At 71.0% G+C, this 113,235-nt stretch carries 97 protein-coding genes, 12 tRNA genes and 1 other RNA gene; 52 read left to right on the top strand and 58 right to left on the bottom strand.

Features of this window, described 5'->3' with window-relative positions:
• Window positions 1–8 precede the first annotated feature (8 nt).
• Both ACIOEW_RS14400 and ACIOEW_RS14395 read right to left on the bottom strand, forming a co-directional pair.
• Entirely contained in the window at window positions 9–752 is a 744-nt protein-coding gene (locus ACIOEW_RS14400) for a YcnI family protein (protein ID WP_362540188.1), read from the bottom strand.
• Between the two features lie 167 nt (window positions 753–919).
• Entirely contained in the window at window positions 920–1,723 is an 804-nt protein-coding gene (locus ACIOEW_RS14395; protein WP_401964044.1) for a hypothetical protein, read from the bottom strand.
• A 257-nt stretch (window positions 1,724–1,980) separates the two neighbouring features.
• Between ACIOEW_RS14395 and ACIOEW_RS14390 the strand changes: the two genes are divergently transcribed.
• A complete protein-coding gene (locus tag ACIOEW_RS14390; RefSeq protein WP_401964042.1) occupies window positions 1,981–2,613 on the top strand; it encodes an ATP-binding protein in 633 nt (210 codons plus the stop codon).
• Window positions 2,614–2,637: 24 nt separating this feature from the next.
• Here ACIOEW_RS14390 and ACIOEW_RS14385 read toward each other — a convergent pair whose 3' ends face one another.
• Both ACIOEW_RS14385 and ACIOEW_RS14380 read right to left on the bottom strand, forming a co-directional pair.
• The gene (locus tag ACIOEW_RS14385; protein ID WP_362540197.1) at window positions 2,638–4,101 is read right to left on the bottom strand and encodes an aminopeptidase P family protein; all 1,464 of its coding nucleotides are present in this window, start codon (window positions 4,099–4,101) and stop codon (window positions 2,638–2,640) included.
• A 123-nt stretch (window positions 4,102–4,224) separates the two neighbouring features.
• Window positions 4,225–5,571, bottom strand: coding sequence for a PP2C family protein-serine/threonine phosphatase (locus ACIOEW_RS14380; RefSeq protein ID WP_362540200.1), 1,347 nt, complete (start codon window positions 5,569–5,571; stop codon window positions 4,225–4,227).
• Between the two features lie 623 nt (window positions 5,572–6,194).
• Here ACIOEW_RS14380 and ACIOEW_RS14375 point away from each other — a divergent pair.
• On the top strand, window positions 6,195–6,917 hold the full coding sequence (locus tag ACIOEW_RS14375; protein WP_401964039.1) for a bifunctional DNA primase/polymerase: 723 nt from the start codon (window positions 6,195–6,197) through the stop codon (window positions 6,915–6,917).
• A 944-nt stretch (window positions 6,918–7,861) separates the two neighbouring features.
• Here the strand turns inward: ACIOEW_RS14375 and ACIOEW_RS14370 are convergent.
• From ACIOEW_RS14370 to ACIOEW_RS14360, 3 genes are all read right to left on the bottom strand, one after another.
• A complete protein-coding gene (locus ACIOEW_RS14370; RefSeq protein WP_401964037.1) occupies window positions 7,862–8,827 on the bottom strand; it encodes a DUF5926 family protein in 966 nt (321 codons plus the stop codon).
• 257 nt (window positions 8,828–9,084) lie between these two features.
• Complete coding sequence (locus ACIOEW_RS14365) at window positions 9,085–9,756, bottom strand: ATP-binding protein (RefSeq protein ID WP_401964035.1); 672 nt, start codon at window positions 9,754–9,756, stop codon at window positions 9,085–9,087.
• A gap of 87 nt (window positions 9,757–9,843) precedes the next feature.
• Window positions 9,844–10,689: a glycerophosphodiester phosphodiesterase gene (locus tag ACIOEW_RS14360; protein WP_362540208.1), complete on the bottom strand. Its 846-nt coding sequence runs from the start codon at window positions 10,687–10,689 to the stop codon at window positions 9,844–9,846.
• 190 nt (window positions 10,690–10,879) lie between these two features.
• On the opposite strand from ACIOEW_RS14360, the gene ACIOEW_RS14355 reads away from it, so the two are divergent.
• Window positions 10,880–12,367 carry a S1C family serine protease gene (locus ACIOEW_RS14355; RefSeq protein ID WP_401964033.1) on the top strand — a complete coding sequence of 496 codons (1,488 nt, stop codon included), beginning with the start codon at window positions 10,880–10,882 and terminating at the stop codon, window positions 12,365–12,367.
• Between the two features lie 52 nt (window positions 12,368–12,419).
• A tRNA-Ser gene (locus tag ACIOEW_RS14350) sits at window positions 12,420–12,506 on the top strand.
• Window positions 12,507–12,661: 155 nt separating this feature from the next.
• Here the strand turns inward: ACIOEW_RS14350 and ACIOEW_RS14345 are convergent.
• Window positions 12,662–13,540, bottom strand: a complete 879-nt coding sequence (locus tag ACIOEW_RS14345) for a bifunctional DNA primase/polymerase (protein ID WP_401964031.1) — start codon at window positions 13,538–13,540, stop codon at window positions 12,662–12,664.
• A gap of 313 nt (window positions 13,541–13,853) precedes the next feature.
• On the opposite strand from ACIOEW_RS14345, the gene ACIOEW_RS14340 reads away from it, so the two are divergent.
• The 8 genes from ACIOEW_RS14340 (at window position 13,854) to ACIOEW_RS14305 (ending at window position 22,196) form a co-directional block, all read left to right on the top strand.
• Entirely contained in the window at window positions 13,854–14,165 is a 312-nt protein-coding gene (locus tag ACIOEW_RS14340; RefSeq protein WP_350988227.1) for a hypothetical protein, read from the top strand.
• A 230-nt stretch (window positions 14,166–14,395) separates the two neighbouring features.
• A complete protein-coding gene (locus tag ACIOEW_RS14335; protein ID WP_401964028.1) occupies window positions 14,396–15,622 on the top strand; it encodes an acyl-CoA dehydrogenase family protein in 1,227 nt (408 codons plus the stop codon).
• Window positions 15,619–16,638 carry a bifunctional MaoC family dehydratase N-terminal/OB-fold nucleic acid binding domain-containing protein gene (locus tag ACIOEW_RS14330; protein ID WP_401964026.1) on the top strand — a complete coding sequence of 340 codons (1,020 nt, stop codon included), beginning with the start codon at window positions 15,619–15,621 and terminating at the stop codon, window positions 16,636–16,638. Before ACIOEW_RS14335 ends, ACIOEW_RS14330 begins: the two co-directional genes overlap by 4 nt.
• A 1-nt stretch (window position 16,639) precedes the next feature.
• A complete protein-coding gene (locus ACIOEW_RS14325; RefSeq protein ID WP_401964024.1) occupies window positions 16,640–17,746 on the top strand; it encodes an acyl-CoA dehydrogenase family protein in 1,107 nt (368 codons plus the stop codon).
• A complete protein-coding gene (locus ACIOEW_RS14320) occupies window positions 17,743–18,162 on the top strand; it encodes a MaoC family dehydratase (protein WP_362540225.1) in 420 nt (139 codons plus the stop codon). Before ACIOEW_RS14325 ends, ACIOEW_RS14320 begins: the two co-directional genes overlap by 4 nt.
• On the top strand, window positions 18,159–19,325 hold the full coding sequence (locus tag ACIOEW_RS14315; RefSeq protein ID WP_362540228.1) for a lipid-transfer protein: 1,167 nt from the start codon (window positions 18,159–18,161) through the stop codon (window positions 19,323–19,325). Before ACIOEW_RS14320 ends, ACIOEW_RS14315 begins: the two co-directional genes overlap by 4 nt.
• Before the next feature lie 407 nt (window positions 19,326–19,732).
• Complete coding sequence (locus ACIOEW_RS14310) at window positions 19,733–20,266, top strand: SigE family RNA polymerase sigma factor (protein WP_362540591.1); 534 nt, start codon at window positions 19,733–19,735, stop codon at window positions 20,264–20,266.
• A 280-nt stretch (window positions 20,267–20,546) separates the two neighbouring features.
• Window positions 20,547–22,196, top strand: a complete 1,650-nt coding sequence (locus ACIOEW_RS14305; RefSeq protein WP_401964021.1) for a long-chain fatty acid--CoA ligase — start codon at window positions 20,547–20,549, stop codon at window positions 22,194–22,196.
• 99 nt (window positions 22,197–22,295) lie between these two features.
• Here ACIOEW_RS14305 and ACIOEW_RS14300 read toward each other — a convergent pair whose 3' ends face one another.
• Window positions 22,296–26,654, bottom strand: coding sequence for a PAS domain-containing protein (locus tag ACIOEW_RS14300; RefSeq protein WP_401964019.1), 4,359 nt, complete (start codon window positions 26,652–26,654; stop codon window positions 22,296–22,298).
• 213 nt (window positions 26,655–26,867) lie between these two features.
• Window positions 26,868–27,332: an SSI family serine proteinase inhibitor gene (locus tag ACIOEW_RS14295; protein WP_401964017.1), complete on the bottom strand. Its 465-nt coding sequence runs from the start codon at window positions 27,330–27,332 to the stop codon at window positions 26,868–26,870.
• A gap of 224 nt (window positions 27,333–27,556) precedes the next feature.
• Between ACIOEW_RS14295 and ACIOEW_RS14290 the strand changes: the two genes are divergently transcribed.
• Window positions 27,557–27,647 (top strand) — tRNA-Ser (locus ACIOEW_RS14290).
• A 231-nt stretch (window positions 27,648–27,878) separates the two neighbouring features.
• Window positions 27,879–27,951: transfer RNA gene (locus ACIOEW_RS14285), tRNA-Arg, on the top strand.
• 55 nt (window positions 27,952–28,006) lie between these two features.
• On the opposite strand, the gene ACIOEW_RS14280 is transcribed toward ACIOEW_RS14285, so the two are convergent.
• Window positions 28,007–28,423, bottom strand: coding sequence for a hypothetical protein (locus tag ACIOEW_RS14280; protein WP_401964015.1), 417 nt, complete (start codon window positions 28,421–28,423; stop codon window positions 28,007–28,009).
• 192 nt (window positions 28,424–28,615) lie between these two features.
• Here ACIOEW_RS14280 and ACIOEW_RS14275 point away from each other — a divergent pair, with 192 nt between their 5' ends.
• From ACIOEW_RS14275 to ACIOEW_RS14260, 4 genes are all read left to right on the top strand, one after another.
• Entirely contained in the window at window positions 28,616–28,936 is a 321-nt protein-coding gene (locus ACIOEW_RS14275; protein ID WP_362540243.1) for a hypothetical protein, read from the top strand.
• 354 nt (window positions 28,937–29,290) lie between these two features.
• Window positions 29,291–30,397, top strand: coding sequence for a cell wall protein (locus ACIOEW_RS14270; RefSeq protein WP_401964013.1), 1,107 nt, complete (start codon window positions 29,291–29,293; stop codon window positions 30,395–30,397).
• A gap of 58 nt (window positions 30,398–30,455) precedes the next feature.
• On the top strand, window positions 30,456–30,728 hold the full coding sequence (locus tag ACIOEW_RS14265) for a hypothetical protein (protein WP_362540252.1): 273 nt from the start codon (window positions 30,456–30,458) through the stop codon (window positions 30,726–30,728).
• Between the two features lie 83 nt (window positions 30,729–30,811).
• Complete coding sequence (locus ACIOEW_RS14260; protein ID WP_362540255.1) at window positions 30,812–31,000, top strand: hypothetical protein; 189 nt, start codon at window positions 30,812–30,814, stop codon at window positions 30,998–31,000.
• 40 nt (window positions 31,001–31,040) lie between these two features.
• Here the strand turns inward: ACIOEW_RS14260 and ACIOEW_RS14255 are convergent, their stop codons facing one another.
• From ACIOEW_RS14255 to ACIOEW_RS14240, 4 genes are all read right to left on the bottom strand, one after another.
• Window positions 31,041–32,261 carry an NAD(P)/FAD-dependent oxidoreductase gene (locus ACIOEW_RS14255; RefSeq protein ID WP_401964010.1) on the bottom strand — a complete coding sequence of 407 codons (1,221 nt, stop codon included), beginning with the start codon at window positions 32,259–32,261 and terminating at the stop codon, window positions 31,041–31,043.
• Between the two features lie 94 nt (window positions 32,262–32,355).
• Window positions 32,356–33,300, bottom strand: a complete 945-nt coding sequence (locus tag ACIOEW_RS14250; protein ID WP_362540261.1) for an RNA polymerase sigma-70 factor — start codon at window positions 33,298–33,300, stop codon at window positions 32,356–32,358.
• A 216-nt stretch (window positions 33,301–33,516) separates the two neighbouring features.
• The gene (locus tag ACIOEW_RS14245; RefSeq protein ID WP_401964008.1) at window positions 33,517–34,497 is read right to left on the bottom strand and encodes a tetratricopeptide repeat protein; all 981 of its coding nucleotides are present in this window, start codon (window positions 34,495–34,497) and stop codon (window positions 33,517–33,519) included.
• Window positions 34,498–34,734: 237 nt separating this feature from the next.
• Complete coding sequence (locus ACIOEW_RS14240; protein WP_362540267.1) at window positions 34,735–36,132, bottom strand: FAD-binding oxidoreductase; 1,398 nt, start codon at window positions 36,130–36,132, stop codon at window positions 34,735–34,737.
• A 139-nt stretch (window positions 36,133–36,271) separates the two neighbouring features.
• On the opposite strand from ACIOEW_RS14240, the gene ACIOEW_RS14235 reads away from it, so the two are divergent.
• The 6 genes from ACIOEW_RS14235 to ACIOEW_RS14210 all read left to right on the top strand — a co-directional run bounded on the left by ACIOEW_RS14235 (window position 36,272) and on the right by ACIOEW_RS14210 (window position 44,194).
• On the top strand, window positions 36,272–37,171 hold the full coding sequence (locus ACIOEW_RS14235; RefSeq protein ID WP_401964006.1) for a DUF2797 domain-containing protein: 900 nt from the start codon (window positions 36,272–36,274) through the stop codon (window positions 37,169–37,171).
• Window positions 37,172–37,328: 157 nt separating this feature from the next.
• Window positions 37,329–38,204, top strand: coding sequence for an amidohydrolase family protein (locus ACIOEW_RS14230; RefSeq protein WP_401964004.1), 876 nt, complete (start codon window positions 37,329–37,331; stop codon window positions 38,202–38,204).
• Window positions 38,205–38,318: 114 nt separating this feature from the next.
• Window positions 38,319–39,059: a response regulator transcription factor gene (locus ACIOEW_RS14225; protein WP_350988195.1), complete on the top strand. Its 741-nt coding sequence runs from the start codon at window positions 38,319–38,321 to the stop codon at window positions 39,057–39,059.
• Window positions 39,060–39,123: 64 nt separating this feature from the next.
• Complete coding sequence (locus ACIOEW_RS14220; RefSeq protein ID WP_401964445.1) at window positions 39,124–40,671, top strand: ATP-binding protein; 1,548 nt, start codon at window positions 39,124–39,126, stop codon at window positions 40,669–40,671.
• Between the two features lie 26 nt (window positions 40,672–40,697).
• Window positions 40,698–42,041, top strand: a complete 1,344-nt coding sequence (locus ACIOEW_RS14215) for a glycosyltransferase (protein ID WP_401964001.1) — start codon at window positions 40,698–40,700, stop codon at window positions 42,039–42,041.
• Window positions 42,038–44,194: an ArnT family glycosyltransferase gene (locus ACIOEW_RS14210; protein ID WP_401963999.1), complete on the top strand. Its 2,157-nt coding sequence runs from the start codon at window positions 42,038–42,040 to the stop codon at window positions 44,192–44,194. The genes ACIOEW_RS14215 and ACIOEW_RS14210 overlap by 4 nt, the downstream gene beginning before the upstream one ends.
• A gap of 103 nt (window positions 44,195–44,297) precedes the next feature.
• Here the strand turns inward: ACIOEW_RS14210 and ACIOEW_RS14205 are convergent, their stop codons facing one another.
• Window positions 44,298–45,161, bottom strand: a complete 864-nt coding sequence (locus tag ACIOEW_RS14205; protein WP_401963997.1) for an endonuclease/exonuclease/phosphatase family protein — start codon at window positions 45,159–45,161, stop codon at window positions 44,298–44,300.
• Window positions 45,162–45,302: 141 nt separating this feature from the next.
• Between ACIOEW_RS14205 and ACIOEW_RS14200 the strand changes: the two genes are divergently transcribed.
• Together ACIOEW_RS14200 and ACIOEW_RS14195 are read left to right on the top strand one after the other, a co-directional pair.
• Entirely contained in the window at window positions 45,303–46,826 is a 1,524-nt protein-coding gene (locus tag ACIOEW_RS14200; RefSeq protein ID WP_362540285.1) for an MFS transporter, read from the top strand.
• Between the two features lie 92 nt (window positions 46,827–46,918).
• On the top strand, window positions 46,919–47,746 hold the full coding sequence (locus ACIOEW_RS14195) for a TetR/AcrR family transcriptional regulator (protein WP_401963994.1): 828 nt from the start codon (window positions 46,919–46,921) through the stop codon (window positions 47,744–47,746).
• Here ACIOEW_RS14195 and ACIOEW_RS14190 read toward each other — a convergent pair.
• From ACIOEW_RS14190 to ACIOEW_RS14170, 5 genes are all read right to left on the bottom strand, one after another.
• Window positions 47,740–48,672 (bottom strand): NAD(P)-dependent oxidoreductase, encoded by a 933-nt coding sequence (locus ACIOEW_RS14190; protein WP_401963992.1) that lies wholly within the window; start codon window positions 48,670–48,672, stop codon window positions 47,740–47,742. The two genes, ACIOEW_RS14195 and ACIOEW_RS14190, sit on opposite strands and share 7 nt — an antisense overlap.
• A gap of 5 nt (window positions 48,673–48,677) precedes the next feature.
• Window positions 48,678–49,148, bottom strand: coding sequence for a PPOX class F420-dependent oxidoreductase (locus tag ACIOEW_RS14185; RefSeq protein ID WP_362540294.1), 471 nt, complete (start codon window positions 49,146–49,148; stop codon window positions 48,678–48,680).
• A 26-nt stretch (window positions 49,149–49,174) separates the two neighbouring features.
• Window positions 49,175–49,993 carry a YceI family protein gene (locus ACIOEW_RS14180; protein WP_401963990.1) on the bottom strand — a complete coding sequence of 273 codons (819 nt, stop codon included), beginning with the start codon at window positions 49,991–49,993 and terminating at the stop codon, window positions 49,175–49,177.
• 212 nt (window positions 49,994–50,205) lie between these two features.
• Complete coding sequence (locus tag ACIOEW_RS14175; RefSeq protein ID WP_362540300.1) at window positions 50,206–52,686, bottom strand: MFS transporter; 2,481 nt, start codon at window positions 52,684–52,686, stop codon at window positions 50,206–50,208.
• Window positions 52,687–52,709: 23 nt separating this feature from the next.
• Window positions 52,710–53,231 (bottom strand): MarR family winged helix-turn-helix transcriptional regulator, encoded by a 522-nt coding sequence (locus tag ACIOEW_RS14170; protein ID WP_362540303.1) that lies wholly within the window; start codon window positions 53,229–53,231, stop codon window positions 52,710–52,712.
• Window positions 53,232–53,877: 646 nt separating this feature from the next.
• Here ACIOEW_RS14170 and ACIOEW_RS14165 point away from each other — a divergent pair.
• Entirely contained in the window at window positions 53,878–54,090 is a 213-nt protein-coding gene (locus ACIOEW_RS14165; RefSeq protein ID WP_326659764.1) for a hypothetical protein, read from the top strand.
• A gap of 51 nt (window positions 54,091–54,141) precedes the next feature.
• On the opposite strand, the gene ACIOEW_RS14160 is transcribed toward ACIOEW_RS14165, so the two are convergent.
• The 9 genes from ACIOEW_RS14160 to ACIOEW_RS14120 all read right to left on the bottom strand — a co-directional run bounded on the left by ACIOEW_RS14160 (window position 54,142) and on the right by ACIOEW_RS14120 (window position 60,027).
• Window positions 54,142–54,993, bottom strand: a complete 852-nt coding sequence (locus ACIOEW_RS14160) for a hypothetical protein (RefSeq protein ID WP_362540306.1) — start codon at window positions 54,991–54,993, stop codon at window positions 54,142–54,144.
• Window positions 54,994–55,050: 57 nt separating this feature from the next.
• The gene (locus ACIOEW_RS14155) at window positions 55,051–55,917 is read right to left on the bottom strand and encodes an RNA polymerase sigma factor SigF (protein WP_362540309.1); all 867 of its coding nucleotides are present in this window, start codon (window positions 55,915–55,917) and stop codon (window positions 55,051–55,053) included.
• Window positions 55,918–56,151: 234 nt separating this feature from the next.
• Complete coding sequence (locus tag ACIOEW_RS14150; protein ID WP_401964444.1) at window positions 56,152–57,018, bottom strand: RNA polymerase sigma factor SigF; 867 nt, start codon at window positions 57,016–57,018, stop codon at window positions 56,152–56,154.
• A gap of 355 nt (window positions 57,019–57,373) precedes the next feature.
• Complete coding sequence (locus ACIOEW_RS14145) at window positions 57,374–57,667, bottom strand: Dabb family protein (RefSeq protein ID WP_326737522.1); 294 nt, start codon at window positions 57,665–57,667, stop codon at window positions 57,374–57,376.
• Between the two features lie 10 nt (window positions 57,668–57,677).
• Window positions 57,678–57,842, bottom strand: coding sequence for a hypothetical protein (locus ACIOEW_RS14140; protein ID WP_187285206.1), 165 nt, complete (start codon window positions 57,840–57,842; stop codon window positions 57,678–57,680).
• A gap of 468 nt (window positions 57,843–58,310) precedes the next feature.
• Window positions 58,311–58,395: transfer RNA gene (locus ACIOEW_RS14135), tRNA-Ser, on the bottom strand.
• Window positions 58,396–58,473: 78 nt separating this feature from the next.
• The gene (tadA, locus tag ACIOEW_RS14130) at window positions 58,474–58,986 is read right to left on the bottom strand and encodes a tRNA adenosine(34) deaminase TadA (protein ID WP_401963986.1); all 513 of its coding nucleotides are present in this window, start codon (window positions 58,984–58,986) and stop codon (window positions 58,474–58,476) included.
• 9 nt (window positions 58,987–58,995) lie between these two features.
• Window positions 58,996–59,568, bottom strand: coding sequence for a hypothetical protein (locus ACIOEW_RS14125; protein ID WP_401963984.1), 573 nt, complete (start codon window positions 59,566–59,568; stop codon window positions 58,996–58,998).
• 249 nt (window positions 59,569–59,817) lie between these two features.
• Window positions 59,818–60,027: a hypothetical protein gene (locus tag ACIOEW_RS14120; protein WP_350988167.1), complete on the bottom strand. Its 210-nt coding sequence runs from the start codon at window positions 60,025–60,027 to the stop codon at window positions 59,818–59,820.
• A gap of 105 nt (window positions 60,028–60,132) precedes the next feature.
• Here ACIOEW_RS14120 and upp point away from each other — a divergent pair, with 105 nt between their 5' ends.
• Complete coding sequence (upp, locus tag ACIOEW_RS14115) at window positions 60,133–60,768, top strand: uracil phosphoribosyltransferase (RefSeq protein WP_362540321.1); 636 nt, start codon at window positions 60,133–60,135, stop codon at window positions 60,766–60,768.
• 64 nt (window positions 60,769–60,832) lie between these two features.
• Here upp and ACIOEW_RS14110 read toward each other — a convergent pair whose 3' ends face one another.
• The 8 genes from ACIOEW_RS14110 to ACIOEW_RS14075 form a co-directional block, all read right to left on the bottom strand.
• Window positions 60,833–61,429: a LytR C-terminal domain-containing protein gene (locus tag ACIOEW_RS14110; RefSeq protein WP_401964443.1), complete on the bottom strand. Its 597-nt coding sequence runs from the start codon at window positions 61,427–61,429 to the stop codon at window positions 60,833–60,835.
• Between the two features lie 146 nt (window positions 61,430–61,575).
• Window positions 61,576–61,872 (bottom strand): type II toxin-antitoxin system VapB family antitoxin, encoded by a 297-nt coding sequence (locus ACIOEW_RS14105; RefSeq protein WP_073736427.1) that lies wholly within the window; start codon window positions 61,870–61,872, stop codon window positions 61,576–61,578.
• Between the two features lie 278 nt (window positions 61,873–62,150).
• Entirely contained in the window at window positions 62,151–62,771 is a 621-nt protein-coding gene (locus tag ACIOEW_RS14100) for an HhH-GPD-type base excision DNA repair protein (protein WP_401963982.1), read from the bottom strand.
• Between the two features lie 196 nt (window positions 62,772–62,967).
• Window positions 62,968–64,215 carry an RNA polymerase sigma factor gene (locus ACIOEW_RS14095; RefSeq protein ID WP_401963980.1) on the bottom strand — a complete coding sequence of 416 codons (1,248 nt, stop codon included), beginning with the start codon at window positions 64,213–64,215 and terminating at the stop codon, window positions 62,968–62,970.
• A complete protein-coding gene (locus ACIOEW_RS14090) occupies window positions 64,212–64,625 on the bottom strand; it encodes a YciI family protein (RefSeq protein WP_362540330.1) in 414 nt (137 codons plus the stop codon). Before ACIOEW_RS14090 ends, ACIOEW_RS14095 begins: the two co-directional genes overlap by 4 nt.
• 293 nt (window positions 64,626–64,918) lie before the next feature.
• Complete coding sequence (locus ACIOEW_RS14085; protein ID WP_362540333.1) at window positions 64,919–65,215, bottom strand: DUF3303 family protein; 297 nt, start codon at window positions 65,213–65,215, stop codon at window positions 64,919–64,921.
• 575 nt (window positions 65,216–65,790) lie between these two features.
• The gene (locus ACIOEW_RS14080) at window positions 65,791–66,471 is read right to left on the bottom strand and encodes a response regulator (RefSeq protein ID WP_401964442.1); all 681 of its coding nucleotides are present in this window, start codon (window positions 66,469–66,471) and stop codon (window positions 65,791–65,793) included.
• A gap of 23 nt (window positions 66,472–66,494) precedes the next feature.
• The gene (locus tag ACIOEW_RS14075) at window positions 66,495–67,736 is read right to left on the bottom strand and encodes a sensor histidine kinase (RefSeq protein WP_401963978.1); all 1,242 of its coding nucleotides are present in this window, start codon (window positions 67,734–67,736) and stop codon (window positions 66,495–66,497) included.
• A 139-nt stretch (window positions 67,737–67,875) separates the two neighbouring features.
• Between ACIOEW_RS14075 and ACIOEW_RS14070 the strand changes: the two genes are divergently transcribed.
• Window positions 67,876–69,081 (top strand): serine hydrolase domain-containing protein, encoded by a 1,206-nt coding sequence (locus ACIOEW_RS14070; protein WP_401963976.1) that lies wholly within the window; start codon window positions 67,876–67,878, stop codon window positions 69,079–69,081.
• A gap of 62 nt (window positions 69,082–69,143) precedes the next feature.
• A complete protein-coding gene (locus ACIOEW_RS14065) occupies window positions 69,144–70,310 on the top strand; it encodes a serine hydrolase domain-containing protein (RefSeq protein ID WP_401963974.1) in 1,167 nt (388 codons plus the stop codon).
• 342 nt (window positions 70,311–70,652) lie between these two features.
• Here the strand turns inward: ACIOEW_RS14065 and ACIOEW_RS14060 are convergent.
• Window positions 70,653–70,740 (bottom strand) — tRNA-Ser (locus ACIOEW_RS14060).
• 132 nt (window positions 70,741–70,872) lie between these two features.
• Here ACIOEW_RS14060 and ffs point away from each other — a divergent pair.
• The 6 genes from ffs (at window position 70,873) to ACIOEW_RS14030 (ending at window position 79,452) form a co-directional block, all read left to right on the top strand.
• Window positions 70,873–70,969, top strand: an RNA gene (gene ffs, locus ACIOEW_RS14055) — signal recognition particle sRNA small type.
• A gap of 121 nt (window positions 70,970–71,090) precedes the next feature.
• Complete coding sequence (locus tag ACIOEW_RS14050; RefSeq protein ID WP_401963972.1) at window positions 71,091–73,298, top strand: DNA polymerase III subunit gamma and tau; 2,208 nt, start codon at window positions 71,091–71,093, stop codon at window positions 73,296–73,298.
• A gap of 200 nt (window positions 73,299–73,498) precedes the next feature.
• The gene (purD, locus tag ACIOEW_RS14045; protein ID WP_401963970.1) at window positions 73,499–74,749 is read left to right on the top strand and encodes a phosphoribosylamine--glycine ligase; all 1,251 of its coding nucleotides are present in this window, start codon (window positions 73,499–73,501) and stop codon (window positions 74,747–74,749) included.
• 282 nt (window positions 74,750–75,031) lie between these two features.
• On the top strand, window positions 75,032–76,765 hold the full coding sequence (locus tag ACIOEW_RS14040) for a hypothetical protein (protein WP_401963968.1): 1,734 nt from the start codon (window positions 75,032–75,034) through the stop codon (window positions 76,763–76,765).
• Between the two features lie 181 nt (window positions 76,766–76,946).
• Window positions 76,947–78,410, top strand: a complete 1,464-nt coding sequence (locus ACIOEW_RS14035; protein WP_362540355.1) for a N,N-dimethylformamidase beta subunit family domain-containing protein — start codon at window positions 76,947–76,949, stop codon at window positions 78,408–78,410.
• A gap of 127 nt (window positions 78,411–78,537) precedes the next feature.
• Entirely contained in the window at window positions 78,538–79,452 is a 915-nt protein-coding gene (locus ACIOEW_RS14030; protein WP_401963966.1) for a phosphoribosylaminoimidazolesuccinocarboxamide synthase, read from the top strand.
• Between the two features lie 59 nt (window positions 79,453–79,511).
• Here ACIOEW_RS14030 and ACIOEW_RS14025 read toward each other — a convergent pair.
• From ACIOEW_RS14025 to ACIOEW_RS13990, 8 genes are all read right to left on the bottom strand, one after another.
• Window positions 79,512–79,584, bottom strand: a tRNA-Gly gene (locus ACIOEW_RS14025).
• Between the two features lie 22 nt (window positions 79,585–79,606).
• Window positions 79,607–80,218: a response regulator transcription factor gene (locus tag ACIOEW_RS14020; RefSeq protein WP_350988125.1), complete on the bottom strand. Its 612-nt coding sequence runs from the start codon at window positions 80,216–80,218 to the stop codon at window positions 79,607–79,609.
• Window positions 80,215–81,510 carry a sensor histidine kinase gene (locus tag ACIOEW_RS14015; RefSeq protein ID WP_401963964.1) on the bottom strand — a complete coding sequence of 432 codons (1,296 nt, stop codon included), beginning with the start codon at window positions 81,508–81,510 and terminating at the stop codon, window positions 80,215–80,217. Before ACIOEW_RS14015 ends, ACIOEW_RS14020 begins: the two co-directional genes overlap by 4 nt.
• A gap of 13 nt (window positions 81,511–81,523) precedes the next feature.
• The gene (locus ACIOEW_RS14010) at window positions 81,524–82,333 is read right to left on the bottom strand and encodes an ABC transporter permease (RefSeq protein WP_362540365.1); all 810 of its coding nucleotides are present in this window, start codon (window positions 82,331–82,333) and stop codon (window positions 81,524–81,526) included.
• Entirely contained in the window at window positions 82,333–83,286 is a 954-nt protein-coding gene (locus ACIOEW_RS14005; RefSeq protein WP_401963961.1) for an ABC transporter ATP-binding protein, read from the bottom strand. The genes ACIOEW_RS14010 and ACIOEW_RS14005 overlap by 1 nt, the downstream gene beginning before the upstream one ends.
• A gap of 255 nt (window positions 83,287–83,541) precedes the next feature.
• Window positions 83,542–83,614, bottom strand: a tRNA-Gly gene (locus tag ACIOEW_RS14000).
• Window positions 83,615–83,694: 80 nt separating this feature from the next.
• A tRNA-Gly gene (locus tag ACIOEW_RS13995) sits at window positions 83,695–83,766 on the bottom strand.
• Window positions 83,767–83,931: 165 nt separating this feature from the next.
• A complete protein-coding gene (locus ACIOEW_RS13990) occupies window positions 83,932–84,267 on the bottom strand; it encodes an Lsr2 family protein (protein WP_362540371.1) in 336 nt (111 codons plus the stop codon).
• A 384-nt stretch (window positions 84,268–84,651) separates the two neighbouring features.
• Between ACIOEW_RS13990 and purS the strand changes: the two genes are divergently transcribed.
• The 6 genes from purS (at window position 84,652) to ACIOEW_RS13960 (ending at window position 90,685) form a co-directional block, all read left to right on the top strand.
• A complete protein-coding gene (gene purS / locus ACIOEW_RS13985; protein WP_030929711.1) occupies window positions 84,652–84,912 on the top strand; it encodes a phosphoribosylformylglycinamidine synthase subunit PurS in 261 nt (86 codons plus the stop codon).
• Window positions 84,909–85,589, top strand: a complete 681-nt coding sequence (gene purQ, locus ACIOEW_RS13980; protein WP_362540374.1) for a phosphoribosylformylglycinamidine synthase subunit PurQ — start codon at window positions 84,909–84,911, stop codon at window positions 85,587–85,589. Before purS ends, purQ begins: the two co-directional genes overlap by 4 nt.
• A complete protein-coding gene (purL, locus tag ACIOEW_RS13975) occupies window positions 85,586–87,835 on the top strand; it encodes a phosphoribosylformylglycinamidine synthase subunit PurL (protein WP_362540377.1) in 2,250 nt (749 codons plus the stop codon). Before purQ ends, purL begins: the two co-directional genes overlap by 4 nt.
• Window positions 87,836–88,160: 325 nt before the next feature.
• Complete coding sequence (locus ACIOEW_RS13970; RefSeq protein WP_362540608.1) at window positions 88,161–88,799, top strand: helix-turn-helix domain-containing protein; 639 nt, start codon at window positions 88,161–88,163, stop codon at window positions 88,797–88,799.
• 208 nt (window positions 88,800–89,007) lie between these two features.
• Window positions 89,008–89,808 (top strand): sterol carrier family protein, encoded by an 801-nt coding sequence (locus ACIOEW_RS13965; protein WP_401963958.1) that lies wholly within the window; start codon window positions 89,008–89,010, stop codon window positions 89,806–89,808.
• 37 nt (window positions 89,809–89,845) lie between these two features.
• Window positions 89,846–90,685 carry an META domain-containing protein gene (locus tag ACIOEW_RS13960; protein WP_401963956.1) on the top strand — a complete coding sequence of 280 codons (840 nt, stop codon included), beginning with the start codon at window positions 89,846–89,848 and terminating at the stop codon, window positions 90,683–90,685.
• Window positions 90,686–90,708: 23 nt separating this feature from the next.
• Here the strand turns inward: ACIOEW_RS13960 and ACIOEW_RS13955 are convergent, their stop codons facing one another.
• Both ACIOEW_RS13955 and ACIOEW_RS13950 read right to left on the bottom strand, forming a co-directional pair.
• Window positions 90,709–92,172 carry a sulfatase-like hydrolase/transferase gene (locus tag ACIOEW_RS13955; protein WP_362540386.1) on the bottom strand — a complete coding sequence of 488 codons (1,464 nt, stop codon included), beginning with the start codon at window positions 92,170–92,172 and terminating at the stop codon, window positions 90,709–90,711.
• A gap of 432 nt (window positions 92,173–92,604) precedes the next feature.
• The gene (locus ACIOEW_RS13950) at window positions 92,605–92,697 is read right to left on the bottom strand and encodes a putative leader peptide (protein ID WP_362540389.1); all 93 of its coding nucleotides are present in this window, start codon (window positions 92,695–92,697) and stop codon (window positions 92,605–92,607) included.
• Between the two features lie 702 nt (window positions 92,698–93,399).
• Between ACIOEW_RS13950 and purF the strand changes: the two genes are divergently transcribed.
• The gene (gene purF / locus ACIOEW_RS13945; protein ID WP_362540392.1) at window positions 93,400–94,926 is read left to right on the top strand and encodes an amidophosphoribosyltransferase; all 1,527 of its coding nucleotides are present in this window, start codon (window positions 93,400–93,402) and stop codon (window positions 94,924–94,926) included.
• Window positions 94,927–94,986: 60 nt separating this feature from the next.
• Window positions 94,987–96,060, top strand: coding sequence for a phosphoribosylformylglycinamidine cyclo-ligase (gene purM / locus ACIOEW_RS13940; protein ID WP_362540395.1), 1,074 nt, complete (start codon window positions 94,987–94,989; stop codon window positions 96,058–96,060).
• 182 nt (window positions 96,061–96,242) lie between these two features.
• Here purM and ACIOEW_RS13935 read toward each other — a convergent pair whose 3' ends face one another.
• Window positions 96,243–96,500 (bottom strand): DUF3073 domain-containing protein, encoded by a 258-nt coding sequence (locus tag ACIOEW_RS13935; protein WP_362540398.1) that lies wholly within the window; start codon window positions 96,498–96,500, stop codon window positions 96,243–96,245.
• A 358-nt stretch (window positions 96,501–96,858) separates the two neighbouring features.
• Window positions 96,859–97,962 (bottom strand): Leu/Phe/Val dehydrogenase, encoded by a 1,104-nt coding sequence (locus ACIOEW_RS13930; RefSeq protein WP_401963952.1) that lies wholly within the window; start codon window positions 97,960–97,962, stop codon window positions 96,859–96,861.
• 174 nt (window positions 97,963–98,136) lie between these two features.
• Between ACIOEW_RS13930 and ACIOEW_RS13925 the strand changes: the two genes are divergently transcribed.
• A complete protein-coding gene (locus ACIOEW_RS13925) occupies window positions 98,137–98,982 on the top strand; it encodes a hypothetical protein (RefSeq protein WP_401963950.1) in 846 nt (281 codons plus the stop codon).
• 512 nt (window positions 98,983–99,494) lie between these two features.
• Window positions 99,495–99,701 (top strand): developmental transcriptional regulator BldC, encoded by a 207-nt coding sequence (gene bldC / locus ACIOEW_RS13920; RefSeq protein WP_003949541.1) that lies wholly within the window; start codon window positions 99,495–99,497, stop codon window positions 99,699–99,701.
• 515 nt (window positions 99,702–100,216) lie between these two features.
• Here bldC and ACIOEW_RS13915 read toward each other — a convergent pair.
• The 3 genes from ACIOEW_RS13915 to hrpA all read right to left on the bottom strand — a co-directional run bounded on the left by ACIOEW_RS13915 (window position 100,217) and on the right by hrpA (window position 105,218).
• Window positions 100,217–100,957 (bottom strand): DUF6274 family protein, encoded by a 741-nt coding sequence (locus tag ACIOEW_RS13915; RefSeq protein ID WP_401963948.1) that lies wholly within the window; start codon window positions 100,955–100,957, stop codon window positions 100,217–100,219.
• Between the two features lie 138 nt (window positions 100,958–101,095).
• A tRNA-Asp gene (locus ACIOEW_RS13910) sits at window positions 101,096–101,170 on the bottom strand.
• A gap of 115 nt (window positions 101,171–101,285) precedes the next feature.
• The gene (gene hrpA, locus ACIOEW_RS13905; RefSeq protein ID WP_401963946.1) at window positions 101,286–105,218 is read right to left on the bottom strand and encodes an ATP-dependent RNA helicase HrpA; all 3,933 of its coding nucleotides are present in this window, start codon (window positions 105,216–105,218) and stop codon (window positions 101,286–101,288) included.
• Window positions 105,219–105,404: 186 nt separating this feature from the next.
• Here hrpA and ACIOEW_RS13900 point away from each other — a divergent pair, with 186 nt between their 5' ends.
• The 3 genes from ACIOEW_RS13900 (at window position 105,405) to ACIOEW_RS13890 (ending at window position 107,633) form a co-directional block, all read left to right on the top strand.
• The gene (locus ACIOEW_RS13900; protein WP_362540413.1) at window positions 105,405–105,737 is read left to right on the top strand and encodes a hypothetical protein; all 333 of its coding nucleotides are present in this window, start codon (window positions 105,405–105,407) and stop codon (window positions 105,735–105,737) included.
• A 64-nt stretch (window positions 105,738–105,801) separates the two neighbouring features.
• Entirely contained in the window at window positions 105,802–106,725 is a 924-nt protein-coding gene (locus ACIOEW_RS13895; RefSeq protein WP_401963944.1) for a DsbA family protein, read from the top strand.
• Window positions 106,722–107,633, top strand: coding sequence for a cytochrome c biogenesis CcdA family protein (locus tag ACIOEW_RS13890; RefSeq protein ID WP_401963942.1), 912 nt, complete (start codon window positions 106,722–106,724; stop codon window positions 107,631–107,633). The genes ACIOEW_RS13895 and ACIOEW_RS13890 overlap by 4 nt, the downstream gene beginning before the upstream one ends.
• 38 nt (window positions 107,634–107,671) lie before the next feature.
• Here ACIOEW_RS13890 and ACIOEW_RS13885 read toward each other — a convergent pair.
• The 4 genes from ACIOEW_RS13885 to ACIOEW_RS13870 all read right to left on the bottom strand — a co-directional run bounded on the left by ACIOEW_RS13885 (window position 107,672) and on the right by ACIOEW_RS13870 (window position 109,697).
• Window positions 107,672–107,748: transfer RNA gene (locus ACIOEW_RS13885), tRNA-Phe, on the bottom strand.
• A gap of 22 nt (window positions 107,749–107,770) precedes the next feature.
• A tRNA-Asp gene (locus tag ACIOEW_RS13880) sits at window positions 107,771–107,845 on the bottom strand.
• 36 nt (window positions 107,846–107,881) lie between these two features.
• A tRNA-Glu gene (locus ACIOEW_RS13875) sits at window positions 107,882–107,954 on the bottom strand.
• Window positions 107,955–108,131: 177 nt separating this feature from the next.
• Window positions 108,132–109,697, bottom strand: a complete 1,566-nt coding sequence (locus ACIOEW_RS13870; RefSeq protein ID WP_401963940.1) for a metallophosphoesterase — start codon at window positions 109,695–109,697, stop codon at window positions 108,132–108,134.
• 85 nt (window positions 109,698–109,782) lie between these two features.
• Here ACIOEW_RS13870 and ACIOEW_RS13865 point away from each other — a divergent pair, with 85 nt between their 5' ends.
• The 3 genes from ACIOEW_RS13865 to ACIOEW_RS13855 form a co-directional block, all read left to right on the top strand.
• A complete protein-coding gene (locus tag ACIOEW_RS13865) occupies window positions 109,783–110,133 on the top strand; it encodes a metallopeptidase family protein (protein ID WP_206309567.1) in 351 nt (116 codons plus the stop codon).
• A 253-nt stretch (window positions 110,134–110,386) separates the two neighbouring features.
• Window positions 110,387–110,959: a hypothetical protein gene (locus ACIOEW_RS13860; protein ID WP_401963938.1), complete on the top strand. Its 573-nt coding sequence runs from the start codon at window positions 110,387–110,389 to the stop codon at window positions 110,957–110,959.
• A gap of 241 nt (window positions 110,960–111,200) precedes the next feature.
• Window positions 111,201–113,235: DEAD/DEAH box helicase (locus ACIOEW_RS13855; protein WP_401963936.1), on the top strand; the 2,035-nt coding region annotated here is incomplete at its 3' end.

The following is a 113,235-nucleotide window of genomic DNA, read 5'->3' as shown; positions in this document are numbered from 1 at the left end:
TGGAGTGATCAGGCGGTACGCCGACGGCCGGCCAGGACGCCGAAGGCGACGCCCGCGACACCGATGACGATGCCGACGATGCCGAGCACACGGGCTGTGGTGTCGCTGGAGGAGGACGCCGAGGCCGTCGTCTGCTCGTCCTTCGCGTGCTCCGCCGTGGCGTTCTTGTCGGCGGAGTCCGATCCGGAGGCGGGGGTGGCGCCGTGCGCGTCCTCGGTGGCTGCGGTCAGCTTGAGGACCGGGGCAGGGCTCTCGGGCTCCTCCGCGCCGTCCTTCTGCTCCTCGATCCAGCGCACGACTTCCTTGTTGTCGTACGTCTGGATGGCCTTGAACACCAGCTGGTCGGCGTCCTCAGGGAGCTGGCCGACCGAGAGCGGGAACTGCTGGAACCGGCCGGGCTCGATCTTGCTGCCGTCCGCGGTCCAGGTGACTTTGGAGACGGCCTCGTTGATCTTCTTGCCGTGCATGTCGAGCGGCTTGGCCAGCTTGCTCGTGGTGACGTCGATCTTCCAGCCGGGGATCGCCTGCGGCATGACGGACGCCAGCGGGTGGTCGGCCGGGAAGTTGACTTCGAGCTTGGTCGTCGCGGCGTCGTCGCGCTCGTTGGGGACCTTGAAGTTGATGACGGCGTAACTGCCCTTGGCGGCCTCGCCCTGCGGCTGGACGCTGACGTGGGCGGAGGCCGTACCGGCGAGGATCAGCACGGTGGACGCGGCGACGCCGCCGGCGAGGGCGATGCGGGAAACGTTCATGGCAGGGATCACTCCACAGATGCACGAAGGAAGGGTGCTCCGGCGCGCGGGTGCGCGACGGTATCGCGACACCTCATCCTCACGAGCGGCGTGCGTACGAAGACCCGTACCGGCACCGCAGGGGTGCGTGGTGTGGGTCGCGCGGGCATCGCGTGGAGGGCGTCGCGTCAGGCTGCGAGGGTGAGTACGGGAGGCGGCCCGCGCCTGATCACCATGTGCTGCAAGGGATCCCCGGTGGCCGGGGACGGTGCGTCCACAGCGGTACGGGGGATGCGCGGCCCGGTCGCCGGTCCGCCGGGAAGGCCGGCGCGCAGCGCGGCCACGAGTACGAGCGCGGCGCGCAGCGCCCGCAGCCGGGCCCCGGCCGCCACCTGCTGGGCGCCGTGGAGCGACAGCCGGGCGAGGCGGAACAGGGCGATCTCGCCGCGTCGCAGCAGCCAGCCGGCGGCCAGTGCGGCCAGGAGATGGCCGAGCACCATGGGAAGGTCCGGCAGCATCCCGGCAAGGCCGGCCGAGCCAACGGAGGTGGCGGTCGTCAGGTGCTGATGGGTCTGCTCGGTCACCGAGGCCGGGTCGATGCCCGCGGTGGTGACGATGCGGTGGGCGTCGGTGGCGTTCAACCGGTCGGGTCCGGCGCCGCAGACGAGGCTTGCCGCGAACCGGATCAGCGCGTCCTCGCCGGCCGGGACCCGGGGCGAGGCGGTGTGCGTACCCACGCCGAAGAGCGTGTGCAGGATGATCTGTCCGCCGGCCAGGGCCGCGGCGATGGACGGCAGTGAGCGTTCGCGTCCGGCGAGAGGAACCGCCACTGCGAGGATTCCCAGGAATCCGGCGAGCAGCGTCCACCAGGGGACGGTCGCGCAGGCGGCCAGTGCGTGCCCGGCTGCGGACAACGCGACACAGACCGCGGCGAACACCGCAGCCCTCAGCAGCCGCATACCGGCTCCGGCGCGTCCCACAGACGTAGTCATGGCCGGGACATCATCCCACTGCGCCCCCTGCCTTCGTACGGCAGGTCCGGAAGGTCGTCTTCCGCCCGAATAGGCGGGAGCCGGGCCGTTCGGACTGGTTACGGACGGGGCAGAACGGTTCTGTGGGCCGGGGATGCACAGGTGTGGCGAGCGCGGGTATCCGCCGAATGAGCGGTCTCACATCCCGTCCGTGCTTACGAATGGCCTTGGGCGGCAATACGTATCGGTATGTCGAGCCGCAGCCAGGAGGCTGGAGCATGAGCATCTGGTGGTCACTCCATTTGCGGCGCGAAGCTGCGAGCGTTCCGCTCGCCCGTCGGTTCCTGCTCGGCACGATGGAATCCGCGGGCGTGGATCCGGACATCTCCTTCGACCTGTCGCTCGCCCTGAGCGAAGCCTGTGCCAACGCCGTCGAGCACGGCGGGGCCCAAGCCGGCGCGGGAGATGCCATGGAGCCCTGGGACGCCTGGGAGGAGCCGTCCGGTGCTGCCTGCGGGCAGTACCGGGTCACCGCGTATCTGGACGGCGAGAAATGCCGTATCGAAGTCGCCGATTCCGGACCGGGCTTCCCCGCCAGGCGCGTACTTCGCACCGCCGCACAGCAGCACGAAGCGCATCAGCAGCACGAAGCGCTTCAGCAACACGAACCGAGCAGGCAGTACGAACCCCAGCAGCACGGGGCGACGACGCCGCACGACACGAGGCAGCCGTACGGAACGCAGTACGTCGAGTACCCATCCCTCACCGCCGAGGACGGGCGGGGGCTCTGCCTGATCGAGCAGCTCGCCGATCACGTCCACTTCGGCAACAGGCCGGGGCACGGCGGCGCGGTGGTGAGCTTCGACAAGGTCCTGAAATGGCGGGAGGGCGCCCTGCTCATGGTGTCCTGAGCAGGGCGCCCTCCCGACGCAGGGTCAGCCCTTGAGCCGGGCCATCCACGCCTCGACCTCGTCGGCCTGCCGCGGCAGCTTGTCCGAGAGGTTCCGGTTACCGTCCTCGGTGACGAGGATGTCGTCCTCGATCCGGACGCCGATGCCGCGGTACTCCTCGGGAACCGTCAGGTCGTCGGCCTGGAAGTAGAGACCGGGCTCCACAGTGAGGCAGACACCGGGCTCCAGCGTCCCGTTGACGTACGTCTCGGTCCGCGCGCCGGCGCAGTCGTGGACGTCCATGCCGAGCATGTGACCGGTGCCGTGCAGCGTCCAGCGGCGCTGGAGGCCCAGCTCCAGGACCTTGTCCACGGACAGGTCGCCGAACAGACCCCACTCGACGAGCTTCTCGGTGAGCACGCGCTGCGCGGCGTCGTGGAAGTCGCGGAAGTCGGCACCGGGCTTCACGGCGGCGATGCCCGCCTCCTGCGCCTCGTACACCGCGTCGTAGATCTTCCGCTGCAGCGGCGTGAACGTGCCGTTGATGGGAAGCGTGCGGGTCACATCGGCGGTGTAGAGGTCGGTGGTCTCCACACCGGCGTCGAGCAGCAGCAGTTCGCCGGAGCGCACGGCGCCGTCGTTGCGCACCCAGTGCAGGGTGGTGGCGTGCGGGCCCGCGGCGCAGATCGAGCCGTAGCCGATGTCGTTGCCCTCGATGCGGGCGCGGAGGAAGAACGTTCCCTCGATGTAGCGCTCGCTCGTCGCCTCGGCCTTGTCGAGGACCTTCACGACGTCCTCGAAGCCGCGCGCGGTGATGTCGCAGGCCTTCTCCAGCTCGGCGATCTCGAAGGCGTCCTTGACCAGGCGCGCCTCGGAGAGGAAGACCCGCAGTTCCTCGTCGCGCTCCGCGGTGACCTTGTCGGTCAGCGCGGTCTCGATGCCGGCGTCGTGACCGCGGACGTTACGGACCGGGCCGGTGGCCTCGGTCAGCGCGGCGGGCAGCTCGCGGACGTCCTTCGCCGGGATGCCCAGCAGCTGCTCGGCCTCGGTCAGGGAGTGACGGCGGCCGACCCACAACTCGCCCTGGCCGTCGAGCCAGAACTCGCCGTTCTCCCGGTCGGAGCGCGGCAGCAGGTAGACGGTCGCCTCGTGGCCGTCGCCCTTCGGCTCCAGGACGAGGACGCCGTCCTGGGTCTGGTCACCGGTGAGGTACGCGTACTCGGTGGAGGCGCGGAAGGCGTACTCGGTGTCGTTGGACCGGGTCTTCAGCCGGCCGGCCGGGATGACCAGCCGCTCGCCCGGGAAGCGCGCCGACAGCGCGGCACGGCGGTCGGCGGTGTGCCCGGCCTGGGCGATCGGCTCCAGGCCGTGCAGCTCGGTGTCGGCCCAACCGGACTTCATGCTCGCGGCGAGCTCATCGGAGACGCCCGGGTACAGGCCGTTCTTCCGCTGCTTGACCGGTTCTGTCTCTTCGGTCTCCGGGTTCTCCGGGGTGAGCTCCTCAGACACGACTTGTCTCTCCTTGATACGACACTGGACCCCCTCCATCGTACGGGCGTACGGAAGGGGGCCCAGGGCCGGAAGACCTCTTACACAGGGTGGCCCGCCGGTGCCGGCGGGTGCGCGACGGTCTCAGTCGAAGCGGGCCGCGAGCAGGACCACGTCCTCGGTGCCGTTGCCCTGGTCGATCCCGTCGGGCAGCACGGTCCGCACCACATGATCGGCGATCGAGCCGGCGTCGTGGCGCAGTGCCTTCGGGACGCTCGCCGCCGCCGAGTGAAGCCGTGCGAACGCCCGGTCCATCGAGTCACCGGCGCGGCGCAGCAGACCGTCGGTGTACAGCAGGACCGTCTCGCCGGGTGCCGGGACGATCTCCACGCTCGGCGCCTCCCAGCAGGCCAGCATGCCCAGCGGGGCGGAGAGAGTGGTCTCGACGTACTCGGTGCGCCGGTCGCCGACGATCAGCGGCGGGGTGTGCCCGGCACCGGCCAGCAGGATCTTGCGGCGGGCGGGCTCGCAGTACGCGAAGAGCGCGGTCGCGGAACGGGCCGGCTCGGTCAGCCGCATCAGGAGTTCGAGATCGGAGAGCACGGCGACCGGATCCTCGCCCTCCATCACCGCGTACGCCCGCAGGCCTGCGCGCAGTCGTCCCATGGCGGCAAGGGCGCTGGGACCGGAGCCGCCGACCGAGCCCACGGCGAGGCCGAGCGCACCCTCCGGCAGGGCCAGCGCGTCGTACCAGTCGCTGCCGCTCTGCGGCGCGGCGTGATGGCGAACGGCCAGCTGCACGCCGGGCACGCGGGGCAGCCGGCTGGGCAGAAGTTCCTCGGTGATGGTGGCGACGTCGGTCCTGGCCCGCTCCAGCTCCAGCAGCCGCGCCAGGTGCTCGGCGGCGTACCCGGCGTAAAGACCGACGAGATGGCGCTGACGTTCCAGCGGTTCGGCGGGTTCGTCGTAGAGCCAGACCGCGGCGGCGAGCCGTCCGGTGCGCTCGGTGGTGATCGGCAGTGCGTAGCTGGCGGCGTAGCCGAGACGGGCGGCGACCTCGCGCCTGCGGGGGTCCAGGCTGGTGTCGCCGAGCAGATCGGGGGTGGTCAGCGGGCCGTCGGCGTTGGGCAGACCCTCAAGGATGCGGCCGTAGGAGGTGGCACTCCTCGGCACCGTCTCGATCTGGCCGAGCTCCGCGTGGGCCAGCCCGAGACCGATGGTGCTGACGGGGCCGCGGAGGTCGGACGGTTCGAAGACGATCAGTCCGCGACGGGCGCCGACCAGAGCGGCCCCGGCGTCGAGAAGCTCGTGCAGGGCGTCGTCGAGGGTGCTGGTTCTGGCCAGCCGTTCGGTGAGTTCGTGCAGCGTGGTGAGGTCGGAGACCCAGCCCGCCAGACGGTCCTGGATGAAGGTGCCGGGCGCGGCCGGTACCTCGGAGAGGGGCCCGGCAGTGTGCGCCGAAACCGGAACTGTGGGATTGATTCCAGCCACTTTCGGCAGGTGTGGGGCGCTCATGGTCGCCGGCTTTCCGACTGGTTTGTTTCGTCGAATAGCATCGCAAACCCCCATGTCATTCTGCGCCGCTATCAGTGCATCCACATGTACACGCACAAGTGAGGCGATGTCCAGCATTGTCCCTGCGGGATTTGTGGTGTCCGAGGGGTAAGTAAGTTGGCCAAAAAATGCACCCTGCGGTGGTCATTTGCGGTCGACTGGGTCTGCTCGACCGGGGGTTGCCCCCGGGTGAAGTCCCAGGGGCAGCGTCATTCCGGGCATGCTGGGTACGTAGATCTGTAGATGGCCAGGGGCGGTCCCGATCGCCTCCGGAACCTGGCAGCGGGCCCGGGCGTCCTCACCTGTGACGGCCACGCCCCCTCCCCGAGTGGCGAGGGCTGTACGACGGACGGCAGGCGCGGCACGCGCCCTGCACCTCGCCATGATTTCGACTGGAACCGGCTCGATTCGGCTCAGCACAGCTCACGCTCGGTACCGAAGACCAACCCGTACCGCAGGCTCGACGAGCATGTACACACAGTGAAGATCCGCACACGTGGCGTGACGCACGCGTGGTGTGATGTGGACCCTCGGCGTTCAACGGAAAGGAACGAGCGCTCATGCGCGAGATCCTCGGAAGGCGACGCAGGATGCGGTTCGGACGCAGGGGTGGGGCCGCTCGTCTGGACGCGGCCCTGACCTGTGCCACCGCATGGCAGTGGCCCGTGCTCCCCGGGGTGGGCCTCCGGCCCGCCGGCAGCCGTGGTGAGCGTGGCCGCGGCTGCGCCTGTCCCGATCCCGAGTGCGCCGTGCCCGGCGCGCACCCCTTCGATCCCGGACTGCTCGCCGCGACGACCGACGCCCGGATGGTGCGCTGGTGGTGGACGAACCGGCCCACCGCGCCGGTCCTGCTGGCCACGGGCGGGCGTGCGCCGTGCGCACTGAGCCTGCCGGCGGTGGCCGGGGCCCGCGCACTGGCCGAGCTCGACCGGATGGGCATGCGGCTCGGCCCCGTGGTGGCGACGCCGACCCGGTGGTCGCTGCTGGTCGCTCCGTACACCCTCGAACGGCTCGGTGAACTGCTGCACGCCCAGGACTGGGTGCCCAGTTCGCTGCGGTTCCACGGCGAGGGCGGCTATCTCGTTCTTCCGCCGTCCGAGATCGGTACGGGGCAGGTGCGCTGGGAGCGCGCGCCGGAGCGCAGTCCCCGGCAGGGCTCCGCTGGTGGAGCGCCGGTCCGGGTGGTGGCGTCGCCGTGGCTGCCGGATGTGGGGGCGGTTCTGGACGCGCTGGTCCAGGCGAGCAACAGTGCCCCGGACGGCGGAAGCCGGCTCGCGTACTGACTGACGGGCTGCGGGCCGATGGCGGGCGGGTTACGGGACAGCCCGTCAGGTCTGCCGCGCCGGTCCGGACTGGCGGGTCGAGGAGTGGGCTCCGCGGGTCGAGGAGTGGGCGGCGGGTCGAAGGGCGGGCGGCCGCTCCGCCGTACTTCCGGCGCACTGTCGGAAGTGGCGCGCGTTCGCAGCCGGATGCTTCGGGAATGACGGGTCCGCGTGCCCGTGGTGGTCGGCGTTCCCCGCGCCCCTTCCGTTCTTGATCCTTATCTGTTGTTTTCGGTCTGCCTTCATTGCCGAGCGCTGTCGGATCCCTGGCGTTTCACTTACGGGTGAGGTGATCGATGCGGGCGTTTCGGTCGTGCGATGAAGGCTTTTTCGGTCACGCGGTGAGGGCTGTTTCAGTCATGCAAAGTCTGCCGGTGCAAAGTCTGCCGGTGGTCGGCTTTCTGATGCGCCTTCCGAAAGCCGTTCGAACTGTCTTCGAGGATCTCTTCGGGTGTTGCTCCGAGGTGTATTCGGAAAGGGAGCGGCCGGCGACTTCTGTCCGATATCGAGCGGTCCGGTGGCCGCGAGTCGCAGTTGTCGACGCCGGGTCCAACAGGGCTTCCCTGGGGGCAGGTTGACGCCGCGCCACTACGGAAGCCGTCGCAGGTGCGCGTGAAGGACGACAGGGGTGGGGCGGGGTGGAGTGTGAAGCCGGGGTTTGTCCAGGGGGCCTGTGCAGGGCCTGTGCGCGGTTCGTGCGCCGCGTGGCGCGCCGTGCGCGCCGGGCCTGGACATGAGGATGCCCGATCGCTGGCGACGGGGGATGCACCAGCGACCGGGCTTCTAGAACGGTAACAAGAGATCTGCCGTTCGCAAATTCGATCTCGCGTATTCGGACAGCGATTTACCTGTGAGTACGCTGAGTTGTGACGGGCGTCACCGTACGGGCCGGGTGGTGGTCACTGTCAGCTGAGGGTCACTTGGCGGTTGGTGAGCCCGCCACGCGCCCGCCGCTCCTCGGCCGTGAGCGGCGCGTCCGAAGCGAGCGCCGTCGCGAGCCGTTCCGCGAACGTGGCGGCGGGCTTCTCGCAGTCCTCGGCACCCATGGCGCTCGGCAGGTCCCAGACCGGGACCATCAGGCCGTGCGCGCGGAAGGAGCCGACCAGCCGGGTCCCCTCGCCGAGCGACGAGGTGCCGGCGGCGTGCAGCCGGGCGAGCGCGTCGAGGAGCTGCTCCTCGGGGTGCGGCATGACCCAGCGCAGGTGGTTCTTCTCCGGGGTCTCGCACCAGTAGGCGGCGTCCACTCCGGAGAGGAGGACGGTCGGGATCGCCGCGTCATTGGCGCGCTCCAGGGACGCGGACACCTCGGCCGTGGCGTTCTCCGCATCCGGTACCCAGAACTCGAAGCCAGGGTGCACGACCGGTGCGAACGGCGCGGCGGCGTCCAGGACGTCCTGGAGCCGCGGCCCTTCGGCGGGTACGCGCCTGGCGGCGACGGGCGAGCCGGGCTCGGCTTCCAGCGCTCGCCGGAGGGTGTCGGCGAGGTCGCGGCTGAGGTCGCCCGAGGAGGTGTCGTTCTGCAGGGCGAGGAGGACCGAACCGTCGTCGCGGCGCAGTGCGGGCCACGCCATCGGGAGGACGGTCGCGAGCGTCACCGACGGCACGCCCTCGGGCAGTCCGCCCTTCAGCGTCAGTTCGACCGTGGCGGCGGGCACCAGTTCACGCAGTGCGACCCAGTCGCATTCACCGGCCAGCCCCTCGAAGGGGCGCTGGACCAGCTCGGCCACGGCCTGGGCGGCGGCGCGGCCGTGACAGGCCTTGTATCGGCGGCCCGAACCGCACGGGCAGGGCTCGCGAGCCCCGACCACCGGGATCTCGCCGTCCGTGAGCTGCTGCTTCCCGGCCTTGGTCTGAGGGCGCTTCTTCGCCATGGTGGGCTTTCTCCCGATTGCGACAGTGCGGTCTGGGCCGCGAGCCTAGCCGTCCCTGCGCCGTCCGGGGGGCACGGACGATCCGGGACCGGCGGACACGGTGTCGCGGCGGGGCTCCGTCGCGCCGGTTGCCTGGCGGCGCGGGAGCTGGGGCGCTGCCCGGAGACCGTGCTTGCCGGGGCCTGCGCGCAGGATGGACGGCCTGCCGGGGACGGCTCCTCGGGTGTACCCGGCCGCCGCCGGTGCGCCGTCCGGCTTCAGCCCGCGTCGTCGAACGCGCCGGCGAAATCCAGCCCGTCGAGGTCTGCCGCACCGGTCACTCCCGAGCCACCGCCCGGCAGCCCTGACGCACTCGGGGCCCGCCCGTTGTTCCGAGCGTCCGGCCGCTCGTCGGGGCGGCCGTGTCCCTCGTTGACCAGCACCCAGACCGTGACCTCGCCGGACGAGTCGTCACGTACGCCCCACTCCTCGGCGAGGGCGCTGATGATGTTGAGCCCCCGGCCGCCGCGAGCGGTCACCGACGGAGTGGCCGGAACCGGCCGGGTCGGACCGCCTCCGTCCGTCACCTCGACGGTCAGCCCGCCCGCTCTGTCGACGCGCCAGGCGGCGCGCACGTCGCCGTCTCCCACGTCGGTGTGCAGGCCCAGCGGCCTGCCGTGCCGGCAGGCGTTGCTGAGCAGTTCGGAAAGGATCAATACAGCATCGTCGACGACCGAATCGGACACCCCGTGGCTGCGCAACTGCTCACGCATCCGGTGTCGTGCCTGGCCCACGCCCGCAGGGCCATGGGGTACGGCCATGCTCGACGACGTGGGCACTTCCTGTGCCACCACCAACGCCACCCCCGAGACCTCCTTTGCCCCACGCCACGGAGTGGATGCCCCCCTGGACTGGACCGGAAACCGGCCAATGGCCTGCGAGTGACGCACTCGTAACGATCGGGTACGCGCCGAATGCGCCGGTGTACTCCCTGTGATCGGCGATGAGGGTGTGCCGTCCCTCGTTGTGGACAGGCTCTAAGCGCGCCCCAGCTGTGCCAGAACCTGCTTCGGGCGGTTGGTGATGATGGCCTCGACGCCGAGTCGCACGCAGAGCTCGACGTCCTCCGGTTCGTTGACCGTCCAGACGTGCGCCTGATGACCGGAGCGGTGCAGGCGGTCGATGTACCCCGGGTGGTTGCGTACGATCCGCATCCCTGGTCCCGCGATGCGGGCGCCCGCCGGCAGCCGTCCATCGCGCAGCCGCGGCGAGACGAACTGCATCAGGTAGACGGTGGGGAGCTCGGGTGCGGCGTCCTGGATGCGGTGCAGTGAGCGGGCCGAGAAGCTCATGATGCGGACCGGTGAGGGGCCGTCGGAGGGCGGCACGTCGAGCTCGAAGCGTTTCAGCAGGTGCAGCAGCCGCTCCTCGACCTGGCCGGCCCAGCGCGTCGGGTGCTTGGTCTCGATGGCCAGCTGCAGCGGACGGCCGCCGGCTCTCGTCTCGACGAGGAGCTCGAGGAGCCGTTCCAGGGTGAGTACGGAGGTGAGCTCCCCCGGCACCGGATCCCAGTCCGGGGACTCCACCTCCTCGCGGTCCTTCCACGAGCCGAAGTCGAGGGCCGCGAGTTCGTTGAGTTCCAGGGCGGAGACGGCGCCGCGGCCGTTGGAGGTGCGGTTCACCCGGCGGTCGTGTACGCATACGAGATGGCCGTCGGCCGTGAGCCGTACATCGCACTCCAGGGCGTCGGCACCGTCCTCGATCGCCTTCCGGTACGCGGCCAGGGTGTGCTCGGGGGCGTCGTCGGACGCGCCCCGGTGTGCGATGACCTGGATGGGATGCTGGCTGGGGCGCTGCGGCCGTGCTTGGGTCACCCGCATCATGGTGTCACCGGGAGACCATGGACGTGCGCACCTTGTGGTGCGAGACCGTTTTGTCCGATGTAAGGGCCCGTGCGCAGATGCACAGGTCCTGCTTACAGTGGCCTGACGTGCCGTGGGAAAAGCTGACTCCAGACACGTACACAGCGGATCTCTTGCCGAATCATGATGTGGAACCGAGGAGTAAAGAGCTGTGAGCACAGAGAACGAGGGCAACGAGGGCACCGCGGCCGAGGCCGCCCCGTCCGTTCCGTCCGCACCTCCAGTGCCGGCCGACGCTCCCCAGGGACCCCCCGAGAGCGCGCCCGCCGTCCCGACGTACCCGGACGCGACGGCCACACAGCAGCAGCCGGCCGCATCCGCCCAGGACCCGGAGACCGCCCCCATGGCCCTGGTCCCGGCGGCCGCGCCGCAGTACGCACCCCCGCCCGCACCGCAGTCCGCAGCCGATGCCGGCTGGCCCCCGCCCCCGCCGGCGGTCCCGGCGTACGCGCACGGGGCACAGGGCGGCGGCCCGGCATGGGGCCCGCCCGGTCAGCAGCACACGGCCGACGCGCCGCGCAAGCGGGGCGCGGGCGGCCTGGTGGCCGCGGTGGTCGTGGCGGCACTCGTCGCGGGCGGAGTCGGCGGTGCCCTCGGCTTCTGGGCCGCGGACAGCAACAACGGCTCCGACGCCTCCGGTTCGACCACGGTCTCCGCGTCGGGCACTCCGCAGGACCTCAAGCGCGACCCGGGGACGGTCGCGGGCGTCGCGGCCAAGGCGCTACCCAGCGTGGTCACGATCGACGCGCAGAGCGGTGACGGGGAGGGTGGCACCGGCACCGGCTTCGTGTACGACAAGGAAGGCCACATCCTCACGAACAACCACGTGGTGGCCTCCGCGGCGGACAGCGGCCAGCTCACGGCGACGTTCTCCAACGGCAAGAAGTACGACGCCGAGGTGGTCGGCCGGGCCCAGGGCTACGACGTGGCCGTCCTGAAGCTCAAGAACCCGCCGCAGGGACTCACCCCGCTGCCGCTGGGCAACTCGGACCAGGTGGCGGTGGGCGATTCGACGATCGCGATCGGTGCCCCGTTCGGTCTGTCCAACACGGTCACCACGGGCATCATCAGCGCGAAGAACCGCCCCGTGGCTTCCGGCGACGGCTCGGGCGGCAGCAACTCGTACATGAGCGCGCTGCAGACGGACGCCTCCATCAACCCGGGCAACTCCGGCGGCCCGCTGCTGAGCGCCGGCGGCGCGGTCATCGGCATCAACTCGGCGATCCAGTCGACCGGAAGCACCGGTCAGAGCCAGGCCGGTTCCATCGGCCTCGGCTTCGCGATCCCGATCAACCAGGCGAAGAACGTCGCCCAGCAGCTGATCAAGACCGGCCAGCCGGTCTACCCGGTCATCGGCGCCACGGTGACGATGGACGAGAAGACCGGCGGCGCGGTCATCTCGGACCAGGGCGCGGGCGGCACTGAAGCGGTCAGCAAGGACGGCCCCGCGGCCAGGGCCGGGCTCCGGGCGGGCGACGTCATCACGAAGTTCAACGACACGGTCGTCGACAGCGGCCCGACCCTGATCGGCGAGATCTGGACCCACAAGCCGGGCGACAAGGTCGAGCTGACCTACAAGCGCGACGGCAAGACGTCCACGGTGGAAGTCACCCTGGGCGAGCGCAAGGGCGACAGCTGACCCGCTAGGCTGTCCTCCGCGTCGAACCGGTCTTCGCTGACCGTCGGCGCGAGGTGGGTTGCCCGAGCGGCCTAAGGGAACGGTCTTGAAAACCGTCGTGGCAGCGATGTCACCGTGGGTTCAAATCCCACACCCACCGCACAGGTGAGAGAAGTAGCAGGTCACAGGGCGGGTCTCCGGTTCGGAGGCCCGCCCTGTGCGTTGCCTGCTGGCCACCCGTAGCCGGTTCTGGTCGAGGCCGGTACGGGCCATGAACGGGCCGGACTCACCTACTCCGGTCAAGGCCGGCCGCCGTCACCCCGGCGGCTCGCAGCGGATGTTGGTGAGGCGGGCGGCCGAGGCGATGGTGGCCCGGGCCTCGTGATCCGGGAGGCCGGTGCTGATGGCGGCCCGGGTGAGGGCGTCGGCCAACGCGTCTCCGAAGCCGTGTTCGTAGGCGCGGCAGGCCGCCCAGAAGAGCCGGGTGTTGCGTTGGCCCTCGTTCGCGGCCAGGACGAACTGGATCAGGCCGCGGCCCTGGTCGGGGTGGTCGTCCTGGCGACGGGGGCGGGCAGGGGGCGTCAGCAGGTGGAGCAAGGCGCTGGGGCAGGGCGCGGGCGGGAGGGTGCCGGTGCCGGGTACGAGGCGGTAGGTGCCGTGGGAGGTGACCGAGCCGGGGCCGACCAGATAGCCGCCGGCGCCGCGGATGTCGATGCCGGGGGCGAGGCGGCCGGCCGAGTTCGGTACGGCCACGCCGGGTGGGCCGGACAGCCAGATGTGACGGCCGCCGCTGGGGGTGAGCACCGTGACGCTCGGCGGCAGAGTGAACAGGTGTTGCAGGGCGAGGTGTTGCAGGGCTACCACCGAGTCGTTGCGGCCGGTGGTGTCGATGTCGAGGTCGATGCCGATGAGGTGGTGCGGGGGGCGTCCGCACGCGATGCCGTAGCCGGTGGCCCAGGGGGCGGCGGCGAAGAGGGCGCGTACGGCGGCAGGGTCGGTGGTGGCGTCGTGAACGCCGTGCCCGGGCCGCCCGCAGGTGCCCCGGCAGCCGGACGACGGGCTTTCGTCACGGTGCGGTGAGCGCAGGGCGGGGAGTTTGGTGGCGGATAGCGGGATGACGGGGAGCCCGTGCTCGGCGGCGGAGAGCGCGTGGGCCAGGGCCAGGGTGGCGGTTCGCCTGTCGGTGGTGGCCATGGTTCTATGTTCGTACGAATGTTCGAATAAGGGAAGGGGGTGAGTGCTCGGGGTGGCGGTCGGGGGGTGGCGGCGGAACGCTTCTTCCCCTGCGAGGCGTGGGGTCTCTCCGTGGACCAGGGGTGACCTGGGGGTTTGTGGGATCTGGGGGTTTATCTTCGCTTCCTCATGCTTGCGGGGGAATCGGAAAGTGTGGGTGGTTCGCCGGTGCGGTGCTGGGCAGCTTTGATCTCGCGACGTCGTGACCATCACCGGGGCGGTCGGCCAACTGGCCCGGGTTCAGCTTTGTTTTCCGGTTCCTGGAGGAATAGACATGGCAAGCATCCGTACCGCTCGTGCCCTCGCCGTTGTGGCCGCCCTGCCTCTCGCCGCCGCCCTCTTCAGCGGTGTGGCCCAGGCGGACAACGGCTCCTTCGCGAACGACGGATCGAACGCGGGCGTGGCCACGATCAGCGGCAGCGGGGTCGGTGGGGACAACTTCGGGAATTCGTCCACCTCGCAGCAGCAGGCCACCGGCTCCGGGGCGTCGAACCAGAGCAACTCCGCCCAGGTGAACGGCTCCGCGTTCACCGACATCGATCAGTCCACCCACAACCTGGCGGTGAACTTCACCAATCTCTGGTGAGCCGGTGCCTGCTGCCGTCCGGTCGGGGGGTCGGGCGGCGGTTGGGGGAACGACGGCCTGCGTGGCGCCACTGCGGTGGCGGCGCGCGGGCCGTTCGGTCTCCGGGGCCAGGTGGGAATCGGGTGCGGAATCGAGGCGGGTCCGGGTGTCCGGCGCCTTGACAGTCGAGCGGAATCTGACGGACAGTCAGAAACCCTGATCCCCACGCCTGTTCCAGGGAGGCAGTCGCCGTGCATCTGGCCCCGACCGAGCGTCAGCAGGAGCTGCGCGCCGAACTTCGCGCCTACTTCGGTGAAGTGATGCCCGCGGGCGGTGGAAACGCCGGCCCCGCCGCCCAGTACCCGGATGCTCCGAACCCGGGTGCCCAGGATCCGGGTACCCGGCGCCCCGACGCGCAGCAGCAGCGGCGGCTGCTGCGCCGGATCGGTGCCGACGGGATGCTCGGTCTGGGCTGGCCCGTCGAGTACGGCGGGCAGGGCCGCGGGGCGGACGAACAGTTCGTGTTCTTCGACGAGGCCTACCGGGCCGGTGCCCCGGTTTCCATGGTCACCCTCAACACGGTCGGCCCCACACTCATGAAATACGGGACCGAGGCGCAGAAGGAGTACTTCCTGCCGCGCATCCTGGCCGGCGAGCTCGTCTTCGCCATCGGCTACAGCGAACCGGAGGCCGGGACCGACCTTGCCGCGCTGCGTACCAGGGCCGTACGCGACGGTGACTCCTGGGTCATCGACGGGCAGAAGATCTTCACCAGCAACGCGCAGAACGCGGACTGGATCTGGCTCGCCTGCCGTACGGATCCGGACGTGCCCAAGCACCGGGGCATCTCGATCGTTCTCGTACCGACGGATGCGCCCGGCTTCTCCTGGACGCCCATCGAGACCGTGGGCGGGCTGACCACGACCGCCACGTACTACGACGGCGTGCGGGTGCCCGCGACCGCGCTGGTCGGCGCGGAGAACGGCGGCTGGGGGCTGATCACCAACCAGCTGAACCATGAACGGGTGGCGCTCGCCGCGATCGGCATGCAGGCCGAGGACTTCTACGAAGCGGCGCTCGCCTTCGCCCGGACCCCCGATCCCGAGACGGGGCGGCGGCCGGCCGACGAGCCGTGGGTCCGCTCGCGGCTGGCCGAGGCGCATGCCCGGCTGGCGGCGACACGCCTGCTCAACTGGCGCCTGGTGGGGGCCGTGGGGGCGGGAGCGCTGGCTCCCGGGGACGCGAGCGGCGTGAAGTTCGCGGGAACCGAGAGCGCCGTGGAGGTCTATCGGATGTGCCAAGAGATCACGGGAGACAGCGGAACGATCCGGGGTGGTTCGCCCGGCACCTTCGGGGACGGGGAGCTGGAGCGGATGAACAGGGCGGCACAGATCAACACCTTCGGTGGCGGGGTGAGCGAGGTGCAGCGGGAGATCGTCGCGACGATGCGGCTCGGCATGAAGAGGGGGAAGCGGTGACGGCCGGGCAGGGCGTGCGGGACGAGTTGTACGAGCGGCTCAGGGCGTACGAGGGCCGGGCGGCGGCCACGTCGGGCGTCGGAAAGGATCTGGTCAACGAGCCGATGATCAGGCATTGGTGCGAGGCGATGGGGGACGCGCACCCTGCCTACGGCGGACCTGGCGCTGTCGCCCCGCCGACGATGCTCCAGGCGTGGACGATGGGCGGGCTGTCGGGGCACACGGACCGGAGCGGGGCGTACGACGAACTGTTCGGCCTCCTCGACGGGGCCGGTTACACCTCCGTGGTCGCGACCGACTGCGAGCAGGAGTATCTGCGCCCCCTGCGGCCCGGGGACCGGATCACCTTCGACGCGGTGATCGAGGCGGTGTCGGAGTGCAAGACGACGAAGCTGGGAACGGGTTACTTCGTCACCACGCGCATGGACGTCCGGGCGCAGGACGAACCCGCCGGTACACACCGTTTCCGAATCCTCAAGTACCGGCCGGCGAAGTCGAAGTCGAAGTCGAAGCCCGATCTGAAGCTTGATCCGAAGCCCAATCCGAAGCCGCTGAAGCCGGATCCGAATCCGAAGGCCGAGCCGGTGGAGGAACCGGAGAGGAAGCTGCGGTCCAGGCCCGTGATCAACCGGGACAACGCCGGATTCTGGGAGGGCGTCGCCGCCCGTCGGCTGCTGATCCAGCGCTGCACCGCGTGCGGCACACTGCGCTTCCCCTGGCTGCCCGGATGCAATGCCTGCGGGGCGCCCGAGTGGGACACGGTCGAGGCGTCGGGCGAGGGCACTGTCTTCAGCCATGTCGTGATGCACCACCCGTCCTTCCCCGCGTTCAGCGAGAACGGCGAGGGCGGGCCGTACGCGGTCGCGTTGATCGAGCTCGCGGAGGGCGTCCGGATGGTCAGCAACGTCATCGGGGTGCCCTGCGACAAGGTGCGGGTGGGCATGCCGGTGCAGCTGGAATTCCTGCGAACGGACGCCGAGTTGGTACTGCCGGTCTTCCGGGGAAGTGAGGGCTGACATGGATTTCACGCCGAGCGAGGAACAGGCGGCGGCGCAGGGGCTCGCCGCGCGGATCCTCGGCGATCTGTCGACGCACGATCGTCTGGTCGAGGCCGGCAGCGGTACGGACGCCGAGCTGTGGAAGGAACTCTGCGCGGCCGGACTGCTCGGCGCGGTCGAGGAGACCGGGCTTCTCGGGTTGGTGCTGCTGGCGGAGGAGCAGGGCCGGACGACCGCACAGGTCCCCTTCGTGGCGAGCTGTGTGTACGGGCTCCTCGCCGTCGCCGGGCACGGTACGGAGGAGCAGCGGGGGCGCCTGCTGCCACTGCTCCGGGACGGTACGGCCGTGGCGGCAGGGGCCTTCCCTGCCCGCGGCACCGTCCAGGCGGAGCCGGACGACGGGGTGAGCGGTGCCGTGTCTCAGGCTGTGGGCGGTGGGGTGAGCGGCGCCGTGCCCCAGGCTGCGGGCGGACGGCTGAGCGGCAGTGTTCCGCTGGTGCCGTGGCTGCGGGACGCCACCCATGTCCTGGTCGCGGCCGCGGACCGGAGCCTGTGGATCGTACGGACTGCGGACCCGGGGGTGGTGACCGAGCCCGTGGAGACCACGGCCCCGTGGTCGGCCGGACGGCTCGTGCTGGCCGCGGCACCTGCGGAGCGGCTGGGCGGACCGGGGGCGTACGACGAGATGCTGGCCACCGCCCGGACGGCGTTCGCCGGAGTGCAGGCGGGCGTGTGCGCCGGTTCACTGACGCGTGCGGTCGAACACGCCGGCACCCGTGAGCAGTTCGGGCGCCCGCTCTCGACCAATCAGGCGGTGCTGCTGCGGGCCGCCGACGCGTACATGGACACCGAGGCGATACGCGTCACGGCGTACGAAGCGGCATGGCGGCATGACGAAGGGCTGCCGTACGGGGAGCAGGCGCTGACGGCGGCGTGGTGGGCGTCCGAGGCCGGAAGGCGGGTCGTCCACGCAGGTCAGCATCTGCACGGCGGCACGGGCGCCGACCTCGACCACCCCGTGCACCGCCACTTCCTCTGGGGGCGTCAACTCGACGCCCATCTCGGCGGCAGCGGCACGGTGCTTCAGGAACTCGGCGAACTACTGTTGAGGGAGGGACCGGAGTGAAGACCGGCGAGGAACTGGCACCCCTGGAGATCGCGGTGACCCGCACCCTGATCGTGGCGGGCGCGATCGCCTCCCGCGACTACCAGGACGTGCACCACGACGCGGAGCTGGCACAGGAGAAGGGTTCTCCGGACATCTTCATGAACATCCTGACGACCAACGGCCTGGTCGGACGGTATGTCACCGACCACTTCGGTCCATCGGCCGTGCTCAGGCGGGTCGCCATCAGGCTCGGCGCTCCCAACTATCCGGGCGACACGATGGTGTTGAGGGGCACGGTCACCTCGGTGGCGGACGACGGAACGGCAGAGGTGTCGGTCGTCGGCGAAAACGGAATCGGCAGGCATGTGACCGGTACGGTGACCGTCGGTGTGCCGGAGGGCTCCGGCGTCGGTGTGACAGGGGCCTCCGCATGAGCGTGCGCAGAGCCGATTCGCTCGGCGGGAAGGCGGCGGTGGCGGGGATCGGGGCGACCGAGTTCTCCAAGCAGTCCGGCCGCAGCGAACTCAAACTGGCCGTCGAGGCGGTGCACGCGGCCCTCGACGACGCGGGGCTCACGCCCGCCGACGTCGACGGACTGGTCACCTTCACCATGGACACCAGCCCGGAGATCACCGTCGCGCAGGCGGCCGGCATCGGTGAGCTGTCGTTCTTCTCACGCATCCACTACGGCGGCGGCGCGGCCTGCGCCACGGTTCAGCAGGCGGCCCTGGCCGTCGCCTGCGGGGTGGCCGACGTCGTCGTCTGCTACCGGGCGTTCAACGAGAGGTCGGGGCGCCGCTTCGGCTCCGGGGTGCAGCAGCGGGAGCCCACGGCCGAGGGGACCGCGCTCGGCTGGAACCTGCCCTTCGGGCTGCTCACGCCCGCCTCCTGGGTGGCCATGGCGGCCCAGCGCTATCTGCACACGTACGGGCTGACGCCGGAGGCCTTCGGCCACGTCGCGGTCACCGACCGGCGCCATGCCGCCAACAACCCGGCGGCCTACTTCTACGGGAAGCCGATCACCCTCGCCGACCATGCCGCTTCGCGGTGGATCGTCGAACCCCTGCGGCTTCTCGACTGCTGTCAGGAGACGGACGGCGGGCAGGCGATCGTCGTCACCAGCGCGGAACGGGCCCAGGACCTGCGGCAGCCGCCCGCGGTGATCGTCGCGGCCGCCCAGGGCGCCGGACGGGCGCAGGAGCAGATGACGAGCTTCTACCGCGACGATCTGACGGGGCTGCCGGAGATGGGCGTCGTCGCCCGCCAGCTGTGGCGTAACTCGGGCCTGGCCCCTGCCGACATCGACGTAGCGATCCTGTACGACCACTTCACCCCCTTCGTGCTGATGCAGTTGGAGGAGTTCGGCTTCTGCGGACCGGGGGAGGCGGCGGACTTCGTGGCTGACGACGCACTGCCTCTGAACACCCACGGCGGTCAGCTGGGGGAGGCATATCTGCACGGGATGAACGGCATCGCGGAGGCGGTCCGGCAGATCCGGGGGACATCGGTGAACCAGATACCCGGAGCGGCCACGTCCCTGGTCACGGCCGGGACGGGGGTGCCGACCTCGGGCCTCGTGCTGGGCCGGGCGCGGTGAACGGCCGGGCCCGCTCCGAGGAGGGCGGGCCGTGGGCCGGTACCGCGGTCTCGGGGGCGACCCTGATTACAGGAGGACGGCCCCTCCACCTACAGGAGGTGGAGGTGGCCCCGCCCCTACACCCTGAGGCGGACGCCGTTTCGGGACCTGGGGCCGATCCCCGCGACTGCGCCCGCTCCTAGCGTGGAGCTATGACCACGCCAGTCTGCACGGGCGCCTCCAGGGGAGCCGCTGCCACCACCCCGGACGCGCAGCGCAGCCCGCATGCGCCGACGCACGCCGGGCCCCCGCCGCGCGGGCAGCACCCGGTGCCCGCCGCGCATCCACCGCGCTCGTCGCTCGCCCCGTACGCCGTGCCGCGCACCCCGGCAGTGCCGCGCGCCCAGGCCGCCACGCGCAGCCCGGCCATCGCGCGATCGCCCTACCGTGCGCGAGCGCCGTACGTCCCGTACCCGTCGTTCACGTCCTTCGTGAAGGCCCGCGGGCCCGTGCTGCTGCGCGCCGCCCGCTCGCTCACCGCGAATCCCAGCGACGCCGAGGACCTGCTGCAGACCGCGCTGACCAAGACGTACGTCGCCTGGGAGCGGATCGAGGACCACCGGGCGCTCGACGGCTACGTCCGCAGGGCCCTGCTGAACACCCGCACCTCGCAGTGGCGCAAACGCAAGGTCGACGAGTTCGCCTGCGAAGAGCTGCCGGAGCAGGAAACCGTGCCCGGCCCCGACCCGGCCGAGCAGCAGACGCTGCACGACGCCATGTGGCGTGCCGTGCTGAAGCTTCCCGACCGTCAGCGGGCCATGGTTGTTCTGCGCTACTACGAGGACCTCAGCGAGGCCCAGACCGCCGAGGTGCTCGGGGTGTCCATCGGGACGGTCAAGAGCGCGGTGTCCCGGGCGCTCGGCAAAATGCGCCAGGATCCGGAGCTGACACCTGTCAGGTGACGGGCCCGCTCGCTCTCGGTACCAGGCTTGCCTCGGCAGCAGGCCCGCCCCCCCACGATGACCGATGACCGGCCGTGTCCCCGGCGGCCGAGGGGTCACGGACATGCAGCCGAGGGGTCACGGACATGCAGGGGAGCGGGAGCGCATTCCGCCCCGTCCGGCTGTTGTGAATTGCCGGACGCCACCGAATTCGTTCTCCCGGGAGTAGTGACATACCGCTCGGTATGTGCGCAGAATCAGCGGAACCTTACTGCCGCGTAGCGCCCACCGGGAGGACGCCGTGCTCAGCACCATGCAGGACGTACCGCTGACTGTCACCCGCATCCTGACCCATGGGATGACCATCCACGGCAAGTCGCAGGTCACGACCTGGACCGGAGAGCCCGAGCCGCACCGGCGCAGCTTCGCCGAGATCGGCCGGCGGGCCACCCAGCTCGCCCACGCCCTGCACGACGAGCTCGGCATCGACGGTGACCAGAGGGTTGCGACCCTCATGTGGAACAACTCCGAGCACGTGGAGGCGTACCTCGCCATCCCGTCGATGGGAGCCGTGCTGCACACCCTCAACCTCCGGCTCCCCGCCGAGCAGCTGGTCTGGATCGTCAGGCACGCCGACGACAAGGTCGTCATCGTCAACGGCTCGCTGCTTCCGCTCCTCGCCCCGTTGCTTCCCCAGCTGACATCGCTGGAGCACGTCGTCGTCTCGGGTCCCGGTGACCGATCCGTCCTGGACGGCGCCGCGGTGCGGGTGCACGAGTACGAGGAGCTGATCGCCGGCCGTCCCACCAGCTACGACTGGCCCGAGCTGGACGAACGCCAGGCTGCCGCCATGTGCTACACCTCCGGCACCACGGGGGACCCCAAGGGCGTCGTCTACTCCCACCGTTCGATCTACCTGCACTCCATGCAGGTCAACATGTCCGAGTCGATGGGCCTGACGGACAAGGACACCACCCTGGTGGTCGTCCCGCAGTTCCACGTCAACGCCTGGGGTCTGCCGCACGCCACGTTCATGTCCGGCGTCAACATGCTGATGCCGGACCGCTTCCTGCAGCCCGCCCCGCTCGCGGACATGATCGAGCGCGAGCGCCCGAGCCACGCCGCGGCCGTCCCCACCATCTGGCAGGGGCTGCTGGCAGAGGTCACGGCCAACCCCCGCGACCTCACCTCGATGGTGAACGTCACCATCGGCGGTGCCGCCTGTCCGCCTTCCCTCATGGAGGCGTACGACAAGCTCGGCGTCCGTCTCTCCCACGCCTGGGGCATGACGGAGACCTCGCCGCTCGGCACCATGGCCAACCCGCCGGCCGGGCTGACCGAGGAGCAGGAGTGGCCCTACCGCATCACGCAGGGCCGCTTCCCGGCCGGTGTCGAGGCGCGGCTGACCGGCCCCGCCGGCGAGCATCTGCCGTGGGACGGGGAGTCGGCCGGTGAGCTGGAGGTGCGCGGTCCCTGGATCGCCGGTGCGTACTACGGCGGCGCCGACGGCGAGGCGCTGCGGCCCGAGGACAAGTTCAGCGAGGACGGCTGGCTGAAGACCGGCGATGTCGGTGTGATCAGCCCCGACGGCTTCCTCACGCTCACGGACCGGGCCAAGGACGTCATCAAGTCCGGTGGGGAATGGATCTCCAGCGTCGAGCTGGAGAACGCCCTGATGGCGCACCCTGATGTGGCCGAGGCCGCGGTCGTGGCCGTTCCGGACGACAAGTGGGGCGAGCGTCCGCTCGCGACCGTCGTTCTCAAGGAGGGCGCCACCGCCGACTACGAGGCGCTGAAGGCGTTCCTCGCCGAGTCGGGCATCGCCAAGTGGCAGCTGCCGGAGCGTTGGTCGGTCATCGCGTCCGTACCGAAGACGAGTGTCGGAAAGTTCGACAAGAAGGTGATCCGGAAGCAGTACGCGGCGGGCGAGCTGGACATCACCCAGCTCTGAACCCAGGCATCGTGGACATGACGAGGGCGGTACGGGAGTGATCCGTACCGCCCTCGTCGTCCTTCGCCTTCGCCTCCGTGCTCCGTCGCCGGGAGGCGGTCAGTTCGTGCCGATCTTCGCGAGCAGATCGACGATGCGGGACTGCACCTCGTCGCTGGTAGAGCGTTCCGCCAGGAAGAGGACCGTCTCGCCCGAGCTCAGCTTCGGCAGCTCCGAGCGGTTCATGTCGGCCGAGGTGTAGACGACCAGCGGGGTGCGGTTGAGCTGGCCGTTGGCGCGCAGCCAGTCGACGATCCCGGCGCGGCGGCGGCGTACCTGCATCAGGTCCATCACCACCAGGTTCGGCCGCATCCGGGTCGCGAGCGAGACCGCCTCGCTGTCCGTCGCGGCGCAGGCGACCTGCATGCCGCGCCGCTCCAGCGTCTGCGTCAGCGCGATCGCGATCTCCTCGTGCTCCTCGATCAGCAGGACACGGGGCGGATGCTGTTCGCTGTCGCGCGGGGCGAGTGCCTTCAGGAGTACGGCGGGGTCGGCACCGTACGCCGCGTCCCGCGAGGCCTGTCCCAGCCCGGCGGTCACCAGGACCGGCACCTCGGCCGCCACCGCCGCCTGACGCAGCGACTGCAGCGCCTTGCGGGTGATGGGGCCGGTCAGCGGGTCCACGAAGAGCGCGGCGGGGAACGCCGCGATCTGCGCGTCGACCTCCTCGCGCGAGTGCACGATCACCGGCCGGTAGCCGCGGTCGCTCAGCGCCTGCTGGGTGGAGACGTCGGGGGCGGGCCAGACGAGGAGCCGGCGCGGGTTGTCCAGCGGCTCCGGGGGCAGTTCGTCGTCGACGGGCTGCGGGGAGGGGCGGTTGGCGACCTCGACGGCGCCGCCGGGGCCGTCGAGCGGCTCCGGTCCCTCGGCGGCGCCCTCGTCGGGCGCCCCTATGGCGTACGCGCGTCCTTCGGCCGCCGGAGCGGCGAGCAACTGCCCCGAACCCTGGCCCTGCACGGTGCCGCCCGTGCCACCGGGACCGGTCTGCGGGGCGGGCGGCTGCGGCGCGGTGACGGCCGGCGCGGTGGCCGCCGGCGGCAGGGCGGCGCGCTCGTTGCGGTCGCCCTCGGGGGGTGCGGCGAGCTTGCGGCGCCGGCCGGCTCCGCCCCCGCCGCCGAGCGTCTGGTTCTGCTGGTGGGCGATGTGCTGGGCGAACGGCACGCCCTGCCCCAGCGTCCGCACGCTGAACGCCCGTCCCTGCGTCGAGTCCGACGACCCGGGCACGGGAGCCTCGGCGGGCAGCGGCTGCCGCCGCGCGTTCGGGCCGGGCGAGAGCGGCCGCGGGCGGCTCCCGTCATGTGCCGTCGGGTCCGGGGGCCCTGCTGGGCCCGCAGGGCCGTCAGCGCCCTCGGGAGCGGCGCCGCGGCTGTTGCCGGCCGTGGTCGTACCGGTGGTGTGCGTGGTCCGGCCGGAGGCGGCCGGGGCGGGGTCGCCCTCGAGCCCTTCCGGGGCGGCGGCGCCCTGGCCCGTCTCGTCGTCCAGGTCCCAGCCGCCGGGCTGCACGGGCGGCGAGGGCTGATCCGAAGGGCCGGCCGGCCCGCCCTGCTCGGGCAGCCCGAACGGCGCGTCCTGCTCCTCCTGCGGAGGCTGCGGCGCATCGGCGTGCCTGGCCCGGCGTCGCCCGGTCGGGACCGGGTGCGCCTGCGGCGGGGTGTGGTCGTGCTCCGGCGCACCGGACACCGCGTCATGGCGACCGGGAAGCGAGGCGTCCGCCTCGCCGGGGGTGGGCGGTACCCGGTCGGCGTCGGCGGGCGGGAGCGCGAAGGGGACGCGGGGGCCCGCCTCGGCCTGGGCGGCCCGGTCCTGAGCGGCCGACAGGGCGCGCCGGGCGCGCCGTCCGGTCGACTGCTGCCCCGGCGCACCGGCCGGTGCCGGCGCCTGTCCGTACGCCGACTGGTCGGACGTCGCCTGTCCTTGCGCCGCTTGCCCTGGCGCCGCTTGCCCTGGCGCCGTCTGTCCGGGCGAAGGCTGTTCGTGCGCAGGCTGCCCGTACGCCGGCTGTCCGTGTTCAGACTGGCCGTGCGTCCGGGCGGTGTCGTCGTGTCCGGGGAAGGCCGCGGAGCCCACGGCCTCCATCGCGGTTCCGGCAGTTCCGGCGGATCCGTTGTTCCCGGCGGCCGGAAGCGCCAGTTGGTTCTCGCCGCCCCGGTGCGCCCGGTGTCCGCCCGCCGGCACCGGCATCGGCGCCTCGGCCGGAACACCCTGCGGCGGAACGGTCTGCCCGCGCTGCGGACGGCCACCAGCCCCCTGCGCCCCCTCGGCGGCCGTCACCACGGACCCCTCCGAAGGTGCGGGCGCCGCGACCGCGGGCAGCGCGAGAGCCTGCCCCGGCCCCTGCTGCCCGGTGCCGGCGGGGCCGCCGCTCTCCGCCGGGCTCGGCCGACCGCGCCTGCGCCCGGAGCCCCCGCTCTGCGGGGCCGGGGAGAGTTCGTGCGGGCCCGCGGAGTCGGTCGCGGGCATCTCCACGGACTCGGGTGCGGGGTCGCCCCCGGCCTCCCGGCGCGCACGCCGGCGCCCGGTCGGCTCGGCTGTCGCGGTGCCGGCCGCTGCGGATTCGTCGGGCCCGAGCTCGCCGGTGCCGTCGGAGCCGCCCACCGGGCTCTCCAGGAAGGCGTCCGTGGAGGACCGGCGCGCCCGGCGCCCCCGCCTGCCGCCCTCGGTGACCGCGACATCGCCCGATGCCCCGGAATCGGCCTGGGCCTCAGGGACCGGCGGAGCCACAGCCGCCTCGGGGGGCATCGGCGGCATCACGGTCCCCGAACCCGCGCCCAGCGGGACTTCGAGTACGTACGCGCTGCCACTCATCCCCGGCATCTCATGCGTCTGGAGCACACCACCGTGCGCCCGTACGATGCCGCGCACGATCGGCTCGTGCACCGGGTCTCCCCCGGCGAACGGTCCACGCACCTCGATCCGTACGACGTCACCGCGCTGTGCCGCTGCGACGACGACCGTCGAGTCGACGTAGCCGCCGCCCGGCACCAGCCGGGCCTTGCCGGTCGAATCGACCCCGGCGACGTCCGCGACCAGGTGCGCGAGCGCGGTCACCAGCCGTCCCGCGTCGACCTCGGCCTCGATCGGCGGTGCGTGCACGGCGAACTGGGCCCGGCCCGGACCGATCAGCTCGACAGCGGCGTCGATACCGGCCGTGACCACCCCGTCGAGCAGCACGTTCGTCTTGACGAGCGCCTCGGAGCCGCCGTCCAGGCGCTGGTAGCTCAGCACGTTGTCGACGAGCGTCGTCATGCGCGCGTAGCCCGCGGCCAGATGGTGCAGGATCTGGTTCGCCTCGGGCCACAGCTGGCCCGCCGGGTCAGCGGCGAGCGTGGACAGCTCACCGCGCAGCTCCTGGAGCGGTCCGCGCAGCGACTCGCCGAGCACGGCGGTCAGCTGGGTGTGCCTGGCGGACAGGTCGGTCAGCTGCTCGGCCTGCTCCTCCAGCTCGGAGGCGTACCGCTCGGTGCGGTCTGCCAGTTCGGTGGCGTGCTGTTCCGTCAGCGCGGCGACCTCGGCGGCGTGGCGCTCGGTGAGTTCCGTGACCTCGGCGCTGTGGCTCGCGGTCAGCTCGGTGACCTCGGTCCTGCGCTGCTCGTCGAGCTCCTCGTACGGCCGGCGGTCGGTGAAGGTCATGACCGCGCCGACGAGCTGGTCGCCGTCGCGCACGGGCGCCGTGGTCAGGTCGACGGGCACCTGCGCACCGCTCTTGGACCACAGGACCTGCCCGCGCACCCGATGCTTGCGCCCCGACTTGAGGGTGTCCGCCAGCGGCGACTCCTCGTACGGGAACGGCTCACCCTCGGCCCGTGAGTGCAGGATCAGGGGATGAAGCTCCTGGCCGCCCAGGTCGCTGGCGCGGAAGCCCAGGATCTGCGCGGCGGCGGGGTTCACCAGGACGACCCGGCCGTCCGTGTCGGTACCGACGACGCCCTCGGCCGCGGCACGCAGGATCATCTCGGTCTGGCGCTGGGACCGGGCCAGCTCGGCCTCGGTGTCGACGGTGCCCGACAGGTCGCGCACGACGAGCATCAGCAGCTCGTCACCCGTATAGCTGCCGCTGTAGGAGCTCTGGACGTCGGTGTACGCCGCCTGCCCGTCCTCCAGGCTGGCGCTCGTCACCTCGACGGGGTACTCGTTACCGTCGGTACGCCGCGCGGTCATCCGCGTGGGCTTGGTCCGGCCCCGCTCGTCCGCAGCCTCCGGCCTCCGCATCGACCCCGGGATCAGCTTGGAGTCGAACTCCGGCAGCAGATCGAGCAGTCCACGACCCACGAGCGCGGTGCCCGGAGTCTCGAACATTTCGAGGGCGATGGTGTTGGCGTTGACGACCGTACCGTTGCAGTTGACGAGCAGAAGCCCGTCCGGAAGGGCGTCGAGTATGGCTGCGAGGCGAGCAGCGCCTCGGGATGGCCTGCTGCTCACGACGACGCTTCCTCCCTGATTACTGCACCTTGCCGACAGCGGGCCCCATCTTGCCCCTCGGGCCTCAGGCTGTCACTGGAGGAGTCTAAAGGCTGGGGAGGGGCGAGGGGCGGCGGATGAGGGGGAGCTCTCACCAAGGTTCTGTGCATACGGTGTACGACTCTGGCCCATTACGTGCCCCTCAGGCCGCCCTGAATCCGGTGCAGCCGCAGCTCACCGGACGTTCGGGAGCACCGGCCGCAGGCTGTTCCAGCGCCCGATCTCGCACCCGTTGGTCCGCTCGAACGTGGAGTCGATGCTTCGCCCCTGCCACGTTCCGGTGACCCGGGCCGTGGCTGCCCCGCCGAACTGCTGCGTGCACATCGCGTCCCGGGGCACCGGCGCGAAGGGATCCGCGCTCTCCCTCGGCAGCTGCGCCAGCCGGTCGCAGGCCTGCTGCGCCACCGGGTGGCTGCCGCCCGCCGGCTCGCACTCCAGCTCGTACGTGCCGTCGGCCTCCGGGTTCCCCGACCCCGAGACGACCACGGTGAGGTGCGTGTCCGTGTCGTCGTTCTGCAGCACGGGCAGCGGCAACGACAACGGCAGTGGAAGGGGACCGGCCACTGCCGTCGCCGCGGGTGCGGCGGCGGCCAGCGCGGCCAGCGACACGACGGCGGTGAGGGCGAGACGACGCATCATGCGGGCTCCTGTGGTCGTGCGTGTCGCCGGTGCGGGCCGGCGACGGAGGGAAACGAAGGGCGGGCGCCCCGCCATGACTAACGCTCCGCACGCCACGGCGTTGCGCAACCGCAGGCGCTTTGCCCTCGCGGCCGACTGCCTAGTACCGTAGGCACCGATTGGTGACGCAGCGCTCAGCTGTGTCATCATCTGCACGCACCACCCGCGTTCGCGCGGGGTGTGCTGGAGGCGTCGCCTAGTCCGGTCTATGGCGCCGCACTGCTAATGCGGTTTGGGTCTTAAAGCCCATCGAGGGTTCAAATCCCTCCGCCTCCGCTTGAACACCGAAGCCCCGTGCCACTGGCCGGGGCTTCGGTCGTTCCTGGACCGGGACGGGGCTGGGAGAGGGCTGGGACCGGGTCGGGACTGGGCCGATCGGGGGGTGTCTCGAACCGGTGATCTCGCAGCTCAGCAGCGGTGCGGCTAATGGATTTCGCGTCACGGCGCAGGTCATGTAATGTTGTTCTCGCAACGCCGACGGGGCAGAAAAAAGCCCGGAACGCACAAGCACTCGTAGCTTAACGGATAGAGCATCTGACTACGGATCAGAAGGTTGCAGGTTCGAATCCTGCCGAGTGCACAGCAGGCCAGAGGCCCCGGAGAAATCCGGGGCCTCTGGTGTTTCTCCCTGGCCCTCACCGTTCGCGGTGGGGGCCAGGGTCGTTTTCCGTGCGGTACACGCGATGACCAGGAGCCGGGCGTGACCGTGCTGGGAGGCAGTGCGCCGCGTGCGCGGTGATCGTGCCGCCCGCCCCTGACGCGCCGTGGATCGTTACGCGTTCCTCGTCGCCGGCGGCGATCGGCTGGCCGCAGCGGTCGCACATCGCCTGCCCCTTCGGGCAGGAGTGGCAGCTGCGCGGAAACCGGCGGACCACCGATCCGTGCGCCTTGGTCAGCTGCGGGCCGAGGTCACGGACCGCCCCGGCGTGCAGGGCCGTGCCGCAGAAGACGCAGTGCACGCCCCGCTGCTGCTGGGCGGACAGCTCGGAGATCGGTGGCAGGGTGACGAGCCGCCTGTTGGGCGGGGGGTGCGGGGTGGAAGGATGGCGCATGGTCGGTCTCCTGGTGATCTCAGGTTCTGACTGGCCCCGGCCGAGCGGAGGTGCGAACTCCGGGCCGGGGCCGTTCTGTTGCTACGGGACCGTTGGTCGGCCTCGCGAGAACGAAGTTAAACCCCGGGCTTGAATTGCGTCAAGCCCGGGGTTTACAGTCGGGCTGGCCGCGCCGCAGGAGGGAGCGCGGGGATGGTGAATGACCCTGAGCAGATCCAGGAGATGAAACGCCTGGTGGAAGCCATCGCGGCATTCAGGGAAATCGAGGACGACGAGGCTTGCGCCTTGGCTGTGTCGCGGGCGTTGGAGGAGTGGCCCAGCTATCAGACGAAGCTCCGACAACTGCGCCAGCAGCGTGTCAACGCTCTGAAGGAGCAAGGCAGGACTTGGAAGGAAATCGGGCAGCTCCTCGGAGGCATCTCCGCGGCCCGTGCCCAGCAGATCGGCGCGGGCCAGAGCGGAGCGCAACGGCGCCGGGCCGAACGGGAAGCACAAGAGCCTCCTGCCGGATAGCAGAACGGCCGAGCGGTGTAGAGGCCGCCCGGCCGTAGTGACCAGCGGGTGATCACCCCGCCGATCGGAAATCCACCCTGAAGAGAAGGATTCGCGTTCGATCGTAGGGCCAGTACCCGCGCGGTGACCATTCCCGCGCCCTGAGCCGTCCGGAACGGCCCCGATTCCCGCGATCCCGCGGCCCGCCGGCCGCCCCTCACCCCACGGACTGTGATGCGCCATCCCACCGGCGCGGCTTCGTGCTGCGCTTCTCCGCCATGCCCGGATCCGGCATGGACTCCCGTTCCCCGCATCCTTCAGGAGCTCGACGCGACGGCCTCCCGGAGCGCCAGGCCGAGCGCGTGGCTGCGGGCGGTGGAGTGGCTCGTCGAGGCCGGGCTGCATCGCCGGGCAGGGGCGACGACGCTGGCTGTCGCGCGGGATCTGGCCGGGCGGATGGACTACCGGCTCGGGTTCGTCCTGTACGACCTGGAGGGCACGGCTGCCCGGTGCGAGGTGTCGGTGGCGACGGTGAAGCGGCACGCCAGGGTGTTACGGAAGTTGGGTGCGCTGGTGTGGCGGCGGCACGGGACCAAGCGGAACCTGCATCTGCCCGGTCGTCGATACACGGGCACGGCGACGGTCTACGCGGCGACGATTCCGCCCGTGTACGACTCCGTGATGGGCCACCGCCTGGAGGGCGCCGGTTACGGGGCGCGGGTGTGCGGGGTGACAGATGAGGGCCGGGATCGTGCGGTCGAGGCCGTGCAGGCGAGAAGCCGGCCTGTGGACAACCCGCCTGCGGGAAACCGCAGTTCAGGCGGGCATGCGCCCCATTCTTCCGGGCCCTACCACGACGTGCGCAAGGCTGATGTGGGTGGGAAGTTGAACTACACCTCGCGCAGGCGCGTGACATCCGGCCGTACGCTGCGGCGGTCCCCGCTTCAGGTCGTCCGTGACATCGCCGTCGCCCGGCAGGTGCGGCCGCTCGTCGGCTGGACCCAGCACGAGGGGCTGCGCCGTCTCGCGTACGCGCTGCGCCCGCTCATCGACCGGGGTCTCGACGCCCGCGACATCGCGGCCGAGCTCCACGGCATGGCGGCCGGATGGCTGCCCTCCCGCCCGGCGGCCTGGATCACCGCCGCTCTGGGACGGGATCGGGAGGAGCCGGCGGCCCATGGGCGTACGGACCCGCCCGAGGCCTTCCACCGCGCGGTGACCGATACCCGGGAGTTGTGGGTCATGAAGGGTGCCGACAGCCCGTCGTACGGCGTCGAAGGGCTGACTCGTGTGGAGGTCGTCCAGTTACGGTCGGCCGCCGCGACGGACCCGGGGCTGGTGCTTGCCGCCCTGGAGAACCTCGGCGAGCGGGACACCCGCCGCCTGTACACGAACCGGCTCGTGGACGAGGTGCTGTTGTACGAGATCACCGGGGTGCGCCGTGGTCGTACCGACGCTCAGCACGACCCTGCCCTCATGTGATCGGTATGGATGGCGAGAGGATCCGCACACCACAACGACAGAGACGAGGGGAAAGCCCATGAACAGACAGACCCCGCGCAGTGCTACCGCTTTGTATGCGATAGCCGGAACCTGCGCCGCCATAGGTGCTTTGCTGTGGCTGCGCAGCCGGAGCAGCGCGGCGTCCAGCCTCTTTCTGTACGGATCCTCCCTGGACGCCGATAGCCACAGCTCGCCCGCCTGGCAGGTGTGGTCGCCGGCAGTGCCCGAGGAACGTCTTGGCCTGTATCTCCTCGCGGCGGCGCTGGTACTGGCTTTGGCGGCGCGCCTGGTTTCCATCTGGCGCGAATGAACCGCGCCGGAGCGACGTTCCCGGCGGTGTGTCAGCCGGTACGGTGCCGCCTGAAGGGAAGCGCACGGGGGTGGTGACGCGGCATGAGCCGACGACGGTATGTGGCCAGAGGAGTGCCGGGCGGGTACCGCATCTGGGACAACAGAGGCGGCCGTTGGTGGGGCGATCACTATGAGCTCTGCCCCGATGATCTCCTCGCGGCGTTGAACAGTGGTGCTGACTACGCGCAGACCACTGCTCTGCTCAAGAAGTACCGGGCACAGAAGCGCTGAGCCGCTGTGCCCGGGATGGGCCCTGCACGCTCGCCGCGGGTCAGGCCTCGGCGTTGGCGGCCGCAGCCACCTGGGGCTGCTGCTCGGGCCGGACGACCGGGCGGCGCCTGGCCGGGAGGCCGAGGGTGGGGTGGGCGACGCCCCAGGCCGCGCCCTTGCAGACCAGTTCCTTGTAGGCGGCGGCGAACCGGCCGGTCAGGGCTGTGCTGACGGCGCGGTCGTCGGCGGTGACGTACTGGATGAGGCCTTCCTTGCGGCCCAGCGAGATGCACTGGTTGAAGTAGCGGAGCGAGGTCTTCGGCAGCTTCGTGCCGGTCAGGCGGGCCGCGATGGCGTCGGCGGCCTGCCATGCGGTGGGGACGCCCGAGGCGCATGACATCCGCAGTGGCTTGTCGCCGGGGCCCGCGACCAGGGCCGCGTCGCCGATGGCGTACACGTCCGGGTGCGAGAGCGAGCGCATGGTGGCGTCGACCGCGATCTGGCCCGTGTCGGAGACCTCCAGCGTGGTGGCCTCGGCGATCGGGTGGACCGCGAAGCCTGCGGTCCAGACCGTGACGGACGCGGGGAGGGAGGTGCCGTCCGCGGTTGTTACGTGGCCGGCTGCCACTTCGGTGACGGCAGTGTGCTCGTGCACGGTGATGCCGAGCTTGTCGAAGACCTTGCGCAGATGCCCGCGGCCCTTGGGGGAGAGGGTGTCGCCGAAGCCGCTCCGGACGGCGAGGGCGATGTCGAGGTCCGGGCGGGCCTCGGCGAATTCGGTCGCCGCCTCCACGCCGGTCAGGCCGCCGCCGATGACGAGGACCTGCTGACCGGCGTCCAAACCGGCGAGACGTTCGCGCAGCCGGAGTGCGCCGGGGCGGCCGGCGATCTCGTGGGCGTGCTCGGCGGTACCGGGGACGCCCTGGCTGTTCCAGCCGCTGCCGAGGGCGTACACGAGGGTGTCGTACGGCAGTTCCTCCACGCCGTCCTCCGCACCCTCCGCGTCCACGACGGTGACGTGCTTGAGGTCGGCGTCGATGCCGGTCACCTTCGCGTACTTCAGTGCGACGCCGGTGCCCGCGAACATCTCGCTGAAGGGCCTGGGTGTCAGCTCCTGGCCGACCGCCAGCTGGTGCATCCGGACGCGCTCGACGAAGTCGGGTTCGGCGTTGACGAGGGTGATGGCGACGTCTTCGCGACGCAGCCGCTTGGCAAGGCGGCCGGCGGCGGTGGCTCCCGAGTATCCGGCGCCGAGGACGATGATGCGGTGCTGCTGCTGCATTTCCCTGCTCCTGTCTCGCGCGGTTTCCGCCCCTTGAACCGGGCAGCCCGACGATTCCTGACAGGTGAAGCATGTGAGCCACGTCACAGGGCGGTCAGAAGGCGCTGAACAGGGGATCTCCGTGGTCGGATGCCGCCCAGTGCCGGGTGGCGCGTTCGAGCTTGTCGGGGTTGACCTGGTTACGGAACGCGGCGATGCCCTCGGGAGTGATCTCCAGGCACATGACGCCGATGACCTGGCCGTCGATGACCGCCAGGACGGCAGGGGTGCCGTTGGCGGTCGTGACGTAGACGTCGGGAGAGCCGCCGGCGATGTTGCGCTTGGCCTTGCTGGGTTTGAACAGGCCGCGCATGAACTTCGCGACCGCGAGGGCGCCCTCGAACGCCTTGGCGCGGGCCGGGACCTTGCCGCCGCCGTCGCCGATCGAGACGGCGTCCTCGGTGAGCAGCCGTACGAGCGGCTCGGTCCGGCCGGTGGTGGCGGCCGCGAGGAACTCCTCGACGATCCGCCGGGCGGCCGCCTCGTCGATCTCGGTGCGGGCCCTGCCGTGCGCGATGTGCTTCTTGGCCCGGTGGAAGATCTGCTGGGCGGCCGCCTCGGTGAGGTCGAGGATCTCGGCGATCTCGCGGTGCGGGTAGCCGAACGCCTCCCGCAGGACGTACACCGCCCGCTCGTTGGGGGAGAGCCGCTCCATGAGCGTGAGGACCGCGTACGAGACGGAGTCGCGCTGCTCGGCGGTGTCGGCGGGGCCGAGCATCGGGTCTCCGGAGAGCAGCGGCTCGGGGAGCCATTCGCCCACATAGGTCTCGCGCCGGGCACGGGCCGAGGTGAGCTGGTTGAGGCACAGGTTGGTGAGCGCCTTCGTCAGCCAGGCCTCGGGGACCTCGATCCGGTCCACGTCGGTGGCCTGCCAGCGCAGGAACGTGTCCTGCACGGCGTCCTCGGCCTCGGTCGCGGAGCCGAGGAGGCGGTAGGCGATGGCCTCCAGGCGCGGCCTGGAGGCCTCGAACCGGTCCACGTCCTGCACGGTCAGGGGCATGGCCCGGATCCTAACGCTCGCGGTGCGCGCCCGGCCGTGGACCGTTGTTGTGCGTGGTGCGTGGTGCGTGGTGCGTGGTACGTGGCGCGTGGTGCGTGGTGCTGGAACCTGCGCCGGCACGGGCACGGGCACGGCGTCGGCGCTTCTGCTGCTGGGGCGGCGCCCTCTCCGGCCCGATGCAGCGGCGTGAACCACGCCGGTCCTGTGCGGGTGTGTTCAGTTCCGGATGCGGCGGACCTCGGCCACGAGGCCTGGGGGCAGGCCGGGTCCCGCGCACGCGTAGTCGATCAGCGCGTCCCGGTAGGCGGTGTCCGGCAGTTGCGGTGCCAGCGCGGCCAGAGCCCGCAGGTCCTCGGGCGAGCCGGACAGACGCGTGCGGTAGGCGGCTGCCGCCGCGCGCAGGGAGACTTCCTGCGGTTCGTGCTGCAGGCCCTGTTCGGCCAGCGCCGCAGCTGCGGCGAAGTCACCCTGCTCAGCACGCACGTCGCCGAGGTCCAGGTAGAGGGACCAGTTGTGAGGGTCCAGGGCCAGCGCGTCTTCGAAGGCTGCCGCAGCCCGGTCGAGATCGCCCACGGCCCGCCAGGTGCTCGCTCGTGCCACCGCGGTCCACATGACCCGCTCGACGGCATCGGCGCGGTCGCACAGGGCGAAGGACTGCTCGTAGCGGCCGCAGGCCCGCGGCAGCCGGGCCATGGCGGCCAGCGACTCCGGCACCGGACTGCGTCGGGAGACCCTGTCGATGGCGCCGAACCAGGGCGCGAACCGCTCGCGCATCTCGTCGCTGTCCAGGTCGTGGGCGTAGTCCAAGGTCCGCAGACACGCCTCGGCCAGTGCCTGGGCGCTCACCGTGCCGAGGAACTGCTCATCGCCGAACCACGGGGCAGCGCCCCACGCCACGTCGGGCCGCGCCCCCGCGACCGAACCCAGGGACATCACCGCGTTGTCCATGTCCCCTTCGAGGAACAGGAAGTAGGCCTGCGCCGCAACGGCGCTCAGGGAGCCGTCCCCTTCGAGGCCCGCCTTCAGCTCCGGGCGCCGGTCCCGCCACAACACGGCGAGGGCCGCATAGGGTTCCGGGGCAGCGGGCGCGGAGGCTGTGGTTCCTGCCAGCAACTTCGCGGCGCCCACCGGATTACCGCCGCAGTGCGCCATGACGCCGGCGAGAGTGACGCCCGCCGTCACGGATTGGTTCGACATGGCTGGAGAGTAATCGGTGGGGGCGATCGGCGGAGAAAGGCTGCGGCGATCGTTGTGGACGCCGTGCTTGGTATGGGCCGAACGCGGTGAAGGACGGCGCCGCGGTGAAGGACGGCGCCGCGGTGAAGGACGGCGCCGCGGTGGAGGGCCGGTCGCGGTCAGGGCCGCACTCTCTGAAGGCCCAACTCTGTGAAGGAGTGAGGCCGCCCTCCCCGCGATCCCGATCCTGCGGGTCCTTCACGCCGCGGTCGGCGTGATGTTCTGGTTGGCGCGGAAGAAGTTGTCCGGGTCGTAGGTGTGCTTGGCCGCGGCCAGCCGGTCGTAGGTGCCGCGGTAGGTGGACCGGACGCGGTCCGGGGCCTCGGCCTCGCCGAGGAAGTTGATGTACGCGCCGCCCATGGAGTGCGGGTGCAGCTCGGTCCAGTAGTCGACGCACCACTCGCGGATCGCCTCGGCGTTGGCGGGATCGGGGTCGATGCCGGCGACGACGCCGGACCACACGGCGTCCCGGTAGGCCCAGGGGGTCGCGTCGGAGCCGACCCGGTGGGCCGCTCCGTCCACCGGGTACAGGTGCATCGTCGACAGGCCGGTGGGGAGGTTGCGGCCGTACTTCGCGTGCACCTCGATCGCCTCGTCCGAGATCGCGTCGAAGAAGTCGCCGCGCCAGTACCACTGGAGTCCCTTGGGGAGCAGCCCGTCGAACATGGTCTGCAGGGCCGGGTACGGCATGGGGCTGGTGAAGTGGAAGGCCGGCGGCGCCGGGTCGTTGACCACCGACAGGGTCTCCTCCAGCTTGCCTTCCGCGAGATCGCCCGTGTAGCACCAGACGACGCCGCACATCTTCTGCCCGTGGATCTCCTCGGGGAAGGGCGGTCCGGGCGGGACGGTCAGGAGCGCGAAGAAACCGTTGAGGTCGTCCGGCGCGGCAGGCAGGAACTCCCGGTACCACCGCAGCACTTCCGCCGTCCGGTCGACCGGCCACACGGTCACCGCGACCCCGACCGTGTCCACCGGGTGCAGCCGGTACGTGAACGACGTGACCACGCCGAAGTTGCCGCCGCCGCCCCTCAGCGCCCAGAACAGGTCCGGGTGTTCGGTCTCGGAGGCGGTGACGACCGCGCCGTCGGCCAGGACGACGTCCGCGGCGAGCAGGCTGTCGATCGTGAGGCCGTACGCGCGGGTCAGGTGGCCGTGCCCGCCGCCCAGCGTGAGGCCGCCCACGCCGGTGGTCGACATGATCCCGGCCGGTACGCCGAGGCCGAAGGTGTGTGTCGCATGGTCCAGGTCGCCCAACTGGCCTCCCCCGCCCACCTGTGCCGTTCGGGCCTCGGGGTCGACGCGCACCCAGCGCATCGGGGAGAGGTCGAGGGTCAGCCCGTCGTCGACCATGCACAGCCCCGGCCCGCTGTGTCCGCCGCCGCGCACGGCCAGGTCCACCCCGGCGTCCTGGGCGAAGGCGAGGGTGGCCCGCACGTCCGCCACGTCCACGCACTGGGCGATGGCGGCGGGGCGCCGGTCGATCATGGCGTTGTAGATACTGCGGCCCGTGTCGTAGTCCGCGTCCCCCGGCGCGATGACCGGCCCCCGCACATTCGAGCGCAGGCTGTCGAGAGCAGTGCCTTTGATGCTGGTCATGGTCGAACACCTCTGAGGGATCCTGGGATCGAGCCCACCACTCATCCAGTGTGACGCTGATCACACTGGATGGCGATATGTGGAACCATGGCGGGTTCGCAGCCGTCCGTTTCACGTCCAGGAGTCCGGGAGTTCACGCATGGGGTGGCAGTGCACCGGTCTCCGGTGGCCGGACGAGCGGGGCGGGCCCGTGCTCGGGTGGCAGAAGGGCCGTCGGACGCGGGGGAGCGTCCTCACGTACGGGACCGAGCTCGGGTTCCGGGCCTCGGGGGAGCGGACCTGCGTCGGGGCGCGGGGGAACGCCTGCCCGATGGCGGCCGTGGTTCCGGAGCGGAGCACGGGCGCGCGATGCGCCGAGTGCGGGCGGCTGGACCGGGCGCATTCGGTGGCGGCCGACACGATTCCCGACGACCCGCGTACGTACCGCGTGTACCTCGCCTGGTTCGGGGCCGGGATGGTGAAGGTCGGGATCACCGCCGAGGAGCGGGGTGCGGCCCGGCTGCGGGAGCAGGGGGCGGTGGTCTTCAGCTGGCTGGGGCGGGGGCCGTTGATGGCGGCGCGGCGGGCCGAGGAGGTGCTGCGGGCCGCGCTCGGGGTGCCGGACCGGATCGCGTACGCGCGCAAGCGGGCGGTGCGGGCGGAGCTTCCGGGAGCCGGCGAGCGGGCCGGTGAGGTGGCGGAGCTGTACGGGAGGGCGGTGGCGCTCGACGGGGGCGGCTGGCCCGAGGCGCTGGAGCGGCTGCCGTTCGAGGCGGTCGACCATGCGGGGATCTTCGGGATCGACGGGCCGGGCGGGGCGGACGGGCCGGGCGGGGCGGTGCGCGCGGTGACCGGGCTGGTGGACGGTGGCGTGGTCGTGGGGCGGCTGGTCGCGGCGGCCGGGCCGGATCTGCATCTGGACACCGGTGCGGACGGGGTCGTCGTCGTGGACACCCGGCTGATGACCGGCTGGGCACTGACGGCGGCCGGAGCCGGAGCCGGGGTGAGTGTGCCGACCGTCGTCGTCGGGGGTGGCGCTTCGCAGGGCGGGCTGTTCTGAGAGCGTCGGGGGTGGCGCTTCGCAGGGCGGGCTGTTCTGAGAGAGTCGGGGGTGGCGCTTCGCAGGGCGGGCCGTTCCGAGAGAGTCGGGGGCGGCGCCTCGCCGGGCGGGCTGTTCTGAGATCGTCGGAGCGTGGCCTAGAGGGCAGGAGCGCCTGATGAGTGACGATCGCGACGACGTGGTGCGGTTCTGGGAACGGCTCGGGCTGCCCGGGATCATCGACGTCCATACGCATTTCATGCCGGAACAAGTACTGCGCAAGGTCTGGGCGTACTTCGACTCGGTCGGGCCGCTGACCGGGATGGAGTGGCCGATCGCCTACCGGCACGACGAGGACGAACGGCTCGCGTTGCTGCGTTCGTTCGGCGTGCTCCGGTTCACCTCGATGCTCTACCCGCACAAGGCGGGCATGGCGCCCTGGCTGAACGGCTGGGCGGCCGACTTCGCCGGCCGGGTGCCCGACTGTCTGCACACCGCGACCTTCTTCCCCGAGGAGGGCGTCGAGACGTACGTGGCCGAGGCCGTCGAGGCCGGGGCGCGGGTCTTCAAGTCGCATGTCCAGGTCGGTGCGTACGACCCGAACGATCCGCTGCTGGAACGGGTGTGGGGACTGCTCGCCGAGGCCGGTGTCCCCGTCGTGATGCACTGCGGGTCGGGGCCCGCACCCGGCAAGCACACCGGGCCCGAACCCATCGGCCGGCTCCTCGCCCGGCACCCCCGGCTGCGACTGATCGTGGCGCACATGGGGATGCCGGAGTACGCGGAGTTCCTGGCGCTCGCGGAGACGTACCGGGGGGTGCGGCTCGACACGACGATGGCCTTCACGGACTTCACGGAGGACTTCCTCCCCTTCCCGGCGGCGGATCGGGGGCGGCTCGCCGCGCTCGGGGACCGGATTCTGCTGGGGACGGACTTCCCGAACATTCCGTATCCGTACGCCCACCAGCTGCACGCCCTGGAGCGGCTGGGGCTCGGGGACGACTGGCTGCGGGCGGTCTGCCACGACAACGCGAAGGCGCTGTTCGACCGCTGAGGCGGCGGCCGCCCGGCCGCCCGCTCGGGGTGGCCCGGCCACCCCGAGTGCTTTCTCAGGGAATTCACAGAATCGGGAAAGAACTCTCTCAGGGGCGTCTCAGAGGGTTGGGGCATGACGACGACGACCTCGCCCCAGGGGCGTACCGAACTGCTCAGGCCGGACCGGACCCCCGTCCGGGTCCTGGTCGTGGACGACGAGGCCCCGCTGGCCGAGCTGCTCTCCATGGCGCTTCGCTACGAGGGCTGGGAGGTGCGCAGCGCGGGGGACGGCGCCGGCGCCCTGCGTACGGCCCGGGACTTCCGGCCCGACGCGGTGATCCTCGACGTGATGCTGCCCGACATGGACGGGCTCGCCGTGCTCGGCAGACTGCGCCGGGAGCTCTCCGAGGTGCCGGTGCTGTTCCTGACCGCCCGCGACTCCGTGGAGGACCGCATCGCCGGGCTCACCGCGGGCGGCGACGACTACGTCACCAAGCCGTTCAGCCTGGAGGAGGTCGTCGCGCGGCTGCGCGGGCTGATCCGGCGGTCCGGCACGGCGGCGGTACGCAGCGAGTCGACGCTCGTCGTCGGCGACCTGATGCTGGACGAGGACAGCCACGAAGTGAGCCGCGGCGGGGCCAACATCCACCTCACCGCGACCGAGTTCGAGCTCCTGCGGTTCCTGATGCGCAATCCGCGCCGGGTGCTGAGCAAGGCGCAGATCCTGGACCGGGTCTGGAACTACGACTTCGGCGGCCAGGCCAACGTCGTCGAGCTCTACATCTCGTACCTGCGCAAGAAGATCGACGCGGGCCGGACGCCCATGATCCACACCCGGCGCGGCGCGGGGTATCTCATCAAGCCCGGTGAGTAGTCGCGTGAAACGGCTGACGAAGGGCCCGTGGACGCTGCGGACCCGGCTGGCGGTCTCCTCGGTGATGCTGATCGCGGTCGTCGCGGCCGTGATCGGCACGGTCACCGCCATCGCCTTCCACACCTACATGTACGGGAAGCTCGACGGCCAGCTGCGCGAACTCACCATGCGAGCCGACCGGATGCCGGGTACGCCCGTGCCCGGCGGGCCCAAGGGCAAGGATCCGCTCGGCTTCATCGGCATGGGCGGCGGCCAGCCGCTCAAGACGTTCGGCGCGCTCACCGTGGACGGAGACGTCACCGATTCGGCGGTCGCCAAGGCCGGCGACGGCGAGGCCTCGGAGAACACCGAGGCGCTGACCCGTGCGCAGGCGGCCGCGCTGGAGGCGGCCCATGTCCCCGCGGACGGTGAGGCGCACGACGTCGAGCTGCCCGGACTGGGCGGCTACCGGGTGCAGGCCACGTCTCCCGCGAGCGACGGCACGACCGTCCTGGTCGGCATCCCGACCTCGGAGGTGAGTGGCGCCCTCAGCACCCTCATCCTCGTCGAGGTCTGCGTCACCGGCGCCGGACTCATCGCGGCCGGGATCGCGGGAGCCGCCATGGTCACGGTCGCCCTGCGGCCGCTGCGCAGGGTCGCCGCCACCGCGACGCGCGTCTCCGAACTCCCGCTGCACAGCGGCGAGGTCGCCCTACTCGAACGTGTCCCGGACGCCGAGGCCGATCCGCGCACCGAGGTCGGCCAGGTCGGCGCCGCCCTCAACCGGATGCTGGGAAACGTCGGTTCGGCGCTGGACGCGCGGCAGAAGAGCGAGATGCGGGTACGCCAGTTCGTCGCCGACGCCAGCCACGAGCTGCGCACCCCGCTCGCCTCGATCCGCGGGTACGCCGAACTCACCCGGCGCGGCCGGGAGGAGACCGGCCCCGACACCCGGCACGCGCTGGGGCGGATCGAGTCCGAGGCGCAGCGTATGACGGGCATGGTGGAGGACCTGCTGCTGCTCGCCCGGCTGGACGCGGGCCGGCCGCTCAGTTACGAGAGCACCGATCTCTCCCCGCTCGTCATAGACGCGGTGAGTGACGCACGCGTCGCGGGCCGGGCCGCCTCCGGGGACGGGGCCGGGCCCACCCATCACTGGCGGCTGGAACTTCCCGCGGTCCCGGCGACCGTACGCGCCGACCCGACCAGGATTCAGCAGGTGCTGGTCAACCTGCTCGCCAACGCCCGTACGCACACCCCGCCAGGGACCACGGTCACGGCCCGGGTACTTGCGGAGGCCGGGAACCCCTGGGTGACCCTGGAGGTCCGGGACAACGGGCCCGGCATCCCGCCGGAGCTGCTGCCGCACGTCTTCGAGCGGTTCGCGCGCGGGGACGCCTCGCGGTCCCGGCACGCCGGGTCGACGGGGCTCGGGCTCGCCATCGTGCAGGCCGTCGTCACCGCGCACGGCGGAGTCGTCGAGGTGCGTTCGGTGCCCGGGGACACCGTGTTCGCCGTCCATCTGCCGGCGGACTCCGGCTGCTCCGGGTATCCGGGAGCTCCGGCCATGGGCTTCGCGGGCCGCGCCCCGGAGCACTCACAGTCGGGACACAGGCTCAGCACACGGGCGTGACAGCGCGGTTGGCGAGTGTCGATGTCATGCAAACCGACACTCCTTGGAGCACCTTGCCGGCCCGGGACCACCTCCTGGCCGGCGCGGACGCGGCAGGTGCCCCCGTACTCGATGTGGTGGTACCCGTCTACAACGAGGAGAAGGACCTGGAGCCGTGTGTGCTGCGGCTGCACGACCATCTGGCGCGCACCTTCCCGTACGCCTTCCGGATCACCGTCGCGGACAACGCCAGCACCGACCGGACGCCCGAGGTGGCGCAGCGGCTGGCCCGCTCGCTGCCCGGGGTGCGCTCGTACCGGCTGGAGGAGAAGGGCCGCGGGCGGGCGCTGCGCACCGTCTGGTCGCATTCGGACGCGCCGGTCCTCGCCTACATGGACGTGGACCTGTCCACCGACCTCAACGCGCTGCTCCCGCTGGTCGCACCGCTGATCTCCGGGCATTCGGACCTGGCCATCGGCTCGCGCCTCGCCCGCAGTTCGCGGGTGGTGCGGGGGACGAAGCGGGAGTTCATCTCGCGGGCCTACAACATCATCCTGCGCTCGTCGCTGGCCGCCCGGTTCAGCGACGCGCAGTGCGGGTTCAAGGCGATCCGGCGGGAGGTCGCGCAGCGGCTGCTGCCGATGGTCGAGGACACCGGCTGGTTCTTCGACACCGAGATGCTGGTGCTCGCCGAGCGGGCCGGGCTGCGTATCCACGAGGTGCCCGTCGACTGGGTCGACGACCCGGACTCGACGGTCCGCATCGTGCGGACCGCCACCGAGGACCTGAAAGGCGTGTGGCGGGTGGGGCGGGCGCTGGCCGTCGGCGCACTGCCGCTCGACCGGCTGGCACGCCCCTTCGGTGACGACCCGCGCGACCGCGGGATCGGCGGGGTGCCGGGCGGACTGGCCCGGCAGCTGGTCGGGTTCTGCGTCGTGGGCGCCCTGTCCACGCTCTTCTATCTGGCCCTGTACTCGCTGTTCCGGCTGGGTGCCGGCCCGCAGATCGCCAATGGCGGCGCCCTGCTGGTGTCGGCCGTCGCCAACACGGCAGCGAACCGGAGGCTCACCTTCGGGGTACGTGGCCGGGGCGGCGCCGTACGCCACCAGGCACAGGGGCTCGTGGTGTTCGCCATCGGCCTCGCGCTGACCGCCGGTTCGCTGGCCGCGTTGGGCGCGGCCTCCGGGTCGCCCTCGCACGGCACCGAACTCGCCGTGCTGATCGCGGCCAATCTCGCGGCGACGGTGCTGCGGTTCCTGCTCTTCCGCGCCTGGGTCTTCCCGGACCGCGACCGGGGCGGTGACACGGCCCGTCCGGCGGACGCCCCGGCGCACCGCCAGGACGCCGCGCCGGCCGACGACACCCACCACGAACTGAGGAACGTCCGATGACCACGCTCGACCACCTCCCGGCCCCGCCCCAGGCGGCGGGCCCGCCGAGCCACGGACGGACCGGCGGCTCGCTGCCGCACCGCGTGTGGCGCGGCCGGCCCGAGGACCCCCGCTGGGCGCGCCCGGCCTTCCTCGCCATGCTGCTCGTCATCACGCTGGCCTACCTGTGGAACCTCAGCGCATCCGGCTACGCCAACTCCTTCTACTCCGCGGCCGTGCAGGCCGGCAGCCAGAGCTGGAAGGCCTTCTTCTTCGGTTCGCTGGACTCGGCGAACGCCATCACCGTCGACAAGCCCCCGGCCACCCTGTGGCCGATGGCGTTGTCGGTGCGGATCTTCGGTCTGAGCTCGTGGGCGATCCTGGCCCCGCAGGTGCTGATGGCCGCGGCGACGGCCGGGGTGCTCTACGCCTCCGTGCGCCGCCGCTTCAGCGCCGCCGCCGGGCTGATCACCATGGCGGTGTTCGCGCTCACGCCGGTCGCCGCGCTGATGTTCCGGTTCAACAACCCGGACGCACTGCTCGCGCTGCTGATGACCGTCACGGTCTACTGCGTGCTGCGCGCGATGGAGAACGGCCGTACCAAGTGGCTGGTGTGGGCGGGCGTCGCGGTCGGTCTGGCGTTCCTGTCCAAGACCCTGCAGGCGTTCCTGATCCTGCCGCCGCTCGCGGTGCTGTACGCGGTGTTCGCGCCGGTCTCCGTGCGCAAGAGGTTCGGCCAACTGGGCCTCGCGGCGCTGGCGATGGTCGTCGCGGGCGGCTGGTGGGTGGCGATCGTGGAACTGTGGCCCGCCTCCTCGCGCCCGTACATCGGCGGCTCGCAGAACAACTCGTTCCTGGAGCTGACCTTCGGCTACAACGGGCTCGGCCGGATCAATGGCGAGGAGACCGGCAGCGTCGGCGGTGGCGGGGGCGGCGGCGCCGGCGGGCAGTGGGGCGAGACCGGCATCGGCCGGATGTTCAACTCGGAGATCGGCAGCCAGATCTCGTGGCTGCTGCCCGCCGCACTGATCCTGCTGGCCGCCGGTGTCTGGCTGACCTGGCGGGCGAATCGGACGGACACGGCCCGGGCGGCGTTCCTCGCCTGGGGCAGCTCGTTGCTGATGACGGCGGCCGTGTTCAGCTTCATGGCCGGCATCTTCCACCAGTACTACACGGTGGCCCTGGCCCCCTGCATCGCTGCGCTGATCGGCATGGGCGCCACGGTCCTGTGGGAGGAGCGCTCCCGCTGGTGGGCGGGTGCCGCGCTCGCGGGCATGGTGGCCGTGACGGCGTACTGGTCGTACGTGCTGCTGGGGCGGACCCCGGACTACCAGCCGTGGCTGCGGCCGACCGTGCTCGTCGTCGGGCTCGTGGCCGCCGTCGGCCTGCTGTTCGTGTCCCGGCTGGGGCGTCAACTGGCGCTCGCCGCCGTGGGTCTGGGCTTCGCCGCGTCGCTGGCCGGGCCGACCGCGTACACCGTGAGCACGCTGAACACCGGGCACCAGGGCTCGATCGTCACCGCGGGCCCGTCCTCCGGCGGGATGGGCGGTCCCGGCGGCGGTGGCGGTGGCCGCGGTGACGGTGGCGGCCGCGGCATGCAGCCGCCCGGGCAGGGCAACCAGCAGGGCAATCAGCAGGGTGGTGGCACCGGCGGGCCCCCGACCGGCACCCCGCCCGGCCAGGGACAGATGCAGGGCCAGGGGCAGCCGCAGGGCGGCCCCGGTACGGCTCAGAACGGGCAGCAGCCCGGCGCCATGCCCGGCATGGGTGAGGGCGGCGGTGGAGGTGGCGGCATGGGCGGACTGCTCAACGGCGCGTCCGTCGGTGCCGAGGCGAAGAAGCTCCTGGCGGAGAACGCCGGCGACTACACCTGGTCCGCGGCGGCCATCGGCTCGCAGAACGCCGCCAGTTACCAGCTCGCCACCGGCGACCCGGTGATGGCGATCGGCGGCTTCAACGGAAGCGACCCGTCCCCGACGCTCTCCCAGTTCAAGAAGTACGTCGAGGACGGCCGGATCCACTACTTCATCTCGAGCGGCACGGGCGGCGGTGGCGGCATGGGCGGCAGCAGCGGCACCTCGTCGCAGATCTCCGCCTGGGTGGAGAAGAGCTTCAAGAAGGTCACCGTCGGCAGCGCGACCTTCTACGACCTGACCCGGCCGACGAGCAGCTGAGGCCTGAGGCCGAGAGCTGCGGCCCGAGCCTGAGGTCCGAGGCCTGAGCCTGGGCCCGAGGTCCGAGGCCTGAGCCCTGGGCTGGCGGCCGGCGGCCGGCGGCTCAGCGCCGCAGCAACAGGTCCGCGACAACGGGGCGGTGGTCCGAGGCAAGTGTCTCGGCCACCGCCGCGTCGCGTGCCCGCACGGTGTTCTTCGAGACCGCCACGTAGTCGATCCGCTGCACCGGGTTCAGCGCCGGGTAGGTGGGGCCGCCGGGCTCCACGTCGGTGAGCGTCTCCCACAGCGGGGCCAGCTCCGGCGCCGCCGGGGCGGCGTTGAAGTCGCCGAGCAGGATCTGGTGCACCGGCCGCCGCTCCGACTCCTGGTCCTCCGCCATGATCCGGCGGGTGTCGGCCACCTGGGCGATCCGGACGGACGGGTCGCCGCGGTAGTCGAGGTGCGTCGCGTACACGTGCACGGGCACCCCCTTCACCCGCAGCACGACCTCGCCGAAGCCGGGCGCGGGCGCCGGGACCGGGTTGGGGTCCTGGGTGGAGAGCCGGGTGATGTCGTGGTTCTCGGCGCTCACGATCCGGTACCGGGACAGCACCGCGACGCCGAACTCGCGTCTCGGGGCGCCCGCCGTCACCGGATCGAGGCTGTAGATCGGGGCGAACGACACCTGCATGCCGAGCCGTTCGGCCAGTTCGGCCGCCAGGTCCCGCCCCTGACTGCGGTCGCCCCAGTGGACGTCGACCTCCTGGAGCCCGATCACATCCGCGTCCAGCGAGCGGAGCTCGGCCACCTGCCGGTCGAGATCGAAGACGTTGTCCATGCCGGAACCCGCATGGATGTTGTACGTGGCGACACGAAGGGGCACCGACTGCCCCGGGCCGTGCCCCGCGGCCGCCGCGGGAGGCGCGGGCGCCGTCCCCAACAGGCCTGCGGCCAGCAGAACTTCCACCTTACGACGACGCAGTGACATACCACTCCAGCCCTTGTCGGATCAGCGACCGGCACCGTACCGCGGGAAAGTCGGTTGAACGCTGCACGGGAGTGGCTATACGGTGTACAACCGCTCCCCTGTACACCGTATAGGGAACTGACCGAACGCCCGGGAGTCCGAATGACGGCGACCGCCGCCGAGCAGAACCACCTCTCGTCACCGAGCCACCCGCAGCGCTGGCTGATCCTCGGCGTCATCTGCCTCGCCCAGCTCACCGTGCTGCTCGACAACACCGTCCTCAACGTCGCGATCCCCTCCCTCACCCGGGAACTGGACGCCTCCACCGCCGATGTGCAGTGGATGATCAACGCCTACTCGCTCGTGCAGTCGGGTCTGCTGCTGACCGCGGGCAGCTCGGCCGACCGCTACGGCCGCAAGAAGATGCTGATCGCCGGGCTCGCCCTGTTCGGCATCGGTTCACTGGTGGCAGGGCTCGCCCAGTCCTCCGGGCAGCTGATCGCCGCACGGGCGGGCATGGGCATCGGCGGGGCCCTGCTGATGACCACGACCCTCGCTGTCGTCGTGCAGATCTTCGACGAGACCGAGCGGGTGAAGGCGATCGGCATCTGGTCGACCGTCAGCTCGCTCGGCTTCGCCGTGGGACCGCTGATCGGCGGGGTGATGCTCGACCACTTCTGGTGGGGTGCGATCTTCCTGATCAACATCCCGGTCGCCGTGATCGGCCTGGTGGCCGTGGCGCGCCTGGTGCCGGAGTCGAAGAACCCGAGCGGGGACCGCCCCGACCTGCTCGGCGCGCTGCTCTCCACCATCGGTATGGCCGCGGTCGTGTACGCGATCATCTCCGGCCCCGGACACGGCTGGACCTCCGGCCAGGTGCTGCTGACCGCCTTCATCGGGGTCGCCGTCCTCACCGGATTCGTGTTGTGGGAGCTGCACATCCCGTATCCGATGCTGGACATGCACTTCTTCCGGAACCAGAAGTTCATCGGTGCGGTGGCGGGCGCGATCCTGGTCGCGTTCGGGATGGGCGGCTCGCTCTTCCTGCTCACCCAGCAGCTCCAGTTCGTCCTCGGTTACGGTCCGCTGGAGGCCGGCCTGCGCACGGCTCCGCTCGCGCTGAGCGTCGTCGCGCTCAACCTCACCGGACTGGGCGCACGGCTGGTGCCCAAGCTCGGTACGCCCGTCACCATCGCCTCCGGGATGGGGCTGCTCGCCGCGGGTCTGGCCGCGATCGCGCTGCTGGGCGGGGACGGTTACGGCGGGACGCTGCTCGGTCTGCTCGTGATGGGCGCGGGCATCGCGCTCGCCATGCCCGCCATGGCCAACGCGATCATGAGCGCGATTCCGCCCGAGAAGGCAGGCGTCGGCGCCGGGGTCAACGGCACCCTCGCCGAATGCGGCAACGGCCTTGGGGTCGCCGTGCTCGGTGCGGTGCTGAACTCCCGGTTCGCGGCGCTCGTGCCGTCGGCCGTCGGGGCCGCCTCGCTGCCCGCGGCTCTCGCCGCCGCAGGCGGCGAGGGGGAGCGGCAGCGGATCACCGACGCCTTCTCCTCCGGTCTGGAGACCAGCATGCTGGTCGGAGCGGCGGCGGTACTGGCCGGCGGTCTGCTGGCCGCGGTACTGCTGCGCCGGGCGGAGCGAGGAGAATCGGATCGGGCTGACCCGGCCGCGGCAGCGGCATAGCATCAGACGGGACGTACCGGACCGTACAGCTCCGTTTCGGGGCACGGGGTACGCATCCGGTTCGTCCCGTCGGCGAGAAGAGGGAGTGCGCCATGGTGTCCGCGGCCGACCGCGCGAAGGACCCTGCCCGGACCAGCGTGTGGCTGAACCACCGGCCACCGTCGCGCGGCCGGAAATCGGACCAGCCCGCAGGGCTCGACCGCGACCGGATCACCGCCGCGACGGTTCGGCTGCTGGACGCCGAGGGCCTCGCGAAGTTCTCCATGCGCCGGCTCGCCGCCGAGCTGAACGTCACGGCGATGTCCCTCTACTGGTACGTCGACACCAAGGACGACCTGCTGGAACTGGCCCTCGACTCGGTCTACAGCGAGATCGACCCCCCGCAGGAGGACGCGCCCTGGGAGACCCGGCTGCGCGCGGTGGCGACGTCCTACCGTGAGCTGCTGGTCCGGCACGTCTGGGTCTCCCCGCTCGTCGGGAAGTTCCTCAACATGGGCCCGCACGCGATGCTCATGTCGTATGCCATCCAGGACGTGATCCGCGCGACCGGTCTCCCCCTGGGACGGCAGACCGGCGCGCTCTCCGCGGTCTTCCAGTTCGTGTACGGATTCGGCACCGTCGAGGGCCAGTTCGCCCAGCGCAGTGCCGAGGCGGGGCTCACCCAGGACGAGTACTTCCAGCAGGCGATGGCGGCCATCCAGGGCCAGCCGCAGCTGGGCCCGATCGTGGAGAACTCACAGAACCTGATCGCGGCGCGGGGCGCCGACACCGTGCACGAGATGCACGAGCGGGACTTCGCGTTCGCGCTCGACCTGCTGATCGCGGGCATCGTCGCGATGCGTGAGCGGGCCGAGCGGGCCGAGCGGGCCGAGCGGGGGCGGCCGAACGCGGGGGACGAGGCCCCCCGCCCCCGTCAGTAGCCTCGGGCAGGGTCCACGGCGAGCGCGGGCACCCGCCCCGCCGTCAGCTCCCGCAGACAGGCCGTGAAGTCCGTGACGACGTCGTCGTCCGCCGTGATGCCCGCGGAGTGCGAAGTGATCACGGTGCGGGGCAGCCGCCAGCAGGGGTCCCCGGGCGCGGCCGGCTCGTCGGGCAGGACGTCGAGCACCGCGCGTCCCACGGTGCCCGCCTCCAGCGCCGCTTCCAGCGCCATCAGGTCCACGGTCGCGCCCCGGCCCACGTTGACGAAGGTGGCCCCGCCCATGGCCGCGAACCGGTCCGCCCCGAAGTACCCGGCCGTCGCCCCGGTCAACGGAAGGGTGGAGACCACCCAGCGGGCGGCCACCGGCTCGTCCGGGCGGGCCATCGCGTCGAAGCCCGGCGGGACGACGCGCGGGGTGCGGGTCACCCCCACCGTCCGGATCCCGCACGACCGCAGCAGCCCCGCGACGGCCGAGCCGATCCGGCCGGTGCCGTGCACCACCGCCGTCTGCCCGGCCGCAAGTTCCGAGGGGATACGGCGCCACTCGCCCCGGGCGTGCTGCGCGGCGAACTCCGGAACCGACTGGCATTCCGCCAGCACCCAGGCCAGCACGTACTGCGCGATCCGCTCGCCCATCCGGCCCACCGTCCGGGTGAGCAGCGCCCCGGCGGGCCACGGCCCGGATCCCAGCAGGGCGTCCGTGCCCGCGTTCACGCTGTGGAACCACAGCAGGCCGCCCCCGCGCAGCGCACCGGGAAGCTCGGCGCCCACGTACACACAGGGACCGCCACCGGCCGGGCCGCCGCGCTCCACGGGGCGTCCGGTGGCCCGCTCCAGGGCCTCCGCCACCGCGGAGCCGACCTCGGGCCCTGCCAGCAGCCGGGCCCGGGCGAGCAGTTCGGGCGAGGGGTGCGGTACGGCCACCGCGGTCAGCTGCCCGGGGCCAGGTGGGCAGGGAAGCCGCCCGTGGCGATCGGCCCCCACCGCTCGGGAGTGATCCGGATGATCGACTTGCCCTGCTTCACCATCGCCGCCCGGTACTCGTCCCAGTCGGGGTGTTCCCCCGAGATGTTCCGGAAGTACTCGACGAGCGGCTCGACCGAGTCCGGTGAGTCGATCACCTCGGCCGAGCCGTCGATCTGCACCCACGGGCCGTTCCACTCGTCCGACAGGACGATGACACTCACCCGCTCGTCCCGCTTCGCATTGCGGGTCTTGGCCCGTTCGGGGTAGGTCGAGACGACGATCCGGCCCGCGTCGTCGACGCCGCAGGTGAGCGGGGAGCCCTGGGGGCGGCCGTCGGACCGGGTGGTCAGCAGGATCGCCCGGTGCCGGGGCCGTACGAAGGCCAGCAACTCGTCGAGTGCCACGGCGGTGTTGGTCGCGATGTTGGATGCCATGGAACCGACCCTATGACCACGGACCGTCAGGCGGCGGGCAGGGAATCGCCCTGAACGGCCTGGATGTCGAGCTCCACCCGCAGCGTCGTCCCGATCGCCGAGATGCCCGCCTGGACCACCTGGTTGTAGTTCATGGCGAAGTCCTCGCGTCGCAGCTCGGCCGAGGCGCTGAACGCTGCGCGGACGCCGCCCCACGGGTCCGGGCCCGTGCCGAGATAGCTCAGGTTCAGGTCGACCGGACGCTCCACGCCGTGCAGCGACAGCTCGCCGTGCACGGTCCAGCGGTCGGGTCCGGCCGGAGTGAGCGCGCTGGAGCGGTAGGTGATCTCCGGGAACCGCTCGGTGTCCAGGAAGTCCGGCGAGCGCAGGTGCTTGTCCCGCATGCCGTTGCCCGTGTCGATGCTGGCCGCGTTGATGACGGCGTCCACGCGGCAGCCCTGGAGGTCCTCGGCGATCTCGATGCGGCCGCCGAAATCGGTGAACCGGCCGTGCACGCTGGAGATCCCCAGGTGCTGCGCGACAGCGCCCACCGAGGAGTGCGCCGGATCCAGCGACCAGGCGCCCGGCGGCGGCAGCTCCACGCCACCCTGGCGGGCCAGCACCACCGTGCCGGCCTCGACCCGGCCGCTCGCCGTGACGAGGGCGGTGGAGGCGGCGGGGGCGTACCCGACCGCCGTCACGATCACGGTGTACGCGCCGGCGGAGAGCAGTGCGTCGGTCCGCACCGCTCCGTCCTCGTCGGCGGCGGCCCGCAGCACCTGCGTACCGGTCATGTCGGTGACCGTCACGACCGCGTGCTGGACGGCCCAGCCGTCCCGCGTGCGTACCTGTGCGCGAAGTCCCATCCCGTTTTCTCTCCTTGCGTCCTTGCTCAATGGCCCATCCGCTCCCGGAACGGGTCACTCAATGAGTCGGGCCCCGGGGGCGGGGACGGCAGGCCGTCCCCTGCCTGCCGTCCCCACCGCCGGGGCCCATTTTCCACCGGCCTGGACAGACTCTCCGCTCGAAGTGCCGTCCCGCCAGGGGTCTTACGTGTCCGGGGCGTGCCCGGACCGGTTCACTCGCCGGGGTGGGCGAGCTCGATGTCGTGGCCGTCGACTCCGCGACCGGCCACGGTCAGGGCTCCGGCCACCGGCGGGTAGCCGGTCGCGATGACCGAGTACTCGCCCGAGTCCAGGTCGGCGAAGGCGTACGCACCGTCCTCCCCGGTCGTCGAGGTGGCGATCACGTTGCCGGCCGCGTCGACCAGCGTGACGCGGGCGTCGGGCAGCGGCTGCCGGCCGGAACCGGCCCGCACCACGCCCTGCACCAGCGCACCGGACTGCAGCGCGACGTCGACCCGGGTGACACCCTGGCCGCCGATCTCCACCGGCAGCGCCAGCGGACGGAAGCCGGCCGCGTTGACCGCGACGGTCACCGCACCGGGGACCAGCTCACCGAAGGTGAACTCGCCCGCGTCGCCGGACTTGCCGGTGGCCAGCACGTCGCCGCGCACATCGGTCACGATGACCATGGCGCCCTCGACCGGTGCGCCGCCCTCGGCGGCCCGTACGGCCCCGGCCAGGCCGCTCGTACCGGCGAGCAGGATGTCGTACGCGAGCGGCTCGTCGCCGACGACCACGGTGGACGCCTGCGGCTGGAAGCCGTCGGCCGACGCGATCAGCACGTACGAACCGGCGCCCGGGGCGTCCAGGGCGTAACTGCCGTCGGCCTGCGCGACCGAGATGCCCAGCTGCCGGCCGCCCAGCGAGATCAGCGTGACGGCGGCCCGGTCGACGGGTGCGCCCTCGGCGCCGCGCACCACACCGCGTACCGCGGTGCCCTGCGCGGTGGCCACCGGAGCGACCTTGAGGGTGTCGACCGCAGTGGTGCCGGCCGCCCCCTCGGAGACCAGCGCGGCGGTACCGGACGGGACCTCGGCGAGCGCGGCCGCCTGGGCCGGAACCGGGGCGTCGTTGGCCGCGTTCGTCTTCAGCGCGACCTCCTTGATGAAGATCGTGATCAGGAAGGCGACCAGCGCGGCCGGAGCGGCGTACAGGAAGACGTCACCGACGCCGTGCCCGTAGGCGGACTCCACGACCGTACGGAACGGCGCGGGCAGCGCGTCCAGGTCGGGGATGCCCCCGCCGCCGGTGCCGCCGTGTCCCATGGCCGCGCCCTTGGGACCGAGGTCCGTCAGACCGTCCTTGACGTAGTGGGTGACGCGGTTCGCCATGACGGCGCCCAGTGCCGAGACACCGATCGCGCCACCGAGCGAACGGAAGAACGTGACGACGGAGCTGGCCGAGCCGAGGTCCGAGGGGTCGACCTGGTTCTGGGTGGCGAGCACCAGGTTCTGCATCATCATGCCGATGCCGAGACCCATCACGAACATGAAGATCGCGATGTGCCAGTACTCGGTGTCGTACCGGATGGTGCCGAGCATGCCGAGCCCGGCCGTGATCAGGAATCCACCGCTGACCAGCCAGGCCTTCCAGCGGCCCGTCTTGGTGATGATCTGGCCCGAGAGTGTCGAGGAGAGGAAGAGACCCGCGATCATCGGGATCGTCATCACACCGGACATCGTCGGCGACTTGCCGCGCGCCAGCTGGAAGTACTGGCTGAAGAAGACGGTGCCCGCGAACATGGAGACACCGACGAAGAGCGAGGCGAGCGAGGCGAGCGTGATGGTCCGGTTGCGGAACAGCCGCAGCGGGATGATGGGCTCGCTGGCCCGGGACTCGGTGAAGACGAAGAGCAGGGCGAGGACCACGGAGCCCGCGAGCATCGCACCGGTCTGCCAGGACATCCAGTCGTACTTGTCGCCCGCGAAGGTCACCCAGAGGAGCAGCAGCGAGACGGCGGCGCTGATGAAGAAGGCGCCGGTCCAGTCGACCTTGACCTCACGCTTGACGACCGGGAGCTTCAGGGTCTTCTGGAGCACCACGAGGGCGATGGCCGCGAACGGCACGCCGACGTAGAAGCACCAGCGCCAGCCCATCCAGCTGGTGTCGGTGATGACACCGCCGAGCAGCGGACCGCCCACGGTGGCGACGGCGAAGACCGCGCCGAGGTAGCCGCTGTAGCGACCGCGCTCGCGCGGGGCGATCATCGCGGCCATCACGATCTGCGCGAGGGCGGAGAGACCGCCGACGCCGATGCCCTGCACCACACGGCAGACGATCAGCATGCCTGCGCTGTTCGAGAGACCGGCGACGACCGACCCGGCGACGTAGATGACGAGTGCTATCTGGACCAGCAGCTTCTTGCTGAACAGGTCGGAGAGCTTGCCCCACAGGGGGGTGGTCGCGGTCATGGCCAGCAGCGAGGCCGTGACGACCCAGGTGTAGGCGCTCTGACCGCCGCCGAGGTCGGAGATGATCTCCGGCAGGGCGTTGGTGACGACGGTGGACGACAGAATCGCGACGAACATGCCGAGCATCAGCCCGGTGAGCGCTTCCATGATCTGCCGGTGTGTCATCGGCGTGCCGTCGGAGGGGTCGTTCCCTCCGTGCTTGGCGTGGCCGCCCCGCACACCGGTCGGTGTGGTCGTAGCCATTTAGATCCTTCTCTTTGCTTCTGTTACACGGGTGTACGGGTGTACGAGCCGTCGTGGCTGTCGTTGGGCCGGGTGCGGCAGTCACCGCTGTGCTTTCCGGGGGCGCACCCGCCGGAGCCGCGGCAGGAGAAGCTGTCGCGCAGCCGGGCCAACAGCGTGTTGAGCTGTCCGACCTCTTCGTCGGACCAATCCTGAAGATGAAGGGCGAACATTTCGGTCGTCCGGCAGTTCAGATCGTCGAGCACGCCCTTGCCCGCGGGGGTCAGCCGCAGGATGCGGGAGCGCTTGTCCGCCGGGTCCGGGGACCGCTCGATCCAGCCGCGTTCCGCCACGTGAGCGACGTGCCGGCTGGTCACCGACATGTCGACCGAGAGGAGCTCCGCCAGTCTGCTGATCCGTATTTCGCCGTGCTGACGCAGCAGAGCCAGTACGGCGGCGGAGCCGGCAGGGCACTCGGCGGGCAGGATGCGGGACAGGCCCCGTTTGACGGCGCCGATGGCGCTGAGCTGCCGGGCCAGTTCTTCGTACTGACTCCGTGCGGCCACGGGACCCCCAGACATCTCACCGGTCATCTTGTTGCTTAGGGCAACCATAGAAGCCGTTGGTTGCTGCAGGCAAACGAAAAGGGCCTTGCAGAAGTAAAGGAACGCAAAAGGCTGCGTAGGGCGCGGGTCAAACCCGCAGCGTGTGCGGTGTGCGAGTGGCATGTGTGTCGTGCGCCACTGCGGAGGCGGGGGTGAAAAGGTCCGTCCCCCGGGCCGGTGCCGGGCCGGGGACGGTTCGCCGCCGCTCGCCGGGTCTCCGCGCAACGCTGCTCGGCCGCCTGCCGAAGCCTCCTGTGGCGATGCGCGCCCGCCGCCCATCGGTGCGCAGAGAGGCCGGCCCTCGCGCGCATGGCGGTCCACCCTCGCGTACGTACGCGCATCGCGGCCGGCCTTGGCGTACACACGCGCATCGCGGCCGGCCTTCGCGCATACATACGGGTGCGTGAGAAGGAGCGGCGCGGGTGCGGCTTTCAACTGGGGCTGCAGAGGGGTGGGTTGGTGAGAACCGAACCGCCGCGGCTTCGGCGCCGGTGCGGCGGACCGGGCTGTATACCCACTCCTCCTTCACCGGTTCCCCGGTTATGGCCTCGCGCCTTCACCGCCCGGGGGTTGGGCCCTTCCGCGGAGTTCGCTAGGGTCCTGCGACATGGCACACAATCCCCACGCCCCGCAGGGTCCCGAGGGCAACAGCGACCCGGCAGGCAACACCCAGATGTTCCGCGCCTTCGTCGACGAGGGCGAGCCGCAGCGCCGGCAGCAGCCCGCCGCCGTGTCGTCCGGCCCGAGGACCGGGCTGATCGCCGCGGTCGTCGCGGTCGTCGTCGTGCTCGGCGCGGTCGCCTGGCTCGCGCTCGGCTGACCGCCCTCCGATCACTCCTGAGAGGCCGCCAGGCAGCCTCTCAGTCACCCGTCACTTCCAGACGGCGGTCACGTCCCGGGTCTCGACATGCATGCCCAGGGGCACCCGCCAGGCGTCCACACAGACGGTGTACGTCATCTTCCGCGCCGCTCCCGCGCCGATCGGTACGGGCAGCGGCGCTGTCGATTCCCGGGTCGCCCAGTCGATCCCCAGTCCGCCGATGATGTGCGTGGCGAAGGTGACGGTGCCCGATCGCGCCGGTGATCCACCGGTGTTGCGGAACTCCACGGTCACCTTCTCGCACCACCGCTCGTCCGCCGCCGCGCGCACGGGGGCGCTCACGGTCAGGGCGGCGGGACCGGCGGGCGCGGTGGAGCCGGGCGCCGACGGGGCGGCGGGGTCCGGGGAGCCGCTTCCGGCGCCGCCCGAACCGCCGGTGCCGCTGCTGCCTGAGCCGCCGCCGTCCGAGCCGGTGGAGCCCGCGCTGCCGGTGGAGCCCGTGGCACCGGTCGAGCCCGCTCCGCCCTCGGACGCGCCGGACGCGCCGGTCGGCCGCGCACCGCCGGCCGCACTGCCGCCCGAGGTGCCGCCTGCGGCACCTCCTGCGTCGCCGCTCCCGCCCTCCGGGCCGCCGCCCGCCGCCGAGGAGCCCGGTCGCGGGTCCGTGCCCCCGCCGCCGCCGCGCTTTCCGTCCAGCGGGACCAGGGTCACCTTCCCGGTGGGCGCCACCGCCCCGGTGGGTGTCCTCGCAGGCCCCGCACCCGCTGCGCCGACCGCCACATAGCCGTCGCCGCCCGCCTGGTCGCCACAGCCCGCCAGTACCCCGCCCAGGCACAGCACGGCCGCCGAGGCGGCGATCGCTGTGCCCCGGCGGCCGGGCCGGCCGAATGTCTGACGTCGCATCGCGTCAGTGTGTCTGACGGACCGTCAAATCGGAACCCTCGGGATCGGGGTTCCGGGTCAGTCGGCGATGAGCCCCTCCCTGAGCTGGGCGAGCGTGCGGGTCAGCAGACGTGAGACGTGCATCTGCGAGATGCCGACCTCTTCACCGATCTGCGACTGGGTCATGTTGGCGAAGAACCGCAGCATGATGATCTGGCGTTCACGCGGCGGGAGTTTGGCCAGCAGTGGCTTGAGGGACTCTCGGTACTCGACACCCTCCAGCGCCGCGTCCTCGTACCCCAGCCGGTCGGCCAGCGAGCCCTCGCCGCCGTCGTCCTCGGGCGAGGGCGAGTCCAGCGAGGAGGCGGTGTAGGCGTTGCCGACGGCCAGGCCGTCGACGACGTCCTCCTCGGAGACTCCGAGCGCCTTGGCCAGTTCCGGAACGGTCGGCGAGCGGTCGAGCTTCTGGGCGAGCTCGTCGCTGGTCTTGGTGAGGGCGAGCCGCAGTTCCTGGAGCCGGCGCGGCACCCGCACCGACCACGAGGTGTCGCGGAAGAAGCGCTTGATCTCGCCGACGACGGTGGGCATCGCGAACGTCGGGAACTCCACGCCGCGTTCGCAGTCGAACCGGTCGATCGCCTTGATCAGGCCGATCGTGCCGACCTGGACGATGTCTTCCATGGGTTCGTTGCGGCTGCGGAACCGTGCCGCGGCGTAACGCACCAGCGGCAGGTTGAGCTCGATGAGTGTGTCCCGCACATAGACGCGCTCCGGAGTGTCCGTTCCGTCGGGGCCCGGTGCGGGACCCAGTGCGGCGAGCCGCAGGAACAGGGAGCGGGACAGCGTGCGGGTGTCGATGGCTTCCGGCGAGCTGGTGAGCACAACGGGTGCGGGTGCGCTCTTGGTGAGCGTGAGCACCTTCGAGCTGCCCTGTTCTGCGGACATGCCACCCCCTTGAGGTCGCGGACGGTCGCGGTGGCCACGACCATCGGAGGAACGCAGCCTCCACCTGAATACCGGAGGGGAGGCTGCGGCAAACGCGGTTCCCGCAGAATGTCACATGTCGGCAACACGCTGTAGTGACTTGTCGACAAGTTTCGGGGGAGTCTGCGCAGTTAACAAGGGGTGTGCGGCTTTTGGCCCGCGGGGAGCGCCCCGGAGCCGGTCTACCCGATTCGGTTACGCCTCGATCCTGTTTGCGGATCGAAGTCTGGCGAAACTTCGGGCCAGGAGCCTTGACACATGCATCTGGGAGACTCCCAGTTCGGCACTGATCTGGGACTGCGTCAGGTTGCTGTAGTAGCGGAGCATCAGGATCCGCTGTTCACGTTCGGGCAGTTGTACGAGCAGATGCCGGACCAGATCGCGGTGTTCGACGCCGGCCAGTGCGGGGTCCTCGTAGCCGAGCCGGTCCAGCAGCCCGGGCAGCCCGTCGCCCTCCTGGGCGGCTTCGAGCGAGGTCGCGTGGTACGAGCGGCCGGCCTCGATGCAGGCCAGCACCTCCTCCTCGGAGATCTTCAGCCGTTCGGCGATCTCCGCGGTGGTGGGGGAGCGGCCGTGAGCGGTCGTCAGGTCCTCGGTGGCGCCGGTGACCTGGACCCAGAGCTCGTGGAGCCGGCGCGGCACGTGGACGGTCCGCACGTTGTCCCGGAAGTACCGCTTGATCTCACCGACGACCGTCGGCATCGCGAAGGTGGGGAACTGGACCCCGCGTTCGGGATCGAACCGGTCGATGGCGTTGATCAGGCCGATGGTGCCGACCTGGACGACGTCCTCCATCGGCTCGTTGCGGCTGCGGAACCGCGCGGCGGCGTACCGGACGAGAGGCAGGTTCGCCTCGATCAGCGCCGCCCGGACCCGGCCGTGCTCCGCGGTGCCCGGCTCCAGCCCCTGGAGCCGGCCGAAGAGCACCTGGGTGAGCGCCCTGGTGTCGGCTCCGCGGGTCCTGCCGGGCGGGACGGTGTCGTCGGGTGTCTCGGTCTGGATCGTCTGGGCGGCCTGAGCCGTCTGAGCCGTCTGAGCCGTCTGAGCCGTCTGGGATGCCAGGGCTGCCGGGGCTGCCGGGGCTGCCTGGGATGCCAGGGATGCCTGAGGTGTCGCGGGTACCTGGATCGCTTGGGGCGCATGGGACGCCGGGGGTGTCTGTGCCGCCGGCGTCGTCCGGGCGGCCTGGACGGCCTGGACGGTCTGGGGAGGCACTTGAGGTGCTGTACTGGCCGGCACGATGACGCCACCCCTTTGCGGTCAACTTCGGTCAACTCATCCGTCAAAAGCGGTCATAGCATCACAAGACATGTCCACTATGTGCAAGCACCCCATAGCGCCGTGTTGACCTCGAAGCGGTTTAAACACAAAGAAAGCCCCTCACCGTCGTGGTGAGGGGCTCGCAGGGCCGAAGGCGTCAGAACGGGTAGTCGGCGATCACCCAGGTGGCGAATTCGCGCCACTGTCCGGCAGCTGCCTGGTGGGCCGGATGCTCGATGTAGCTCTTCAGCGCGGCCTCGTCGGCGACTGCGGAGTTGATGGCGAAGTCGTACGCGATCGGCCGGTCGGTGATGTTCCAGGCGCACTCCCAGAACTCCAGCCCGGGCACCTTGTCCGCCAGTCCCCGGAAGGCCTCGGCGCCCGCGACGACCCGCGGATCGTCCCGCTCGACGCCGTCGTTCAGCTTGAACAGGACCAGATGGCGGATCATGGAGGTACTCCTACTTCACGAGCTCGGACATGAAGTCGCCGACGCCCTGTGCGGCATCCGAAACGCCCTCGAACCCTACCTGGACGAGATCCGCGGCCCGGGCAGGGGACGTGATGATCGTGTAGAGCACGAAGACGACTATCAGGTAGAGAGCGATCTTCTTTGCTTGCACCATCGGCCCCGTACTCCCCTTCGATCCCCTGTGCAGTCGGGCGAGTCTATCCGCACACATGGCCGTATCGGCCTGCTGTTTCCGATCACTCATCCGGTCTTTAGGGACCAAGGGCCCGGAGATCGAGGTCCTTTGCCCGCCCGTGTGGCTTCTGCGGAGCGGCAGGATGGTGGACGAGCCCAGCGGATCCGGCAGGAATCCGAGGGGCGAGGAACAGGACCTCTCTGTGGGGTTCTCGCCGCGGCCTTCCCCCGATCGCGGCGAGGGCTGGTAGGGCCTGTTCTCATCGGGGGGAGCGGCTTGTCCCCCGATGCCGCTCCCCCCGACCCGAGTGCACGGATGGCCCCGGGTCCGACGACGGTCGGACCCGGGGCCATCTGTCATGCCCGCTGCCCCATCGGTGCGGGCGGAACAGGCGCGGGGCGGAAAACTCGAAGGGCCCGACGCTGTGCGTCGGGCCCTTCACAAGAGCGGTAGCGGAGGGATTTGAACCCTCGGTGAGTTTCCCCACACTCGCTTTCGAGGCGAGCTCCTTCGGCCGCTCGGACACGCTACCGAGAGAGAGCTTAGACCATCTCGGCCGTCCGTCGAAATCCGATTCCGCGCGACGCCCCGCGCGTACGGGGACGCCGGGTCAGCGGTCGCGGAAGAAGGCCGTCAGGAGGGCCGCGCAGTCGGTCTCCAGGACTCCGTGGATCACCTCGGGGCGGTGGTTGAGCCGGCGGTCCCGTACGACGTCCCAGAGCGAGCCGGCCGCTCCGGCCTTCTCGTCCCGGGCGCCGTAGACGACCCGGCCCACACGGGACTGCACCAGGGCGCCCGCGCACATGGTGCAGGGCTCCAGGGTGACGACGAGCGTGCATCCGGACAGCCGCCATTCGCCGAGGGCGGCGGCGGCCCGCCGCAGGGCGAGGATCTCGGCGTGCGCCGTCGGGTCGCCGGTCGCCTCGCGTTCGTTGTGGCCCGTGGCGAGCAGGGTCCCGTCCGGGGCGAGGACGACGGCGCCGACCGGCACATCGCCGGCCGTCGCCGCCCGGTCGGCCTCGTCCAGGGCGCGGCGCATGGGAGCCCGCCACGGGTCCCGTACGGGATCGTTCGGTAGGTGCTGCGCTGGGGACGGGTCGTGCGGGTGCGGTGCTTCGGTCACCCGCGGACCCTAACGGACGGTCTCCAGGACCTCGGCCGCTCCCAGCGCGTCCGCGATCTCCGCCATTGCGTCCGTCCGCAGCATCAGCAGCTCCGCCTCGGGGAGCCCGAGGTCGGACAGCACCCCGGTGTCACCGAGCGGACCCGCGGGTACGACGTCGGCGTCCGGGCCGTCGTCATCATCGGTGCCGGCGTTGTCGTCGTGGTTGTCGTGGTTGTCGGGGGTATCCGGCTCACCGTCCTCCGTACCGTCGAGGCCGACGAGCTCTTCGAGGGCGGCAATCGTGACTTCGGCCCCGGGTTCGCGGCCGAGCAGTTCATCGGTGAGCAGGATCTCCCCGTACGAGGAGCGGGCGGCGGCGGAGGCGTTCGAGACGTAGATACGCGGGTCCTCCTCACCGTCCACCCGGATGACGCCGAACCAGGCGTCCTCCTGCTCGATGAAGACGAGCACCGTGTCCTCGTCCACCGAGGCCTCACGGGCCAGATCCGTCAGATCGGACAGGGACTCCACATCGTCGAGCTCCGTGTCGCTCGCTTTCCACCCGTCTTCGGTGCGCGCGAGCAGTGCGGCGAAGTACACCGTGACTCTCCCACTGGTCTTAGGGACTCTCGTTCGGATCAGGCTTGATAAGGGAGCGAGCTCCGATCCCAACGAAAGACCCTGAGCGTGTCGGTCCGGCGGGAGGGCAGTCGGTGGTCCGGCTGCCCTGCGTCCCGCCCATCGGAATCGTGGCAGAAACAAGGGCTCCGCGAGAGCAGTTCCGCCGTTGCGTCGGCCATCAGTTCTCTCCGACGCCGCCACCTGGGGGTTCCTCCGCCGGCCGGACGGCTACCAGCGGAACGTCCGCATCCGCATGGCCTGGCGCATTCTGGCGGCCTTGACCCGGCGAGGCTGGACCCGGTCGCGGAGCGCCTTGGCCTCGTGAAGCTCACGGAGGAACTGGGCGCGGCGCCTGCGGCGCTGCGCGTCGGTCTCCGGCGCGTCCTGCGCCTCGCGCGCGTCCGGCGCGTCCCGCTCCTGCTTCGCCCCGTCCGGCATCGGCTCTCATCACCCCAAGGCTGGGTTCGTATGCCCCCACCTTCCCCCCGAACGTGCGGTTGATGCCAGCGCACGGGTACGGGAGGCGCGGCTACTGTTGGTGCCATGCGGATCCACGTCGTCGACCACCCGCTGGTCGCGCACAAACTCACCACCCTGCGCGACAAGCGCACCGACTCCCCGACCTTCCGGCGCCTCGCCGACGAGCTGGTCACCCTGCTCGCGTACGAGGCCACCCGCGATGTCCGTACCGAACAGGTCGACATCGAGACCCCGGTGACACCCACCACCGGCGTGAAGCTGTCGTACCCCCGGCCTCTGGTCGTGCCGATCCTGCGGGCCGGTCTCGGCATGCTCGACGGCATGGTGCGGCTGCTGCCGACCGCCGAGGTGGGCTTCCTGGGCATGATCCGCGACGAGGAGACGCTCCAGGCGTCCACGTACGCGTCCCGCATGCCGGAGGACCTCTCGGGCCGCCAGGTGTACGTCCTGGACCCGATGCTCGCCACCGGCGGCACGCTGGTCGCGGCCATCCAGGAGCTGATCAAGCGCGGTGCGGACGATGTCACCGCGGTCGTGCTGCTCGCGGCGCCCGAGGGCGTCGAGATGATGGAGCGCGAGCTGGCGGGGACGCCGGTCACCGTGGTCACCGCCTCGGTCGACGAGCGGCTCAACGAGAACGGCTACATCGTGCCGGGCCTCGGCGACGCCGGGGACCGGATGTACGGCACCGTCGGCTAGGGGCCGCCGTGGCCGGCCGGGGTGCTCTTCGAGCGCCCCGGCCGTCGCGTTAGGTCCGCGGCCCTCAGCAGGAGGACGGCGCCGGGGCCGGCTTCGTGAGGGTGGTCAGCGCGGTGGCTGCCGCCTGCGGCGTGCTGAACGCCTTGAACTTCGTCCCGATGATCAGATCGACGTCCATGCCCTTGCGGGCATCGGTCTTCGTCGTCGCGCCCGGCAGCTGCGTGCCGAGCACCGGGAACGTGCCGTTGAGCGCGGCCGGAGCGCCCAGCAGTATGCCGGTCCCGGGGACCTTCTTGTCGTACGGGGCGGTGGCGTTGCCCACCTTGCCGATGGTGAAGCCGCGCTTTTTCAGCTCATCGGCCGCCGCCTTGGCCAGTCCGCCACGCGGTGTCGCGTTGTAGACGTTGACCGTGATCTTCGCGGGCTTCGGCAGGACCTTCGCGGGCGCGGACGGCTTGGCGGTCGGGCAGTCCGCCTTGCGGTCGGCGGCGCTCGCCTGCTTGTCGCCGCCCGTGAAGACATCGATGAGCTGCAGCGTGCCCCATCCGGCAAGCCCGAGGGCGACCACGGAGGCGATGGCCGTGAGGACCAGTTTGCTGCGGCGGCGGGGGCGCCGCATGCGCGGGTACTTGTCACCCGTGATGCGGTACTTTCCGCCCATGCCGGGGGGAGTGAGCATGCTCATGGGCGCAGCGTAGTGCGACCCGGAGATGATGACTATTTGATGATCGACGGATCGCACCCGTCCGAGTGCGAAAGTGCACTCGAACGAACCCTGTTGGAGTCGAACGGACCCGGTGTGGCGCCTCAGCCGAGCTCGAGCACGCGGGCGTGCAGCACCTGGCGCTGCTGGAGCGCGGCGCGGACCGCGCGGTGCAGTCCGTCCTCCAGGTAGAGGTCGCCCTGCCACTTCACGACGTGCGCGAAGAGGTCGCCGTAGAACGTGGAGTCCTCGGCGAGGAGCGTTTCGAGGTCCAGCTGGCCCTTGGTGGTCACGAGTTGGTCGAGGCGGACCGGGCGCGGCGCGACATCCGCCCACTGCCGGGTGCTTTCCCGGCCGTGGTCGGGATAGGGCTGCCCATTTCCGATGCGCTTGAAGATCACACGGAAAGCCTACCGGTCAAGGGCCTCCGGGCGCAGCCATGGAACGGGACTGCGATGCTGACCGAGGAGGCATATAAGCCGCCATTCCGGAATTGAGGCCGTGATGAACGAGAGTGACAACACGGGCGGGGGCGCAGCCGGGAGCGCAGGGGGTGGTGCGAGCGGCGGCACCGGTTCGGACGGCGTACTGCCGCCGCAGGCGCGGGAGATCTCACGCTCGCTGTTCGGCACGGCACACCGCAGGCGTTAGGGCGTGCCCCGGCGGAGCGGGGGCGGACTCACTTTCCCTTGGCCGCCGCCTTGGCGGCCTTCGCGGCCTCTTTGGCCTCCTGCTTGAAGGCGCGGACCTCGGCGAGCGACTCGGGGCCTGTGATGTCGGCGACCGAACGGTGCGAGCCCGCCTCCCCGTACGGTCCCGCCGCCTCCCGCCAGCCCGGTGGCCGGACACCGAACTGCTTGCCCAGCAGCGCCAGAAAGATCTGGGCCTTCTGGGTGCCGAACCCGGGCAGGGCGTTGAGCCGCCTCCGCAGCTCCGCACCGGTGGTGGCCTCGGTCCACACCGCGCTCGCCTCACCGTCGTACTGCGCCACCAGGTACTGGCACAGCTGCTGCACCCGCTTGGCCATCGAACCCGGATAGCGGTGCAGAGCGGGTTTGTCGGTGAAGAGTCCGGTGAAGGCCTCGGGGTCGTACGCCGCGATCTCATGGGCGTCCAGATCGTCTTCGCCCATCCGCTGTGCCAGTGCGTACGGTCCGGAGAACGCCCACTCCATCGGCACCTGCTGGTCCAGCAGCATGCCCACGAGGGCGGCGAGCGGGCTGCGCGCGAGAAGGCTGTCCGCCTCCGGCTGCTGAGCGATCCGGAGGGTGATGTCCCGGCCCTGGTTGCTGTTGGTCATGGACCCGATGATTGCCAGCCGGGGGTACGACGGCCAGTGAAACCACCGCCGGTGCTGCCGTTTGCAGCCGTTTGCCGCTGTTCTGTGTCGTTTCCGTTGCCTTTGTTGCTTCCAGGGTGCTGGGTGCCAGGTGCTGGGTGCCGCTCGGCGACCGCCCGGCGCCGGGCATCAGGTGACAAGGGAGCACGAAGCCGTGTCAGCCTTCGAGGCGGTCCGCGCGTCGGTTCAGGTAGCGGGCCTCCGGGATGCTCAGGGTCCCGGAGGCCGCCGAGCGGTAGGCGGCGCGCGCACCCTCCGTGTCGCCGGCCCGTTCCAGCAGATGGGCGCGGACGGCGTCCAGCCGGTGGTGGCCCGCCAGCCGGTCCGCGAGGGCGTCGGCATCGGCCAGCCCGGCCTGCGGACCGTGCACCATGGCGACGGCGACGGCCCGGCTCAGTTCGGCCATCGGCTCGGGGGCGATCCGCACGAGGACGTCGTACAGCGCCAGGATCTGCGGCCAGTCGGTGTCCTCGGCACGGTCCGCCTCGTCGTGCAGCGCCGCGATGGCCGCCTGCACCTGGTAGGGCCCGGCGGGCCCCTCGCGCAGGGCCTCTTCGACCAAGGCGGTGCCCTCGGCGACGGCCGCCGGGTCCCATCGGGTGCGGTCCTGTTCGTCGAGCGGGATCAGCTCGCCGTGCGGTCCGGTGCGTGCGGCGCTGCGGGCATCGGTCAGCAGCATCAGCGCCAGGAGCCCGGCCACCCCGCCGTCCCTGGGCAGCAGCCGGCGGACCGCACGGGTCAGCCGGATCGCCTCCCGGGCCAGGCCCGCGCGGTGCAGGGCGCGTCCTGAGGTCGCCGTGTAGCCCTCGTTGAAGATCAGGTAGAGCACCTGGAGCACCGCCGCGAGCCGCGCGTCCCGGTCGGCGGGCACCGGCTGGACGAAGGCGGTGCCCCGGACCTTCCGCTTCGCCCGGCTGATCCGCTGGGCCATCGTCGCCTCGGGCACCAGATGCGCCCGGGCGATCTCGGCCGTGGTCAGCCCGCCGACGGCCCTCAGGGTCAGGGCGACCTGAGCGGCCGGGGCCAGGTCCGGATGGCAGCACAGGAAGAGCAGGGTGAGGGTGTCGTCCTCGGACGGCGCCCGGCTCGCCCCCGGCACCGGCTCGTCGGGCGCCGGAGCGGTGAAGGCGTCCCGGGGCGTGAGCGCGGCCGCCTCCTCCTCACGCGCGCGCCGGGCGTCGTCGCTGCGCAGCCGGTCCACGAGCCGCCGGGAGGCCACCCGGATCAGCCAGCCGCGCGGATTGTCCGGTACCCGCTGCTCAGGCCACTGCCGGGCGGCGGCGATCAGGGCCTCCTGAACCGCGTCCTCGGCCGGGTCGAAGTGCCCGTACCGGCGCACCAACGCGCCGAGGACCTGCGGGGCGTGCAGCCGCAACAGGTCCTCGACCTCGGTCGTCCGTCTCACACATCGCCTCCGCCGCCGTCGATGGGCCGGATGACCACCGGACGGACGGGCGCACCGGCGGGCGCCGGGCACTGCGTGACGCGCGCGGCGATCTCCGTGACCCGCTCCAGGCTCTCGCATTCGAGCACCCAGTACCCGGCGAGCAGTTCCTTCGTCTCTCCGTACGGACCGTCGGTGATCACCGGACGACCGTCCTCGCCCGCGGAGACGTACCGGGTCTTCGCCGGTTCGACCAGGCCCTGGGCGTCGATGAGCTCACCCGTCTCGGCAAGATCGTTGTTGACCGCGCCCATGAACGAGAACATGGCCTGCACGTCGGCCTCGCTCCAGGCCGGATTGCCGGCGGACGCGGTCCCGCGCATCGCCTCGTAGTCGGCCTGCGAGCCCTGCACCATCACCAGATACTTCATGACTCCGCTCCCTCTGTCCGTGCTCCTGCCGCCCTTCGTGGGCGACTCTCACAGGGGACGTCGGAGCAGGGTGACGGTTCTCGACACCGCGCCGGAATGTTTTCCGGGAATCCCGGAGAATTCCCGGAACGGCCCAGGGGCGCCGGCAGCGTGTCGGGGAGGGCGGCGGCCCGCCCCGCCCTCTCGATCACTCGGGTACCGGGGGTCCGGGGGTGCATCCCACAGGGTCTCCGGTTCCTGCGGACCAGCCGAGCGGTTCCGGCACTCAAGGGGCTTGAGCCGCTGAGTGGACGTCAGCTCTGCTTCAGCGCGGCGAGGCCCTTCTGCATGTCCTCGGTGTTCATGACCGGCTGGATCTCGATCTTCGCGCCGAGGCCCTCGAAGAGCGGCTCGGCGATGGAGGGCAGCAGAGAACTGTCCTGCATGTCGAAGACGAAGGTGCAGCACCGCTTGCCCTCGCTGGGGCCGAAGTAGGCCGCCTCCGGGTTGAGGCGTTCCGCGAGCGACTGCATGATCTTCGGCAGGGTGCCGTTCTTGACGGCTTCGTTGGCGAGCTGTGTGTCCAGTTGCGCTCGCAGCATGACCCGCATGGCGTGGCTCCTTCCGTCCCGCCGGGGCCGGCGCGGATCCGTCCGCGCTCGCTGGGCCCCGGTGACGTCCCGCTCAGCGTCACCGCGAGCGGTCGGGGCAGCCAACATCTCGTGCACCATCCGGGCTGCCCGTGCCGGTGCGCCGTCCACGAGAAGCCGGAGTCGGCCGGACTTCCTGAGTCCGGCCGCCGCGGCGTGTCGCCCTGCCTGCGCAGAGCGAGGTACGAGAAGCCCGACTGCCACTGCCACTGCCACTGCCACCGCCGGTCGCCCGCACGCCGGTGCACCGGCGGCGGCACGCCGGCGTCCCGTCCGGACCCCCGCACGGGCAAGGCGCCGTGTTGTCCGGGGTGGGTTGTCGCATTCCGACCTGCCGCACAGTGACGGCTACAGAAAGGCCGAACTGTGGCTCACGCCTGTGAACGAGACCAGAACTGAGGCCGTACGGGATTTCGTCTACCGGCTACCGGGTCGTACCACTGCATGGCTTGGCCGGTGACGCGGACAGGACTGAACGGGACCAGGACCGAGACCGGAGATCCGTGCGGGCGACCGTGAGGAGGAGCGGAGGCCGGTCAGCCGGTGAAGCCCGCGACCACCAGGCCGGACTCGTACGCGATCACCACAGCGTGGGTCCGGTTCTGCGCGCCGAGCTTGGTCAGCACGTTTCCGACGTGGGTCTTGATCGTCTCCAGGCTCACCGTGAGGGACTGCGCGATCTCCGGATTGGAGAGCCCGGTGGCCATCAGGCGCAGTACCTCTTCCTCCCGGCCCGTCAGGGCAGCCTGCGGCAGGGCCTCGGCGGAGCACAGCGGGCGGGCGGCGACCATGCGGCCCAGCGCGGCCGGGAAGAGGACCGCTTCGCCCGCCGCCACCACCCGGACCGCCTCGGCGATCTGGCGGACCGGGAGGCGTTTGAGGACGAAGCCGCTGGCGCCCGCGCTGAGGGCGGCGGTGACGTAGCCGTCGTTCTCGAAGGTGGTGATCACCACGACCTTCGGCGGGTCGGCCGCTTCGGCCAGCAGCTGGCGGGTGGCCTCGATCCCGTTGCGACGCGGCATTCGGACGTCCATCAGGACCACGTCCGGCCGGAGGCTCCGCGCCCGGTCGACCGCCTCGACGCCGTCGGCGGCCTCGCCGACCACCGTGATCCCCGGCTGCGCGGTGAGCAGCATGCCCAGGCCGCTGCGGGTCACCTCGTCGTCGTCCGCGATCAGGAGGGTGACGGCGGGGCCGGCGACTGCGGGGAGGGCCATGCCTTCGCCCGCGTCGGATCCACTCACGCCGACACCCGTACCGGCAACCGGACGGCCAGCCGCCAGTGCTGCGTCCCGTCCGGGCCGGACCGGAAGTCACCGTGCAGCAGCCGGACGCGCTCGGCCAGTCCGGGCAGACCGTGGCCGGAGGTCGGGAAGGCTCCCGTGCCCGGCCCCGTCCGTGCCCCGGTCCGGTTGACCACCGCGAGGTCCAGTCCGTTCGGCCCGGCCGTCACCCGGACCTCGATCGGGCCGCCCGCCCCGTGGCGCAGCGCGTTCGTCAGCCCCTCCTGGAGGATCCGGTACGCCGCTCGGGAGAGCGTCCCCTGTACCTGCGCCAGCTCGCCCGACAGCTCCGGTTCCACCACCGCCCCCGCGTGCCGCAGGCGGTCCAGCAGCTCGGGGAGGTCGGCCAGGGTCCGGGTCGGTGCCGTGCCCGACTGTTCCTCGCGCAGCACCCCGAGCACGTAGTCCAGGTCCTCCAGCGCGGCCCGCGTCGACTCCTCGATGCTGCGCATGGCGGCCCGCGCCGCCGCCGGGTCGGAGGAGAGCACCTCGCCCGCCACCGCCGCCTGGATGGTGGCCGCCGTCAGCGTGTGCCCGATCGAGTCGTGCAACTCGTGGGCAATCCGGTTGCGTTCGGCCAGCAGCAGTTCCCGCTCGGCAGCCAGCGCGAGCCGTTCGGCCGCCGACGGCCCCAGCAGCCGTGGCGCCGACCACCGCAGGGCCTTCGTCACCAGTACGCAGACGGCGACCGCCAGCAGGATGCACACGGCCGCCACCACCCAGCTCCACCCGCCCGACACCCGGACCGACGTGCCGAACAGGCTCGCCCGCACCTCGCCGCCGAGCCAGTTCGCCGGCAGGGAGAGGCCCATGATGAACAGCACCCCGCTCGCCAGTGCCCCCGTCCACCCGACGGCCACGTGCAGCACCAGCCAGAGGGGGGTCCGCCAGCGGTCGGGGCCGAGTGAACCGGAGGTCCGGCGACCGGCCACCGGATTCGGCAGCGGCACCCGCAGCAGCCGGCGGGCGGACACGACCAGCGCTCGCCGTACAGGGCGCGCCAGTCCGACCACGCCGACCAGCACCGCCCAGACCAGCAGGACCAGGACGATCTGCACGCTCTCGGGTGCGGATCGCCACGACAGCGCCGGCAACAGGGCGAAAGGCAGCAGCGGAAGGCTCGCCAACGCGCCGCAATAGGCGAACAGCACACCTGAGTACGTGGAGCCGCGCAGCAGCAGCCGAATTCCCCTGATCATGGTCGCCAGTATTGCCGGGCAGCCCACCGGCAGCCTCCCCCGATCGGGGGAGCGATTTCTCCCGCCTTCCCGCGATGCGGTCAGAGGGCCCTGGAAACAAGGATCGTGCTCCGACCAGACGATTCCCAGGAGTTGACTCATGCGTACTCGGACCCGGCAGGGCCTTAGTCCCTCGACCCGGCAGCAGGGTGGCAGACGGCGACGAGCCGTGTCGGCCGCGGCTGCGGTGGCCGTCGGTGTCATGACGCTGGGCGCCCTCGCCCCGCCCGCCGCCTCCGACGCCGCCTCCGATTCCGCCGCCTCCGCTGCTGCCGCCGCCAGGCCGGACTCCGTCCAGCAGGCACTGAACACGCTGGTGCGCGACGACGGGATGCCCGCCGCGCTGGCGAGCGTCCAGGACCGGAACGGCCGCACCCGCACCTACACCGCAGGAGTCGGCGACCTGACCACCGGCTCGAAGGTGCCCAGGGACGGCCAGGTACGGATCGGCAGCAACACCAAGGCGTTCACGGCGGTCGTGGTCATGCAGCTGGTCGGCGAGGGGAAGATCGGCCTCGACGCCACCGTCGACACCTACCTGCCCGGCCTCGTCCGCGGAGAGGGGATCGACGGGCGCCGCATCACCGTCCGCCAGCTCCTCCAGCACACCAGCGGACTCCCCGAGTACGGCATCCACGTCGACGACGACGAGATCAGGAACCGGTACTTCGAGCCCCGCGAGCTGCTCGACATCGCCCTTCGGTACAAGGCCGACGCGGCTCCGGGGACGACGTGGGGGTACAGCAACACCAACTACGTCCTGGCCGGCCTGATCGTCCAGAAGGTCACCGGCCGCCCCCTCTCCGAGGAGATGAACCGGCGCATCATCAAGCGCATCGGGCTGCGCCACACCTACTTCCCCGCCCTCGGCGAGATGACCATCCGAGAGCCGCACCCCCGGGGCTACCACCGCAACCCGGCGGACGGACCGCTGCGCGACTTCACGGAGATGGACCCCTCCGCAGGCTGGGCCGCAGGCCAGTTGATCTCCACCAACTCCGACCTCAACCGCTTCTTCACCGCGCTCCTCGGCGGCCGCCTCCTCCCGGCGGCCCAGCTCGCCGAGATGCGCACGACCGTCCCCGCCGGGACCTCCGGCCTCCGCTACGGGCTGGGGCTCACGAGCAGGCCGCTGTCGTGCGGCGGCGTCTACTGGGGCCACGGCGGCGACATCGCGGGGTACGAGACCCGGGGCGGTGTCACCGACGACGGCCGCGCCGCCAACCTCGCGGTCACCAGCATCCCGACGGACGAGGCCGCCACGCAGCACGTGAAGGACGCCGTGGCCACGGCCCTGTGCGGCTGAATCACGCAGCAGGCAACCCGGTATCCCGAACGACGATCCAACGATTCCTCAGGAGTTGACTCATGCGTGGACTGACACGCCAGGCGTTTCGCTCGCCGATCCGGCAGCAGGGCACGCGGCGACGGGCCCTGCCCGCCGCAGCCGCGGTGGCCATCGGGGTCATGGCGATGGGAGCCCTGGCCCCGCCCGCCAACTCGGCCGCCAGGCCGGACACCGTCCGGCAGAGCCTGAACGCGCTGGTGCGCGACGGCGGGACGCCCGCCGCGCTGGCGAGTGTCAAGGACCGTGACGGCCGCATCCGGACCTACACCGCAGGGATTGGCGACCTGGCCACCGGCGCACCGGTACCCGTCGACGGGCAGGTGCGGATCGGCAGCAACACCAAGACCTTCGTCGCGGTCGTCGTCCTCCAGCTCGTCGCGGAGCGGAGGGTGCACCTGGACGCCTCCGTCGACACCTACCTGCCCGGCCTCGTCCGCGGGGAGGGGATCGACGGACGGCGCATCACCGTCCGCCAGCTCCTCCAGCAGACCAGCGGACTCCCCAACTACAGCAACTACCTCGGGGACGACGTCCGGTACTACGCCCCCCGTGAACTGCTCGCCACAGCCCTCCGGCACCCGGCCGACTTCGCCCCCGGGACGAGCTGGAAGTACAGCAACACCAACTACGTGCTCGCGGGCCTGCTCATCCAGAGGGTCACCGGCCGCCCCCTGGCCGACGAGATCGACCGGCGCGTCGTCCGACGCGCCGGGTTGCGCCACACCTACTTCCCCGCTCCCGGTGACGCGAGCATCCGGGAGCCCCACCCCCACGGCTACTACCGGGAATCTGCGGACGGGCCGCTGCGCGACATCACGGAGATCGACCCCTCCTGGGGCTGGGCGGCAGGCCAGATGGTCTCCACCGGCTCCGACCTCAACCGCTTCTTCGGCGCACTCCTGGCCGGCCGCCTCCTGCCCTCGGCCCAGCTCGCCCAGATGCGCTCCACCGTCCCTGCCGAAGCGACCTTCGGCCCCGGAGCCCGCTACGGACTCGGACTCGTCAGCAGACCGCTGCCGTGCGGCGGCCTCTCCTGGGGCCACGGCGGCAGCTTCCCGGGGTACGAGTCCCGGGGCGGCGCCACCGACGACGGCCGCGCCGCCAACGTCGCGGTCACCATGCAGCTCACCGACGAGGCGGGCCGGACGAATCTCGAACGCGCCGTGGACACCGCCCTGTGCCGCTGAACCCCGCCGAGGTCAGGAGTGTGACGGCCGGCGCTGGGACCGCCGGCGCTGGAAGCGCGAGGGCCAGGGCAGCGTGCGAGACATCCGCGACCTCGGACAGCCGACCGGAGACTGCACTCCGGCCCGGATGCCGGCGCAGCGGGCCAGGAGCCCTCTGCTGATCACTCCGATCGAGCGCGCCGCTGCCTCCGCCGCACCGGGCTGCCCGGTCCGGGAACTCGGCCGTGTGCCGAGTGAGAGCAGCTGATGCGGGGCCAGGGCCGAGACCCAGCCCCGGCGAACGCAGAAGGCCCCGGCCGGTTTCCCGGTCGGGGCCTTCGACGTATTGCCCGGTGAGAGCAATGGCGGAGGATACGAGATTCGAACTCGTGAGGGGTTGCCCCCAACACGCTTTCCAAGCGTGCGCCCTAGGCCACTAGGCGAATCCTCCGCGGCAAACAATACAAGACGTTGAGGAGTGCTCGCGAACCCGTTCCGCCTCGGACCTCTCCGGGTGGCCTCGGCAGGGTTCCCGGGTGCGGGGGAGGTGGACTTGCGGGGGTGGGGATCGGCTAAGGTGGGCGTCAGCCCCTCACGTGGCGCTATCTGACTGAACTCCCCCAGGGCCGGAAGGCAGCAAGGGTAAGTTGGCTCTGGCGGGTGCGTGGGGGGCCCTTGTGTGTCCGGGCCCCGGTGGGGGCGGGTTTCCGGCGTCCGGATTTCCTGTGGTGAGGTTTCCCGCAGCCGGTGGTGTGCCCGGTCCGGGGCCGGTTGTCAGTCGACCCCGATAACCTCGTAGGTGTGTCGTCCCTTGCGCTGTACCGCCGCTATCGCCCCGAGTCGTTCGCCGAGGTCATCGGTCAGGAGCATGTCACTGACCCGCTGCAGCAGGCCCTGCGGAACAACCGGGTCAATCACGCGTACCTGTTCAGTGGTCCGCGCGGCTGCGGCAAGACGACCAGTGCACGCATCCTCGCCCGCTGTCTGAACTGTGAGCAGGGGCCCACGCCCACGCCCTGCGGGGAGTGCCAGTCGTGCCAGGACCTCGCGCGCAACGGACCGGGATCGATCGATGTGATCGAGATCGACGCCGCCTCGCACGGTGGCGTGGACGATGCGCGTGATCTGCGGGAGAAGGCGTTCTTCGGGCCCGCGTCGAGTCGTTACAAGATCTACATCATCGACGAGGCGCACATGGTCACATCGGCGGGGTTCAACGCCCTGCTGAAGGTGGTCGAGGAGCCGCCGGAGCACCTCAAGTTCATCTTCGCGACCACGGAGCCCGAGAAGGTCATCGGCACCATCCGGTCGCGTACCCATCACTACCCGTTCCGGCTCGTACCGCCCGGGACGCTGCGCGAGTACCTCGCCGAGGTGTGCGGCAGGGAGAACAGCTACGTCGAGGACGGGGTGCTCCCGCTCGTCGTGCGGGCCGGTGCCGGATCCGTGCGTGACTCGATGTCGGTCATGGACCAGCTGCTGGCCGGCGCGGCCGACGAGGGTGTGACGTACGCCATGGCGACGTCGCTGCTCGGTTATACGGACGGCTCCCTGCTCGACTCGATCGTGGACGCCTTCGCCGCGGGCGACGGGGCCGCTGCCTTCGAGGTCGTGGACCGGGTGATCGAGGGCGGCAACGACCCCCGCCGCTTCGTCGCCGACCTCCTGGAGCGGCTGCGCGACCTGGTGATCCTGGCCGCCGTGCCGGACGCGGGGGAGAAGGGGCTGATCGACGCACCGGCCGATGTGGTCGAGCGGATGACGGCCCAGGCGTCCGTCTTCGGTGCCGCCGAGCTGAGCCGCGCCGCCGACCTGGTCAACGAGGGACTCACGGAAATGCGCGGGGCGACCTCGCCGCGCCTCCAGGTCGAGCTGATCTGCGCCCGGGTGCTGCTGCCGGCCGCCTTCGACGACGAGCGTTCCCTCCAGGCCAGGCTGGACCGGCTGGAGCGGGGTGCGTCCTTCGCCACCACCGGGCCAGGGCCCTCGATGGGGTACGTCCCCGGGCCCGAGGCGCTGGCCCACGCCCCGGCCGCCCCTCAGGCACACGCCCCCGCCGCACCTCAGGCATACGCCCCGGCCGCCCCTCAGGCCCCCGCGCCGCCCCCCTTCGGGCAGCCGGACGCCGGATCGGGGCCCGCCGTCGCACGTGCGGCGGCACGCGGGGACGCACCCCCGCCCGCACCCGTCCAGGCGGCTCCCGTGCCCGACCCCGTGCAGCCGCCGCCCGCGGAGGCGCCCGCGGCCGGACAGCGGCCCGGCGCCTGGCCCGGCGCGGCCGCGCCCGAGCAGGGCCGAAGGCCCGGAGGCTGGCCGACCGCCTCCACCCCGGGCCAGGCCCCCGCGCCACAGGCCGCCGCCCCCGCACCGGCCCCTGTGGCACCCGCCGCCGCGCCGGCACCCGTCGCCGCCGCGCCCGCTCCGGGCGCGACGCAGGGCGCCGCGCAGGTGCGCAACATGTGGCCCGACATCCTGGAGGCGGTCAAGGGCCGCCGCCGGTTCACCTGGATCCTCCTCAGCCAGAACGCCCAGGTCACCGGCTTCGACGGTGCCACGCTGCAGATCGGGTTCCTCAACGCCGGAGCCCGCGACAACTTCGCGAGCAGCGGCAGCGAAGAAGTGCTGAAGCAGGCCCTGGCCGAGCGGTTCAACGCGCAGTGGAAGATCGAGGCGATCGTCGACCCGTCGGGCGGAGCAGGCCAGCCCCCGCAGGTCGGCGGCGGGCGCCCCTCCGCAGCCGCACCGCCCGCGCAGCACCCTGCGGCCCCCGCGCCGCAGTCGTACGAGCCCCGGCCCGCGCCGGAGCGCCGGCAGCCGGGCGGCGGCGGCTCCGCCCAGGAGTCCGCACCCCCGTCGTACGCCGCTCCGGAACCGCCCCGGTCGGTCGCCCCCGAGGACGACACCCCCGAGGCCGACGATCCCGACCTCGTCGACTCGGCCCTGTCCGGCCACGACCTGATCGTCCGCGAACTGGGCGCCACGGTCGTCGAGGAGTTCACCAACGAGTAGGACAGGCGAATGTGGGCGGACCTCGTCGAGCGGTCCGGGGCATTTTGGTCAGGTCTCCCCGATCGCCCCGAGGCCGTGCGGGTCCCGTCTCCCCGGGCCTTCCCGGACCGGTGTCCGCGCTGTCCACGGAGCGGGGTACGCGGTGTCCACGGAGCGGCGTCCGTCAAGGGCGCCGCGCCCCGGCGGCTAGGCTGCACCCCGTGAAGGTCCTCGTCATCGGCGGCGGCGCCCGCGAACACGCCCTGTGCCGCTCTCTTTCCCTCGACTCCGACGTCACCGCTCTGTACTGCGCTCCCGGCAACGCCGGCATCGCAGAGGTGGCCGAACTGCACCCGGTCGACGCCCTCGACGGCGCTGCCGTCGCGCGCCTCGCCACCGAACTGGGCGCCGAGCTGGTGGTCGTCGGCCCGGAGGCACCGCTTGTCGCCGGGGTCGCCGACGCCGTGCGCGCCGCCGGTATCCCCTGCTTCGGCCCGTCCGGAAGGGCCGCCCAGCTGGAAGGCTCCAAGGCCTTCGCCAAGGACGTGATGGCCGGCGCGGGCGTCCCGACCGCCCGTAGCTACGTCTGCACCACGCCGGCGGAGATCGACACCGCCCTCGACGCGTTCGGCGCCCCGTACGTCGTAAAGGACGACGGCCTCGCCGCAGGCAAGGGCGTCGTCGTCACCGACGACATCGAGGCGGCCCGCGCCCACGCGCTGGCCTGCGACCGCGTGGTCATCGAGGAGTTCCTCGACGGCCCCGAGGTGAGCCTCTTCGCGATCACCGACGGCACCACCGTGCTGCCGCTCCAGCCCGCGCAGGACTTCAAGCGGGCCCTCGACAACGACGAGGGCCCGAACACCGGCGGCATGGGCGCCTACTCCCCGCTGCCCTGGGCGGACCCGAAGCTGGTCGACGAGGTCATGCAGTCGGTCCTCCAGCCGACCGTCGACGAGCTCCGCCGCCGCGGTACGCCCTTCTCGGGGCTGCTGTACGCGGGCCTCGCGATCACCTCGCGAGGCGTACGGGTCATCGAGTTCAACGCCCGCTTCGGCGACCCGGAGACCCAGGTGGTCCTGGCCCGCCTGAAGACCCCGCTGGCCGGTGTCCTGCTGGGCTCCGCCAACGGGACCCTGGACGAGCTGCCCCCGCTGAAGTGGCGGGACGAGGCCGCCGTCACCGTGGTCATCGCCTCCCACAACTACCCGGAGACCCCGCGGACGGGCGATCCGATCGAGGGGCTCGACGAGGTCGCGGCCAAGGACGCGCCGCACGCGTACGTTCTGCACGCCGGGACACGGCGGGACGGCGACACGGTCGTCAGCGCGGGCGGCCGGGTGCTCTCGGTGACCGCGACCGCCAAGGACCTCGCGGGCGCCCGTGAGCGTGCCTACGCGGCTGCGGCCAGGATCCGGCTCGACGGCTCGCAGCTCCGTACGGACATCGCCAAGAAGGCCGCGGAGGCCTGAGCCCCACCCGTTTCCAGGAGACCCGCGGACACCTGAGCCGTACCGCTCCGACCACCACTGACGCGCCGCTGCCCTATGGACAGCGGCGCGTCAGCACCTTTGCCCAAAGCCATTCCATCGAGTGACGACTGAGCCATCCGGATGACGCCCGCCGAAGCCCCAACTAGGGTGCGGCGCAAGCGTTCCGGCACTTGGCCCACCGGCATTGCGATGTCAGTGACGGGTGCCACAGTGGGGGAGTGAGCAACACCGCCGTGGGTGCAGAGGGGGTGACGTCCGGTCGTGTCCGGTACCGGTACAGGTGAGGAGCTGGGTGCGCAGGCAGCGCGCGCCCGGGCTCTCGTCCTGCTGCGCATCCGCAGCAGGGCAACGGCAGTGGCACTGCTGCCGGCCGCGTCGGCCGTCGTGCTGTTCGCCGCAGAGGCGCAGGGCTTCACCGAGGGCAGCGGCTGGGACACGGTGCGCTGGGCCGTGACGGCCTGCGCCGTCGTCGTCCTTCTCATCGCCGCGGCCGTCGCGATCGCGGTCGTACGGGCGAAGCCGGCGGTCAGCCCGACCGTCCCGCTCAGCGAGGAGGCGGCCCCGGACCTCTACCGGCTGGTCCGTGACCTGGCGGAGCGGCTCGGAGTGCCCGCACCCTCGGCCATAGCTCTCACACCCGACTGCGACAGCTGGCTGGAGGACCGCACCCACCCGGCTGCGGACCGGGCGGCCAAGGAGGCCGCGCGCCGGGACCCGAGAGGTCCGGCGGACGGCTCGGGCCGTCATCCGGGACGCCGTCGCCGGGTGCAGGCGGCGCCTGTGCTGGTGATCGGCTCCCCATTCCTCTGGTGGATGCGGGTCGCCGAGCTGCGGGCGGTGCTCGCCCCGGTCGTGGCCGGCACCGGCCCCTCCGCCCACCCCGACATAGCCGCCGCCCGGCGTTTCGTACGCGGGCTGGACGGCGTGGTCGCCGATGCCGCCGCGCCCGTTCAGGGACCGCTGCGCATGGTCCTGCGGCTGCCGGGCCGCTTCGTCGGCCGGATCGCCCGGCTGCTGCTGCGCAGCTGTCGTGGCCATGCCGCGGAGATGGAGCGCGGTGTCGCGGCCGCCGCGTCGACGCGCGCCCAGACCGTGGACTACGGGCTGCGGGTCGTCGCCCAGGAACAGGTCGGTCTCGCCTACGCGGGCTGGGACCGGCTGCTCACCCGCGTCGCGCTTCCTGCCTGGCGGATGGGGCGCTGGCCCTCCCGGCTGAACGCGGGCGTCGTCTCCGCCCTCACCGAGCTCTCCCGGCGCGACCGGCTGGCCGAAGGGTTCACCACCCGGCTCGGCGAGCGCCCCGCCTGCGACCTCCTGGAGACGCCGGGAGCGGCCGACGAGGCGGCGTCCCTGCTGGCCGCACGGCTCTTCCACGGCGGCCCCGCGGAGACCGGGCCCGACTGGGCTCCGGTGGACTGGCAGCAGTATCCGGAAGAGGTCGTCGACCGGAAATGGCGCGCGGAGGCGGCCCGGCTGCACCGTGTCCTGGACACCATGGGCGTGCCCCCCGCCGCCGGCGCAGCAGGCGACAGCGCCTGCGCCGGGGTGCCCACACTGGCGCGCGTCGTCGAGCACCTCGCCGCGGGCCGGGGCGGGGGCGAGGAGCTCGCGGCCGGGATCAGCGCCGCCGTGGCCCGGGAGGAGGCGCAGGCCCCGCAGCCGGTCACCGGCGGTGCAGGGGGTGTGGGCGGCGACGTGCTGGACCTCTGGGGTCCCGATCCGCTGCCGCTCTTCCCGCTCCAACCGCCCCGTACGGGGAGCGAGCTGCTCGCGGACCATGTCGCGGCGATGGTCTGCTGCGCCGCCGTCGACACGGCGGGCGCGGCGCCCGGGCTGGACTGGCTCGACGGCCCCGCGCTGCTGGTCGACGGCGAACGCCGGGCCGACCTCGGCAGCCCTGTCCTCAGCCTTGTCGAGGACGGCGACGCGGAGCCGCTGCGGTCCTGGCTCGCCTCGGTCGGCGTGCGTACCGACAAGCCTGTCCGTCTCGTCTGAAACACGTCTGGACAGACGGCCGTTCACTCGGACCGACACCCGATATCCGGAATATCAGGTTCCGTTCACGTCAATTCGCGACGAACGGTGACGGAGTGCATGCGTTATGTGATGTGCTGGGGATCGGCGCTGACAGTCGGCGCACCACTGTTGTTCCGGGGGCCTGAGGGAGGGATGCGTCATGGGGGCGGAGCAGATTCGCCGTTGGGAGTCAGGTGCCCTCGCGCATGCCGTCACCGACCCTTTCGGCCAGGGGCCCCTTCCCTGGCTGCGCGGCAGTGAGAACTACTTCGACGACACAGGCCAGGTAGTGCCCTGGTACGCCGACCCCACCCTGCCCCGCGGTTCCACCGGTGGGGGCACCCGCACCGCCGACGACGTCCGCCGCCAGATCAAGGGCTTCATCTCCACCGGCGCCGCGGCCCCGGGCGAGGCGATCGACTTCCACATCACCGTGGACCCGCCCCAGCAGTTCTCCGTGGACATCTACCGGATCGGTCACTACGGGGGTGACGGCGCCGCCAAGATCACCACGAGCCCGCGGCTCTCCGGCATTGTCCAGCCGGCCCCCCTCACCGCCGACCGCACGGTCTCCTGCCACCACTGGTGGCAGTCCTGGCGGCTGCAGATTCCCACGTACTGGTCGATCGGCGCGTATGTCGCCGTCCTCACCACGGTCGACGGCTACCGCTCCCACATTCCGTTCACGGTCCGCGACGACCACCCGGCCGATCTGCTGCTGGTGCTCCCGGACATCACGTGGCAGGCGTACAACCTCTACCCGGAGGACGGCCGAACCGGTGCCAGCCTCTACCACGCCTGGGACGAGCAGGGCCGACTGCTGGGGGAGGAGGACGCCGCGGTCACCGTCTCCTTCGACCGCCCCTACGCGGGCGCCGGCCTTCCGCTCCACGTCGGCCACGCCTACGACTTCATCCGCTGGGCCGAGCGCTACGGCTACGACATCGCCTACGCCGACACCCGCGACCTGCACGCGGGCCGGATCGACCCGACCCGCTACCGGGGCCTGGTCTTCCCGGGCCACGACGAGTACTGGTCGGTGCCCATGCGCCGCACCGCCGAACGCGCCCGCGACAACGGCACGTCCCTCGTCTTCCTCTCCGCCAACACCATGTACTGGCAGGTCAGCCTCGCGCCGTCGCCTTCCGGCGTCCCCGACCGGCTGCTCAGCTGCCGTAAGCGCCGGGGCCCGGGCAAGCCCGCGCTCTGGCGTGAGCTCGACCGTCCCGAGCAGCAGCTGCTCGGCATCCAGTACGCGGGCCGGGTCCCCGACCCCCACCCGCTGGTCGTGCGGAACGCGGAGCACTGGCTCTGGGACGCGACCGAAGCCGTCGAGGGCGACGAGATCAACGGCCTGGTCGCGGGCGAGGCCGACCGCTACTTCCCGCGCACGACGCTCCCCGAGCACGACAACCGCATCCTGCTCGCGCACTCTCCGTACCAGGACAGCGACGGCGTGACCCGTCACCAGGAGACGTCCCTGTACCGGGCCCCGTCGGGCGCCCTCGTCTTCGCCTCCGGCACCTTCGCCTGGTCCCCGGCCCTGGACCGCCCCGGCCACGTGGACCCGCGCATCCAGCGGGCCACCGCCAACCTCCTCGACCGCATCTGCAAGCGCGCCTGAGGCCCGGCCGCCCTCCGGGGCCCGCTCTCGGCAACGCATCCGCGCCCCTCCGCACCCCTCCGAAGCCGTCCGCGCCCCGATACGGGACAATCGGAACAGCTCCTGGATCAACCTACGCGGAGGCAGCGTGTCCGGATTTGTAGAAAAGCCCGAGCCCGTGCAGGTTCCGGGGCTCACCCACCTGCACACGGGCAAGGTGCGCGACCTGTACCGGAACGAGGCGGGCGACCTCGTCATGGTCGCCAGCGACCGGATGTCCGCATACGACTGGGTCCTGCCCACCGAGATCCCGGACAAGGGCCGCGTCCTGACCCAGCTCTCGCTGTGGTGGTTCGACCAGCTCGCCGATCTCGTACCGAACCACGTTCTGTCCACGGAGCTGCCCGACGGCGCACCCGCGGACTGGGCCGGCCGCACGACGATCTGCAAGTCGCTGCGGATGGTCCCGGTCGAGTGCGTCGCCCGCGGCTACCTGACCGGCTCAGGCCTGGTCGAGTACAACGCGTCCCGCACCGTCTGCGGTCTCGCCCTTCCCGAAGGCCTCGTCGACGGCTCCGAGCTGCCGGCGCCGATCTTCACCCCCGCCACCAAGGCGGCCGTCGGCGATCACGACGAGAACGTGAGCTACGAGGAAGTGGCCCGTCAGGCCGGCGCCGAGACAGCCGCACAGCTGCGCCGCGCGACGCTGGACGTATACAGCCGGGCCCGGGACATCGCACGCGAGCGCGGGATCATCCTCGCGGACACGAAGTTCGAGTTCGGCTTCGCGCCCACCGCCGACGGCGGCGAGGAACTGATCATCGCCGACGAGGTGCTCACCCCGGACTCGTCCCGCTTCTGGCCCGCCGCGGACTGGGAGCCGGGCCACGCCCAGCCGTCGTACGACAAGCAGTTCGTGCGCGACTGGCTGACCTCCCCGGCATCCGGCTGGGACCGCAAGAGCGAGCAGCCGCCGCCGGCGCTGCCCCAGGAGATCGTGGACGCGACCCGCGCCAAGTACCTGGAGGCTTACGAGCTACTCACCGGAACGCCCTGGAAGTAGGGCCTCTCGGCACACGAAGAAGCCCCCGGCCGAAAGGCCGGGGGCTTCTTGCTGAACCGAGCGGACGACCAGGTTCGAACTGGCGACCTCAACCTTGGCAAGGTTGCGCTCTACCAACTGAGCTACGTCCGCAAGCGCCGAAGCGCGAGAACTACTATACCCATCCCCGCTCGCGTGCGAGACGCACTGCGGCATGACGGTTCTCCGCCCCGAGCTTCGCAGCCGCTGCCGAGAGATAGTTACGCACCGTCCCCTGCGACAGGGACGCCCGCTCCGCGATCTCGGAGACCGGCGCCCCGTCGGCCGCCAGTTCGAGGACCTCGGCCTCGCGCACGGTCAGCGGCGAATCCCCGGCGGCAATGGCATCGGCCGCCAACTCCGGGTCCACATAGCGGTTTCCGGCGTGCACGGTGCGGATGATCCCGGCCAGCTGGCGGGCGCTGACGGTCTTCGGCACGAACGCCCGCACGCCCGCCGCGAGGGCTCGCTTGAGGTGTCCCGGGAGGCCATGACTCGTCACGATCATGGTTCGGCAGTCCGGGAGTTCGGACCTTATCGATGTGGCGACGCTCACACCGTCTGCCCCTGGCATCTCCAGATCCAGCACCGCCACATCGGGGCGGTGCGCGCGGGCCATGGCGAGTGCCTCGGGGCCGGTCGCAGCCTCCGCGACCACCACCAGGTCGTCCTCCAGCGCGAGCAGGGCGGCGAGTGCGCCCCGGATCAGGTGCTCGTCGTCGGCGAGCAGCACCCGTACCGCGGTCATCGTCGTTCCTCCAGAAGAGCCATGCGCGATACGTCGCCGGACACCGCATGCGGGGTGCCGGCGGATTCCGTGCGGGCCAGCGGGATCCGCGCGCTCAGCCGGAACAGGCCGTCCTCTGCCAGGCCGGCGTCCAGGGCCCCGTCCAGCGCGCCGAGCCGTTCGCGCAGCCCGGCCAGTCCGGAGCCGCTTTCCCCGGGCGCGGCCGCGGGTGCCCCGTCGTTCTCCACGTTCAGCACCACCGCGTCCGCCGATACGCGGAGCCGGACCGTGCAGCGGCGCGGATCGCCGTGCCGCAGCACATTGGTCGCGGCCTCGCGCACCACCCAGCCGAGCGCCGACTGGACGGGCGCCGGCAACCCCGCACCGTCGTCACCGGTCACCGCGCATTCGATGCCGGCTGCCCGCAACACCCCTTTGGCCCCTGCCAGTTCCGTGGTCAGATCGGCCTTCCGGTAGCCCCGTACGACATCACGTACCTCCTGCTGCGAAGCGCGGGCTATCCGCTGCACCTCGACCATCTGGTCCACCGCCTCGGGCCTGCCGCGCTGTGCGAGCTCCACAGCCAGTTCGCTCTTCAGCGCGATCACCGCGAGATTGCGGCCCATCACGTCATGCATGTCCCGCCCGAACCGCAGCCGCTCCTCGGCGACGGCGAGCCGGGCCTGTATGTCCCGGGACTCCTCGGCCTGCCACATCACGCTCAGGCTCCAGGCGCTGGGCCGCACCGAGATCAGGACCAGTACGCAGCCGAAGAGGGTCGTCGGCACGATCCCGGCGAGGGGGGCGCCCCGCACCCCTGACGCGGCGATTGCGCCGGTGGTCAGCGCGGTGAGGAGCAGCGACTCGATCATGAACGTGCGGACCGGGACCAGGAGCACCCGTGTGATCACGAACGGCATCGGTGCGTTCAGGCTCATGAGGAGCAGGCCGGGGTTGCCGATCCCGTCCACCCCGGCCAGCGTCGCCAGCAGCACCACTCCGAGAAGCAACAGGGCCAGGGGCGCGAGCATCCGGCGCGCGGGGAACACGGAGGCGCCGAGGTAGTGCTCGTACGAGGCGCGGACGTTGCGGTTGCTCAGCAGACACTGGGTGAGGCTCACCAGGAGCAGCGCCGCGCCCAGCGCCAGCGGGAGCGGCTCATGGCGGATGTCGTCCTTGAAAGGCGCCAGCTGCCACGACAGGGCGAAGAGCCAGGGGATCGAGGAGATGGTGAACCGCGAATACAGGTCGATCCGCTCCAGCTTTCCGCGCTCCTGCCAGCCGCGGCGCCATCCCCGTGCACGCTTCAACACGCCACAACCTCCCTCAGCGTCGCGGATCCCAGCGGAACCACCGCTGCACAGCAAACACCGCGAGCGCCGTCCAGACCAGCCCGGTCAGTGCCGCTCCGAGCAGGTCAGCGCCTTCGGGGACGCCCAGCCAGCCCGACCGTACGAGCGTCATCACTCCAGTCAGAGGCAGGAACTCGCAGGCCGACGCGAGCGGGTCGGGGAAGACCTCCAGCGGGACGAAGAGCCCCGAGCCCATCATCGAGACGAGGAACAGCGGAAGCGTGGTGAGCTGGGCCGTCTGCACGGTGCGGGTCAGTATGGAGGTGGCCGCGCCCAGCACCGTCAACAGCACCACGGCCAGCAGTAGTCCCGCGAGGAGCAGTTCGGGCCGCTGCGGAGCGGTGAGGCCGAAGAAGGCCGCACCGGTCACGATGATCAGCGCGGACTGTGTCAGGGCCAGAGCGGCCGACGGCAGTGCGGTCCCGGTCAGGATCTCGCCGTCGCTGACCTCGCCCGTACGGAGCCGCTTCAGGACCAGGTCCTCGCGCCGCGCCACGTAGGCGGCGACCATGTTCATGTAGACGGCCTGGATGAGTACCGTCCCGATGCCGCCGGTGAGCGCGGCTCCGGCGACTGTCAGCCCCGTCCCGCCGAGGTCCACCTGCTCGAATGTCGACTTCATTGCCATGATCATGGCCGAGGGCACCAGCAGCGCGACGACGACGGCCGTCCTGTTGCGGGCCAGCAGGGTCATTTCGGCCCGGCCGAGGGCCATCAGGCGTCCTCGGGCCGTTGTCGTGGTCCGGGCCGCCGGGGCCGGCGCAGTGGTGGTGGAGGTCGTCATCACACGGTCACCTCTTCGGTCCGGGCGGCGGACTTCGCGATATCGAGGAATGCCTCTTCGAGGGAGGCCGACCGGGCATCGAGACCGGTCAGGGAAACGTCCGCCTCCGCTGCCCAGCGCAGCAGTACGGTCAACGACTCCTGGAGCCGATGGGTACGGATCTCGATCCGCGGGCCCTCGGCCGCGGCGCGCAGGCTCAGCGGCAGCTGTCCCGCCGCGACTCCCTCGGGCAGCTCGAACCGGATCCGGGCCGGGCGGGCGGCCGTCACCTCCGCGGTGGTCCCCGCAGTCACGATGCGGCCCCGGTGCATGATCGCCAGCCTGTCGGCGAGGGCCTCGGCCTCTTCCAGGTAGTGCGTGGTCAGCAGGACGGTGATGCCGTCCTGCTTGAGCCCTCGCACCAGCTCCCAGGTGTCGCGTCGCCCCTCGGCGTCGAGGCCGGTGGTCGGTTCGTCGAGGAAGAGCACCTCGGGACGGCCGAGCAGGGCCAGTGCGAGGTCCAGCCGTCGCCGCTCTCCGCCGGAGAGCTGCTTGACCCGGACGGAGGCCCGGTGGCCGAGCCCCACCAGATCCAGCGCCTCGGCGGTCGGCCGGGCACCGCTGGTGCAGCCCGCCCACATCCGCACGGTCTCGGCCGCGGTCAGGTCGGACGGAAAGCCGCCCTCCTGAAGCATCACGCCGATGCGCGGCCGGACCGCGGCGCGATCGGCGTGCGGGTCGTGGCCGAGAACCCGTATCGCGCCGCCGTCGGGGCGCGCCAGGCCCTCGAGGAGTTCGACGGTGGACGTCTTGCCGGCACCGTTCGTCCCGAGCAGGGCGAACAGCTCGCCGCGTGCCACGGAGAAGGAGATGCCGGTCACGGCCTCGAAGCCGCCCGCGTAGCTGCGCCGGACGTCGTCCACCTCGATCACACGGTCACGCACACGGTCACGGGGAAATGCGTCGCTGGTCATGGACTCAAGGTTCCCGGCCGGACGGGGCCAGGAGCAGTGCGAGCTGTCATCGCTCCCCATGACAAACGTCATGCGTCACGGCTCATGACAAGCGGCATGGATGAAGGGAGCCGGAGGGAAGGGAGTCGGAGGGAAGAGAGACAGAGAAGGGAGCCGGAGGGAAGGGAGATGCGCGAGGGGATACGCGAGGGGAAATGGCCAGGAATCGAATACGACGAAGGCCCCGGTCGAAATCGACCAGGGCCTTCGATCAAGAGCGGACGACCAGGTTCGAACTGGCGACCTCAACCTTGGCAAGGTTGCGCTCTACCAACTGAGCTACGTCCGCATTGCAGCCACTCGGCTCTCACCGGTGGAGCGAGCACTACTCTACCTGATCCACCGGAGTGGTTGAGGAGAGTGATGCAGAGCGGGTGACAGGAATTGCACACTGCGCCTTCCCCCTGGAAGGGGGATGTTCTACTACTGAACTACACCCGCACGCTGCTCGAGGTTTGGCTTTGCGGCCTGGCCCCTCGGCGTGCTCCAGACTCTAGCCGACCTGCAGGGGTGTCGCGCAAGTCGGCTCCCGCGCGGTGTCGCCCGAGTGGCCGGTGACGGGCAGTCCGATGCCCGCCGGCCGACCGGCCGGCACCGCGCGTCCGGTCAACTCGCTTCCTGGAACGCCTCGTAGACCTTCTTGGGGATCCGGCCCCGGGCCGGCACCTCCATCCGGTGCGAGCGGGCCCAGGCGCGGACGGCCGCCGGGTCGGGTGCGAGCGAGGTGTGCCGGTACGAGGCGGGGACCTTGCCATGCTTGCTTGCGTTCGTCTGCTTGCGGCCGGCTGCCACGTACGGCGCCAGGGACTTGCGCAGTTTCTTTGCATTGGACGGATTGAGGTCGATCTCGTACGACTTCCCGTCCAGGGCGAAGGTGACCGTTTCCGTCGCTGCTCCCCCGTCGATGTCGTCGGAGAGCGTGACCACTACGCGCTGAGCCACGGATATCGGTCCTTTCCTACGGCATCCCCGCCTGACATGCGTGGATGCCGGCCTTCCGGCTGTGAGCGCGGATGTGGGCCGACCGGTGTCGGCCGTTTAGGGGCAATGTTGCTTTCCCCGGTAATCATTTGTACAGCGGTGAGCACCGCATTGTGAAGCCCGCCCAATTACCTGCGCGTGTCAACCGGCTTTGTGTGCTGCTGGTGAGGATTTTTTTTGCAGGATTTTCCGTGCCTGTTGTCGCGGCCGATATCTCGGCGTGATCTGGGCCGCTCGATATCTACCCGCGTAGAATTTCTGGCCAGGTACGCTGAGTGGACCCGCGGGGGTCTGGGGAACCCCCCGGAGAAACAGCCGCACCACACCACCACACCGGGAGTGCCAGTGGCACGCGTCGTAGTCGACGTCATGCTCAAGCCCGAGATCCTCGACCCGCAGGGACAGGCTGTGCAGCGTGCGCTGCCCCGTCTCGGCTTCGAGGGAATCGCGGACGTACGTCAGGGAAAGCGTTTCGAGCTGGAGGTCGAGGGGCCGGTCGATGACGCCGCCCTCACCCGTATTCACGAGATGGCAGAGACGTTCCTCGCCAACACCGTGATCGAGGACTTCACCGTGAAGGTGGAGAAGGCCGAGGAGTCGAAGTGACTGCTCGTATCGGAGTCGTCACCTTTCCGGGCACGCTCGACGACCAGGACAGCCTCCGGGCCGTTCGGGTCGCCGGCGCCGAACCCGTATCGCTGTGGCACCGCGACAAGGACCTGCACCAGGTCGACGCGGTCATCCTGGCGGGCGGCTTCTCCTACGGCGACTATCTGCGGGCCGGAGCCATCTCCCGCTTCTCGCCGGTCATGGAGACGGTGATCGAGCAGGCGAAGGCGGGCATGCCGGTTCTCGGCATCTGCAACGGCTTCCAGATCCTGACCGAGGCGCACCTGCTGCCCGGCGCGATGCTGCGCAACAACCACCTGCACTTCATCTGCCGCGATCAGAAGCTCCGCGTCGAGAACGCGGAGACGTCCTGGACCTCGGACTACTCCGCGGGCCAGGAAATCTCCGTACCGCTCAAGAACATGGACGGCTGCTACACCGCCGACGAGCACACGCTCGACGCGCTGGAGGCCGAGGGCCGTGTCGCGTTCCGCTATGTGGACGTGAACCCCAACGGCTCGCTGCGCGACATCGCCGGCATCACCAATGCCGCGGGCAACGTCGTCGGCCTGATGCCGCACCCGGAGCACGCTGTGGAGCCGCTGATCGGCACCGGTCGTACCGACGGTCTCGGTTTCTTCACCTCGATCATCAAGAAGCTGGTCAACGCATGAGCCTGGACACGGTCAAGCACGCGGCCGAAACCCCGGACGTGGAGCAGCCCTGGAGGGAGCTCGGCCTCAAGGAGGACGAGTACGCCAGGGTCCGCGAGATCCTGGGCCGCCGTCCCACCGGCGCCGAGCTCGCCATGTACTCCGTGATGTGGTCCGAGCACTGCTCCTACAAGAGCAGCAAGGTCCACCTCAAGCAGTTCGGCGAGAAGGTCCCCGAGAACGACGCGATGCTCGTCGGCATCGGCGAGAACGCCGGTGTGGTCGACGTCGGCCAGGGTTACGCGGTCACCTTCAAGGTCGAGTCGCACAACCACCCGTCGTACATCGAGCCCTACCAGGGCGCGGCCACCGGTGTCGGCGGCATCGTCCGCGACATCCTCGCGATGGGTGCCCGCCCGGTCGCGGTCGTGGACCCGCTGCGCTTCGGTGCGGCCGACCACCCCGACACCAAGCGCGTCCTGCCGGGCGTCGTCGCGGGTATCGGCGGCTACGGCAACTGCCTGGGCCTGCCGAACATCGGCGGCGAGGTCGTCTTCGACGCCTGCTACCAGGGCAACCCGCTCGTCAACGCCGGCTGCATCGGCGTGATGAAGCACGAGGACATCCACCTCGCCCAGGCCTCCGGGCCCGGCAACAAGGTCATCCTGTACGGCGCCCGCACCGGCGGCGACGGCATCGGCGGTGTCTCGGTGCTCGCCTCGGAGACCTTCGACTCGACCGGTCCGGCCAAGCGCCCGGCCGTCCAGGTCGGCGACCCGTTCCAGGAGAAGCTCCTCATCGAGTGCACCCTGGAGATCTTCAAGGAGAAGCTCGTCGCGGGCATCCAGGACCTCGGCGGCGCCGGGCTCTCCTGCGCCACGTCCGAGCTGGCCTCCGCGGGCTCCGGCGGCATGCGCGTCGAGCTGGACACCGTGCCGCTGCGCGACTCCTCCCTCTCGCCCGAGGAAATCCTCATGAGCGAGTCGCAGGAGCGCATGTGCGCGATCGTCGAGCCGCAGCACGTGGACCGCTTCCTGGAGATCTGCGAGAAGTGGGACGTCATCGCCACCGTCATCGGTGAGGTGACCGAGGGCTCCCAGCTGGAGATCTTCTGGCACGGTGAGCAGATCGTGGACGTGCCGCCGCGGTCCGTCGCCCACGAGGGCCCGACCTACCACCGCCCGTTCGCCCGCCCGTCCTGGCAGGACGCCCTGCAGGCCGACGACGCCGGCAAGCTGGCCCGTCCGGCCGATGGCGCCGAGCTGCGCGAGCAGGTTCTGCAGCTCGTCTCCTCGCCGAACCAGGCGTCGAAGTCCTGGATCACGGACCAGTACGACCGGTTCGTCCAGGGCAACACCGTGCTCGCGATGCCCGAGGACGCCGGCATGGTCCGCATCGACGAGGAGTCCAACCTCGGCGTGGCCATGGCGACCGACGGCAACGGCCGGTACGCGAAGCTCGACCCGTACACCGGCGCCCAGCTCGCGCTGGCGGAGTCGTACCGCAACGTCGCCGCGTCCGGCGCCAAGCCGCTCGCCATCTCGGACTGCCTGAACTTCGGTTCGCCCGAGGACCCGGACGTCATGTGGCAGTTCGCCGAGGTCACCCGTGGCCTGGCGGACGGCTGCCTGGAGCTGGGCACCCCGGTCACCGGCGGCAATGTGTCGCTGTACAACCAGACCGGTGACACGGCGATCCACCCGACGCCGGTCGTGGCCGTGCTCGGTGTGATCGACGACGTCACGCGGCGTACGCCGGTCGCCTTCAAGGAAGAGGGCCAGCTCCTCTACCTGCTGGGCGACACGCACGAGGAGTTCGGCGGCTCGGCCTGGTCCGAGGTCGTCCACAGCCACCTCGGCGGCATGCCGCCCAAGGTCGACCTGGGCCGCGAGAAGCTGCTCGGCGAGATCCTGATCTCGGCGTCCCGCGACGGCATGATCGACGCGGCGCACGACCTCTCCGACGGCGGTCTGATCCAGGCGGTCACCGAGTCCTGCCTGCGCGGCGGCAAGGGTGCGCGGCTGGTCGTGCCGGACGGTCTGGACGCGTTCACGTTCCTCTTCTCCGAGTCGGCGGGACGCGCGATCGTCTCGATCCCGCGCAGCGAGGAGCTCCGTTTCAACGACATGTGCGGGGCGCGCGGTCTGCCCGTGACCCGGATCGGTGTCGTGGACGGCGAGGAGATCGAGATCCAGGGCGAGTTCAGCATTCCGCTGGACGAGCTGCGTACGGCGCACGAGGGAACGATCCCCGCGCTGCTCGCGTAGCCGTCCGACGGGTACGCCCGTCACCTTTCGCAGAAGCCCCCGCACGGTCCGACCGGGCGGGGGCTTCCGTGTGCCGGTGTGACGGTCCGGGCGGGACGGATACTCGCCGAGTGCGGCAACGCGGGGAACTCCACCGAACCGCGCGTGCCGAGTGCCGGGTATCAGGTATCAGGCGTCAGGCCGGCTTCAGTCATCGCTTCCGGTGTGGCAGGACCTCCGCGGGAGCGATGTGGGGCCGTCGTGGCAGGCGTCACCTTCGCGAGTGAATGTACTGGGTTAAATTTTCATCCAGGACTAACTTTCATCCTGGTACAGTGATGGCATGCTGACCGAGGGACTGGGCCTGCGCGAGCGCAAGAAGATCCAGACGCGACGCCGTCTGCTGGACGAGGCCATGAGGCTCTTCGGGGAGCGCGGGTTCGACCAGGTGTCGGTCGCGGAGATCGCCGAAGCGGCCGACGTGTCGAAGATGACCGTCTTCAACTACTTCGACAGCAAGGAAGATCTGGTTCTCGCTCCCATGGAGCAGCACATCGGAGATGTCGCGCGGGTGGTGCGGGACCGGGCGCCCGGTGAGTCGGTGGTGGCGGGCGTGCGGCGCCAGTTCCTGGCTGCCGTCGAGAGCCGCGATCCCGCCGTCGGGGTCAGCGATTCGCCGGTGGTGCTCGGGCTCCTCCGGCTCATCCAGCAGACGCCGGCTCTGCTCACCCGGGCCTATGCCTTCCTCGTCCGCACCGACGAGTTGCTCATCGATGTCCTGGTCGAAGAGGGCGAGGAGCCGGCCGTCGCGCGGATTGTGGCCGCTCAGCTGATCGGCACGCGTAACGCCCTGATCACCGAGAACCAGCGGCGGCTGCTGGCCGGTGAATCGGCCGACGTGGTCGCAGCGGACGCCGCAGTGCTCGCCGAGCGAGGTTTCGGCCTGCTCGAGAAGGGCCTGAGCGGCTTCGCGACCCGCGCCTGACCCGGTCCTGGCCTGTGCCTGGCCTGAGCCTGCCCGCGCGTGACGCGTGCCTGACCCGCCCCTGCCCCGACCCTGGCCCTCGCCTGTCGGTTCGGACCTGACCGGTGCCTGTCGGGATCCGGGCCCGTCGCCGTCTCTGACGCGCTCGGGGCCGGCTCGGGTATCTGCCTTGTGCCGGGTCAGCGGATGACGCCTTAGGCTCCCCTCCATGCCTCCGTCCCAGAAGCGCGCCCGCCGCTACGACCCGGTCAGGACCCGCGCCGCGATCATGGCGCAGTTCGCCCATGTCCGGGCTGCCGTACGCACTCTGACGCCCCAGCAACTGGAGGCGCCGAGCGGACTCGGCGCGTGGACGGTGCGTGACCTCACCGTCCACGTGACCATGGCGCTCTCGCACGTCATCAGGAACCTGGAGCTCCCCGAACCGGCCCTCGCCAAGCCCGAGGTGACCTTGTCGGAGTGGCCGTTCTCCACGGCAGGGCGGGCCGGCCGGATCGCCGACGACACCGTGGCGCTTGCCGCCGCGCACCCCGATGTGGACACCCTGTACGGAGAGGTGGCCGACCGCTTCGAGGCGCTGGTGCCGGGTGCTCCCGAGGACCGCCTGGTGGCCACTCGGGTCGGTGCCATGCGGCTCGGGGACTTCCTGGTCACGCGCACCGTGGAGCTCGTCGTCCACACGTACGACCTCAACGAGGCGACCGGTCTCGGCGTCCCGTACGACCGTCAGGCGCTCGCCGCCTGCACCCGGCTGCTTGCCGACGCCCTGGCGGAGAAGGCGCCGGGGGGCTCGGTCGAGGTACGGGTCCCGCCCTTCGCGGTCGTCCAATGCGTTCAGGGCCCCCGGCACACGCGCGGCACGCCGCCCAACGTGGTCGAGACCGACCCGCTCACCTGGATCAGGCTCGCCACCGGGCGTACCTCCTGGGCGCGGGAACTCGACGCTGCCAAGGTCAGCGCCAGTGGAGAACGGGCGGACCTGGCCGCACTGCTGCCGCTGATGGGGTGACGGGAACCGGAACGCCGGTTCGGACCGTCCCATGGCCATGCACCGTCAACGCCTGGCTGTCAGCGCCCTCGCCCTCGCTGCTCTCGTAGCCCTTGCCGCCTGCGGCACGGTGACGGGCCCCGGCTCCGCCGGCAGCGACGGGCGGGGTACCGGCACCGGTACCGGTGCCGTACGGGACGACTCGCCCCTCACCGGAACCCGCTGGGGGGTCGAATCGGTGACCGTCGACGGCCGGCGGTCCGCCGCCCCGGCCGGCGCTCATGTCGAGATCGACGCCAACGGGCGGGCAAGCGGGAACTACGGCTGCAACCGGTTCACCGCCGAGGTCCGGCTCGACGGCGACACGCTCACCGTCGAGCCGGGCACGACCACCGAGATGGGCTGCGAGCAGGACATCCGCCAGTTCGAGACCCTGCTGTCGCGCGCGTTCAGCGGCAAGCTCACCGCTGTTGCCACGGACAGCGATCTCACCCTGACCACGGTGAACGGTGACACCATCACCCTCACTGCCCGGCCCCCTGCCCCGCTCACCGGAACCCGCTGGCGGATCACCTCCCTGGTCTCCGGCCCGACCTCCTCCTCCCTGCCCGCAGGTACGGAGAACAAGGCCCACATCACGTTCGGCGAGGACGGCACAGTCCACGGCACCCTCGGCTGCAACAGCTTCCGCGGCGCCGCGGACGTCTCCGGCTCCACCATCGCCTTCGGCCCGCTCGTCACCACCCGCAAGATGTGCCCGGACCCCGAGATGCGGCTGGAGCGCGCGCTGCTCGCCGTGCTCGACGGGAAACGGACGGCTTACCGGCAGGTCCACCGCACGCTGACCCTCACCGCGCAGGACGGCGAGGGAATCGCGGCCTCTGCCCCGGAGGAGTAGGGGCAGCGGGCGCGGCAGGGGAATCAGGAGGACTTCGGATACGGCAGCAGGCCGGCGTCCGTCCGTTCCCAGGCCGCACGCAGTTCGGCCAGAAGCTCCGGTTCGGCGGCCGCCCGGTTGGCCTGCTCCCGCTGGTCGTGCGCCAGGTTGAAGAGCTGATCCGCCCCGCCCTTGCCCCGGTAGTACTTCCACTCGCCGCGGCGCAGCGCACGCTCCCCACGCACCCGCCAGAACAGGTCCCGCTCCTTCGGCTGCTCGCCACGCAGCAGGTACCCGGCCAGGCTGACGCCGTCCAGCGGGTATGCCGGATCGGGCCGGGCGCCACCGAGCTCGAGCAGCGTCGCCGTCCAGTCGGGCGAGAACAGAGGCAGACCGCTCACCTGGTGCGGATCGATCCTGGCCGGCCAGCGCAACACGGCCGGGACCCGGATGCCGCCCTCCTGGAGGGAGCTCTTGTTGCCGGAGAGCGGCCACTGGTACGAGAAGCGCTCACCGCCGTTGTCGCTGGCGAAGAAGACCAGGGTGTCCTCCTCCTGCCCGGAGCGCTTCAGCGCCTTCAGCACCTCGCCGACCGAGCGGTCCAGGTCCTCGACCATCTCCTTGTACTTGGCGACCGAGCCCCCGTCGGCATGGAACAGCCCTCCGAGCCCGCCCTCCTTGATCTTGCGGACGATCTCGGCGCTCTCGGCCGTGTCGCCCTCCGCGATCCAGGGCCAGTGCGGGGTGGTGAAGTTGAGGTTCAGCAGCCACGGCTTGTCGTGGTCGCGCTGTACGTACTCGCTCGCCCGCTCGGTGAGGATGCGGGTGTAGTACCGAAGGTCCTTGTACTCGGCATCGCCCTCGTAGAGGTCGTACTCGCCGCCGAGGCCGAGCTTCGAGTAGTACTCCAGCGCCCCGCCGAAGTTGCCGAAGAACTCGTCCCAGCCCGACTTGGTGGGGCTGTAGTCCGGCAGATAGCCGCAGTGCCACTTGCCGATCAGCGCGGTCGCGTACCCGGCACCGCGCAGCAGCGAAGCGAGGGTCGGATGGGTGGGTTCGAGGCCGGCCGAGCGGTCTGCGATGGGTTCGGCGAGGCCGCCCTTCGTACGCCCGGGGTAGCGGCCGGTGTACAGGCTGAAGCGGGTCGGTGAGCAGGTCGCGGACCCGGCGTAGGCGTCGGTGAACCGCACGCCCTGCCGGCCGAGCCGGTCCAGGTTCGGGGTGTGGATGTCCGGCGAACCGTAGGAGGAGAGGTCGGCCCAGCCGAGGTCGTCCCCGAGGATGAAGAGGATGTTGGGCCGCCGAGCGTGCCGGCCCCGGGCCGCCCGGAAGGGTTGCTCGTGCGCCGCCGATTCCGCCGACTCCGCCGGTGAGGCGGCGGCGGGCGCGGCGGGCAGCCCCACCGCAGCGGTGGCGGCCGTGGCGCCGACAGCGACCCCGAAGGCACGCCGCGTCAAAAGATTACTGGAACTGTTGTTCGAATCGGAAGGGGTCTCAACTGCTGACATGACTGCTCCAGGGCGGGATCGGCCGCGCAGGGTGACGGAAGCGAAGAGGACCGTCATGCCTGCCGGCAACTGGCAACTGGGGTAGGACGCGGATGCGGAGGCGTACGGAACCGGATGCCGGCCCGGAGACGTACGGAACTGGCTATCGCCCCCGGACGCTCACTGGGCCGGACTCCTACGGGCCGGCCGGACAGCTGCGGACGTGCACGAGGCGCAAGGGTGCGGGGGGATGCCTGGGCCGCGGCGGACGCCAGGGGCGCGGAGCGCACCTGGCGCGAGGGGGCCGCAGCGCGACTGAAGGTCGGGCGCCGGACGACGGGACCGGATGGCGGATGACGAAGCCGGACGGCCGAGGGCGGAGCCGGGCGGCCTCAGAGGCGGCCGGGGCAGCGGGGGAAGGGGGGAGTGGAGCCCTCGCGTGCGCCGAAGAAATCAGGCGCGACGACAGATGGCGCTCGAGACACGTCCCAGATCGACGTGACGGCGCTCCACGAGCGTGACCGTGTGATCACCGAGGGGCTGCATGGGGCAGGAGCCTGCCAACGAGTCATGCGCCTGTCAACGCCGGTCTCGCACTCCGGACGGTCCCCTGCCGTCGGCCGGCGCCTTCACCGGATGCCGCAGGAACGCCGTCCGGCCCCCCGACGCGGTCTTCGCCCGCCGCCGCCAGGGCTTCGCCCGTGCGCCGCCGTAAGCGTGTCGCCTAGCGCCACAGGCATGTCGCCCGCCGCCAGGTCTCGCCCGAGCGGCAACCATCTCGACACCGCAAGCATCCTCCACACCGCAGGCATCCCCACACCGCAGCCATCTCCACGCCGCAGCATCTCGCCCAGCGCCGCAAGGGTTTAGCCCAGCGGTCACAAGTGGTTCGGCCAGGCGTCACAAGAGGTCTCATACCGGTCCTCCTGTCGACCGCCCGGTGTGAGGCTCACCACGAAACGAGCGTTCGGCCACCCCGTGCGGGGCCGTGAGGAGGCACCTCACGGAGTGCCACGAACCTGCCCGGACGCCCCACCCCACCGTGGCCGGAACCCGTCGGTAACCAGCCGGTGATCCGGGCGGCGACTGCCCCGACGCGGCTACGACCGGTCGTCCGGCCTCGGACGGCGTTCACTCCGCGTCACCGCTCGGTGCGGCTGCGGAGAGGGCTGCGAGGGCGCGTCTTCCGCAGTCCGAGGGGGCGTCCCCAATTCGGACCAGTGGTCGATCTCGCCTACACTCGGTGGCGTGCCTCGTGGTGATGGACGACTCAACCACGACCTGCTCCCCGGAGAGAAAGGCCCCCAGGACGCTTGCGGCGTCTTCGGTGTCTGGGCTCCGGGCGAAGAGGTCGCCAAGCTCACCTATTTCGGACTGTATGCCCTGCAGCACCGTGGACAGGAGTCCGCGGGCATCGCAGTGAGCAACGGGTCCCAGATCCTGGTCTTCAAGGACATGGGACTGGTCTCGCAGGTCTTCGACGAAACGTCTCTGGGATCGCTCCAGGGCCATATCGCGGTCGGTCATGCCCGCTACTCCACCACCGGTGCCTCGGTGTGGGAGAACGCGCAGCCGACGTTCCGTGCGACCGCGCACGGCTCGATCGCCCTGGGTCACAACGGCAACCTGGTCAACACGGCCCAGCTCGCCGAGATGGTCGCCGACCTTCCGCGCAAGGACGGTCGCGCCACCCAGGTCGCCGCGACCAACGACACCGATCTGGTGACCGCGCTGCTCGCCGGCCAGACCGATGCGGACGGCAAGCCGCTGACCATCGAGGAGGCGGCCACCAAGGTGCTTCCCGAGGTGAGGGGCGCCTTCTCCCTCGTCTTCATGGATGAGCACACCCTCTACGCGGCCCGTGACCCGCAGGGCATCCGCCCGCTGGTTCTCGGCCGGCTGGAGCGCGGCTGGGTGGTGGCCTCCGAGTCCGCCGCCCTCGACATCTGCGGCGCCAGCTTCGTCCGTGAGATCGAGCCGGGCGAGCTCGTCGCCATCGACGAGAACGGCCTGCGCACCTCCCGCTTCGCAGAAGCGAAGCCGAAGGGCTGCGTCTTCGAGTACGTCTACCTGGCCCGCCCCGACACCGACATCGCAGGGCGGAACGTCTACCTCTCCCGCGTGGAGATGGGACGCAGGCTGGCGGCGGAGGCCCCGGTCGAGGCCGATCTGGTCATAGCGACACCGGAATCCGGCACCCCCGCCGCGATCGGTTACGCGGAGGCCAGCGGAATCCCGTTCGGCGCCGGACTCGTCAAGAACGCCTACGTCGGCCGGACCTTCATCCAGCCGTCCCAGACCATCCGGCAGCTGGGCATCCGCCTCAAGCTGAACCCGCTCAAGGAAGTCATCAAGGGCAAGCGACTGGTGGTCGTCGACGACTCGATCGTCCGCGGCAACACCCAGCGCGCACTCGTCCGGATGCTCCGCGAGGCCGGAGCGGCCGAGATCCACATCCGGATCTCGTCCCCGCCGGTGAAGTGGCCCTGCTTCTTCGGTATCGACTTCGCCACCCGCGCCGAGCTGATCGCCAACGGCATGTCCGTCGACGAGATCGCCACGTCGATGGGGGCCGACTCGCTCTCGTACATCTCGCTCGACGCGATGATCGAGGCGACGACGATCGACAAGCCGAACCTGTGCCGCGCCTGCTTCGACGGCGAGTACCCGATGGAGCTTCCGGACCCGGAGCTGCTCGGCAAGCAGCTGCTGGAGACCGAGCTGGCGGCAGGCCCTGCGGCGACCGCAGCGGCCGACGCGCTGCGCCGTCCGTGATCCGGACCGTTCGGCAGCCTTCCCACCAGCCCCGTATTTCCACACGAAAGATCCCAGGCAATGTCTGAGACAACAGGTGCTTCCTACGCGGCAGCGGGCGTCGACATCGAGGCCGGCGACCGCGCCGTAGAGCTGATGAAGGAGTGGGTGAAGAAGACGCAGCGCCCCGAGGTCGCAGGCCTCGGCGGCCTCGGCGGCTTCGCCGGACTCTTCGACGCCTCGGCCCTCAAGCGCTTCGAGCGTCCGCTGCTCGCCTCCGCCACGGACGGTGTCGGCACGAAGGTCGACCTCGCCCGCCAGATGGGCGTGTACGACACCATCGGCCACGACCTCGTCGGCATGGTCGTGGACGACCTGGTCGTCTGCGGTGCCGAGCCGCTCTTCATGACCGACTACATCTGCGTCGGCAAGGTGCATCCCGAGCGTGTCGCGGCCATCGTGAAGGGCATCGCCGAAGGCTGCGTGCTGGCAGGCTGCGCCCTGGTCGGCGGCGAGACCGCCGAACACCCCGGCCTGCTCGGCCCGGACGACTTCGATGTCGCCGGCGCCGGTACGGGCGTGGTCGAGGCCGACCGGCTGCTGGGCCCGGACCGTATCCGCAAGGGCGACGCCGTCATCGCTATGGCGTCGTCCGGCCTTCACTCCAACGGGTACTCGCTCGTCCGCCACGTCGTCTTCGACCGGGCGGGCTGGACGCTGGACCGCCAGGTCGAGGAGTTCGGCCGGACACTCGGCGAGGAGCTTCTGGAGCCCACCAGGATCTACTCCCTGGACTGCCTGGCCCTGACCCGCACGACCGATGTGCACGGCTTCAGCCATGTCACCGGCGGCGGTCTGGCCAACAACCTGGCCCGGGTCATCCCGGCCTCCCTCCACGCGACGGTGGACCGCTCCACCTGGACGCCCGGCGCGGTCTTCGACCTCGTGGGCAAGGCCGGTCAGGTCGAGCAGCTGGAGCTGGAGAAGACGCTCAACATGGGCGTCGGCATGATCGCGATCGTCCCCGCCGAATCGGTGGACGCCGCACTGACGACCCTTGCCGACCGCGGGGTCGACTCCTGGGTGGCGGGCGAGATCACGGACCGTGGCGCGCACACGACGGGCGCGGAGCTCGTGGGCACGTACGCGCGCTGAGCGCGGCAGCGGTCCTGCGGACGCGCTCACCCCGGCGGCGAGCGAGCTGCGGAAAGTCGAACGGAATGCCGGGCGGGCCGAAAGGTCCGTCCGGTTGCCGGAAGCCTCGTCGGCTCCGGACCGGGACAGCACAGAACCCGGTCCGGGACAGGCCCGGACCGGGTTGATGTGTCAGCGCGAGGTCAAGCGCCGCGGCGCTGTGACGACGGACCGGACTGATCGCCCTCGTCCTCGTCATCGTCGTCGTTGTACTGATCCGCGTACTGTGCGTACGGGTCATCTTCCTCGTCGTCGTCCTCGAACGGCTCTGCGTTCGGTGGTTGACTCGAAGGTGATGCGCCCAGCTCATTGGCCAGACGCGACAGATCAGTCCCGCCGCTGCTGTACTTCAGCTGACGGGCGACCTTTGTCTGCTTGGCCTTTGCCCGGCCGCGCCCCATGGCTCGACCCCCTCGGTGACGGGGCTCGACGGCCCCAGAGTCTTGACACGCGTTCATGTTTCAGAACGGACTCTCGGCAGAGAGACCGTGCCCGTAGTGCTTTAACGGTACCTGCTTCCGCGGCCATACGGTACGCCGCCCGCGTCACGTGCCCCGGAAGAGGACCCGCGAGGAGCGTGTCCTCGCTGGTCAACTGCGATTTTAACCTCTTATTGGCATGCGACCCGCCGACCGGAGTGAGTCTTGTCTCGCCGGTCGGCGGGCGGGCAGGCCGTGCGCCGGCATGACGCCCTGTAGGGCTGTCGGCGCACTCGGCTACGGCCGGCGGTGCGTTCGGCCGGGCCGGCGGCGCACTCGGCTACGGGCGCACTGAGCCGCGGCGGGCTTCCGCCATCCGGTGCTCGGCGATCCGGTCGGCGGCGGCGGCCGGCGGAATGCCATCGTCATTCGCACGCGCAAAGATGGCCAGGGTCGTGTCGAAGATCTTCGACGCCTTCGCCTTGCACCGGTCGAAGTCGAAGCCGTGCAGCTCGTCCGCGACCTGGATGACACCGCCCGCGTTCACCACGTAGTCGGGTGCGTACAGGATCGAACGGTCCGCCAGGTCCTTCTCGACGCCCGGGTGCGCGAGCTGGTTGTTGGCCGCGCCGCACACCACCGACGCGGTGAGCACCGGAACGGTGTCGTCGTTCAGGGCGCCGCCGAGTGCGCACGGCGCGTAGATGTCCAGACCCTCGGTACGGATCAGCGCCGCGGTGTCGGCCGCGACGGTGACCTCGGGGTGCTTCTCCGTGATCCGGCGCACGGACTCGTCCCGTACATCCGTGATCACGACCTCGGCGCCGTCCGACAGCAGGTGCTCGACGAGGTGGTGGCCCACCTTGCCGACGCCCGCGACCCCCACTTTCCGGCCACGCAGCGTCGGGTCGCCCCAGAGGTGCTGGGCCGAGGCCCGCATGCCCTGGAAGACGCCGAACGCGGTGAGCACGGAGGAGTCGCCTGCGCCGCCGTTCTCGGGGGAGCGGCCGGTGGTCCACCGGCACTCGCGCGCCACGACGTCCATGTCGGCGACGTACGTGCCGACATCGCAGGCCGTCACGTAGCGCCCGCCGAGCGAAGCCACGAAGCGGCCGTAGGCCAGCAGGAGTTCGTCGGTCTTGATCTGCTCGGGGTCACCGATGATGACCGCCTTGCCGCCGCCGTGGTCGAGACCGGCCATGGCGTTCTTGTACGACATGCCGCGCGCCAGGTTCAGGGCGTCCGCGACGGCCTCGGCCTCGGAGGCGTACGGGTAGAAACGGGTACCGCCCAGGGCCGGGCCCAGTGCGGTGGAGTGGATGGCGATGACGGCCTTGAGGCCGCTGGCAAGGTCCTGACAGAGCACGACTTGTTCGTGGCCCCCCTGATCCGAATGGAACAGGGTGTGCAGTACATCGACAGGCGCGCCGGTCACATCGGTCACTGTGGTGACTCCCAAGTACGAAGCGGCGGAGGGCCCTACTGAAGGTGGGGAGGGCCCGGGCGGACCGGCACACCCGGTCCGTCCGGGCAAGAGCGTAATTCCTCGGAGCACGCAGATCTGTTCCAGTGCCGAGGATCACCCCCTGCAGGAGTACGGGCGTGACACGATCGCTGCATGTCGGTGGTGTCTTCAGTGCTCGTCCCTTACGCGTCCTACCTCCGGGTGTACGAGCCACTGGCGGCCTTCCCGGAGGCTGAACGTGCCCACTGGGCCCGCTATGCGGGCCGCGGGCAGATTCCCACGGCCCAGGACGAACTGCGTCGTTCCCTGGCCGACTTGGCGGCGACCCCGCCGGTCGGCGTGCCGGCGCACGAGAGCGCCGACGCGTTCGTCGCCGAGGTGGACGGCGTGGTGTGCGTCAGCCCGTGGCGGACCCGGCTGCGCGGGTGGCTGGCGCTGGACGGGCTGGCGGACATGTTTCCCGGTGCGGTGCTCGACGCGGTGCTGCCGCCGGTGGTGCGCGGGCAGGCCGTGGCCGACCACGAACGGTGGGCGGAGCGCAATCCGGATGCCCGGCCGTGGATCAGGACGGCGGTCTGGCAGGTCCCGGTGCGCTGGTTCGTCCTGTTCTCGGACGAGGAGCGCGAGTACCGGGAGGCGGGGGAGGGCGGCGAGCCGCCCCTGCTGCGTTACCGGACGCCGATGGTCCAGGCGCGGCGCAGGCTGGCCCGGGGCCTGAAGACGCTGCGGGAGTCCATGGACGACGGACCGCTGACCGAGGGGCTGGTCGACGTCGGGCGGTGGCTGGAGGAGTTCCACCCGCGCGCGCTCGTGGAGCTGGACTACGGCGGGCTGGTGCACGCCCTGTCGGCGGAGCAGCTCGCCGGGGACCGGAGCGCCGCGGATGTGGCGCAGGGCATCGCTGCGCTCGGTGCCGGGGACGCCGAGGGGGCCAGCGAGGCGTATGCCCGTCTTGCGGAGCGTTGGAGGGCCGTGAGGGACCGCCAGTTCGCGAACTGATGATCGATGAACCTGTGACCCGTGTGACACGTGAGAGTGAAGAGGCGGAACCGTACCTCAGTGGTCGCGGGACCTACGTCCCGAACCGGGCCTTTGCCTCAAGCGTGATGGATAGCACTTACGGGGCTCTTGCGTCCTTCCCTACTCCTCGTGCCAAAATAGGACAAGGAGTCCGGGGAGGACTCCATCCGTCCAAGTAAGGGCGGAATGCTCGGTATTGCACTCTATGGGGGGTCTGGTGACTCCTGATCGCTCTGTGACTGATCGTCACGGTGGTGTGACTGTCCGCTATGGCATGGTCCATCGGCTTCCGTCGCTGATGAACACCTGGGAGGGCAATTCCATCGGTTTGGCCGACGTGGCTGGACGGATGGTGTAGTTGTAGTGCCGAGGACAAGCCGTTCGTCCTATAACCGACTCGGCCCGCGTCCGCCATTTCGGGCAACGCGGGTCAAGGTGCAGAATTTAGAGGAAAGAACCGAGATGGTTCGGTTCTCCCGAGGAGGCCGCTCATGACCGCTCGCACCCCTGATGCCGAGCCGCTGCTGACCCCGGCTGAGGTTGCCACGATGTTCCGCGTGGACCCGAAGACGGTTACCCGTTGGGCCAAGGCAGGCAAGCTCACGTCCATCCGCACGCTCGGTGGACATCGCCGGTACCGCGAGGCAGAGGTCCGCGCACTGCTTGCGGGTATTCCGCAGCAGCGCAGCGAGGCCTGACATACCCCTGTCGCCGCGTCACAACTGGGCTTCTGGGTCCCCCAACCCACATAGCCCACCCATAGCTCCATATGACGGGCGCCCGCCCCAACGGGCGCCATACCTGTGCCATACGGGTGTCGTCATGAGATCGCGCTGGACTCCGCCGGGTCCAGCGCGATCTTTTTTGTGCGCGCGGCCGACGTCGATGCGGGTCGCCTTCCCGGCGTCCGTCCGCCCGTATTCCGCCACTGGAAACCGGGCGTCCGGTCGGCTCCGGATCGGCCTTGTGAGGGTGCGTTCGTCTCGGTGAGGGGTGTGCGCGCCGACCCCGTGGAGGGTGGATCGGGGTGGGGTGGAGGGTTCCCCGGGGTGCCCTTGCCCAGGGGTGCAATTGCACATATTAAATTCGCCAGTTGTAGGAAGGGTGTAAAGCCACACCTTCTGAAAACTGATTCGGTGACACCCGTCACATCGCATGAGTCTTGCCAAGTGCGAGCCTGCCACTGCGGTGGAGCGGAACGTCAAGCCATTGGTCACGTGGCGGGAGGACTTTCGTCCTGTGCCCATGTGGGGTCGCGCCGGTCACCGAAGCCCATTTCGGCACCGCCGGGGGGCGCCGAGGCGGGTGCGGGGGTGTGACGGGCCGACATCTGCCGGCGGTCGGACCGGCTTACGAGGGCCGCGTCCGACGGCTCAGCGGCCTTGTGCGGGGCTACGGCGCCCGCCACGGGCTCTGCCGTCCGTCCGGACCGCTCTGCCGTCCGTCCGGACCGCGTGGAGGCGGACACGGGCCCCACGGTCTGTTCCGGCGCCCCGGGGGCGATCGAGGGCCCCATGGCCGCTCCCGGCCGAGTGGCGGTGGTCACGGGCCCCGCGGCCCGTCCCAGCCGCGTGGACGCGGTCACGGGCCCGGCGGTCTGTTCCTGCCGCCCGGGGGTCTTCACGGGTCGTGCGGTCTGTTCCAGGGCTTCGGGGGCTGCCGTGGGCTCCGCCGCTCGCTCCGGCGGTCCGGGGGCCGCCGTGGGCTCCATGGCGAGCCGCAGTAACCGTGCGCAGACCGCGCAGTGCCGAGTGAGGTGGCGGTAGCCCGAAGCCGCAGCCAGGTGGGCGCGCAGCAGGGCCCGGATCTCGTGCCGAGGCGTCCGCCTGCGAAGCGGGGCAGGGGCCGGGGCCGGGGCGGGGCCCGGAACCCGGACGGGTGCGACGAAGGCCCCGGCCGGTTCGCGGGGGCCGGACCGGTCCGGCTGCAAGCCCTCGCCCGTGGATACCGCCATCCGCGCCACCTCCCGGTGGATGCGCGCCCCCACCCGGGAAAACCAGGGGCAGCCCTTGGTTTCTGAGTACTCGTCGGCGGACTCCGGAGTCAAGACGCACGAAAGCCCGGATCCAGGGGATCCGGGCTTTCGTTACTGCGGTCCTGACGGGATTTGAACCCGCGGCCTCCACCTTGACAGGGTGGCGAGCACTCCAAACTGCTCCACAGGACCAGGTTTTCGCGGCTGCCTTGCGGCTTGCTGCGAAGACAGACTGTACAGGAGTTCAGAGGGTGCGGTCGACCTCACTCCTGGTGGTGGAGCCGTTACGCGCCCACCAACAGGCGCCCTACGGGGCGGCGGCGTCGATCGCCTTCACGATCCGCTTGTCGGAGACGGGGAACGCGGTGCCCAGGGCATGCGCGAAGTAGCTGACCCGCAGCTCCTCGATCATCCAGCGGATGTCCAGGACCTCCTGCGGAACGGGCCTGCCCTGCGGCAGTTGCTCCAGCAGCCAGGCGTACTCGTCCTGCATCTCGTGGACCTTCTCCATACGCGTGGTGTCGCGCTGGACGTTCGTCGGCATCTGCTGGAGGCGGCGGTCCTCGGCGACCAGGTAGCGCATCAGGTCGGGCAGCCTGCGCAGCCCGGTCAGGGTGACGAACCCGGGCGGCACGAGGCGGGCGAGGTGGTCCCGTACGTCCGTGACGTTGTTGATCAGGACCAGGCTGTTGGTGGCCTTCAGCCGGCGCTCGCAGGCCTGCCAGGCCGCCAGGATCTGCTGGACCTGGCCGATCGTGCGGACGGTCAGGTCCACCAGGTCGGCGCGCACCTTGTCGTACAGCTTCCTGAACGAGGCCTCGTCCCAGGCGGGACCACCGTGGGCGGCGATCAGGCGGTCGGCGGCCGCGGTCGCGCAGTCGTCGAAGAGCGCCTGGATGGAGCCGTGCGGGTTGCGGGACAGGGCCAGCTTCTGCTGGTTCGTCAGCTTGTCCGAGGCGAACTTCGCCGGATTCACCGGGATGTTCAGCAGGATCAGCTTCCGGGTGCCGCGCCACATCGCCTGCTGCTGCTCCGCCTCTGTGTCGAAGAGCCGCACGGCGACGCTCTCACCCTGGTCGACGAGAGCGGGATAGGCCTTCACCGGCTGGCCCGCGCGCCGCGTCTCGAAGACCCGGTCCAGCGTGCCGATCGTCCAGTCCGTGAGCTTTGAGCGCTCGATGGACTCCCCGGACGGCCCGGCGGTCGCCGCGGCGGCCTGGGAGAGGGCCTGACGGGCCTTGGGGCGCAGCTGGACCCGCAGCGCCTCCAGGTCCTTGTCCTCGGCGACCTTGCGGCGCCGCTCGTCGACGACCCGGAAGGTGATCTTCAGGTGGTCCGGGACCCGGCTCAGGTCGAAGTCGTCCGCGGTGACCGGGACGCCGACCATTCGCTGGAGCTCCCGGGCCAGCGTCACCGGCAGCGGCTCCTGCAGCGGTACGGCCCGGTCCAGGAACTTGTCCGCGTAGTTCGGCGCGGGGACGTAGTGCCGGCGGATCGGCTTCGGCAGGGAACGGATCAGCTCGGTGACCACTTCCTCGCGCAGGCCCGGGATCTGCCAGTCGAAGCCCTCGGACGTGACCTGGTTGAGCACCTGGAGCGGGATGTGGACGGTCACGCCGTCGGCGTCCGCACCGGGCTCGAACTGGTACGTCACGCGGAACTTGAGCTTCCCCTGCCGCCAGGAGTCCGGGTAGTCGTCCTTGGTGACGGCCCCGGCCTTCTCGTTGATGAGCATGGAGCGCTCGAAGTCCAGCGCGTCCGGCTCGTCCTTGCGCTTGTGCTTCCACCACGAGTCGAAGTGCGCGCCCGAGACGACGTGTTCGGGAATCCGCTGGTCGTAGAAGTCGAAGAGGGTCTCGTCGTCCACGAGGATGTCGCGGCGTCGGGCGCGGTGCTCCAACTCCTCGACCTCGCCCAGGAGTTTGCGGTTGTCGTGGAAGAACTGGTGGTGCGTGCGCCAGTCACCCTCGACCAGGGCGTTGCGGATGAAGAGATCCCGCGAGGCCTCCTGGTCGATCCGGCCGAAATTGACCTTGCGCTGGGCCACGATCGGTACGCCGTACAGCGTGACCCGCTCGTACGCCATCACCGCCGCCTGGTCCTTCTCCCAGTGCGGCTCGCTGTAGGTGCGCTTCAGCAGATGTCCGGCCAGCGGCTCGATCCACTCCGGCTCGACCCGGGCGTTGACCCGCGCCCACAGCCGGGACGTCTCCACCAGCTCGGCCGACATCACGAACCGCGGCTGCTTCTTGAAGAGCGCCGACCCGGGGAAGACCGCGAACTTGGCGCTGCGGGCGCCCAGGTACTCGTTCTTCTCGGTGTCCTTCAGCCCGATGTGCGACAGCAGACCGGCGAGCAGCGAGGTGTGCACCGACTGCTCGGGAGCGGCAGTACCCGTCGAGGACTCCTCGAGTTCGAGCCCCATCTGCTTGGCGACCGTACGCAACTGCGCGTAGATGTCCTGCCATTCGCGGATGCGCAGGAAGTTCAGGTACTCCTGCTTGCACATCCGGCGGAAGCTGGAGGAGCCGCGCTCCTTCTGCTGCTCGCGGATGTAGCGCCACAGATTCAGGAACGCCAGGAAGTCGGACGTCTCGTCCTTGAACCGGGCGTGCTGCTGATCGGCCTGCGTCTGCTTCTCGGACGGCCGCTCGCGCGGGTCCTGGATGGAGAGCGCGGCGGCGATGACCATGACCTCGCGGACGCAGCCGTTCCGGTCTGCCTCGATGACCATCCGGGCCAGGCGCGGGTCCACCGGCAGCTGCGAGAGCTGACGGCCCAGCGGGGTGAGTCGCTTCTTCGGATCCTTCTCCTCCGGATCCAGCGCGCCCAGCTCCTGGAGGAGCTGCACACCGTCGCGGATGTTGCGGTGGTCCGGCGGGTCGATGAAGGGGAACTTCTCGATGTCGCCGAGACCGGCCGCGGTCATCTGGAGGATGACGGAGGCGAGGTTCGTACGGAGGATCTCCGGGTCGGTGAACTCCGGGCGGGTCAGGAAGTCGTCCTCGGAGTACAGCCGGATGCAGATGCCGTCCGACGTACGGCCGCAGCGGCCCTTGCGCTGGTTGGCGCTGGCCTGCGAGATCCGCTCGATCGGCAGCCGCTGGACCTTGGTGCGGTGGCTGTAGCGGGAGATACGGGCGTTGCCCGGGTCGATCACGTACTTGATGCCGGGGACGGTCAGCGAGGTCTCGGCGACGTTGGTCGCGAGGACGACCCTGCGTCCCGTGTGGCGCTGGAACACGCGGTGCTGCTCGGCGTGCGACAGGCGCGCGTAGAGGGGGAGCACCTCGGTGTGTCTGAGGTTGCGCTTGCCGAGCGCGTCCGCGGTGTCGCGGATCTCCCGTTCGCCGGAGAGGAAGACCAGCACATCGCCCGGCCCCTCCGTCTGGAGCTCGTCCACGGCGTCGCAGATCGCGGTGATCTGGTCGCGGTCGGAGTCCTCGCTGTCCTCTTCGAGGAGGGGGCGGTATCGCACCTCGACCGGATACGTACGCCCGCTGACCTCGACGATCGGCGCCTCGCCGAAGTGGCGCGCGAAGCGCTCCGGGTCGATGGTCGCCGAGGTGATGACGACCTTCAGGTCCGGACGCTTGGGCAGCAGCCGGGCCAGATAGCCGAGCAGGAAGTCGATGTTCAGCGACCGCTCGTGGGCCTCGTCGATGATGATCGTGTCGTAGGCGAGCAACTCGCGGTCCGTCTGGATCTCGGCGAGCAGGATGCCGTCCGTCATCAGCTTGACGAAGGTCGCGTCCTGGTTGACCTGGTCGGTGAAGCGGACCTTCCAGCCGACCGCCTCGCCCAGCGGCGTGTTCAGCTCCTCGGCGATCCGCTCGGCCACCGTGCGGGCCGCGATCCGGCGCGGCTGGGTGTGCCCGATCATGCCGCGGACGCCACGGCCCAGCTCCATGCAGATCTTGGGGATCTGGGTGGTCTTGCCGGAGCCGGTCTCACCGGCGACGATCACGACCTGGTGGTCGCGTATCGCCTCCAGGATCTCGTCCTTCTTCTGGCTGACCGGGAGCTGTTCGGGGTACGACAGGACAGGCATCCGCCCGGCCCGCAGCGCGAGCCGCCCGGACGCCTTCGTGGCCTGGGCCGCGATCTCGTCCAGCACGGCCTGCTGGGCCTCGGGCTTACGAATGCGGCGCGCGCCTTCGAGGCGGCGGCCGAGCCGGTGCGCGTCGCGGAGCGAGAGCTGCCCGAGCTGGGACTGGAGATCGGCAAAGGAAGTAGACATACGGGTCCCAGGATCTCACCCGGGCCCGGGGAACGGCGAACCTATTTCTCGCGGTCTGCGTCACCGGGCCCGTACGGTCGGGGACGCCGCGATCACAGCACGTACCATTCCGGACAGTTGATCTCTCTGCCGAGCCCCCTGCCGGAAGGCCTGTCCACCGTGTCCCGTTCGTCGTGGTGCTGCCTCGTGGCGGCCCTTGCGGTCGTCCTGGGGCTGTTCTGCGGACCGGCGACGGCTTCGGTGTCGACGCCCTCTCCGGGGCCGTCCGTGGCCGTGTCCATGGGCATCGGGCAGGGAGACGGCCTCCCGGGCTGCGGCAGGAAGGGCAAGCACGACGGCACCGAGCCGGCCGTTCCCGGGCGGGCCCGCGCGGCCCACGACCAGGCGCCGGGACTCGCCGAATGGGGCCTGCCCGCGGCCACCGGCCAGGGGGCGTTCCTGCGGCCCGCGCCGATGACGCTGCGCGGACCCGACGCGGCCGCTCCGACCCCGGTGGAACTCTCCGTACTGAGGGTGTAGACGGCCCACCCCCTTCCCTGCCGTCCCTCCTCCCTCCTCCCGCATCACCAGCCCGGAGTTCCGCATGCCCACATCCATGCCCAAGCCGTCCCCGAAGCCGTCGTCCCGGACGTCCCGCAGGAAGCCGCTGATCTACGGCGCCGGGGTCGTCGTAGCAGCCGCGCTGTTCGGTTACGTGTCCTACCGGGCGACCGCCCCCGATTCCCCCGGCGCCCGTTCCTCGTCCTCGGCGGTGGCGGGTGTCACCGCGGACCCGGACGAGGGCGTCTACGCGGAACTGGCGAAGCTCGCCCGGCGTGACGCCGGCGACAAGCTGGCGATGGGCCGGGCGGACGCGCCCGTCGTCCTCATCGAGTACGCCGACTTCAAGTGCGGCTACTGCGGAAAGTTCGCCCGGGACACCGAACCCGCCCTCGTGAAGAAGTACGTCGACAACGGCACCCTGCGCATCGAGTGGCGCAACTTCCCGATCTTCGGCGCCGAGTCCGAGTCCGCCGCGCGCGCCTCCTGGGCCGCCGGGCAGCAGGGTCGCTTCTGGGAGTTCCACCGCGCCGCGTACGCCGATGGAGCGAAGGAGAAGGGATTCGGCAAGGACCGGCTGAAGGCCCTCGCCCGCCAGGCGGGGGTGCCCGACCTCGACCGCTTCGTCCGCGACACGGACGGCTCGGCGGCCGCCGCAGCGGTGAGCAAGGACCAGGAGCAGGGGTACGGGATCGGCGCGACGTCCACCCCGTCGTTCCTGATCAACGGCCGCCCGATCGCCGGGGCGCAGCCGGCGGAGACGTTCACCCGCGCCATCGAGCAGGCGGCGGACCGGGCAAAGAACCTGGGCAGTGCCGGCCAGGAGGACGCCAAGAAGTCCACCGGCCCGGAGAGCACCACATCCCCCGAAGAGAGCTCCCCCGAAGAGAACTCCCGTGCAGAGAACTCCCCCGAAGCGAGTTCCCCCGAAGTGGGTTCCGCAGCTCCCGAGGGCTCCGCGCGGTGACATCGGACATCGGCTACTTCGCCGCGTTCCTCGGCGGGCTGCTGGCCCTGCTCAGCCCGTGCAGCGCCCTGCTGCTCCCCGCCTTCTTCGCGTACTCCATCGACTCCGCCTCCCGGCTGCTCGCCCGGACCGGGATCTTCTATGCGGGCCTGGCCACCACCCTCGTCCCGCTCGGTGCCGCGGGCTCGTACGCCGGACGGTTCTTCTACGGCCATCGCGACGCCCTCGTGCTCGGCGCGGGCTGGCTGATCATCGGGCTCGGCGTCGCACAGATCGTCGGTCTGGGCTTCGCCTCGCGCCGGATCTCCGCACTCAGCGGCCGGATCCGCCCCACGACCGCCCTGTCCGTCTACGCGCTCGGCGCCGTCTATGGCCTGGCCGGCTTCTGCGCGGGACCGATCCTCGGCAGCGTCCTCACCGTCGCGGCCGTCAGCGGCAGCCCGGCGTACGGAGGGCTGCTGCTCGCCGTCTACGCGCTGGGCATGGCGGTGCCGCTCTTCCTGCTCGCGCTGCTCTGGGAGCGGTTCGAACTGGGCCGGAGGGCGTGGCTGCGGGGTCGGGCCCTGCGCCTCGGCCGCTTCGAGCTGCACACCACGACCTTGCTGTCGGGGCTCTTCTTCATCGGCCTCGGCGCGCTGTTCCTCGCGTACGACGGGACGACGGCGTTGCCCGGTCTCCTGAACGTGGACCAGTCCTTCGCCGTGGAGGAGTGGGCCCGGGGCATCGGCGAGCATGTGCCGGACACGGTGCTGCTGGTCGCGGTGGTGGGAGTGGTGCTGCTGGTGCTCGCGGTGCGGTCCGGGCGGGGCCGGGGCGCGAAGGGTGTGGACGGCGCCGACGGCATGGATGGTGCGGACCGCACTGACCGAACCGACCGGGCGAACACCTCGGACCGGAAGGGCGTCTGACACGACGAAGGCCCCGTCCATTGGACGGGGCCTTCGGGTGGTGGCTGGGGCCGGGATCGAACCGGCGACCTATCGCTTTTCAGGCGATCGCTCGTACCAACTGAGCTACCCAGCCACGCAGCTCATACGGGCTGCAGCGGTCCTGACGGGATTTGAACCCGCGGCCTCCACCTTGACAGGGTGGCGAGCACTCCAAACTGCTCCACAGGACCAAGCTTTGTGCGACTAAGTGTCGCACAGGTTGTGCGTGCCCCCAACGGGATTCGAACCCGTGCTACCGCCTTGAAAGGGCGGCGTCCTGGGCCACTAGACGATGAGGGCAGAACTGCTGGTACAGCTTGCTTCCGCGTCTGTCGCCCGAAGGGAAAGTGAAGAAGCGTGCGACTCTGCTTTCCCTCGAGAGGTTCAGCTTCTCCTTCAACCTTTGAGGTTTCAGAACGGTCGAGCCCTGACCGGCGCCCTTGGGCACGTCGGAGACTGTACACGGGGGTTTCGGTGTCAGCCAAACCGAATAGGGGAGGGCGTCGCGTCGGGCCGGCTCTCCTTCGGCAGATGGCGGCTGACCTCGGCGGTCGTCAGGCCGAGGCCGCCCAGGGTGATCTCGTCCCAGGCCTGCAGGCGGCGGGTGGAGCGGTCCAGATAGAGCACCGACGCGAGCACCTGCTCCGGCTTCTCGTTCTGTACGGCACGCAGCCCACCGCCACCCGTGGAACCCTCGACCATCAGCCGGGTGCCGAGCTTCATGAGCTCGTTCTGCCGGTGGTGGACATGGCCGGCCAGGACGAGGGGGACCGTCCCGTCCGTCTGCCGGGCCGCCTCCGGCTCGTGGGCGACGGCGATGTCGGCCGGGGTGCCCGCCCGTCGCTGGTCGCGCAGCGCGGCGGCGAGCCGCAGACCCGCCGCCCGCTCGACACCCTCGGCCTGTTCCGGCCCCGTGCGGTCCGGGGTGAACTGCGGGTCCCCGATGCCCGCCACCCGCAGCCCGCCGACGTTCACCGCGCGGCCCTCGTCCAGCACGTGCACGTTCCTGAACCGCTTGTTCCCCTCCAGGTACTTCTGCGTCACCGCCGAGTCGTGGTTGCCGCGCACCCAGACGTAGGGGGCGCCCAGATCGCTGATCGGGTCGAGGAAGCTGTTCTCCACGGCCGCCCCGTGATCCATCGTGTCGCCGGAGTCGATGATCACGTCGATGTCGTACTGCTCGACGAGCGAGCCGATGATGTGCCACGCCGCGGGGTTGAGGTGGATGTCGGAGACGTGCAGGACGCGGAGCGTGGCGGGGTTCGGGCTGTACACGGGGAGCGTCGAGGTGGCGTCGTACAGCTTGGTGACGTTGGTGACCAGCCGGGCGAGTTCCTGCTGGTAGACGTCGAAGTCGGTGACGATCGAGCGGGCGTCGCCGACGACGGAGGGGGCGCTGGAGAGCAGCCCGGAGAACTTCGGCTCCAGGACCGACTCCGGGTTCCAGGTGGCGTACACCCCGACGCCCGAGGCGGTCAGCAGCGCGAGTGCGAGCCCGCCGGCGGCCAGGGCGCGCCGGGGCCTGCGGTAGACGGCCAGGCCGAGCGCGGTGGCTCCGGAGACGACCGCGACGCAGGAGCGCACGGCGAGCTCGCGGGCACCTGCGCTGACGTCATCGGTGACCTCGTCCTCCAGGCCGGCGAGCCGTTCGGGGTGCTGGACCAGGGCCTCGGAGCGGATCGGGTCGAGGCGGTCGACGTCGACGTCGAGCCGGACCGGGGCGTGGTGCGAGTCCAGTTCCAGGGCGCCGAGCGGTGACACGTTGATCTTGGTGCCGCCGCTGAGGGAGGGCCGCAGGGTCATGGTCGTGTCCATCGGGCCCACGGGCGTACGGACACTGCCGACGACCAGCAGCCCGAGCCAGGCGCCGAACAGCACGACGGCGACCAGGCCCAGCGCGCGGGCCAACGGACGCGGCGAGACGGCCGGCATGCCGCCATGGCGGGGCCGGCTCCCGGACCGGCGGCCGGAGCGCGGGCGGGGGCGGGGGCGGAGGAGGTGCCGGGCGCCGGCTGCTGCGGCACGGAACGGGTCGCGGGCCATTGGGCGCGTATGCCCCGGTGAGGAGGCGGATATGCGCTTCCGGCACACCGGGGCACATCCGGCGGCCGTACGTGACAATGGCGGGGTGCTGGAGATGACGCGGGAAGCGTTCGAGGAACTGGTCGGCGAGGCGCTGGACCGGATCCCGCCGGAGCTCACCCGGCTGATGGACAACGTCGCGGTGTTCGTCGAGGACGAACCGGAGTCCGATGATCCGGAACTGCTCGGGCTCTACGAGGGCACGCCGCTGACCGAGCGCGGTGAGTGGTACGCGGGCGTGCTGCCGGACCGGATCACCATCTACCGGGGGCCGACGCTGCGGATGTGCGAGTCGCGCGAGGATGTCGTCGCCGAGACGGAAATCACGGTCGTGCACGAGATCGCCCACCACTTCGGCATCGACGACGAGAGGCTGCACGCGCTCGGTTACGGGTGAGGGCGGGGCTGCGCGCGCCCGGATGCGGGTGCGGGCGGCGAGATGCTGCGGGCCCGGTCGTGGGTGAGATGCGGGTGCGGGCGAGAGGTCGCGGGCCCGGTTGTGGGTGAGATGCGGCACATCGCGAGGTGTGAATGAGGTGTGCGGGCCTGTCCGGGAGCGTGTCCCCGGTGGGGCGGCAGGAGTTGGGCACAGCGCTCCCGGCTCGTTTCCGTGATGCCTCGTCCTTCCTCGCGCCCCCGGAGGTGCCCCTGTGCGCCAGTTCCCCGTTCCCGTCCGCTGGGCGGCCGTCACTGCGGTGACGATCGCCGCGTCCACCGGCTGTATGAGCATCGGCTCCGACGGGGGGAAACCGGCGCCCTCCCGCTCCGCCGTACCGAAGGGATCGGTGGCCGAGCCGGACGGGTCCACGGTGGCCGGTACCGGCCGGGCCCGTACGGGGGGCGGCGCCGGGGCGCACTCCGAGCGCGAGGGGGGCCGGTCCGCCGGTCCGAGCGCCTCCGCCGCCCCCTCGGGCAGCCCCGGTGCGCAATCCGGCGGGTCCGGCCCGGCGGCGGGCGGCCACCCGGCGACGCCGCTGCCCTCTGCGCCGGGCCCCGGGGTCCCCGAGCAGCCGGAGTCGCCGGCCCCGTCCGACCCGGGACCCGGTACCCCCGAGACCCCGCAGCCGCCGGACCCGCCGGAGCCCGAGCCGGAGCCCTCCGAGCCGCCGCCGGTGCCCTCGGCCTCGCCGGCCGCTCAGTTCCGTAACGGCGCGACGGGAGCGCCGGACGGCGTCTACGCGATGCGGACTCCGGAGGCATCACCGCAGGTGGGACCGGCCTGAAGGGGTGGCCGGCGGGGGGCGGTTTGCGCAATGGGGGGAAGAGTGCGTATGGTTATAGATCGTTTGATCCCATTGCCCGGCGCCGACACAGAAGAGCGCCGTGTGGCGCGTACTCTCCCTTGCCGTGGCTGGACCGCATTGAGGCGGTCGAAATTGCGAAAACACGGAGTTACGGGCGCGTGCCGAGACTCCGGAAGGTTTCGCATTTCGCATGTCAATTTCCAGTTCTGACCACACCGTCATGCCCGAGAACGTCGAGAACAACGTCGAGAGCGCCGAGCTCATCGAGGCCGCAGAGGCCGTCGTTGCCGAGGTCGCCGAGGTCGTGGAGTCCGTCGAGACCGACGCCCCCCAGGCCGAGCAGGCCGACACCGAGCAGGCCGACTCCGCCGCCGACGAGGCGGACGCCGAGCCGACCATCACGTTCGCCGAGCTGGGCCTGCCCGAGGGCATCGTCCGCAAGCTCGCGCAGAACGGTGTGACGTCGCCCTTCCCGATCCAGGCGGCGACCATCCCGGACGCCCTGGCCGGCAAGGACATCCTGGGCCGCGGCCGTACCGGCTCCGGCAAGACCCTCTCCTTCGGTCTGCCGACCCTGGCCTCGCTGGCCGGTGGGCACACCGAGAAGAAGAAGCCCCGCGCGATCATCCTCACCCCCACCCGCGAGCTCGCGATGCAGGTCGCGGACGCGCTGCAGCCCTACGGTGACGTGCTCGGCCTGAAGATGAAGGTCGTCTGCGGCGGTACGTCGATGGGCAACCAGATCTACGCGCTGGAGCGCGGTGTCGACGTCCTCGTCGCCACCCCGGGCCGGCTGCGCGACATCATCAACCGGGGCGCCTGCTCCCTGGAGAACGTCCAGGTCGCCGTCCTCGACGAGGCCGACCAGATGTCCGACCTGGGCTTCCTGCCCGAGGTCACCGAGCTGCTCGACCAGATCCCCGGCGGCGGCCAGCGCATGCTCTTCTCCGCCACCATGGAGAACGAGATCGGCACCCTGGTCAAGCGCTACCTGAGCAACCCGGTCACCCACGAGGTCGACTCCGCCCAGGGCAACGTCTCGACCATGACGCACCACGTCCTCGTCGTGAAGCCGAAGGACAAGGCGCCGGTCACCTCCGCCATCGCCGCACGCAAGGGCCGCACGATCATCTTCGTCCGCACCCAGCTGGGCGCCGACCGGATCGCCGAGCAGCTCATCGAGGCCGGCGTCAAGGCGGACGCACTGCACGGCGGCATGACGCAGGGTGCCCGTACCCGCGTTCTCGAGGACTTCAAGAAGGGCTTCGTCAACGCGCTCGTCGCGACCGACGTCGCCGCCCGCGGTATCCACGTCGACGGCATCGACCTGGTCCTGAACGTGGACCCGGCCGGTGACCACAAGGACTACCTGCACCGCTCGGGCCGTACCGCCCGTGCCGGCAAGTCCGGTGTCGTCGTCTCGCTGGCGCTGCCGCACCAGCGTCGCCAGATCTTCCGCCTGATGGAGGACGCGGGCGTCGACGCGTCGCGTCACATCGTCCAGGGCGCGGGCGTCTTCGAGCCGGAGGTCGCCGAGATCACCGGCGCCCGTTCGCTCACCGAGGTCCAGGCCGACTCCGCGAACAACGCCGCCAAGCAGGCCGAGCGCGAGGCCGCCGACCTGACCAAGCAGCTGGAGCGCATCCAGCGCCGTGCCGTGGAGCTGCGCGAGGAGGCCGACCGCCTGGTCGCCCGCGCCGCACGCGAGCGGGGCGACGACCCCGAGGCCGCAGTGGCCGAGGTCGCCGCCGAGGCGGAGGCCGCACTGCTGGCCGCCACCTCCGTGCCGGAGCAGCAGGCTGCGCGCGAGGAGCGTCGCGACGACCGCGGCAACTTCGAGCGCCGGGACAACCGCGGCGGCGACCGCGGTGGTTACCGTGGCGGCAGCGACCGCGTCGGCGAGCGCAGCGGCCGTCCGGCCGGCAGCAACGGCTACCGCGGCAGCAGCGACCGTCCGTCGTTCCGCGGCAGCAACGACCGTCGTGAGGACCGCCCCGTGGGCGGTGGCTTCCGCTCCGGTGGCGGCGACCGTCGTGACGACCGTGGCGGCCGCTCCTTCGAGCGTCGCGACAACGACCGTCCGTCGGGCGGCTTCAACCGTGACAACGACCGTCCGGCGTTCAACCGCGACCGTCGTGACGAGCGTCCCTCGGGCGGTTTCCGCTCCGGTGGCGGCGACCGTCGTGACGACCGTGGCGGCCGCTCCTTCGAGCGTCGCGACAACGACCGTCCGTCGGGCGGCTTCAACCGTGACA

The organism is Streptomyces sp. NPDC087901 (genome assembly GCF_044742205.1).
Lineage (GTDB): Bacteria > Actinomycetota > Actinomycetes > Streptomycetales > Streptomycetaceae > Streptomyces.
This window is presented reverse-complemented; position numbering and strand designations above follow the sequence as displayed.

What these genes read in the sequence shown, in the direction of transcription:
- ACIOEW_RS14295 (WP_401964017.1), bottom strand. Translation starts at nt 27,332, where the DNA reads ATGATGCGTCGTCTCGCCCTCACCGCCGTCGTGTCGCTGGCCGCGCTG.
- ACIOEW_RS13870 (WP_401963940.1), bottom strand. Translation starts at nt 109,697, where the DNA reads ATGGCCCGCGACCCGTTCCGTGCCGCAGCAGCCGGCGCCCGGCACCTC.
- ACIOEW_RS14370 (WP_401964037.1), bottom strand. Translation starts at nt 8,827, where the DNA reads ATGGCGAAGAAGCGCCCTCAGACCAAGGCCGGGAAGCAGCAGCTCACG.
- ACIOEW_RS14120 (WP_350988167.1), bottom strand. Translation starts at nt 60,027, where the DNA reads ATGCCGGACGGGGCGAAGCAGGAGCGGGACGCGCCGGACGCGCGCGAG.
- ACIOEW_RS14325 (WP_401964024.1), top strand. Translation starts at nt 16,640, where the DNA reads ATGGATTTCACGCCGAGCGAGGAACAGGCGGCGGCGCAGGGGCTCGCC.
- ACIOEW_RS14400 (WP_362540188.1), bottom strand. Translation starts at nt 752, where the DNA reads ATGAACGTTTCCCGCATCGCCCTCGCCGGCGGCGTCGCCGCGTCCACC.
- ACIOEW_RS14200 (WP_362540285.1), top strand. Translation starts at nt 45,303, where the DNA reads ATGACGGCGACCGCCGCCGAGCAGAACCACCTCTCGTCACCGAGCCAC.
- ACIOEW_RS14160 (WP_362540306.1), bottom strand. Translation starts at nt 54,993, where the DNA reads ATGCGACGTCAGACATTCGGCCGGCCCGGCCGCCGGGGCACAGCGATC.
- ACIOEW_RS14035 (WP_362540355.1), top strand. Translation starts at nt 76,947, where the DNA reads ATGGGGGCGGAGCAGATTCGCCGTTGGGAGTCAGGTGCCCTCGCGCAT.
- ACIOEW_RS13960 (WP_401963956.1), top strand. Translation starts at nt 89,846, where the DNA reads ATGCACCGTCAACGCCTGGCTGTCAGCGCCCTCGCCCTCGCTGCTCTC.
- ACIOEW_RS14360 (WP_362540208.1), bottom strand. Translation starts at nt 10,689, where the DNA reads ATGATGCGGGTGACCCAAGCACGGCCGCAGCGCCCCAGCCAGCATCCC.
- ACIOEW_RS14165 (WP_326659764.1), top strand. Translation starts at nt 53,878, where the DNA reads ATGGCACACAATCCCCACGCCCCGCAGGGTCCCGAGGGCAACAGCGAC.
- ACIOEW_RS14255 (WP_401964010.1), bottom strand. Translation starts at nt 32,261, where the DNA reads ATGCAGCAGCAGCACCGCATCATCGTCCTCGGCGCCGGATACTCGGGA.
- purM (WP_362540395.1), top strand. Translation starts at nt 94,987, where the DNA reads ATGTCTGAGACAACAGGTGCTTCCTACGCGGCAGCGGGCGTCGACATC.
- ACIOEW_RS14100 (WP_401963982.1), bottom strand. Translation starts at nt 62,771, where the DNA reads ATGACCAACAGCAACCAGGGCCGGGACATCACCCTCCGGATCGCTCAG.
- ACIOEW_RS14240 (WP_362540267.1), bottom strand. Translation starts at nt 36,132, where the DNA reads ATGACCAGCATCAAAGGCACTGCTCTCGACAGCCTGCGCTCGAATGTG.
- ACIOEW_RS14280 (WP_401964015.1), bottom strand. Translation starts at nt 28,423, where the DNA reads ATGCGCCATCCTTCCACCCCGCACCCCCCGCCCAACAGGCGGCTCGTC.
- ACIOEW_RS14265 (WP_362540252.1), top strand. Translation starts at nt 30,456, where the DNA reads ATGAACAGACAGACCCCGCGCAGTGCTACCGCTTTGTATGCGATAGCC.
- ACIOEW_RS14080 (WP_401964442.1), bottom strand. Translation starts at nt 66,471, where the DNA reads ATGGCCCTCCCCGCAGTCGCCGGCCCCGCCGTCACCCTCCTGATCGCG.
- ACIOEW_RS14140 (WP_187285206.1), bottom strand. Translation starts at nt 57,842, where the DNA reads ATGGTGCAAGCAAAGAAGATCGCTCTCTACCTGATAGTCGTCTTCGTG.
- ACIOEW_RS14185 (WP_362540294.1), bottom strand. Translation starts at nt 49,148, where the DNA reads ATGGCATCCAACATCGCGACCAACACCGCCGTGGCACTCGACGAGTTG.
- ACIOEW_RS13895 (WP_401963944.1), top strand. Translation starts at nt 105,802, where the DNA reads ATGCCCACATCCATGCCCAAGCCGTCCCCGAAGCCGTCGTCCCGGACG.
- ACIOEW_RS14220 (WP_401964445.1), top strand. Translation starts at nt 39,124, where the DNA reads ATGCTGATCGCGGTCGTCGCGGCCGTGATCGGCACGGTCACCGCCATC.
- ACIOEW_RS14205 (WP_401963997.1), bottom strand. Translation starts at nt 45,161, where the DNA reads ATGTCACTGCGTCGTCGTAAGGTGGAAGTTCTGCTGGCCGCAGGCCTG.
- ACIOEW_RS13955 (WP_362540386.1), bottom strand. Translation starts at nt 92,172, where the DNA reads ATGTCAGCAGTTGAGACCCCTTCCGATTCGAACAACAGTTCCAGTAAT.
- ACIOEW_RS14210 (WP_401963999.1), top strand. Translation starts at nt 42,038, where the DNA reads ATGACCACGCTCGACCACCTCCCGGCCCCGCCCCAGGCGGCGGGCCCG.
- ACIOEW_RS14175 (WP_362540300.1), bottom strand. Translation starts at nt 52,686, where the DNA reads ATGGCTACGACCACACCGACCGGTGTGCGGGGCGGCCACGCCAAGCAC.
- ACIOEW_RS13935 (WP_362540398.1), bottom strand. Translation starts at nt 96,500, where the DNA reads ATGGGGCGCGGCCGGGCAAAGGCCAAGCAGACAAAGGTCGCCCGTCAG.
- ACIOEW_RS13965 (WP_401963958.1), top strand. Translation starts at nt 89,008, where the DNA reads ATGCCTCCGTCCCAGAAGCGCGCCCGCCGCTACGACCCGGTCAGGACC.
- ACIOEW_RS14275 (WP_362540243.1), top strand. Translation starts at nt 28,616, where the DNA reads ATGGTGAATGACCCTGAGCAGATCCAGGAGATGAAACGCCTGGTGGAA.
- ACIOEW_RS14345 (WP_401964031.1), bottom strand. Translation starts at nt 13,540, where the DNA reads ATGGCCACCACCGACAGGCGAACCGCCACCCTGGCCCTGGCCCACGCG.
- ACIOEW_RS14260 (WP_362540255.1), top strand. Translation starts at nt 30,812, where the DNA reads ATGAGCCGACGACGGTATGTGGCCAGAGGAGTGCCGGGCGGGTACCGC.
- ACIOEW_RS14250 (WP_362540261.1), bottom strand. Translation starts at nt 33,300, where the DNA reads ATGCCCCTGACCGTGCAGGACGTGGACCGGTTCGAGGCCTCCAGGCCG.
- ACIOEW_RS14395 (WP_401964044.1), bottom strand. Translation starts at nt 1,723, where the DNA reads ATGACTACGTCTGTGGGACGCGCCGGAGCCGGTATGCGGCTGCTGAGG.
- ACIOEW_RS14155 (WP_362540309.1), bottom strand. Translation starts at nt 55,917, where the DNA reads ATGTCCGCAGAACAGGGCAGCTCGAAGGTGCTCACGCTCACCAAGAGC.
- ACIOEW_RS14180 (WP_401963990.1), bottom strand. Translation starts at nt 49,993, where the DNA reads ATGGGACTTCGCGCACAGGTACGCACGCGGGACGGCTGGGCCGTCCAG.
- ACIOEW_RS14070 (WP_401963976.1), top strand. Translation starts at nt 67,876, where the DNA reads ATGCGTACTCGGACCCGGCAGGGCCTTAGTCCCTCGACCCGGCAGCAG.
- ACIOEW_RS14005 (WP_401963961.1), bottom strand. Translation starts at nt 83,286, where the DNA reads ATGACCAGCGACGCATTTCCCCGTGACCGTGTGCGTGACCGTGTGATC.
- ACIOEW_RS14020 (WP_350988125.1), bottom strand. Translation starts at nt 80,218, where the DNA reads ATGACCGCGGTACGGGTGCTGCTCGCCGACGACGAGCACCTGATCCGG.
- ACIOEW_RS14145 (WP_326737522.1), bottom strand. Translation starts at nt 57,667, where the DNA reads ATGATCCGCCATCTGGTCCTGTTCAAGCTGAACGACGGCGTCGAGCGG.
- ACIOEW_RS14230 (WP_401964004.1), top strand. Translation starts at nt 37,329, where the DNA reads ATGAGTGACGATCGCGACGACGTGGTGCGGTTCTGGGAACGGCTCGGG.
- hrpA (WP_401963946.1), bottom strand. Translation starts at nt 105,218, where the DNA reads ATGTCTACTTCCTTTGCCGATCTCCAGTCCCAGCTCGGGCAGCTCTCG.
- ACIOEW_RS14215 (WP_401964001.1), top strand. Translation starts at nt 40,698, where the DNA reads ATGCAAACCGACACTCCTTGGAGCACCTTGCCGGCCCGGGACCACCTC.
- upp (WP_362540321.1), top strand. Translation starts at nt 60,133, where the DNA reads ATGCGGATCCACGTCGTCGACCACCCGCTGGTCGCGCACAAACTCACC.
- ACIOEW_RS14195 (WP_401963994.1), top strand. Translation starts at nt 46,919, where the DNA reads ATGGTGTCCGCGGCCGACCGCGCGAAGGACCCTGCCCGGACCAGCGTG.
- ACIOEW_RS14390 (WP_401964042.1), top strand. Translation starts at nt 1,981, where the DNA reads ATGAGCATCTGGTGGTCACTCCATTTGCGGCGCGAAGCTGCGAGCGTT.
- ACIOEW_RS14085 (WP_362540333.1), bottom strand. Translation starts at nt 65,215, where the DNA reads ATGCGGGTCATGCTGCGAGCGCAACTGGACACACAGCTCGCCAACGAA.
- ACIOEW_RS14075 (WP_401963978.1), bottom strand. Translation starts at nt 67,736, where the DNA reads ATGATCAGGGGAATTCGGCTGCTGCTGCGCGGCTCCACGTACTCAGGT.
- ACIOEW_RS13925 (WP_401963950.1), top strand. Translation starts at nt 98,137, where the DNA reads ATGTCGGTGGTGTCTTCAGTGCTCGTCCCTTACGCGTCCTACCTCCGG.
- ACIOEW_RS13950 (WP_362540389.1), bottom strand. Translation starts at nt 92,697, where the DNA reads ATGCAGCCCCTCGGTGATCACACGGTCACGCTCGTGGAGCGCCGTCAC.
- ACIOEW_RS14065 (WP_401963974.1), top strand. Translation starts at nt 69,144, where the DNA reads ATGCGTGGACTGACACGCCAGGCGTTTCGCTCGCCGATCCGGCAGCAG.
- ACIOEW_RS14235 (WP_401964006.1), top strand. Translation starts at nt 36,272, where the DNA reads ATGGGGTGGCAGTGCACCGGTCTCCGGTGGCCGGACGAGCGGGGCGGG.
- ACIOEW_RS14010 (WP_362540365.1), bottom strand. Translation starts at nt 82,333, where the DNA reads ATGACGACCTCCACCACCACTGCGCCGGCCCCGGCGGCCCGGACCACG.
- ACIOEW_RS14340 (WP_350988227.1), top strand. Translation starts at nt 13,854, where the DNA reads ATGGCAAGCATCCGTACCGCTCGTGCCCTCGCCGTTGTGGCCGCCCTG.
- ACIOEW_RS14110 (WP_401964443.1), bottom strand. Translation starts at nt 61,429, where the DNA reads ATGGGCGGAAAGTACCGCATCACGGGTGACAAGTACCCGCGCATGCGG.
- ACIOEW_RS14225 (WP_350988195.1), top strand. Translation starts at nt 38,319, where the DNA reads ATGACGACGACGACCTCGCCCCAGGGGCGTACCGAACTGCTCAGGCCG.
- ACIOEW_RS14315 (WP_362540228.1), top strand. Translation starts at nt 18,159, where the DNA reads ATGAGCGTGCGCAGAGCCGATTCGCTCGGCGGGAAGGCGGCGGTGGCG.
- purL (WP_362540377.1), top strand. Translation starts at nt 85,586, where the DNA reads ATGAGCCTGGACACGGTCAAGCACGCGGCCGAAACCCCGGACGTGGAG.
- ACIOEW_RS13915 (WP_401963948.1), bottom strand. Translation starts at nt 100,957, where the DNA reads ATGGCGGTATCCACGGGCGAGGGCTTGCAGCCGGACCGGTCCGGCCCC.
- ACIOEW_RS14375 (WP_401964039.1), top strand. Translation starts at nt 6,195, where the DNA reads ATGCGCGAGATCCTCGGAAGGCGACGCAGGATGCGGTTCGGACGCAGG.
- ACIOEW_RS14090 (WP_362540330.1), bottom strand. Translation starts at nt 64,625, where the DNA reads ATGAAGTATCTGGTGATGGTGCAGGGCTCGCAGGCCGACTACGAGGCG.
- bldC (WP_003949541.1), top strand. Translation starts at nt 99,495, where the DNA reads ATGACCGCTCGCACCCCTGATGCCGAGCCGCTGCTGACCCCGGCTGAG.
- ACIOEW_RS14245 (WP_401964008.1), bottom strand. Translation starts at nt 34,497, where the DNA reads ATGTCGAACCAATCCGTGACGGCGGGCGTCACTCTCGCCGGCGTCATG.